This window comes from Sulfuriroseicoccus oceanibius (genome assembly GCF_010681825.2).
Taxonomy (GTDB): Bacteria; Verrucomicrobiota; Verrucomicrobiia; order Verrucomicrobiales; family SLCJ01; genus Sulfuriroseicoccus; species Sulfuriroseicoccus oceanibius.
In genome coordinates, this window is the sequence record NZ_CP066776.1 from 576714 (window position 1) to 692056 (window position 115343).

Genomic DNA, 115343 nt, shown 5'->3' on the forward strand with positions numbered 1-115343 from the left:
GGCCGCGGATCTGGCGACGCGGGCGTCGATGTTGCCACCGAACCCAGTGGAGCGCACCGAATGGGTGCTCACCGCATTGGGGACGTCGATGGGCGGCGCGGAAGGGGATCCTTTCGCCTCGGACAAGAGCGAGGAGCCCGAGGTGGCCGCCGGAGGAGGTAGCTTTGGTAGGAGGGAAGGGGTGCTCGGGTTTTCCATGATGGATGAGGATTCGTTCGCCGACAATCGGGACGCACCCGCCGCACCGTCGGCCGCGTTGGAGCCGCAACCCGAGGGGATGGACATCATGAAGGAAAAACAGCGCCAGCTCTATCGCGAGCTTGGGCTGACCAAGATCTACGCCGAGTCCAATTACTACCGTGTCCGCAGGGCGGCGCAGGGCCCCGGATTGATCCCGGTCAATCCATTCTGGGCGGCGCTGGGTGCGTGGGACGGCGACGCGGCATTCGCGAGCTCGGAGATCGTGCGCCAGCCGGTGAATGTGTCCGAAGCGCTGGCCATGCTGGCATTCTCCGGGCTGCCGCTTGAGGCGGAGGAAGCCGAAGTGGAGTCCTCCGATACGGCGAGCAAGCTGACCGCGAAGTCGCCGCTGATTGTGGTGTCGCGCCAGACTGTTCCGGCGAAAAAGCAGGACGCCCAGGCGGGTCAGATGATCTGGATGGACCATCAGGTCTTTCGTGCTGACGACCGGTTCGTGATTGTGAACGGCCAGCGCGAGCCAAAGGCGGTGGGGGATACCCTGGAGACCGGGATTGCGTATGGCATGACGGTTTCGCCGATGAACATGAGCGGCCGCGATCTGGTGGTGGACCTGCATTCGGTGATCCCGAGTGGTGCGGTTCCATTGCAGAATGGCCAGGCGATGATCGGAGGCAGTCTGTTCCTCGGGCATTTTGAATCGACCACGAGGGAGGTGCAGTTCTACTTCCCGGAGGCGGGAACGTTCACGATGCCGGCTGCGCAGGTCACCAGTGACGGGGTGTTGTTGGTGTCGAGTGCGCCGCGCACATTCGAGGTGGTGGAAAAGATCGACCAGGTCGACAAGACGAGCTGGCCGTGGATCGCGGCGTACGGCTCGAATGCGGAGGTGCTGGAGTTCCTCAAGAACGAGAACTTACACGTGGTAGGATTGCCGGCGGTGGCTTGGCGGATGAAAGACAAAGCGTTCTTCAAACAAGTGACGGATTTGTTGCGTAGCCGCCGCATGTTTGACGCGCAGCTGTGGGCGTACGGCGTGAAGCATGGTGACGTGGTGACGACCGGTGAGTTGTTGTCGATGAACCAGCGGGCGAGCCAAATGTTCTATCCGTTCCTGGATTCGGATGTGGTGGACTACGACCCTATTGAACGCGGGCAGTTCGAGCATCTGGACTTCCGGCCGTTTGTGAATGCACGGGCGCACCAACTCGGTGGCAAGGCGTGGATCGGTAACGACAAGATGCATGGCCAGTACACCAGAATGTTGGAGATCCTGGCGCGCAAAGCGGAGTTCGATGCGGGTGACCGCCTGAGGGTGAGCTACTATTTGCTGATGCAGGACCGCATCGACGAAGGGCTCACGTGGTTTGACTCGATCGACCGCGACGCGGTGGATGCGAAGATGCAGTACGATTACCTGGCATGTTATGCGGCGTTCTTCCGCAGCGAGCCGGAGCAGGCGAAGGCGATTGCATCGCACTACGCCGGGACTGCAGGCGACCACTGGCGGGATAAGTTCGCCCAGGTGGTGGCTCAGGCCGATGAAATTGCTTCCGGCGTGACGGCCGAGGGGGCTGGGGATTCGCGCGAAGCAACCCACGAACGCGAAGCGAGCGCCGAAGTGACGCTGGCTTTGCGCCAGGCCGGACCGGGGGCGCTGGAGTTGCGCCACGCGAATGCGGACACGGTGGAGCTGGCATTCTATGAGGTGGATCTGGAGTTGTTGTTCAGTCGTACGCCGTTCCTGAACGCGGACAGCGATCGTTTCCGCATCGTCCAGCCAACGCAGACGATGGATGTGAAACTGAACCAGGCATCTGGCGAGTCGACTCTTGCGATCCCGGATGCGCTGAAAGGGCGCAACCTCCTGGTAGAAGTGCGGGCCGGCGGGAAGTCGGTGCACGCCATGGTTTCCGACCACCGGATGAATGTCGCCGTCGCCGAAAACTATGGATTGGTAACGGTTCGCGGACAGCAGAACGGCAAGCCGGTGCCTGCGGCTTATGTCAAAGTCTACGCCCGGATGAAGAACGGTCAGGTGGAGTTCTACAAAGACGGTTACACCGATCTGCGCGGTAAGTTCGACTACAGCAGTCTCAATGAGGACAAGCTTCCCGGGGTTGAGCGGTTTGCCTTGCTGATCGCCGACGATGAACTAGGCACTACGATCCGCGAAGTGGCGCCACCGGCGAGGTAGGCTGGAGATTGCACATCACGCCGCCGTCCATGGGCAATGGGCGGCGGCCACAGATGGGCACAGATCCTCACAGATGAATTGGTTTGTCGGGGGATCCTGATCGGTATCGGTATCCCAATCGATGGTTAAGGATAACGAAGAGGATAAAGATAAGGAGTGGGATGCTTTAGGCGAAGCGGAGGCCTTCAGGTAGGCCGGAGTCTCTCAAGCAGAAATGAGCTCCCTGTTCATTCGATCGGTCATTGGGGATAACCCGGTTCGCAATAAGTGATCAACGCACCGCGGCACCAACCAACTCCGCCGATCCCGCTCCCTGCATGGGAGCCGCAAACCAGCCCGGGGTGAACGGAGCCTCCGGCGACGCCACCCTGGGAAACCAGGCATCACATGCATCGCACCCTGAAGGGGTGCTGGACGAATCAGATCAAATGCGCGCTGTAGCCGGCGGCGACGAGATTTTGGTAGGCGGCCCGGGAATCGGGGGGTATGGGTTGTTCGCTGGCGAATCCTTTGGCGGGGTATTCGACGATGCGTTGGAAGTCGCCGACCATGGCGGCGATGACGACATCCTGTGGTAGGTCATCGGTGCAGTAGGCGTCGAACGGCAGGGGTGGGGACGACGCGATGGCATTGAGCTCAGGCCATTGGACGTCGAGCGCGGCTATGGTACGGCGCTCCATGTAGGGCTTTTGAACGACGATGGCGTTGTCGACTGTGAGGTTCCGGTCCGCGAGTAGCTCGCGGCTGAAGCGGATGTTTTCTCCCGTGTTAGTCGCGCGGTTCTCGATCAGGATGGCGGATTCTGGAACTCCGGCGGCAAGAGCTACCGCAGCCATGGCCTCGGCTTCGGTCTGGTCCCAATGGCCGGTCATGCGGCCGCGGGCACCGGAGAAAAGCAACCAGGGGGCGAGTCCGTCCATGACGAGGCGGGCGGCATGTTCCGCCACCCGCAGGTCGTTGCTACCAAAGACGAGTACCGCGTCGGCGGGGGAGACTGTGTGGTTCAGCTGGTGGTAGGCCCAAAGGGATTCCACGCTGGCTTTAAGTTCCGGGGCAAGCATGGAGGCAGCGTAGCCGGAGTGTGGTGGGAATCGATGCGAAAATCGGGCGTGGTACTGGTCGCATTACCCGACAAACAAATGTGTCATTTTCGGTGCTTGTGAATTACTCCCTACTTTTTTAATAAAAAAGCATTGCCTGATTATCACGGGCTCTATAACAACATTGATCTGTCTACATTGTAAGCGTGCGTTAGGAGAGCTTTTTCTTCAAACGTGATTCGGAATCCGGGGGGATTCACACAGAACGAATCAACTTATGATAGCGACATTAGAGACGATGGACCGGGCATCTTTACCGATGCCCGTCCAGGGCCGTCTGCTGGGCAGGGGTTGTTGCGGCAGGCGGCTTTTTTTGCTCCGGCGGTTGTATTACCGCCGGAGCAAATTTGTTTCTGAGGCGGGCACCGCTGTCGCGAGATCTAAGGTTTCACGCAGAGACGCCAAGACGCTAAGGCCCTACCACGTCAGCGCCGGTGCCGACTACCATGGGAGATTCATAGCTTCAAATTTGTGAGCACACCGCTCCCCTAATAACGGGAATCATGCACGTTGACCTCACGAGGCGGGTGTCTAACTTACAGCTCCAATTTCCAGATGATGCCCCCATGCTAAAACGACTTCTTCTCCAAATCTCGGTTTTCGTCCTCCTCTGCACGAACATTCACGGTCAAACCCGGACTTGGACAGAGGAGAGCACGGGACGAACAATCACTGCCACATTGGTGGAGAGAAATGGAGACTCTGTCGTGCTTAGAAACCTAAACGGCAAAAGGTTCACCGTTGCGATAGAGCGTTTTACCAAAGCGGATCAGACCTACATCGATGAAGCATCCGCCAAAGAAGACAAAGTTGAGCATCAGGCGGCTTCCGACAGGGGCAATCGATTGAAGCCGTCCCCAAAACCAGTCAATGTCGGCGGATTGAAACTGAAGGCTGAGCTCCTTGATGCGGGGCCGCCAATCACCAGTGACGACGCCTTTGGAGAACTCACACAGATCCTCGCCGTGAAAGATCAAGTCGTGGTCGGAGGAAAGGACGGTACCATCACTGGATTCAAGACAAACGAAGGAGCCAGCCTCCAAGTCAATCGAGCATTTGGAGACTCGGGTGTGATCGAAACCGGCTCTGAAGTGGAGCGTTTGCTCCGTATTACCGACAACCAGGTTGCTGCCAGACTTCGCTCTGGCAAGGGCCTTTTGATCGAGAGCGGACAGATCAAATCAGATATAGCAACTCCAAACGAATCTACCTCACTCGATCGAAGCGGCACATGGGGCGTTTCAGTGGAGACCGGATCGAGTAGTGCGAAGGGATTCAGCCGCGTTAGCATGCTAAGTTTCAACAGTGGTGAATTGGAAAAGACCCACTGGATCACCTCAAAAGATCCAAGCGCAGTTCCCGCAGGGTACACGATGAAGAATGCGTCCTGTGCCGCTGTGATCGGGGGGGACATCTGGATTGCCGGACTAAACGAGGAAGGTGTGCAAGAAATCGTATGTCTGGATCGCGATCGGAAGGTCCAGTTCAGACTCGGCAACAAGAACGCCTTTGCTTCCGACGGATTTGGAAATTTCACAGCGATCGAAGAGACGCCGCGGGGCGCGGTGGTTTTGGATTCTAATATGCGCGATCTGAAAGTCGTCTCCTTGGATGGTTCGGTTACCGCAGTTGTCGACGTCAAACCCTTCCTCGGTCTCTCCTATCCGTGGATCATCGATGCCTCCTACAACCCGTCCGACGGGTATCTCTACCTTCTGGTCGCGCAAGCCCGCGAGAAGTCAGAAGTTAGAGAGAACCTGATCTATCGGATTTCGGGCTTCGCAAAGTAGCGGAGAATTGCCCAGGGGGATCCCATCCCTGCTGTAAACCGTCCCTACGGGACGTCTCATGCTTGCACTCATATCCGGAGGTTGAAACCTCCGGCTAACCGGTAACCTGTCGCTTCGCGACGACCTCAATCACGTTGCATCCTAGCAACCAAAGCCGTTGCGGGAGCCCAATCCCCATCGCTGAAAACAAAAGCGAGAAATGGCACCCGTTGAATACCATTGGAACGGTTAAATTGGCGGAATTGCGGAGAGCTTTTTCGAGTGAGGCAAAGCACGAACCGCGATACTACCGGGCTACCTGAGCGGTGAGCGACAACGCCCCATCGCAGCGCGATGACTTACTGGTTAGCCAGCGGATTCATCCGCTGGTGCGGCCACTCCAAGCTACTCGCGCCGGAGGTGCGGTTTACCTCGGTGATCCCGCCCCCCCCTGTAAACCGTCCAAACGGGACGCCTCATGCTTGCACTCATATCCGGAGGTTGAAACCTCCGGCTAACCGGTAACCTGTCGCTTCGCGACGACCTCAATCACGTTGCATCCTGGCAACCAAAGCCGTTGCGGGAGCCCAATCCCCATCGCTGAAAACAAAAGCGAGAAATGGCACCCGTTGAATACCATTTGAACGGTCAAATTGGCGGAATTGCGGAGAGATTCTTCGAGTGAGGCAAGGCACGAACCGCGATACTACCGGGTTACCTGAGCGGTGAGCGACAACGCCCCATCGCAGCGCGATGACTTACTGGTTAGCCAGCGGATTCATCCGCTGGTGCGGCCACTCCAAGCTACTCGCGCCGGAGGTGCGGTTTACCTCGGTGATCCCGCCCCCCTGTAAACCGTCCAAACGGGACGCCTCATGCTTGCATTCATATCCGGAGGTTGAAACCTCCGGCTAACCGGTCATCTGTCGCTACGCGACGGCCTCGATTACTCGGAGTTGTCCTCTGGCGACCAAAGTCGTCGTTACGGGTTCCCAATCTCCAACGGTTGCGACCAGGGGGCGTGCAGCGTGTATTGCTCGTTGAGCGGGAGAGATAAGAGCCACAAAAAAGCCGCCTGCCGGCCGATGAGGATCGGCTGGCAGGCGGCTGGATTTGATTTGTGTTGCTGATCAACCGGTGGTGCGCAGGCCGGAGGAGATCGCGTTGATGGAGATCTGCAGCTGCGAGAGCACTTGTTCGGCGCGCTTGGTGGCCTCAGGTGAGTTGTCCGCTTTGAGCGAGCGCCATTCGCGCAGCAGTTCGATCTGCTGGAGGTGGAGCACGCGCAGTGGAGCCTCACGGATTTCGAGGGTTTTCATCAAGCGTGGGCGACGGCTTTGCATGTCGCTCTGGAAGATGTCGGTCAGGTGCTGGGTGGCGAGTCGGTGCTCGTCCAGGATCATGCCGAGGAACTTGTTACGCACGGCTTCGTCGCCGACGAGTGACGCGTAGCCGGTCATGAGTTCTTCGTTGGCTGATGCCAGCGAGCCTTCGACGTTGGTCAGCACGTAGCGGGCGAAGACCGACTGGCGAGCCTGCTCGGCGAACTTGGCGTAGCCTTCCGGGTTTTCCTTCGACAAGCGCTCAAGAGCGGAGCCGATTCCGTACCAGCCCGGCAGGAAGAAGCGGGCCTGGGTCCAGGAGAACACCCATGGGATGGCGCGCAAGTCTTCCAGCGATGCCTGACCGGTACGACGTGCCGGACGGCTGCCGATACGCGAGTGCTCGAGGGCGTCGATCGGCGTGGCTTCGCGGTAGAAGGTCATGAAGCCGGGTTCGTGGAGGAACGCTTTGTAGGCCTCGCGGCTGAAGTTGGTGAGTTGCTCCATCAAGTCGGCATCCACCGTGAACTCCGACTTGGCCTCGGCCGAGGCGGCGCGGTGGTTGGCGGTGGTGTGGGTGAGCGACGAGGCGAGCACCTCGAGGTTGTGGGAGGCCGGTCCGAGGTGGGCGTACTTCTGGGCGATGGTCTCGCCTTGCTCCGTGACACGGAAGCTGCCGCTGAGCGCACCGACGGGCAGGGCGCCGAGGAACCAGTTGATTGGGCCCGCGCCGCGTCCGACGGTTCCGCCACGGCCGTGGAAGAACGTGATGTCAACGCCGTGGTTCTCACCGATATTGGTGAGTTCGCGCTGGGCTTTGTGCAGTGCCCACTGGCTTGAGAGGATGCCGCAGTCCTTGTTGGAGTCCGAGTAGCCGAGCATGATCTGCATCGCGGCGCGGCGCACGCGGTGGGCGCTGATGGCGCTGAGGCTGCGCTGGGTCATCGGGTGCGAGAGGAACTCGTCGACGATGCCTGGTGCGTTGGTGAGGTCGTCGATGGTTTCGAACAACGGCACGATTTGCTGGCCCATGGTGAGGCCGTCTTCGGTGACCTCACAGAGACCGGCTTCGCGGCAGAGTGTGTAGACGACGAGGAGGTCGGACACTTGGCGGGTCATCGAGACGATGAGCGCGCCGAGCCCGTCGCGGCCGAAGTGTTTGACGTGTTTTGCCACCACGCGGTAGCAGTCGAGCACGGCGTCGGCTTCCGGGCCGGCGGACGTTCCTGCGGTGAGGAAAGGGCGAGGCGACTGGAGTTCCTGGTTGAGGAAGTCGATGCGCTGTTGTTCCGGCCAGCTTGCGAAGTTGGCACCGTCTTCTACACCGGCGAGCGTGAGCAGTTGGCTCATGGCGGTGTCGTGGAAGGCGGAGTTCTGGCGGATGTCGATTTTTGCCAGGTGGAAGCCGAAGGTGTCGATCGCGCGCAGGGTTGGGGCGAGGACTTCTTCGGCGAGAGGACCGGCTCCGACTTCGATCAGCGAATCACGCAGCAGTTCCACGTCGGCGAGCAGTTGCTCGACGTCGGTGTAGGCAGCGGCGTCGGTTGGCGAGTTGGCTGTGATGCGGAGTTTTTCTTCGACGAGCAGGGCGAACGCACGCCATGGATCGTCCGCGTTTTTGGTGAAGATCTCTTTGATCTCGGAGACGCGTGATTCGCTGTCGAGGGTCCGCGCGAAACGGGTGAGCCCGTCGGCCAGCGAGTCCGGCACTTTTTGGAAGTACTTGCTCAGTGGCAGGTTGAATGCGACCTCGGCCATGGCGTCGGCGTGCATTTCCACTGCGTTGCGGCGGAGTTCGACGAGTACCTCGGCGGTGACATCGCTGGTGACAAATGGGTGGCCGTCGCGGTCACCACCGATCCACGTTCCAAAGTGGAACTGCGGGTATGGGCGCTCGCGGTCGAAGAGCTCCATGTCGAGACCGGCGTCGAGCCAAGCGCTGCGCAGGTTCTGGTTGCCGCGCTCAACGGCGATCGGGAATACATGACGCAGGTAGAAGAGCGCGTTGCGGAACTCCTGGGAAATCTGCGGACGGTGAACGTGGATCTCACCGGTGCGCCAGAGGATTTCGAGTTCGTTGACGATCTGGTCGCGCAGGCGTGTGTTTTCGCGATCGGTGAGACCGTGGCGTTCGCGCTTGCGCACGAGGTGGTAGATCTGGCGGTGGCGTTCGCGCACGGTCGAGCGCTTGGCCTCGGTTGGGTGGGCGGTGAGGACGGGCTCGATGCGGACGCGCTTCAGAGCGGCGATGATTTCGTCCTGGCTGCGGCCTTCCTCGAGCATTTTCTTGAGGGCTTCCGACCATGACCCGCGGGCGGCGGAGGCGCCGTGGTCGATGACCTGTTGGCGGCGCACGCGCGATCCGACGCGGTCCTCGACGATGTTGAGGAGCTGGAAGGCGATCGAGTAGGACTGGCCTACCGAGGCTGGATCCTGTTTGGTGGTCGACTCGGATTGGTTGTCGGATTTCCAGGGCAGGAAATTGGCGACATCACCTGCGTCGATGCGATCCAGTACGTCGCGGAAGCAGTCGATGAGGAAGTCGAGCTCGATGTCGATCATCGAGAAGCTGGTCAATTTGGCTGTATCTAGGCTGTCAGTCATGGGTCTGTGAAAGTGGGAATGGGAGGAATGTGCGTGTGCGCTTATACCATTTAAACGGTCACCTTGTCGGAACCGATGGGAATTGGAATGGTGGGAGATAGTGTGAAGAAAGTGATCTTGGCGGGATCTTTTTGAGTGATGCGGTGTTGCTCACAGCTCAGGTAGCTCGCTAGCATCGGGGTTCGCGCCTTGCCTCACTCGAAAAAGCTCTCCGCCATTCCGCCAATTTGACCGCTCAAATGGTATTAGTCATTACGCAGCCAACCGGCGGCCTGCTTGGCAAAGTAAGTGAGGATGAAATCGGCACCGGCGCGTTTGATGGCGGTGAGCGATTCGAGCACGGCGGCCTGTTCGTCGATCCAGCCGGCATCGGCGGCGGATTTGAGCATCAAGTACTCGCCGCTGACTTGGTAGGCGGCGAGTGGCAAAACCGTTGCCTCGCGCACGGCGGAGATGACGTCGAGGTAGGCTCCGGCGGGTTTGACCATCACCATGTCGGCGCCCTCTTCTTCGTCGAGGACGACTTCGCGCAGGGCTTCGCGGCGGTTGGCCGGATCCATCTGGTAGGTCTTTTTGTCGCCTTCTTTTGGTGCGGAATCGAGTGCGCCGCGGAATGGTCCGTAGAATGCAGACGCGTACTTCACCGAGTACGAGAGGACGGATACGTTTTCGAAGCCTTCTTCGTCGAGCACCGCACGGATTTCGCCGATACGGCCGTCCATCATATCACTTGGCGAAACGATGTCGGCCCCGGCGCGGGCGTGGCAGAGCGCCTGCTCGCACAGGATGTCGACGGTTTCGTCGTTGAGGATGTGTTGGTTGCCGTGCTCGTCGGTGGTGACGATGCCGTCGTGGCCGTCGGAGTTGTAGGGGTCGAGCGCGATGTCGGTGATCACGGTGAGCGCTGGCACTGCGGCCTTTAGAGCGCGAACCGCCCGTGGCACCAAGCCGTCGTCGTTGTAGCACTCGTCACCTTTTGGTGATTTCTGCTCGTCCGGGATTTTCGGGAAAAGCACGACTGCCGGGATGCCGAGCTCGAATGCCTGTTTGGCTTCTTCGACCAAGCCGTCGAGAGACCAGCGGGTGACGCCCGGCATTGAGTCGATTGGCGTGTTTTCGGCATCTTCGTGGAGGAAGAGCGGCAGCACGAAGTCAGCCGGGCTAAGTGAATTTTCACGCACCAGCGAGCGGATGGCTGGTGATTTACGGTTCCTGCGTGGGCGATGTCCGAGGTTCATGGAAAGATTGGGCTGATTCAGGCGTCTATTGCCCGAACATAGCAGAGGGAACCCTTGTCTCAACTGAAGACGCTTGATTGCCCTATGGGTGATTCTCTGCATTGTGCCGCCTCGCTATGGACCGTCCGCACTCTTCTTACTTATTGATGGCAGTTGTTCTGCTCGCCGCGGTGGTCTGCGGTGGGCGTGCGAGTGCGCAGTTCATGCCCAACCCGGAAGTGGAGGCGCTTTTGCGTGAGAATGCGCGTCTGCGGGAGGAGGTATTCCGTCTGCGGCTGGAGCTGAACCGCCGTCACTTGAGCAAGCGGGTGGTCGAGCATGCGCAAGAAAAGCCGGATCCTCGCGACGAAACACAGGAGGTCCCTGATCCGGACGATGTGGAAGAGCAACTCGAGGCGTTCACCGAGGAGCGGATCGTCGATCATGCCTCTGCGGATCATTCCACCGCGAACCCGCGCCCAGAGGCGAGGAAGACGGAGGAGCTGGGTGATGAGGCGGTAGTGGAGGCGGAGGAATTGATCGAGCCGAAGAAGCCCAAGGCTCGGTGGTCGACCCGTGTGGCGGTTGGCGGTAACTTGACCGGTGGCAATGTCGACAGCTATCGGGTGAATGGAGACCTCCGTAGTACGCGCCAGTCAGAGAAGCACCGGACGTCGCTGGTGCTCAATGGTGACGTCGGTCAGAGCGAGGGGCGGCAGACATCCGAGCGGATGTTCTCGTCGGCGGATCATCGCAGTGACTTTACGCCGTATTGGTTCACGACATTTGGTGGAGGCTATCAGCGCAACCCATTGGCGGGCCTGGACCACCACGTGCGTGGATCGATCGGTATCGGGTATTACTTCTTCAAGAGCGAGCGGGTGGAGTGGGCACTGGATGTGGGGCCGGCGTATGTGTTCGAGCAGCGAGCTGGGTTTGATGACTCTCATAGGCCGAGCGCTCGTTTGGGCCAGGAGTTTGAGATTCGCATTCACGACCATCTGAAGTTCTTCCAGAATGCGGAGGTTCTGACATCGATCAACAATGGCAGCTATTGGCGGCTGCACAGTGAGGCGGGGATAGAAACCGACATCACCCGAAACCTGAGTCTGCGCTTCACCGGCCGCAACCGCTATGACGCCCAGCCGTCGGCAGAGCGCCGCAACAACGACTTCACGCTCGGCGCCTCGATGGTCATCCGCTTGGAATAGCCCGAGGGCGATCCACCGGTGACTGGTGGCCTGCGCCGCCACGACTGCGAACGGGAAATCGGCTCGACAATCACGGAGCGGGCGCGATGGTAGCAGCTCCATGAGCAGCAACGACCCGACCCAGGAAAATATTTTCTCAGAAAGCCACCGCATGGTCACCCGTGGTGAGCGTGAATCCGCTCTCGGCCAGAAGGGCGGCGTGTTTTGGTTCTACGGATTGTCCGGATCCGGCAAGTCGACCCTCGCCATCGCGCTGCAGCACCAGCTTCACCAGGCTGGCAAAACCGTCCAGGTGCTCGATGGGGACACTATTCGCACCGGGCTCAACAAAGACCTTGGATTCACCGATGACGACCGCCGCGAGAATATCCGCCGCATCGCAGAAGTGGCCAAGCTCTTCGCCAATGCGGGGATCATCACCTTGGTGTCGTTCATCACGCCGAAGCGCGAGCTGCGGGAGTCGGCCCGTGAGATCATCGGCGAGCAGGATTTCCACGAGATCTACGTCAAAGCCAGCTTCGAAGAGTGCGCCAAGCGCGACGTGAAAGGGCTTTATGCCAAAGCCGCAGCGGGTGGGGTGAAGCACTTCACCGGCAAGGATTCGGGCTTCGAAGAACCGGATGCAGGCGTTGCGAGTTTGGTAGTGGATACCGAAGGGCAGAGCTTTGCTGATTCCTTGGCGGAGCTCTCAGGATACGTGCTGCCGCGTGTGGACGCGCAGTGAGCGCGGCCGATCCGGAAGTGGGTAAGCACTTCAGCTCCAGTGCATGGGACAATGTCCGGCTTTGGTGGGGCAGTGGAAAGTATAAATCCTCACAAAACTACTCAAGTTTGTAAGGTTTTTGAGATTTCCTCTTGATGATGAGGGGAAAGCGCGTCAATGGTGCGGTGTTTTCCGAGCGCCGGACCGGATAATCTCCGCTGGGCGCGCCCAAGAATTACCACTGACATCCCATGCCAGACTATAGCCTGACCCACCTTAAACAGCTCGAGTCCGAGGCCATTTATGTGCTTCGCGAAACCGCGGCTCAGTTCCAGAATCCGGGCCTCCTTTTCTCCGGCGGCAAAGACTCGATCGTGATGGCCTACCTGGCCTACAAGGCGTTCCACCCGTCGCGTCTGCCATTCCCGCTTGTCCACGTCGACACCGGCCACAACTTTGATGAAACGATGGCGTACCGCGACAAGTTCGTGGCGGACATCAACGCCCGCCTGATTGTGGGATCGGTCCAGCAGTCGATCGACGAAGGGAAAGTGGTTGAAGAGAAGGGGATCAACGCCTCACGCAACTCGCTTCAGACCGTGACCTTGCTTGACACGATTGCCGAGCATCAGTTCGACGCCTGCCTGGGTGGTGGTCGTCGTGACGAGGAAAAGGCCCGCGCCAAAGAGCGCTTCTTCTCGCACCGCGACGACTTTGGTCAGTGGGACCCGAAGAACCAGCGTCCGGAGTTGTGGAACATTTTTAACGGCCGCAAGCACAACGGTGAGCACTTCCGTGTGTTCCCTCTCTCCAACTGGACCGAGATGGACATCTGGCAGTACATCAAGCTGGAGAACATCGAGCTGCCATCGCTCTACTTCGCTCACGAGCGGGAAGTGGTGAACCGCAACGGCAGCTGGCTCGCGGCGCACGAGTTCATCAACGTGCAGCCGGAAGAAAAGGTGGAGAAGAAGCTCGTCCGCTTCCGCACCATTGGTGACATCACCTGCACCGGCGCAGTGGAAAGCTCCGCCGCCACTCTCGACGACATCATCGCTGAAGTCGCCGCAGCCCGCCAGACCGAGCGCGGCACCCGCGCCGATGACAAGCGCTCCGAAACCGCCATGGAGGACCGCAAGAAGGAAGGATATTTCTAAGAGCCAAGATGCAAGAAGGAGAGAGGCAAGACTTCGGGTTCTGAAAACTGAACCCTGAAAACTAGCAACCTTTCTCCGCCAATTCCTTCCCCTCCCAACCTCTCCAAACTTTAGATTTTATAACTATGTCCTATCTCGATATGGATCTCCTCCGCTTCACCACTGCGGGAAGCGTTGACGACGGAAAATCGACTCTGATCGGCCGTCTCCTTTACGATTCAAAAAACATTTTCGAAGACCAGCTCGAAGCGGTCGAAGCATCATCACGCAAGCGCGGCGATGAAAACGTGAACCTGGCACTGCTCACCGACGGTCTCCGCTCGGAGCGTGAACAAGGCATCACCATCGATGTCGCTTACCGCTACTTCGCCACGCCAAAGCGTAAATTCATCATCGCTGACACTCCGGGTCACATCCAGTACACCCGCAACATGGTCACCGGTGCCTCGACCGCCAACCTGGCGATCGTGCTCGTCGATGCCCGTAAAGGGGTGATCGAGCAGACCATGCGCCATGCGTTCATCGCCAACCTGCTGCGCATTCAGCACGTGGTGATCGCGGTGAACAAGATGGATCTGGTGGACTACAGCGAAGATGTCTTCAACAACATCCGTGCGGAGTTCCAGAAGTTCGCATCGCGTCTCGACAACCTGATCGACGTCAGCTTCATCCCACTCTCGGCTCTCAAAGGCGACAACGTCGTCGATAAGTCGGAGAACATGCCGTGGTACCAGGGGCCGACCCTTCTCTACCATTTGGAGACCGTCTATGTTGGTGCGCAGGAAAACCACGTCGACGCGCGCTTCCCAGTGCAGTGGGTGATCCGCCCGCAGAGCGACAAGTGGCATGATTTCCGCGGCTATGCTGGTCGTGTTGCGGGTGGTGTGTTCAAGCCGGGCGACGAAGTCACGGTGTTCCCATCCGGGTTCAAATCGAAGATCAAGTCGATTCACTCGCCGGACGGTGAGCTCAAAGAGGCGTTCGCTCCGATTTCGACCACCATCACACTCGAGGATGAGATCGACATCTCGCGTGGTGACATGATCGTCAAAGGCAACAACCCGCCGAAGTCCGGTCAGGACATCGAGGCGATGATCTGCTGGTTCTCCAGCACCAAGACGCTCAACCCACGTGGTCGTTACGTGATCCGTCACACCACCAAAGAGGCGAAAGCCGTGGTGAGCGAGATCCGCTACAAGGTGGACATCAACACGCTGCACAAGATCGAAGGAGATCCGCAATTCACGCTCAACGAGATCGGTCGTATCTCGCTGCGTACCTCGTCGCCGTTGTTCTACGATTCATACCGCCGCAACCGCAACACCGGCTCGTTCATCCTCATCGATGAAGGAACCAACGAGACCGTGGCTGCAGGCATGATTGTTTAATTGGTCGTTTTACAAATTACGGGCGTCTTCCCCAGTCAGTCATGGCTGCTGGGAGGGCGCCCGTTTTTTGTTTTGTGGGGGGGGAAATGTGGCCGCTGTGGGTTGGTAGGCATCCCTGGCTAGCTGATGGCCGTAGTTTGCGTTGTTATGGATGATCCAAAAATTGCTGATACCAAGCCGGTCGGAGTAGAGCTCGAAGAGGGAAAGGCGTACTTCTTCTGTAGTTGCGGCCATTCGTCGTCACAGCCTTTCTGTGATGGTTCCCACAAGGGGACCGGGTTCGCGCCGATGAAGTTTGTCGCCGAGAAGAGCGGCAAGCAGTTCCTTTGCCAGTGCAAGCGGACAGGGAATGCGCCGTTCTGCGACGGATCCCACAAAGCGTTGGGCTAGAGTGCTCGGCAGGAATGCGGAGAGTTGAAGGGGTGCGTTCGATCGACTGTTGATTCGATCGAAGCGGCGGCTTGGTATTGTTTCGGGGAGGCGCACCTGCCTTGCTGATGGCAGTGCTTCGTGATGCCAAACAGGGTTCAAATTAGCTTCGGTTAACTTTTCTGGTTGCGGTGAACAAAAGTTGCCCGATGAATACCCTATGGTTTCTATTTTTCGTTCTTTGATGGTGCTGGTCGCAGGAGTGGCTGCGGTGGCGTTTTTCTCCAGTTGTGGCGGTGGCTCGGGCGCGTCGGATGAGACGTCCGGCAAGCTGCAGGTGGTCGCGACGACGACGATGGTTGGCGACATGGTGCGTGTGGTGGGCGGTGATGCGGTGGATTTGACTGTGTTGATGGGGCCAGGGGTGGACCCGCACCTTTACAAGGCGCGTCCGTCGGATGCGGCGGCGATTACCAGCGCGGATTTGATTTTCTACAATGGTCTGATGCTCGAGGGGCAGTTGGCGGACTTGTTCAACAAAGCCAGCCAGCGGGGCAAGGCAGTGGTGGCGGTGGCCGAGGTCGTCGATCAAAAGGAACTGATGGCGGATCCGGAAGCGGAGAACCATCCGGACCCCCACGTGTGGGGCGATGTGGCTTTGTGGCGTCAGTCGCTTGCATTGGTGATCGACGAGTTGGTCCGTGCGTTGCCGGAGCAAGCGGATGCGATCCGCGAGCGCGGTGCCGCCTATGACAACGAGTTGGAGCAACTCGACGCCTGGGCCGCCGCCCGCATGGCCGAGGTGCCGGAAGAACACCGCCTGCTCGTGACCAGCCACGATGCATTCGCTTACTTCGGCCGCGCTTATGGCTTCGAGGTGGTGGGCATCCAAGGCATCAGCACCGCGACCCAGGCCGGGATGGCGGACGTTGCCAACACAGTCGACCTCGTGAAGTCACGCGGCATCAAGGCCATCTTCACCGAGAACAGCGTGGCTCCGGGCTTGATCGAGAGCGTGAAGCGCGACGCCGGCGTGATTGTGGGTGGTGAGCTTTTCTCCGATTCCACAGGTGCCGCAGGAGTGGTCGAAACCGCTCATGGCGAAAGCTACGACGTTTCGACCTACATCGGCATGATCAAGCACAACGTGAACACGATCGTCGACAACCTGAAGTAAGCCTCAGAGCCACTTTCCAACCTTCTGAATTTCCTCAACACACTATGACAAAACCATCCATCCTCCTTGCATTGGGACTGACATCAGCGGCTGCGATCGCTGGCGAGGCTCCTGTAATTGCCGTAGCACAAGCCGACGTGCGTGAAGTCCGCCCATTGGAAGCGGACCGCCCGGATGTCACCGAGAGTCCGATCACCGTCGACAAAGGGTTCTGGCAGCTGGAAATGACCACCGCCGAGTGGACCCAGGACAAAGCGGACGGCGTGACCACCCGCGGCTGGGGCTTCGGTCTCGCCAACCTCAAGTACGGTATCAGTCAGCGCGACGACCTTCAGCTTGGCTTCGACAGCTACTCGACGGAAAAGAGCGGCGGCACCAAGACTGATGGCTTCGGTGATATCGTCGTGCGCTGGAAGCACAATGTGCTGGGCATCGACGACGGATCCGATCTGGCATTGGCAGTGATGCCTTATGTCAAAGTGCCGACCGGTACCGACCTCTCCAACGACGAGTGGGAGGGTGGCTTTGTGGTCCCTGTGGGTGTGCCGCTTTGCGAGCGCGTCGGCCTCGGGCTGCAAGTCGAGCCGGCATATGTTTTCAACGAAGACACGGCCGGGCATGAGTTCGCGGTCGGTCACACGGTGGCGCTTGCCGCTGACCTGGGTGGCGCGTTCGGTGGATATGTCGAATACGTAGGTGTGGCTGCGGAAAGCGATTACCTGGCTGCAATTTCCGGCGGGCTTACTTATGATGTGAACCTGCACTTTCGTCTCGACTTGGGAACCCAGATCGGGCTGAACGACGCAGCGGAGGATGCTAGAGTGTTCACCGGGCTGACTTACCGATTCTAATCTTAAAGCGCGTCGCTCCGCTGGTCGGGCGGCGCGCTTTTCTTCTTCTGACCGCGCCATGACAAGCACATCCACAAACGAGGAGATCCCGCTGGAGATTCACGATCTCACCGTGGCTTACCACAGCAAGCCGGTGATCTACGGCATCGATGTCGAAGTGCCACCCGGTCAGTTGGTGGGAATCGTTGGTCCCAATGGGGCGGGAAAGTCGACTTTGCTCAAGTCGGTGATGGGCGCGCTGACGCCGACCGCCGGGTGGGTGAAGATTTTCGGCAAGGAGGCAAAGAAGAACCGATGCCGCGTGGGCTACGTGCCGCAGCGCGAGTCGGTCGACTGGGATTTCCCGGTGTCGGTGATGGATGTGGTTTTGATGGGGCGCTACGGCCATCACAAGTGGTTTGGCTGGCCGACAAAGGCAGACCGCGAACTGGCGCGCGAATGTCTCGACAAGGTGGCGATGTTGCCGTTTGCCGACCGCCAGATTTCCAACCTCAGCGGTGGGCAGCAGCAGCGTGTCTTCCTTGCCCGGGCGTTGGCTCAGCAAGCCGACCTCTACCTGATGGACGAGCCATTTGCCGGCGTGGATGCGGCCACCGAGCGGGCGATCATGAAGCTGCTGCATGAGATGCGCGACGCGGGCAAAACGATTCTAGTGGTGCACCACGACTTGCCGACCGCGCAGACGTATTTCGACATGCTGCTGTTGCTCAACATGCGTCTGGTGGCGTTTGGCAAGACCGAGGACGTCTTCAACCAGGAGCTGTTGCAGAAAACCTATGGCGGGCGGCTGACGATCCTCAGTGAGGTGGCGGACGCGGTGGCCAAGGAATCATAAGGTATTTTCGAAAGAAGCTGCCGCCGTACTCGCGGCGGCGCCCCAATCCTGACTGTCATGTCAATCCTGTCCAAATATCAGCAAAGGCTCATGCGAACCACGTGGTGCCTGTTGCCGGTGTTGTTACTGATGTGTCTGCCTTCGGTGGCGCATGCCGCGCGGCCGTCCGACATGGTCGAGGTCAATGCGTGGGATCAACTGCTGCGTTTCGTGTCACTGCGCGACGAGGGGGTGCGCTATTTGTTGGGGGGAAGCCTGCTTTTGGGGCTGGGCTGCGGGGTGCTGGGTAGTTTCATGGTCGTGCGCAAGCTGGCGCTGGCGGGCGATGCGTTGGCGCACAGCGTGCTGCCCGGGGTGGTGCTTGGCTTTTTGTTCACGCTGACCAAGGACCCGCTGAACCTATTCATCGGCGCGGTGGTGGCGGGGATGATTTCGATGGGCGCGGTGACCGCGTTGCGCAACACAACCAAGCTCAAGCAGGACGCGGTGCTGGGGATTGTGCTTTCCGGATTTTTTGCCATCGGTATTTGTTTGCTCACGATGGTGCAGGGGATCCCGCACGCGGACATGGCGGGGCTCGACCACATTCTCTTCGGGCAGGCTGCGGCGCTTGGGCCGGCGGACCTGCGGGCGATGGCTTGGTCGACGGGCATCAGCGTGGTCTTGATTGTAGTGCTGTACCCGAAGTTCCTCGTCTTGAGCTTCGACACGGCGTTTGCGCAGTCGCTGGGGTTGCCGGTGCGGTTGCTGCATCACTTGCTGATGTTGCTGCTGACGTTTTCGGTGGTGGTGGCGATGCAAGCGGTCGGGGTGGTGTTGGTTTCGGCCATGTTGATCACACCGGCGGCGGCGGCGTATCTGATCACGCAGCGGTTCCACCGGATGTTGGTTTGGGCGGCGTTGTTCGGAATGGTGTCCGGGGCGCTGGGGGCATTGCTTTCATTCCTCGATACCGACTTGCCAACGGGTCCGCTGATGGTGCTTGCGGCGAGTGCCATTTTTGCGGGTGCGTTTCTGTTCAGTCCGCGTGAAGGGGTGGTGGTGAAGTGGCGACGTGCCCGTCATCGCAGTGCGCGGGTTCATCGGGAGAACCTACTCAAAGCGGTCTATCACATTCACGAGCGCGAGAACTTCTCGCTCGAAGGGGTGACTCTGCTGGAGTTGGCAGCCGTGCGCCGCCAGACGATTGATGAAGTCCAGCAACTGGTGAAAAAGCTCGAGCAGCGCGAGCTCGCCACCCGGAGCCCCGACGGGGGGATGCTCTTTCTGACCGATGCCGGCATGGCGCGTGCCGCCCAGCTCGTGCGCAACCACCGACTGTGGGAGCTCTACCTCACCAATGCCGCGGACTACGCTCCTGACCACGTTCACGACGACGCCGAGCGGATCGAACACGTGCTCGGTGAACCCATTGTGCGCGAACTCGAAAAACGTCTCGATTTCCCACAACTCGACCCGCACGGCAAGCCGATCCCAGCCGTTGCCAGCAAACCTGCGTGAGCCCCATCTCTCATTCCCTATGTGGCAAAACTTCAAACATCTCGTCCCGCCATTCGACTGGTATCATGTCGTCACTGAGGCGTGGACCGGCAGCGCGCTCGAAGACACTCTCTGGGTCACCGGCATGGGCACACTGGTGGCGTGGGCGTGCGGGCTGGTCGGTTGTTTTCTGATTCTGCGCCGGATGGCGATGGTGGGCGATGCGATCTCGCACACGGTGCTGCCCGGGCTGGTGGTGGCGTTCCTGATTGCTGGAACACGAGGAGGCTGGGTGATGTTTGCCGGGGCGATTGTCGCCGGGTTGATCACGATTTGGCTGATCGAGATGGTTCACGGCCGCAGCTTGATCAAGCAGGACGCGGCGATTGGGATCTGCTTCTCGTCGTTGTTCGCTGTCGGGGTGCTGTTGGTCACGCGTTATGCGTCCAAGATTGATCTCGACGCGGATTGTGTGCTTTACGGGGAGATTGGATTCACTGCGTTTGCCGTGCCAGTGGCGGGGATTCCTGAGCCGGTGTTCTACATGGGAATTGTGACCGCGTTGGTGTTTGTGTTGCTGGCGGTTTTCTACCGGCGCCTGCTGGTGACCACTTTTGATCCAGGGTTGGCGCGTTCGTTGGGGATCCGCACCGGCTTGTATCACTACGGGCTGATGGCAATGCTTGCGGTGGTGGTGGTGGCGGCGTTCAAGGCAGTGGGCGCGATCCTGGTGGTGGCGATGTTGATCATTCCGGGAGCCACGGCTTATCTGCTGAGCACGCGTTTGCCTACGATGCTGGGACTGACGCTGGTGCATGGGCTGCTCAGCAGTGTCGGCGGATTTCACCTCGCTCGGTGGTTGAACTGTTCGACTGGAGCCGCAATGGTAGTCTTCGCGACCGGATTGTTCGTTTTGGCATGGATCGGGGTCGTGGCAATGCGCTCCATTCAGAGGGCCCGCAGCCGCCACCATCACGATACGTCCGACGATCCCACCGTGTTTACGCGCCCGCCCCAGCCTGCTGCCGACCCGCATCCGGTACGGGGCACCGAACGTTGATCCCATTTCCTGCCATTCCGATTCATGCCTCAGTCCTCGCCATCCAATGAACCTGCCCGCGTCGGCTCGACGGCGATGGAGGATTATCTTGAGCAGATCGCCGGACTGATTGAGGAAAAGGGCTATGCTCGCGTGGTCGATATCGCAGCGAATCTGGAAGTCTCCCAAGCCAGCGTCACCAACATGGTGAAGCGCCTGGATGCTGAAGGGCTGGTCAACCGTGAGCGCTATCGCGGCATGACTTTGACCGTGCGTGGTGAGGAAGTGGCCGCCTACATCCGCCGCCGCCACCAGGTGCTGACCGATTTCCTTGAGCTTTTCGGGCTGGACGACGACACGATCTATTCCGACGTCGAGGGAATGGAACACCATATCAGTGGCGCGACCCTCGGGGTTTTCGACGCACTGGTCAGCGAGCTCTCCGCATCACCAGAGATGGTGACGCGCATCCGCAAGCAGCTGAAGAAATCCTGAGAGGTTCTTAGACAGGATTCACATGATGTTCTTCCCCGTCGATCGAGTGGCTTTCCAGAGTGTGGTTTCCCTGAAGGGGATTTTCATAACAGCCCAGGGTCAGCGAGCCTCCGGCGAGCGCCACCCTGGGTACAGATGCCCAGATGTCGGCTGAGCGTGCGGCTCCAACAAAGCGAAAAGCAATCTCGATAGCCGTTCATAGCGCTTCGATACATCCAGCAATTCCATCATCCCAATCTTCTAATCCATATTATGCGGGTAGTTGTTCAACGAGTAAGTGAGGCGTCGGTGAAGATCGACGGTGATGTGTCCGGAGCCATTGGTGCCGGATTGTTGGTGTTGTTGGGAATTGAAGACGCCGACACTCAGGCCGATGTCGATTGGTTGGTCGGAAAGCTGGTCAAGATGCGCATCTTCAGTGACGACGAGGGGAAGATGAACCGCTCGCTACAGGATATCGGCGGTGGCTTGCTCGTGGTCAGTCAGTTCACTCTCCACGCCAGCACCAAGAAGGGGAACCGCCCGTCGTTTATCAAAGCCGCCCGCCCCGATCACGCGATCCCATTGTACGAATCGTTCATTGCCACCGCGCAGAAGGAACTGGAGACCGAGGTGCAGTCCGGTGAGTTTGGCGCCGAGATGGCCGTCTCACTGGTGAATGACGGACCGGTGACCATTACCATCGACAGCCAGGCGAAGGAGTGATTGGCCGTTTGGCCGCCGTCGCTGATCGAATCCACGCCGGAGCAACTTTCCGCATGCCGCTTGGGCCAATGCTGCTAGGGTAGGGGCATGGCCAGCATCCCGATCCAAGCCGACGGCATTTACCGCGGACTCGAAGCATCGCTCTACGATTTGTTCTGGGCGCATGCGGACGATGACGCCGAAGTCACCAGCGCGACCGCCGCGTTCATTGTCGACCAACTGGGTGGCAGTGACCTGCGTGTGCTCGAGGCGGGGTGTGGTTCGGGACGAATTCTCGCGCAACTGATCGACCAGGGCGTCGATGCGATCGGGGTGGACCTCTCCGAGCCGATGGTCGCTGCTGCCCGCCGGTTGGTGGGCGCGGAGCGCTGTTTTGCGCGCGATATCACGGACACGCAATTTGATGCGGCCTCGTTCGACGCGGTGGTCGCCCCCGGCTTCACCATGATGTTGGTGAGCGATGAGGTGTTTGAGCGCTTTTTGCTCGAAGCCAAGCGTCTGCTGAAGCCGGGCGGAAAGTTGATTTTCGATTGGTTCATCCCGTGGGATGAGATTGCCGACGTCTCGCTGACCAACGACGAAGATGATTGGTCGCCCTGGGTGGCGGCGAAGGACATTACGCTGGAGAACGGTGAGCTCGGAGCGGAAGCAACCGGTGCCCGTTACGAAGTGCGCACGCGCATCGATCGCTTGCGCCAAGTCGTGACCCGTAACCAGCGCTTCTCGTTGATGAAGAAAAAGAAGGTGGTTCAGAGCGAGGAGAACATTCAAGCCCAGCGCTGGTTCCTGCCGATCGAGCTCAAGCTGCGGCTGGAGAATGCGGGCCTGAAGCTCGACCGCATCATTGGCGACTACGAAGACGATCCGGCCGGCGATTGGAACACCTTGCTCACCGCCGTAGTGTCGGTGAAGTGATCGTCGTTCGGTAGAAGGTAGAGAGGACTTTCCCGAGCGAGCGCTGGAGAGGTCTCTCGATGCGAAACAAAAAATGACCCCGCCGCGGACTGTTCCGTGACGGGGTGGGTCGCCAGGATGCAATTCCTGGTGATCGTGATTGGGGTCGTCGCGAAGCGACGGGTTACCGGTTAGCCGGAGGTTTCAACCTCCGGACATGAGTGCCAGTGCGAGGCGTCCCGTAGGGACGGTTTACTGGCGGGTGGGATCACCGGGGTAAACCGCACCTCCGGCGCGAGCTGATTGGATTGGCCGCACCAGCGGATGAATCCGCTGGCTAACCAGTAAGTCATCGCGTTGCGATGGAGCGTTCCATCGGGGGCGAGAGCCGGCCTTCGTCGGCGTCGATGAAGTCGAAGAATGTTTGGATGTCGGAGCGGTCGGTGATGCCTGCCTCATCTTTGCGGAACGCGAGCTTCTCGGCGAAGTCGTCGCGGAACCCGCGGTTGCGCATGTAGGAGTTCCACCAGCTGATTTCTTCATCCGACGGCTTATAGCCGTGGGTGGTGCACCAGTTGAGCATGCCTTCGTCGTCGAGGCCGGTTTCGATCAACTTGACCAGGTCGTTGTACTCGACGCGCAGCAATTGGCAGGTCCAGAGGTCCATCGCACGGCCAAGGTTGGCATGGTAGTCGGGGTGCAGCTTGCCCGCCGCGTGGAGGCGGATCTTATCGCAGAGGCGGGGGAAGTAGACTAGTCCGCCGATTTCTTCACGAGGGCTGCATGGGGATTGGTAATCGCTCATAGGGTCTGGGATTTTTGCAGATTTTCTACCGCTGGCTAGCGGAGTGGCGCGAACCCTACACAGAGGTTGGCTGCGATTACAAACCCCGTTTGAGAGAAATTTCACGCGGAGGGGGGGGATAATGCTGCCGCCCGTCGTTGCGGGTGGGCATGGCTTTACTCGCCGCGGAAGTCCCCGGCGCTTTGGCTCACGAGCCGCGTGTCTGCCCTGGAGAACGTCCCAGCCGCTTAGCGGATGATGCCACGCTGGCTCGAGCGGGCGAACCCGACGAGGAACGCGACGTGCTCGTTGGAGATCAGACCGGCATCGGCTTCGATCGAGTCGAGTGCCTGGTTGACGTTGAGTTTGCGCATGTAGATGGCCTTGTAGGCGCTGCGCAGGGCCTTGGTGTCGGCTTCTTCGAATCCGCGGCGTTGGAGGCCTACGGTGTTGATGCCGCGTACCGCGACGGGATTGCCGTCGGCGATGGTGAATGGAGGCACGTCCTGGACGATTTTGGTGCAGCCACCGGTGATGGCGTGTTTGCCGATGCGGCAGAACTGATGAACCGCCGAGAATCCGCCGAGGATGGCGTGGTCGCCAACTTCCACGTGACCGGCAAGGGTGCCGTTGTTGGAGAAAATGACGTGGTCGCCGACGATGCAGTCGTGGGCGATGTGGGTGTAGGCGAGGAAGTTGCCGTGGCTGCCTACGATGGTGAAGTCACCGGGATCCGTGGCGCGGTGAACGGTCGAGAACTCTCGGAAGGTATTGTGGCTTCCGATGCGCAGGCCGGTGGGTTCTTCCTTGTACTTCAGATCCTGGCTGCGCTGACCGATGCAGGCGTACGGGTAGAATGTGTTGTCCGTCCCGACTTCCGTGCGCTCGCCGATGGTGACGTGCTGCTTGAGGGTGCAACGATCGCCGATGATGGCGTGTGCTTCGATCACGCAATACGGGCCAATCTCGACGTCGGTACCGATTTGCGCGGAGGAGTCGACGATTGCCGTGGGGTGGATCTGGGTTGCCATGGGGCCGGACGGGGATGGGGATGCGGGAAAGGGCAATGCGGCGCCCCGGATCAGGCGGAGCGCCGCATTGGATATTGGGTTAGGCGTTGACGAGGCTGAACTTGAGCTCGCCCTCGGAAACGACGGTGCCGTTGACCAGACAGCGGCAGTACGACTGGCCGATGCTGCCGCGGATCTTGAGTACTTCGGCTTCGATGATCAGTGTGTCTCCAGGAAGCACCGGCTTGCGGAACTTCACTTTGTCCGCGCTCATGAAGTAGCCGATCTTGCCTTGGTTCTCAGGCTTGCGCAGCATCAGGATGCTGCCGACCTGCGCCATGGCTTCCACTTGAAGCACGCCTGGCATGATCGGGTGGCCAGGGAAGTGGCCCGGGAAGAATGGCTCGTTGATGGTCACGTTCTTCACGCCGACGCACTTCTGGTCGCCTTCGAACTTGATGATGCGGTCGACCAACAGGAACGGATAACGGTGCGGAAGCATCTTCATCACGTCGTTGATGTCGAGCACGGCCTCGCCGGTTGGGAGGTTCACCGGTGGCAGCATCGAGCGCATGCGGGCGTATTCCTTGGCGATGGTTTTTGCCATCTGTGTGTTCGGGCCGTGGCCCGGCTTCACAGCGATGACGTGGCCGAGGATGCGCTTCCCGCTGAGCATCAGGTCACCAATGATGTCGAGAATCTTGTGGCGGACGAACTCGTCTTCGAAGCGCATTGGCTCCTTGCTCATGACGGAGTCGTCACGGATGACCACGGCGTTCTCGAGGGATCCGCCTTTGATCAGGCCCTTGTCGAGGAGCGGTTTGACGTCCTCGTAGAAGACGAACGTACGGGCCGGAGCGATCTCCTTCTCGTAGGTCTCCGGGGTGATCTCGGTGGAGAAATACTGGCACATGCGGCCGTCCGGGCCTGCCTGTGTGCAGGAAATGCGGAACTTACGGTCCGGCACGATGGTCAACATGCTACCGTCCTTGGTTTCCATGTGGATTGGCTCGCGGATCTCGTAAACCGAGCGCAACTCGCTCTGCTGTTCGATGCCCGCTTGCTTGATACAATCCACGTATGGCTGGGCCGATCCGTCACCGATTGGTGGCTCGTTGGCGTCCATCTCAATCAGTGCGTTGTCCACACCCATGCCGGTGAGAGCTGAGATCACGTGCTCGACGGTGTGCACCTTCACCGAGCCTTCGGCCAATGTGGTGGCGCGCTCGACCTTCTGCACTTTGGCGACGTCGGCAGCGATGAATGGCTGGTCGTCCAAGTCGACACGGCGGAATTTGATGCCGTGGTTCACCGGCGCAGGACGCAGGGTAAGCGTGACTTTCTCTCCAGTGTGAAGGGAGGTGCCGGTGACCGACGCCGTGCCGGCCAGGGTGTGTTGGTATTCCAAAGACATAGGTTCGAGTTAGGTAAGTGGGTCCGGCGTGAGGTCGGGAGGCACGTGCGATTGGCCCGCCAGCCCTTAAAGATCAAGGGGCGCCGGATGTGATCGCTTAACTTAGTGCGAACCCCCCGCTTCGCAAGTCCCCATCTCGGGCGGGAGTGGGGCGTCCGGGGAGGTTGTCGGGCAGGGATTGGGATGTGGAATTTGGTGGGGGTCCGGGCAGTGCCAGCATCCTTCCAGGATGCGCCGATGAGAGGTCCCGCGATCACAGGGCTGAAGCCCTGTGCTTTGGTACAGCCTCCTTGCTGGAGGCGATGGGTGATGAGGTGAGCGGTGGTATCGGTATCGGGATAAGGATAAGGATAAGGATAAGGATAAGGGGTGGTTGCAGCGGGATGGGGGGTCCTGAAAGGAACCGGGATCAAAGCCCAATGGCTTTGGCCTTGGGGCATGAGTTGCCCTGTGACGGTGCTACCCTGACAGGGTGGGCGGATCAGTCGCGGGCGTGTACTTCTGGTGAATCGTGGGGTACTAGTGCGCCGTGTGGGGATTGGCATTCCCGTTTCCCGTTTCGATTTTCCCAAATGCATCCACCCGGCAAATACGCGCACTTTGATGTGATTGAAGAGACTCCCGAGTTCATCGTGGTCTCCAAACCGGCGCATTTGTTGATCCACCCCACGCGGCCGGGAGGGCATACGACGCTTTTTCATGGACTGCAGACGCTGCTTGGGTTCGAGCTGGCGAATGGTGGTCAGATCTCGATCATCAACCGGCTCGACCGCGAGACCAGCGGGTTGGTGCTGGTGGCGAAAACCTCAAAGGAGGCTCGCCGTTTTGCCAAGGCCATGATGCGGCGTGAGATGAGCAAGGGCTATCAAGCGATCGTCTTTGGCTGGCCGGAGCAGGATCGCTTCACGGTCGATGGTCCGATTTTGCGGGAGGGGGATGTGAGGGACTGCCCTGTCTATGTGAAGCAATGCGTGCACGACGACGGCAAGCCCTGCTCGACTGAGTTTGAGGTGATTGAGCGCTTCACCTCACCGGAGCCGATGGGGGTGGGGGACTTTCGCACGGACCGGTTCGCATTGCTCGCCTGCAAGCCACACACCGGACGGATGCACCAGATCCGCGTCCATCTGGCCCACGTCGGGTATCCGATTATCGGCGACAAAATCTACGGTCCCAGCGAACAGCTGTACCTCGAGTTTATCGAGACCGGGTGGACTCCGCAGCTTCAGCGGTCCTTGGTGTTAGACAGGCATGCGCTGCACAGTGCGTCGCTGTCGTGTGATGATGGAAACCACTCCTGGACCGCGCCGTTGGCAACCGATTTGTGTGACTGGTTGCGGATGCATGGAGCCGCTTTTAGACCGGGGCATGAAGGTGCGTAAGATTCGCCTGAATCTGCCGGGTTTACTCCTTGACGGTTCGCGCCCCCGTTCCTAACGTGCGCTCCCAAACCTCGTTCAAGAACCGCAAAAAGTCACCTTGCGGCAGGCGGAATGGGCAAATTTTCCAGAAAATTCTTACCCTCTATGAACATTCACGAATACCAGGCCAAAGAACTCTTCGAGCGCTTCGGCGTCCCAAGCCCTAACGGCAAGGTCGCATCGACCGCCGACGAGGCACTCGCCGCCGCCCAGGAAATTGGTCCAGACAATCTGGTTATCAAAGCACAGGTTCACGCCGGTGGGCGTGGCAAAGGTCACTTCAAGAATGGCTTCCAAGGTGGGGTTCATCTTTGCAGTTCGCCGGAGCAGGTGCAGGAAATCGCGGGCAAAATGCTCGGTGAGGTTTTGGTCACGCACCAGACCGGTGAAGCGGGTCGTCTCGTGCGCAAGGTGATGGTCGCCGAGTCGGTGGACATCGATAAAGAGTACTACCTCGCGATTTTGATGGACCGTGAGTCCGGTGCGCCGGTCATCGTGGCATCGACCGAAGGCGGTATGGACATCGAGGAGGTCGCCGAGTCGACTCCTGAGAAGATTTTGCGTGAAGGCGTGCACCCGCTTGCAGGACTTCAGGCCTACCAGATCCGCAAGCTGGCCTCGAAGCTCGGCTTTGCCGGTGACCAGGCCAAGGCATTCGCCAAGCTCCTTAGCTCGCTTTACAAGCTTTTCATCTCGCTCGACTGCTCGATGGTCGAGATCAACCCACTCGTTGTGACTCCGGACGGTCGCGTGCTCGCACTCGACGCCAAGTTCAACTTCGACGACAACGCGCTCTACCGTCACCCTGAGGTGAAGGCGATGCGCGACACCGAAGAAGAAGATCCACGTGAAGTGGAAGCTTCTGAGTACGATCTCAACTACATCGGCCTCGACGGAAATATCGCCTGCCTGGTGAACGGCGCAGGTCTCGCCATGGCCACCATGGACATCATCAAGCACTTCGGTGGTGATCCTGCCAACTTCCTCGACGTGGGAGGTGGTGCTTCGAAAGAGCAGGTCGCCGCTGCGTTCAAGATCATCCTCAGTGATCCAAACGTGAAGGGCATCCTGATCAACATCTTCGGCGGTATCATGGACTGCAACGTGATCGCTGAAGGCGTGGTCGCAGCGGCCCGCGAAACCGGACTCGAGCTTCCTCTGGTCGTGCGTCTCGAAGGCAACAACGTCGAAGCTGGCAAAGCAACCCTCGCAGCGAGCGGACTCGACATCGTGGCCGCATCCACATTGGCCGACGGCGCGGAGAAGATCGTCGCCGCTCTCAAATAACCCATCCATTCAGGCAAACGAGCGGTATCGCAACGCGACCGCCCCTGCCGAAGAATCCCAAACTTTCTTTTCATCATGTCCATTCTCGTTGACGAAAACACCAAGATCCTGGTCCAGGGCATCACCGGCGCATTCGGCGCACGCCACGCCAAGCTCAGCCTCGAATACGGCACCCAGCTCGTTGCTGGTGTGACCCCGGGCAAAGGCGGCCAGACTTTCGAAAACAACGTCCCGATCTTTGATACCGTGAGCGAAGCGGTTGAAGCCACCGGCGCTACCGTTTCCTGCATTTTTGTTCCTCCTCCGTTTGCCGCGGACGCCATCCTCGAAGCTGTCGACGCTGGTGTCGACCTCGTGGTTTGCATCACCGAAGGCATCCCAGTGATGGACATGATGCGCGTGAAAGCCGCCATGGAAGGCAGCAAGACCCGTCTCATCGGGCCAAACTGCCCAGGTATCGTGACCCCGGGTCACGGCGAGAAGTCCCAGGGTGGGTGCCGCATTGGCATCGCACCGGGATACATCCACAAGCGCGGCAACGTGGGCGTGGTTTCGCGTTCTGGAACCCTGACCTACGAGGCCGTCTGGCAGCTTACCGAGCGCGGATACGGTCAGTCGACCTGCGTCGGCATCGGTGGTGACCCAATCAACGGCACCTCGCACCTCGACGTGCTCAAAATGTTCAACGATGACCCGGAGACCGAGGCCATCATTATGATCGGTGAGATCGGCGGCAACGCTGAAGCCGAAGCTGCCCGTTGGGCAAAAGACCACTGCAAGAAGCCAATCGCTGGCTTCATCGCCGGAGCCACAGCGCCTCCGGGACGTCGTATGGGCCACGCTGGTGCCATCGTGGGCGGAGCGGATGATACCGCAGAGGCTAAGAAGCGCATTTTGCGCGAGTGTGGCATCGCAGTGGCCGAGACTCCATCGGAGCTCGCTGACACACTATTGAAACACTGGGGCAAAGCCTGATATACAGGACCGCCTCAATTTGCAAAAACACCCTCAAACCAACTTATTTGTATGCCAGTAATTTCACGAGGATTGGAAGGAATTGTCGCCGCGGAATCCCGTCTCGGGAACGTGAACGGCGCAGAAGGAAGCCTGCATTACTGCGGGTACAGCATCGATGAACTGGTGGAGCACTGCTGCTACGAGGAGGTGGTTTACCTTCTGTGGCACAACCGTCTGCCGAAGCTTTCGGAGCTGAAGGAACTCAAGACCGGCCTGCGTGCCGAACGTGAACTGCCAGCCGGCGTGATTGATTTCATCAAGAGCGCCCCACGCAACGCACGCCCGATCGACGTGATGCGTACCGCGGTCTCGATGCTGGGTTGCTACGACACCGTGCGCGGCGACCTCCTCAGCATGACTGAGAACGAGCAGATCGCGATCAAGCTGACTTCGCAGATCGGTGTGATCGCAGCGTATTTCCACCGCGCCCGCCGCGGATTGGAGCTGCCACCTGTGCGTAAGGACTTGGGCGAGGCCGCTCACTTCCTCTACTTGCTCACCGGCGAGGAGCCAACGCCAGACGCCGAGAAGACTCTCGACGTGGCTTACATCCTCCACGCTGAACACGGATTCAACGCATCGACCTTCACTGCCCGCGTCGTGTCGTCGACTCTCAGTGACATGTACTCCGCCATCAGCGCCGCCATCGGTGCGCTCAAGGGGCCACTTCACGGTGGTGCCAACGAAGGCGTGATCCACATGTTGGAGGAGATCGGTAGCCTCGACCAGGTGGACCGCTGGGTCGAAGACGCACTTGCCAACAAGCGCAAGATCATGGGCATCGGTCACCGCGTTTACAAAGTGCTCGACCCACGTGCGCCGCACCTCAAGAAGATGGCGGTGAAGCTTTCCGACGAACTCGGTGAAGCCAAGTGGATCATGATGTCCGAGCGTATCGCCGAGATGATGAGCGAGCGCAAGGGCCTCAACGCCAACGTCGACTTCTACTCGGCAACCGTGTACCACTCACTTGGTATTCCGACCGATCTCTTCACGCCGATCTTCGCGATTTCTCGCATGAGTGGCTGGACCGCGCACGTGCTTGAGCAGAATGCGGACAACCGTTTGTTCCGCCCGCTTTCCGAGTACATCGGCCGCAGCTTGGGAACTCCGGTTCCTCCTATCAACGAACGCTAAGCCGTTCTCAGAATCGTTGTTTTCATGTCCGCCCGCTCGCCACCCCTGGCGACGGGCGGATTTTTTTGTGGCCGAGTTGGGTCTGAGGCGGAGGGGGGGAGGGTGAACGTTCAAGTCTATCCGCCGCTGACTCAAGCAACCAGTCCGCTACAGTGCGGCCGGATGCGATGTCTTGTTCGCTGGCTCTATGATTCAATGGCCGTATTGAGCAACCCTAAACCATAGGATCTCAGAGTCCTCCTTCGTAACCTGTACTAAAACCCACCAGTAAGGCAGGCCTTCCATACTGTACTGCCGAACCTCCGTTCCCTCACGAATCTTAAACCCATCAATGCTATTCACGAACTCCGGAACTTCGCTAGCTGGATATTCGTGAGTCGATGTTCCGATAGCTTCTTCCAGGTCCTCAACTGAGCCGCCCGAATTGAGAATCTGCTGGGCCGTTTGCATCTGCTTCTTGGTGTCGAAGTGCAGTGAAACGAACACCCAGCCAACAATAACAATGCCCCCAAGCAGAATCGCAATGAGGGTCTTGTGTTTCATTTTTTGAAGTGAGCAGGTTGGCTACCCGACCCAAAGCGGGTACTCCGGGGTAGCCCATGCGGCGATTGCGTCGATGGCATCGTCATCGAGTGCCATGTTTTGTTCGCAGGCTCGCGGGTCGAGTTCGTCCATGCGCATGATCTTGCCCGCTTTCCAGACCGATGCGTCCGGGCGGTACGGGCCGACTTTGCGTGGGTCCGACCAGGTGTGGATGCTGAGCAACGGGCCACCGAGAGCGGCCGCCAAGTGCATGGGACCGGAGTCGACACTGATGACCATCCCCGCCCGACGCAGCAGGTGAATCAGCTGGGGTATGGTGGTGCGGTTGAGCAAATTGATCACGCGATCGCTGCTCGAGATGGCGCAGGCCTCGGCGTCGTCACATTTGCCGATGAGAACGACGGGAGCAGGTGACAGCCGCTCGATCAATCGTTCGAGCTGCGCGGTGGTCATGCTCTTGCCTTCGCCCCGCGAGTAGGGGTGAAGCATGATTGGAGAATCCGGCAACGTGACTCCATCGGGGAGTTTGACGGGATCACCCTCGGGGAGCGGGGTCACGATGTGGTTGCGGTTGATCTGAACACCACAGCTAGCGACCAGCTCGAGGTAGCGGTCGACGGCGTGGATGCACTCGCGGGTGTCCACTTTGAAATCGTAGAACCATCCCGAGCCCTCGCGGGCGTCGCGCAGGCCGATGATATGGCGAGCGTGGCTGAAGCGCGAAATCAGGGCGCTGCGCAGCAAGCCTTGGAAGTCCAGGGCGACCTCTGGTGGGTTCGGGCGGTGCAGTAGTTGAGCCCAGCGGGCAAAGCGTACCGGAGCCATCGGTCCGCCGAGATGACGGCGCGGGAACTCGACGACGCCCGCGAGATCCGGGTTGTCCGCCAGCAGCGATGCCCATTCCGGGTTGACCACCCAGGTGATCTCCAAATGCGGGAATGCCTGCTTGAGTGCGTTGACCGCAGGGAGGGTGTGGACCACGTCGCCCATCGAGCTGGGCTTGACTACCAGGACACGCTGAATCGACGAAAAGTCCACTCCGCAGAGGGAGTCGGCAGGTTGGTCGATCGGGCGGATGGGAGCGCTCATGAATGGTGGAGGAATGCGGTGACGTGATCAGTATGCGCTGATACGGCGCATTGGACAGAGGTCTTTGCAGAGTATGCACAGATTTACCAGACCAAATCGCGTCTGTTAGGGCTCGACGATATCCTGGATGCGCTCGATTGAGTTGGCGAGTCCGGTTTCCGGGTTGATGTCGATGACGGCACCGCAGAGGCGGACGCGGCCGCTGGCGACGGGGAAGCGCACGGGCATCTGTGTTTTAAAGCGCTCGACGATCGGTTCGATCTTGCGGCCAAGGATGGATTCGTCTGGCCCGCACATGCCGGAGTCAGTGAGGTAGGCGGTGCCGTTGGGGAAGACGCGTTCGTCTGCGGTTTGGACGTGGGTGTGGGTGCCGACCATGGCGGAGATGCGGCCATCGAAGCAGCGGCCGAAGCCAATTTTTTCCGACGTGGTTTCGGCGTGGAAGTCGACGAAGATAATTTTCACTCCGAGCTCGTCGCGCAGGCGGGTGACTTCTTTGTCGACAACGGTGAATGGGTTCTCCAGCGGTGGTTGGACGAACGTGCGGCCTTGAGCGTTGATTACGGCGACTTTGCCGAACTCGGTCTCGAGCACGACGCTTCCGGCTCCCGGTGTGCCTTCCGGCCAGTTGATCGGGCGCAGCAGACGCGGCTCGCTGGCGAAGTGTGCGACGATTTCTTTTTGATCCCAGACGTGGTCGCCTGTGGTGATCACGGCGGCTCCGGCACGCAGGAGTTCGGTGCAGATTTTCGGCGTGATGCCGCGACCGCCGGCGGAGTTCTCGCCATTGATGACGATGAAGTCTGCCTGGTACTGCTCTTTGAGGATTGGCAGGCGTTTCTTGACCGCTTTGCGGCCGGGCTCGCCCACCACATCGCCGAGGAAGAGAATGCGCATCGTATTGATTGAGTAGATGTGAAAATTGTATGCAACGCGAGGAGGTCGGTGACGGTATGGTAGGCATTCCGTTTGCCAACTGCTCGAGCGTTGAGGCTCGGTCACTTCATGCCATGATTCCACGTTATCTCCAACTGCTTTTCCTCGCACTGCTGTGGCTTGCGCTCGACATCAGCCACGCCCAGCGGTCGCCGCGCGATTTGCCGGATGAGCAGTCGCGCCACCTGGCGGCGTTGGGCCATCCCCCGGATTGGAAGGAGATGGAGGCCTACCACGGGACCATTACGGCCGACCGCTTTCGCCAGCAGTTGGAGGACATCTACGTTGAAAAGGGGAAATCGTGGGAGCCGTGGATCGTGATAGGTGAAGAGAATGGTCAACCGGTTGCCAGGATCCGCACTTCAGCGGGCGATCCCGAGGCACCGGAGAAGGTCTTGCGCCTGGCTCGGACCGGCATGGTGAATCCACCGCCGCGCTACTGGACGCCCGCCGCGCTGCAACCCCGCACCCGTTATCCAAACCGTCCGCTAACCGGTGTGCATATTGCTCTGGATCCCGGGCACATCGGTGGTGCCTATGCCCGGTTGGAGGGGCGCTGGTTTGTGATTGGCAGCGCTCCGCCGGTGATGGAAGGGGAAATGGCGCTGAGGGTTGCTTATGTGTTACGCGATCGTCTCGAGGCGCTGGGAGCCGAAGTCACATTGGTGCGTGCGCGCAATGTGCCGGTCACCCGTGTGAGGCCGGTGCATCTGCGCGAGCTCGCGAAGCAAAACTTCATCAACCAAGGGGTGCGTAATCCCCCCCGCAGCAAAGTCAGTGCGTTGGCCAACCATTGGTTCTGCGTGAGTGCCGAGATTCGTGCCCGCGCTGAGTTGGTCAACCGCATCATCAAGCCGGACTTGGTGGTTTGTTTGCACTTCAATGCGGAGGCGTGGGGGAACCCAGCCCGGCCGTCGCTCCACGATGGTAACCACTTGCATATCCTCACTACCGGCTGTCTGTCACCGGAGGAATTGGCAATGGACGACCAGCGGCTGGAGATGCTCCATAAGTTGATCCAAGGAAGTGCTGACGAAGAAATTGCGCTGTCCTCGGCGGTGGCCAGACGTTTTGTCGCGGCCAACCCAATGCGTGCCTTCGAGTACAACAAAGGCAACGCGCGGCGAGTGAATAGTAACCCTTACGTGTGGGCCCGCAACCTTCTCGCCAGCCGGCTTTATCAATGCCCGGTCGTCTACATGGAGCCCTATGTGATGAACACGCGGGAAACCTTCAAACGCGTGCAAGCCGGTGCCTACTCCGGAAAACGAAAAATCCACGGCAAACTGCGCCCCAACATATTTGTCGAGTACGCGGATGCCGTGGCCAATGGGATCGCAGATCACTACCGCGTTGAGCGGGGGAGCCTGCGCCGGCGGTAATCTCTACGCCTGCTTGTCTTTGACGATCAGCCACAGCGCGTGGACCACACCAGGGAGGGCGCCGCAAATAGTTCCCAGGATATTGAGCCAGAAGTGCTTCGAAAGGCCAACCTGGAGAAACGCGGCGACGGGTGGAAGAAATAGTGCGAGAATGATTTTAACGATTTGCATAACTTGTTTGTTCTTCTGAACGCTGGGACTCTTTCAAGAGATCCAGCGCCCGGCAATTGCAAACAAGCCTGCGTTTTCCCCCGCCGCAGCGAGTGAGCGCTACTAGATTACGCTTTTGTGAGCTGCCCGTCCTTCGGTTCGATGCCGGACTTCGCCAACGCATTACGGGTGTCGACGATGATATCCGCCCAGTCGACCAACTGTTGGAGGTCGAAGGCTTTGTGGTGGGTTGAGATCAGAACCGCGTCGTAGCCGCGGATGGCTTGTTCGTTCCACTCGATCGATTGGGTGCCGGTCCATTCCGCGTGCTCGCGGGTCGGGGTGATGACAGGCAGGTGGGGGTCGTAGTAATCGACTTCCGCACCTTGCTCTTTCAGCAGGTCCATCAGCTCGAAGGCTGGCGACTCGCGCATGTCGTCGACGTCCTCTTTGTATGCCAAGCCCATGAGTAAGATCTTGCTACCGTTGACTGCTTTCTTGCGGCGGTTGAGGGCATCGGATGTGGCGCGGACAACGTACTGCGGCATGCTGCGGTTGATCTGGCCAGCGAGCTCGATGAAACGTGTGTGTACTCCGTACTCGCGCGCCTTCCACGTGAGGTAGAATGGATCGATTGGAATGCAGTGCCCGCCGAGGCCTGGTCCTGGATAGAATGCTTTGAAGCCGAACGGCTTGGTTGCAGCGGCGTTGATCACTTCCCAGATGTCGATGCCCATTTTGTCGGCAGCGATCTTGAGTTCATTGACGAGACCGATGTTTACCGCGCGGTAGATATTTTCCAGAAGTTTGGTGAACTCGGCGACCTGAGTTGAGCTGACTGGGACCACTGAGGCGATGGCCGCCTCGTAGAGGGCTTTGCCGACTTCCGCGCAGGCTGGAGTGGTTCCACCGACGACTTTTGGAATGTTCTTACTGGAGAATTCCGGGTTGCCCGGATCTTCGCGTTCCGGCGAGTAGACGAGAAAGACATCAGTTCCAACCGTGAGGCCCTGGGCTTCGATGCGCGGTTTGAGTTCTTCTTCTGTGGTACCCGGGTAGGTTGTGGACTCGAGCGATACCACCTGGCCGGAGCGGAGGTATGGGGCTACGGCGTCCATTGTGTTGGTGACGTAGCTGAGGTCAGGCTCCAAGTGTTCGTCCAATGGAGTAGGCACGCACATGATAATGGCGTCCACTTCAGCGATGCGCGAAAAGTCGGTGGTGGCGTCGATCAATCCGTTCGAAACCCCGGTGCCAAGTGGAGCTGAGTCGATATGATCGATATAGCTCTCGCCGGCTTTGATGGAATCCACCTTGGATTGGTCGATATCAAAACCAACGGAATGGTAGCCTTTGGCGGAGAATGCCAACATCAAAGGCAGTCCGACATAGCCGAGGCCGACGATGCCGATGACGGCGTCCTTGGATTGGATTTTTTCGAGTAGTTGCATGGCCAGAAATGAATAGGAGAGCATTGGGCTCCCAAGAGTGTGCTGTGCTTGCTTCGCCTGTCAGGCATTCCGTGTCAATGCCGCCGTGGCATGGATTTCAGGATGTGGCGGATTCGTGCGCTATTTGGTTGGATTTGCCGGGCCGGTTTGGCGCAGGGATTTGGGCAGGAACCAACGGCGGATCGGATGGCGGAGTGCTTTTTCCACGCTGCGTTCGATCTTGTCCAGCTGTTTGCGCGCGGGCTTGAGCTCGGCGTTGAGTCGTTTGGCTTCCGCGAGTTGTTGCTTCACTGCCGCGAGTTTGCCTTGCTTGGCTTCGAGTTCCGTTTCCAAGGCACGCATGACATCTCCGTTGCCACTGCGGGTGATCAGTTGGTCTTCCTCGTACTCATCGAGGAAACGGTTGACCCAGCTGTCGTTCAACTCGTTGCCCTGTTTTTTGGTGGCGTGTTCATTGGTGAGGGACGAGGCATCAACATCAATGCCGGCGAACTTGGCGATACGGCCGACCACATCGACGAGGTCATTTTTCACTTCGTCGAAGCTCACTTCGATGTAGGGCAGGGCGGCAGCTTCCAACGTGTAGCGCCACGAGGCATTGTCCAAAACCAGCTCACGCAAGCAGTGGTTGATCTGGTCGAAGTCGTAGGTCGGGTTGGAGTTCCTGGCTTCCATTCCCGAGATCCAGACGCCGGTCTGACGGGCCACCGCGAGGGAGACCGCCTGACGTACGAGGTCTTTACGGGTGAGGATCACGTAGTGAGCGTTGGGGAGAAGCCGCTCGATCCTGCGGATACCACCGTGATGCCGCACGTGGGAATAGTGAAGTTTGATCCCGAAGACCCCATTCGGTGCCGTGCGACGATTCTGGATCTCGTGCAGGGTGTCCTCCACACCGGAAGTATCAAACCTGCGCTCCCACTCGGTGAAGTTGGTCGGGTTGGCATACTCAAGTGGGTAGCCGAAGGCACCGGTGCGGTGCAATGCATGGCCTAGCATGTGGCTGCCGCTTCGTCCGGTCGATGCGATGACCAAGGTTTTGGTTGGCGGCGCGTTGCCTGGCGTATCGTGGTTGGACGAGAACTGATCGGTGTAGAGAGCCATGAAGGGAGGATGAAAGACCGGTAGGTCAGAGTGGAATATTAACGGGATGCCCTTTTCAACGACTTGGGGAGAAAGAGCGAGCGGAGCGGGTGACGCTGCACCTTTTCGAGATCGGCGTTCAACTGCCGGAGCTTTTTGGCGCTGGCCTTGGTGTCGTCCAATTTCGCCTTGAGCGACTGAACCTTTGCTGATTGTTCGGAGGCTTTTGTTTTGAGTGAGGTGAGCTTTTCGGTGCTCGAGGCGAGCTTCTTTTCGAGTGTCGAAACGTAGCCGGTCGGTCCGTAAGCTTCTGCCACGAAGCGCTCAAGACGCTCCAAGTCCTGACGCACGAGTTGCTCGGGGGACGGCTGGCTGAGGGATGGCCAGAGGTCGGAAGGGAAGGCGTCGATCAATGCCTGGGCATCCCATTGCGGAGTCATCAACGCGCATCGTTCCAGCACATCCTCCAGAGCGGGATAGTGCTCTGCGGATGAGAGGTCAAGGGCTTGCCAATTCTCAAGTCCCGCTCCCGAAGCGTAGTCACGGTATTTGAAGTCGCCACCGATGATGCGATCCGAGAGCACCAACTGACAGCGCGGGACTCCGTAAACATCAGCCGCAATCAATCCATGCAAACTGGTCGAGACAATGGCTTCACACGCCGCGACCTGATCGGCGAAGTCTGTGATCCCCGATGCGACATTCAACACGGTGACATCAGGGAGGCTCGCCAATTGCTGCACTACCGGATGATCCCGGTCTACGAAATGTGGAATGACTCCAAGACGGTAGTGTTTCGGGACGTTGGGTTGGTAGAACCGAGACATCAGCAAGGCAGGATCGCCGAACGCGGTGGGCGGTGTGATGCCCCGTTTTTCCAACTCTGCAGCAGTGAGCTTGCCGCGCACTGCCCTGAACGACGCCTTGGTGCTGCCCAGTTGATCAGGGCTGATCATTCCGCTGCCCCAAACCACACTGTGGTCATCCGCCGATTGTAACACACTGCCGATAGCCATCAGGTTTTGTGGCCCATTTGCAGCAGATGAGAGATCGGCGCCAAGTGCCACCTCGTGAATCGTGCCGCCCATGCGGGAAACGATCCAGCCACTCAATCGGTCACCCCAATTTGGAACTCGGATGAACGTGCGTAAGGGAATGCTCATAGTGGTCATGGTTGGCGGTTATTTTCCGAACAGTCGGGAGAGCCAGTTGGGGCGTTCGCGTGGTGTCGATTCCGTGGCAGCCTTTGGCTCGTCTTGAGTAGACGGCTTTGAGAGCTTTTTGCTCTTTTTGCGCTCAGGGATGATGGGGACCCATGCTGACGGTAGGCTGTTGTAGACTTCGGGATGAGTGGATTTCAACCATCCGATGTAGGGCACCAACAAGGATGGGGTCTCCTGCTCTAGCAACTGAATAACCCTGGTCAGGTAGTGAGAGTCTCCTTGAGTCAAAGCTATGTGAGTGGCGCGGCAAAGCCAGGTCAGGTCCACGGCGGCTCTGAAGCGCTCCGGATAGTCCATCAACGGCGTCCGCCACGTGTTGGTCAGCATTGCCAATTCATCTTCGATCGCAGACAAAGCAATTTTCGCTGCGGGGGGAGTTGGTGCGGGCAGCGATGGGTCGAGAATGCCGCATGCTCTATATTTGTGGAAGAAGTCGATTAGAAACTTTTCGATTCCGAATTCTACGAATGTGTTGTCGATCCCACCCATCGCAAGAAAGGCATCGCGTGTTACCATTAATGTCTTGGCACACGAGATTCCGCATGGGCTTTGGAGAAAGATCTCCCGGGACAAGTTTCCGAGCGGAGCCTGTTTTTGCTTCTTGTATTCCGGGGGCATCGCGTAGACGGCGCTGCATCCGTTTTTGTGAGCGGCTGATACCATCTCCTCGAATTGGAGTTCTGGCAGCGGATCCCCACAATGCACGATGCGGATCCAGTCGCCCATGGCGCCCTGAGCGGTTTGATTGATGAGTGTTGGTAGCTCTTCCGGGCTGGCTGTGGTCACCATCTTGGTTGGCAAACCCTTTGGTAGTGGCCTCGTGGCGAGCGAGGAATCTGCGCCAACGATCGTCACATCGACCGGGCGTCGTGATTGATCTGCGATCTGGTGCAGAGTGTGCGCGAGATCGTCTGTGGTGTGTGACTTCGGGTTACACAATACGATCACGCTGACCTGATTCAATGAGGTGAGATCAGCGTTCTCTGGTTCGTTGCTGTTCGGGGCTATTGCTAATCCGTGTAGCCCCCCCGGATGACCGCTCTCTCTCAGCAGCGGGTCCACTAGCATTTCCCGTTCGTTTGGTTTCGCCCACTTTGCCAGGCAGTCTCCTAGTAACTGGAAGGCGGTCTTTTGATCATCCTTGTCGGCGATCTTGTCGATCATGGACAGGATCAATCGCACTTTGGAATAGATCAGTTTGAGAACATCCGCGGGAAGTGACGACTTATCGTAGCATTCTAGAAACAACTGGATCAGCCGAATCCGATCCTTTGCGGTCTTTAGCGTGAAAGTTTGCATCACGCTGAGGTTGGCGGGGTCGTCCCTTTCGGTGCGCCAATATACGATATGGTCGATGATGCGGATGTCTCTGGCGCGATCGACGACCGCCATGGCAAACGCTGCGTCCTCACCGGTAATCGGAGGGAACAGCAACTGGTTCGCTTTTAAAAAGGCCAATGAGTAGATCTTGGCGACGGGGATGGGGTGGGTCAGTGCGAGTTCGGGCTTTCGCCGCACATTGCGTCCGCAGTTCTCCCCGGCGTACCAATGGTCCAAATAACCGAAAGGATCCTCGCTGCCGTCGTCGCGTTTCCACATTGGCCGGCCGAGCACCAGGTCGGCCTTGGTGTTGATTATCTCGCGCAGCAATGCTTCGCATGCGTCTGGCGGCATGCGATCGTCGGAATCGAGGAAGATGACATAAGGTGCAGAGGTCAATGACATGCCGAGGTTTCTGGCGACCCCTTGTCCTTCGTTTTCCTTTTCCTTGTAGATGATATTGGAGTGGCGTCTTGCGAACTCATCTGCAATCGCGCCGCTGCCGTCGGTTGATCCGTCGTTAATGACAATGAGCTGAATGCGATCGGCAATCGTTTGGGAAAGGATAGAGTCCAAACAATTTTCCAGATAGCGCTCCACGTTGTACACCGGAATAATCACGGCGATGTCGTACGTGGTGTCTGTTGGAGTGGCGCCTTCGCGGACCATCCAATCATCGCGCAATTTGGAAAAGAGATTCATTCAGGAAGGAAATGGAAAGGTTTGCGGATTTGGCAGGTGCTAGAGGTTTATCGCCGGGGAGACACCTAGTTTGGCGCATGCCAACTGGTAGAGGTGAATGTCCAGGTCGCAGTGACGGCGCAGCGCCTCGAGATCCTCGTGGGTGAGTTCCAGGTTTGATGGAGCTTTGAACGGAGGAGGTGAGCCTTCGTTGAGGCGCCATCCCTTGAGTTCCGATTGGAATATAGACTCCATGGCCTGTAGCGACGCGGCTTCTTGGTCTTCAAGCCCGACCCAGCGGACTGACTGAGAGAACCATGAGTCAATCGCCGTGCTTGAGTCCAAGTTGAGGAAGTGGGCTTGGCGGTTGTGGAGAGGGGACGATATCTGGTGGTTCAGGAACTCGCCCAGAGTCATATCGCATGCGATCTCGCGTTCGCTGGATACGGGATGATTCTTTTGAAAATTGCGGAACGAGCTGACCATTCGCCACGCTGGGTTTCCTAACCACAGCCAATAGCGTACATCGCGAGCGGTATCTGCGGTTTCCCAGCGGCGGGCTGAGGGCCCGTAGATGAAGCGGATAGCAGGCGCGTTGTCCAGAAAGTGGGACTGGTTGCGCTGGACTGCGCCCTTTTGTTTGGTGATTTGGCAGCAATACAGGTCGGCAGGCGGGTGGATACGCTCGAACCATTTCAGTGCCTTTGGCATCTTCAGGCCTGGAGGGATGAGGCCGATGTCGAGAGGCTCGCCTGCGGCAGACGGGCGGAATTGGGGGTGCTGATCGCTGAGAAAAGTCGGGCGGTTCATGGGGAGATCGAGTGGGCTCAACGACGCAACAAGCGGGCGATCAAGCTCGGCTTGGGGGCTGGGGCGGCTGACGCTTTTTCAGTGCGTGGCGTCGGCTTTTCACTGGATGGCGGTTTTGGGAATGAGGAAACGATAGAGTCGATGGTGCGTCGCGCCTGGTCCTCGCTCCAGTTGGCAAGAGGGGTGCCGGAAAAGGCTTGGTACGCCGAGGAATCTGCAGCTGGTAGATTCAGGGCTGCGCGTGTGTGGTCAAGCCATGTGCCCCGCAGATCTGGAAAGGCATAGGCGACAGGGCTTGGAGATTGTTGGCCGCTGACCTTCGCGTCGGCGAGGAGCAAGAGCGACAACAAGATGGGATCCGGGCGTGCGGCTCCTTTGTGGAGCGCTTGCTGGACGAAGCGGTTGGCCTCGATATAGGCAGCCTCTCCCGTGGACTTCGGATCGAGCAAATCCAGCAATGTGTGGGCCATGAGTAGGTCGGGAGTGCCCTTGTAATAAACACATGCCTGATCGAACTGCTTGCGGGCCTCGGGTAAATCGAAGGCGTCTGGAGTCAGCGCGTGGAAACAGCGGTTCACGCAGCGGGAGAATGGTGAGTTTGCCGAGTAGTGCGGCAGCTCCTCCGCACCTGCCTGGACGTAGGTCGGGGCGGAGAGGATCGATGGCTGGTGAAGGCGCATCTGGATACGTTCGTCGGCAGTGAGCGATTGCCATGTCCGCAGCCAATCTGCGATGTGGGCGCGTGCCTCGATGCTGTGCTGTTGTTGTACCAGCTCTTGCCCAGCGCGGGTGATGCGGTCAATGCGGTCTGGATCGGCAAACAAAGCGGTGAGCTTCTCTACTGCGTTGGATGCATCCGCCATGACGCAGTTTTCCATGTCGACGAAGCCCATTTGTTCGATCACGGGGATGCGCTCGGCGATCATGCAGCACCCGGATGCGGGGATCTCCAAGGCTTTCTTGGTGATCACGTGGAAAGACGCGCCGCAGTTCAGAGCGAACTGCGAGCGGTTTAGCAATTTGGCGTACTCGGCTCCGACGTATTTGTGGAAGCTTTGGGCTTTCGGGCGCGGGGCGGAAAATGAGGGGAAATGGCGGCGGATCACCGGTGCGATCGCGCGGCGCCATGGGTAGCGGTTGGAATGGCCGTCGTCGTCGAAACCATCTCCCAGGATGGCGATTGGGATGGATTTCTCCAAGCCGTAGTCTTTGAACACACCCTTCGATGCGAACGGAGGAACAATAGCGGTCTTCGCGCCCCACTTGCCGAGCATCTCGCGCTTGTTGGTGAGCTTGGCGAAGATGATGTCTGGCTGCAGAAGTTCCAGCGTGTGGATGAAATCGGTACGGGCTGGTTCGTGGCCATCGGCAAGCGTGACGACAGCGATCGGGATGCCGGCGGCGGTGGCGGTGGCGCGTAGCACTTCCGGGTTGCAGCGGATTCTGATCCCGTTGTTGAAATCGACTGCTAGAATAATTTCGGGTGCGTGGGTCTCCACTGTCTCGCGGACCTCCTCGTCACCTACCGGTGAGACAGTGTGCAGGTCGAAAAAGTGGTCCAGCCATCCGAGGAATGGGCGCACCGCCGACTCCATGTAGTATTCCTGGATTTCATCAAAACCGGAGAGGAATAGAAGCCCGTGGGGACGCTGGGCGGGAGGGGTACTGGATGACATAGTGGATAGCGGGGAATGCGCGAATATGCGTAGCGGAGATCGCATGAGCAATCAACCCTAGGGTCGGCCCTGTGATGAACGGATAAGGTCACGGGGCTTGTCCAGGGCCAAGATCCGGCAGATACGGCAATCGGATGCTGGACAAGCTGCGGCCGATCGCGAACCGTGGAGCACGATCATGAGCAGCCCATTGCACATCCTTTTCACCAATAACGCCCTGATGTACCCGGCAGGAACCGAGATCGCCGTGCGCGAGGTCGGCCGCAACCTGATCGCTCGCGGCCATCGGGTCACCGCCTATTCTCCAATGGTCGGAAGTTTTGCCGACGATCTCAGGGCACTTGGGGTCGAGGTGGTGAGTTCGTTGGATGCAATGACGGACCGGCCGGATGTGATCCACGGCCACCACGAGTGGGAGACGTCGTTGGCGGCAATGCATTGGCCGGATGTGCCGGTGGTCTCGTTTGTGCGTGGCGCCCGGGTTTGGCAGGAAGCTCCGTGTTTTGCTCCGAATGTCGTGCGCTATGCCGCGGTGGATCAAGGATGTGTGCAACGGGCCCTCGCCTGTGGAGTGGAGGAATCCAAGCTGCAACTCGTGCTCAATGCCGTGGACATGCAGCGCTTCGCCACCGTGCGCAAGCCGCGCCGCAAGCCGAAGCGAGCGCTGATCTTCAGCAACTACGCCCAGCCGGGGAACTACATGGACGCCGTGATGGAGGGCTGTAAAAAGGCCGGTGTGAAGTGCGACGTGATCGGTAATGGCATGGGTAACTGCCGCCCGGACCCCGAGGCCTTTCTGCCTGAGTACGATCTCGTTTTTGCCAAATCCAAAGCGGTGCTCGAAGCGCTGGCGTGTGGGTGTGGGGTGATCGTCTGCTGTGAACCCGGGCTCGGACCGGTCGTGACGCGTGAGAACTTCGAAGCACTCCGTCGCGAAAGTTTCTTTTACGACTGCATGAGCGATGAGATCACGCCGGACGCCATCGCTGGCCGCATCCGTGAATGGGATCCGGCTCAGGCTCCGGAGCTGACGGCTCACGTGCGTGAGGTTTGTTCGTTCGACCGTCATGTGGCGGAGCTTGAAGCGCTGTACCGCGAGGCGGCGGCGACTGAGATCACGCCGGACCCTGTGGCGATCGGGCGCTTTGCCGCTGCGTTGGCAGAACCAAAGACCACGGCCTTCAAAGCCGGACGCCAGATGCTCGAATACCTGCGCGATGCCGAAAACCGCGAAGTGCCACAAGACGCCGCCACCGCCGCCAAAGAACACGACAGCCTCCTTGACCGCTATCGCAAAGGCCGCAAAGCCGTGGCGGAGCTCAAGAAACTTAAGAAGCAGTTGGGGAAGTAGGAGGGGGCACTCCGACTGCCGCCGCACCCGCAACCCTCACCCCACATTGGCGAAGCGGCTGCCGAGTGGGTCGGCGTCGCGGGTGAGGTGGGTGCGGAGGTGGGCGTGGGCTGGATCGGCGAGCTCCGGGTCGCGGGTGAGGACGCGTTCCGCCAGCTCGCGGGCGTGGACGAGGAGCCGGGTGTCGCCAATGAATGCACGGGCGGCTGGTGAGAGATCAGGCAGCCCGGATTGGGCGGTGCCGAGTGCGTCGCCGGGGCCGCGTTGGCGCAGGTCTTCTTCGGCGATGCGGAAGCCGTCGCGGGTTTCTTCCAGAATGGCGAGCTTGGTGGCGGAGTCGGCGTCCTTTTTATCCAAGGCCAGCACACAGAATGATTGGTGCTCGCCGCGGCCGATGCGCCCGCGCAACTGATGGAGCTGCGCCAGGCCGAAGCGGTTGGCATTGTGAATGATCATCACCGACGCATTCGGCACGTCGACTCCGACTTCAATCACCGTCGTGCTGACGAGAACGTCGATGTGGCCGTCGCGGAAACGTTTCATCACCGCTTCCTTTTCGTCGTTCGGGGTGCGGCCGGTGAGCAGGCCGACCTCAAAGTTCGACAGCCGCTTCGCCCACTTTTCAAACTCCGCCACCGCCGACTGGGCTGTGAGCTTCTCGGATTCCTCGACCAGCGGGAACACAAGATAAGCCTGACGGCCGGCGTCGAGCTGGCCTTTGAGGAACTTGACCACGTCTGGAATCTTCGGCGCCACGCGGATGCCGGTGGTGATCGCCCCGCGGCCGGCGGGAAGCTCGTCGATCACCGACACTTCGAGGTCGCCGTAGACGGTCATCTGCAAGGTGCGCGGGATCGGGGTGGCGGTCATCACGAGCACGTCCGGCACCGAGCCTCCGCCCGCGCCTTGCTGCAGCTTGGCTCGTTGCTCGACCCCGAACTTGTGTTGTTCGTCGATGACGACGAGCCCGAGCTTTTCGCGGTTGAGGAGTTCGTCGTTGTCGAAAAGCAGCGCATGCGTGCCAATGACGATTTGTGGGTCGCCCGCGTGAGTTTGCTCTACACCAGCACCGGTGCGCAGCGCGAGGCTGAGGTCGAGCTTGGCGGCGAGCTTTTGAAAGTTGAGATAGTGTTGCTCGGCGAGGATCTGGGTGGGGGCCATGACGGCGACTTGCCAGCCTGCTTCGATCGCGAGCATCGCGGCGGCCATGGCGACGACGGTTTTACCCGAGCCCACGTCCCCTTGCAGCAGGCGGTTCATGGCGTGGCCGGATTTCATGTCGGCGCGGATCTCGCGGATCACCTTGCGCTGGGCATTGGTGAATGGAAACGGCAGCGCCGCTGCGAAGTCGGCGAGCAACTCTCCGCGGCCGGCGCGTCGGGCGCCTTGCAGTTGGTCGTGGTTGCGCTTGCGGTCGACGACGTGGAGCTGGTGGAGGAACAACTCATCCAGCGCCAGCCCGCGCCCTGCGGTTTCGATAGCCTCCAAATCCGGCGGGAAGTGGATGTTGGCGAGCAGTTGGCTGCGTGCGGGGAGACCGGATTCGTGGTCGTTGGTCACTGTGGACGGAACAATCTGCGGGAACGCTGACGGATCCGTGTGGTCCATCGACGTGACCAATCGGTGGACGAACTCGCGCAGCGGCCGCTGTTGCAAGCCATTGCTCAACCGATACACCGGCACGATGCGGCGCAGGTGGATGGACTTCGACTGCGGGGTGTCGGCCAGCGGGTCCGCTGTGGCGGTGATCTCGGTTTCCGGATGGTCGATGACGAGCCGCTTGCCGGAAACTTTGACTTTGCCGTAGACCACCATCTGCTGCCCCACCGCAATGATCTTGCTCATGAACGGGAGGTTGAACCAACGGGCGACAATTTGTTGGCCCGGCATGCCGGCGGATTCGGCGGGTGCCAGTGTGGCCTCGAACATCTGTTGTCTGGCGCCGAAGCGCCGCGTGGTCACGTCGACCACTGCGGCGTGGATGGTGACGGGCTCGTCGGTCGGGTCGGCGGGAAACCGGCTGAACGAGCGACGGTCCTCGTAACGCCGGGGCAGATGGGCCAAGACATCACCCACTGTCTCCCAGCCGCACAGTTCCATCGCGCCGCGCAGCTTGGTCGGGATGCCGTCGAGCGTCGCGAGCAAGGTGTCGGCACGGACGGCGGAGGATGGAGCGAATTCGGTCACGGGTGGAGGACGAGTGGCAGTGCGGCGGGATTAGATGGGAGTGGCTAGGATGAACACGATTTGGCTCACGGGCGAATGGAAATTGCACGTGTATGGCTCAAGAGCCTATCGCCGATCAGATGGCCACAAAAAGCACGAGAATGCACGAAAAGGAAGAGGCTCACGCAAAGACCCAAAGATCCCGAAGTTCGTTTGGCTCTGGCGTAGGGGACAGGCTCACCGATCGACGAAGGTTACGCTTGTACTCCTGCCGTAGATCGCATGACTCCGTCACTTCCTCTGGATCACCTATTCATCAACCGTTGCCGCACATTATGGAGTGACGGTGTCCCCACCGTCGAGTAAAGCGCTCCGTCCTGTTGATGGCCGGGGGCGATCCGGCGGTCCGTGTGGGCTGCTGAGTATTTCGGGCAGGTTCCTTTCCTTTGCGTCTTAGCGACAGCGTGGTCACCGCGTGAGTCATGGCTCGGGACGCTCCGGCCGGTCATGCGAAAGGCGAGGGCCTGCGCCCTCGCCTTTCTTTATCCGTGAATATGATGTCGTCTCAGGGTGAAACGATTGCCGGGGAGGCTTACTCGCCCTTGGCGGCGAGTAGGTTCCAGGCGCAAACGAGCGCTTTGAGGCCGGCCATCTCAATCGATGGGTCCACGCCCGCACCCCAGATGATGGTCTCATCGTTGTGGCGGAGTTGGACGTAGGCTGCGGAGTCGGCGTCCGATCCACCGCGTACGGCGTGCGAGCGGTAGTCGGTGAGGTTGAACTGCTTGAGCCCCGCGTTGTCGAGCGCTTGGACGAAGGCGTTGATCGGGCCGTTGCCGAGGCCTTCGATGTTCTGCTTTTCCCCGTTGAGGGTAATGGTGGCGCGGCAGCGGACCTCGCCACGCTCGCCGACGCTGTGGTCGAGCTCGTAGTCGACGACGGACATCGGCTCGCTGACGTTGGCGAAGTACTCGAAGAACGCATCACGGATCTCGTCCGGGGTGAGTTCGCGTCCAAGTTCGTCGGCCAGGTTGTAGATCTTCAAGCCGACCTGCGGGTGCATGGTCTTTGGCAGGTCAAACCCATGCTCTCGGTCGAGAATGTAGGCGATGCCGCCTTTGCCCGACTGCGAGTTGATGCGGATGATCGCTTCGTAGGAACGGCCGATGTCGCGTGGGTCGATGGTGAGGTAAGGTACACCCCACGGCACGATTTCGCCCGCTGCTTCGCGTTCGTCCTCGAGTCGGCGGTCGAAGCCTTTCTTAATAGCGTCCTGGTGCGATCCGGAGAATGCGGTGAACACGAGCTCGCCGCCGTATGGGGAGCGGTCCGGCACGGTCATGCGCGTGGTGCGCTCGTAGACTTCACGCACGGTTGGCAGGTCGCTGAAATCGAGCCCGGTTTCGAGGCCGTGGCTGTTCATGTTGAGCGACACGGTGACGATGTCGAGGTTGCCGGTGCGCTCGCCGTTGCCGAAGAGGGTGCCCTCCACGCGGTCGGCGCCCGCCATCAGGCCGAGCTCGGTGGCAGCGACTCCGGTGCCGCGGTCGTTGTGTGTGTGGAGCGAGATGATGACGCTGTCACGGTTCTTGAGCTGGCGTCCGAACCACTCGATCTGGTCGGCGTGGACGTTTGGTGTCGACCATTCCACGGTGGCCGGCAGGTTGAGGATGATCTTGCGTTCCGGAGTTGGCTGCCAGATTTCCATCACGGATTCGCAGATCTCAAGCGCGTAATCGAGCTCGGTGTCGGAGAACGACTCCGGCGAATACTGCATCGTGATCTTGCTGCCTTTGGCTTCCGCTTCGGCGGCGAGTTCGGTCACCAGCGTGGTGCCCTTTTTCGCGATGTCGATGATCGACTCCTTGCTGGCGTTGCCGAAGGTGATGCGGCGCTGCAGCGGCGAGGTCGAGTTGTAAAGGTGCACGATCGCGCTCTTCGCGCCGTCGAGTGCTTCGAAGGTGCGGCGGATCAGGTGCTCGCGAGCCTGGACGAGAACCTGCACGGTCACGTCTTCCGGGATGCGGTCTTCCTCGATCAATCGACGCAGGAAATTGAACTCCGTCTCGGATGCGGACGGGAACCCTACCTCAATCTGCTTGAAACCGACTCCCACCAATAGGTCGAACATCTCCAGCTTCTCTGCGATGCTCATTGGCACTGGCAGTGCCTGATTGCCGTCCCGTAGGTCGACCGAGCACCAGATTGGGGCGCTTTCGATCGCGCGGTCAGGCCACTGCCGGTCTGGCAGGCTCACCGCAGGGAAGGGACGGTATTTACGTATCGATTCCGGTTTCATGGTGTCTCTAGTATAGGGACGCACAGCGTAACCGATTCCGCCGCGATGCCAACCGCGGATATGGAGCATGTCGGGAGATGCAGGAGAAAGTGGGCGGAGCGCTGGGTTTAGCTGAACGTATTGCCAATTTGCCCACAGGGTGAGCCTCGATTCGTTGAAGATTTCACGAAGATTCCGTGGTTTTCGTTCTTGGATTTGCGCTATGGTGCATTTTCGCGTGCAGTCGCCAACGGATTGTGTTGGTTAGCGTGGCCATCTTTCATCTATGTCCTGTTCTCCTCCTATTTGCCGAAAAATTGCCACGGTGGTTTTGTTGTTGTTGGGGGTGGTGTTGGTGTTCGCCAGCATGGGTGTTGGGCGGATCCGATTGGACGGTGATGGCCAGACTGTGCTGCCCGGGGGCTTGCCGGAGGTGGAAGGTCTGAAGTTGTTGCGCAGCGCTTTCGGTAAGCGCGAAGAGATTTTGCTCACCTTGCACAGTGCGAGCGAGGAGACCACCCGAGAGGCCGCTCTTGATCTGACCGCCGAACTCAAAGCGCACGATGGACTCGTCGGTGCGGTAAACGATACGGAGCAATTGCTCACCGAGTTGGAGGGCGGCAATGCGCTCGACCTACCACAGGCACAGCAAGAGGCGGGTGCCGCGTTGCTCGCCTATACGTGGCTCAATAGTAGCGACGAAAGCATGGATGTGCTGGTTCAGCGGTTTCAGCCGGAGGCACTCTCGAAGCATCTTGCGGGGCTCGAAGAAGAACTGCAGTACGGCGAAGTGGAAGATGCCATGCGCATTCAGGCGGACCCACTCGGCTTTCTCGATGTGCGTGAACTCGAGCCGGCGAGTTCGACGTCGGGCACGGTCAACGTTTCCTCCGACGGGCGCTACCGCTTGCTCTCGGTGCGGGCCACCAAGCAAACGATCACCGCGGATGAAGCGGTGGAGTGGGTCGATCGCGTGAAAGTGGTGACAGATGCCTGGGTGTCGCAGCGCGCCGCGAACGATCTGCCGCAAGTAACCCTTAGTATCACCGGCGAGCCGGCGTATTTGCGTGACACGCTTTTCGGGATGCGCCGTGATTTGGGGCGCTCTGTGGTTTCCACGACCGTGTTGATCATGGTGTTGTTTGCGCTTTTTCATCGGCGCTTCATCGCGTTGCTCTGGCTTCTTGCTGCGTTGGCGGTGGTGTTTTTGGTGACGTTGGGTTTGGCGGGCTGGCTGATGCCCAACATGAGTATCCTGAGTATTGGCTTTGCCGCGATCCTGCTCGGGTTGGCGGTGGACTACGGGGTGGTCATCTTTAGCGAGAGTCTGACGGAAAAGCGCACGGCCGGGGTGAAGGATCTGTGGCGAGGGGTGGGGCCGAGTGTGATTTGGGCGGCTGCCACGACCGGCGCGGTGTTCTTCGCGTTGAACTTCAGCAGTGTGCCGGGGATCTCGCAGTTGGGTAGTTTGGTCGCCATTGGAATCGCGGTGGGAGCGATCGTGATGTTGGGCGGCTTTGCCTGGATTTGTTCGCGGTTGAAGCCGGGGCGTCTGCCGTCGGTCAGTCCGTGGAAGCACGTCCGTACCGGTGGTCATAAAAGGTTGTGGGCGTCGCCTCTGATTTTCTTCTCGTGTGCTGTGGTGTTGCTGCTTGGCGGGATGCCGAAGATCGATCGTGATTTCATGGTGCTGCGCGCCAAGTCCAGCGATGCCTTGGACGCTTACCACGAAATGGTGCGTCAGCTTCGCCCTGATAATAAGCCCACAGTCGGCTACGTGATCAGTGCCGATACTCCTGATGCATTGTGGGATGTGCGCCGCGATGCGGTCGAAGATATCGAGCAGGCCCAGGCCGAAGAAAAGGTCGCAAGCTATCGGATTGCGGGGCGCCAAGTTGATGCGGTCAGGCAATTGCTCGGTGAACGTGAGCGCATTCTCGCGAGTCTGCGTGGGACTGGTTTGTTCGACGAGGCCCCGATCCGATTGGCTTCCGCTGTGTTCGATGCGTGGGATGCCATGATCCATATTCGCCCCGAGGCCTTGGAGGCAGGGGCGGTTCTCAACCGGAGCGGCCTGGATCGTGTGTTTGCCCGGCACAATGGCGACAAGGTGGCGTTGCTGGGCTCGGTTGAGGCGATGAATGCGTCGCAGGTGCGGGTTTTCGACTACTCGTGGGCCGATGGGATCCAGAATGACAATCAGTATCTCGCCGGATGGGAGCCGATCGGGCCGGCGGTTTTGACCGTGGTGGGCAAGGACTTCACCAGGGTTTTCTTGCCACTAGGGGTCGTGCTGTTGGTGATGTTGGCGATTGTCTTCCGCGATTGGAAGGACATCGCGCTCGCGCTGGCCGTGATGTTGGGGAGTGGGCTCGCTCTGTTGGCAGTGATGCAGCTGCTCGACCTGCATTGGAATTTCATCAACCTCTGTGGGATTCCGCTTCTCTTCGGTGCGGGGCTCGACTTTACCATCCACATGGTTTTCTCGCTTCGTCGTACCAATGGTCACATGCCGACGGTGCGCCGCGGGATGCGCAAGGCTCTTCTGTTCTGTGCGCTCTCCACGGCATCGGGATTCGGATCGCTCGCGTTGGCCGGCAACATGGGAGTTGCTAGTCTCGGGCGAGTTTGCGCCATCGGGATCCTCTTGATCATGGTCTTTGCGGTCTACTTCCTCCCTGCCTGGTGGCTCGTGATGCACCGTGAACGACTCAAGGGAATGGGTGGCCAGCCGGCCGGTGAAGCAGGCTAGAGCAGACGACTCAGATTGGGATGGGTGTCGCACCCTTGTCTCTGACCGAAAGGCCGCCCTCGGGGCGGCCTTTGTTGTGCCCCGATGACGGACGCATGGGGAGTGAAGCGTGGTCCTACTGCCGTGAACGGGAATTTCTCAGTGCGCTTTGATCGTGTGTACGCTCTTGTGGTTCAGTGCGTTGTGTGGATCATTTGCTGTGAATATGCGAATGAACCTCGCATTTCACCTCAAAATGAGTTGCGGACGGTTTTCGTATGAGTATACTTCCAGCCCGGCCGGAACGAGCCGGACGCGAACGACGCGAAGTCGATCGCCTGCTGCTTCAACGAGAGTTGAGCGAAGGTGATCGTTTTTTATGTCCGAGCGTGTGAGATCTTTTGAAAAGTTGGATTCGTGCTGACCGGAGAGTGTCAGTATGAATTGGAGAAGAAAAGGCTAAAATGTGTACTGTGCGGTGACAAGTTTATCGCACGGGTCTGGCAAGTGGCTGTGGAGCTGCTTGATCGGACTGAAAACTTTTTGGCAATACGCCAATACCAATTTCTTTATGGAGAGTTTGATTCTGGCTCAGAACGAACGCTGGCGGCGTGGATAAGACATGCAAGTCGAACGGGGAATGTGATTAGCTTGCTAAATGCATTCCTAGTGGCGAACGGGTGCGTAACACGTGAGTAATATGCCTCGAAGAGCGGGATAGCCCAGCGAAAGTTGGATTAATACCGCATGTGGCGGAGATGGGATTCCATTTCTTGCTAAAGGTAGGGACCTTCGGGCCTGCCGCTTCGAGATTGGCTCGCGGCCTATCAGTTTGTTGGTGGGGTAATGGCCTACCAAGACAACGACGGGTAGCCGGTCTGAGAGGATGTCCGGCCACACTGGAACTGAGACACGGTCCAGACACCTACGGGTGGCAGCAGTCGAGAATCATGCACAATGGGCGAAAGCCTGATGCTGCAACGCCGCGTGGAGGATGAAGGCCCTAGGGTCGTAAACTCCTGTCACCAATGAGTATGGGTATTATGTTTAATAGATGTAGTATTTGATAGTAATTGGAGAGGAAGGGACGGCTAACTTCGTGCCAGCAGCCGCGGTAATACGAAGGTCCCAAGCGTTGTTCGGAATCACTGGGCGTAAAGCGTATGTAGGCGGCGTGGAAAGTCAGGTGTGAAAGCCCGGGGCTCAACCTCGGAACTGCACCCGATACTCCCACGCTAGAGTAATGGAGGGGAGTCTGGAATTCACGGTGTAGCAGTGAAATGCGTGGATATCGTGAGGAACACTAGTGGCGAAGGCGAGACTCTGGACATTTACTGACGCTGAGATACGAAGGCTAGGGGAGCGAACAGGATTAGATACCCTGGTAGTCCTAGCAGTAAACGGTGCTCGCTTGGTGTGAGAGGATTCGACCCCTTTCGTGCCGGAGCTAACGCGTTAAGCGAGCCGCCTGGGGAGTACGGTCGCAAGACTAAAACTCAAAGAAATTGACGGGGACCCGCACAAGCGGTGGAGTATGTGGCTTAATTCGATGCAACGCGAAGAACCTTACCTGGGCTTGACATGCCGTCGTAGGTCTGTGAAAGCAGACTGTCAATTCGGTTGGACGTGCACAGGTGCTGCATGGCCGTCGTCAGCTCGTGTCGTGAGATGTTGGGTTAAGTCCCGCAACGAGCGCAACCCCTGTGATTAGTTGCCAGCACGTAATGGTGGGGACTCTAGTCAGACTGCCCAGATCAACTGGGAGGAAGGTGGGGACGACGTCAGGTCAGTATGGCCCTTATGCCCAGGGCCGCACACGTACTACAATGCTCAGTACAATGAGAACCGATACCGCGAGGTGGAGGAAATCTACAAAACTGGGCTCAGTTCGGATTGTAGGCTGCAACTCGCCTACATGAAGCTGGAATCGCTAGTAACGGCGCATCAGCTACGGCGCCGTGAATACGTTCCCGGGTCTTGTACACACCGCCCGTCACATCATGGAAGCCGACCGCACCCGAAGTATCGCAACTCGGTCCTAAGGTGTAGTTGGTAACTGGGATGAAGTCGTAACAAGGTAGCCGTAGGGGAACCTGCGGCTGGATCACCTCCTTTCTAAGGAGTAATTTGACCGGTCCGTCTCACGGAATCATCCGGCAAATAGGTCGACGCCTAAGTGCTGCTTGCAGCATAAGTTTGGAAACAAGCTGGCGCAGTCAGGGAAGAAATGAACTGACAACTCACAACCTTGAGTGCGATTTGGAATCGCGCAGTGCACATTTTAGTCTTTACTTCTCCTTCCACAAAAACCGTTTTCCAACGGGGGTATAGCTCAGTTGGTAGAGCGCCAGCTTTGCAAGCTGGATGTCTGGGGTTCGAATCCCCATGCCTCCACCAACGTCTTCAAGTAGCGAGTAGGAAGTAGAGAGTAGGAAGGGAAACCTTGCTACTAGCTGCCAGCTACTAGCTACGCCAAATGAAGGGCCTGTAGCTCAGTTGGTTAGAGCGCGCGCTTGATAAGCGTGAGGTCACAGGTTCAAGTCCTGTCTGGCCCACCATTTATTGAGACGTTGTTGGTTTGAGTGGAACGATGGTGATCCAAAAGAGATGGTTCTTTGATATCTGTATGCAGGATAAAAAGTAATATAGAAATACAATTTCATTGTGTGACAATGATTTCTATCCTGACGTCTAGTAGAAATACTAACAACGGCAAATTTTGTAATGATCCTCCCTTGAGGAGGTGAGTTACTTACTGATCTAAATCAAGAGAACAAGTATATAAGGGCATGCAGTGGATGCCTTGGTACCAACAGGCGATGAAGGACGTGATAAGCTGCGATAAGCCTCGGAGAGCTGCAAATAAGCTTTGATCCGTGGATTTCCGAATGGGGTAACCTGACTGGGATAATACTCAGTCGTCTCTTGCTGAATACATAGGCAAGAGGTCGCAATACCCGGTGAAGTGAAACATCTCAGTAACCGGAGGAAAAGAAAGAGAATCGATTCCGTAAGTAGTGGCGAGCGAAAGCGGAAGAGCCCAAACCAGGAGCTTGCTCCTGGGGTTGTAGGACTCCGATGTGGGATTTCTGACGATAGATTAAGCATCTGGAAAGTTGCGTCATAGAGGGTGATAGCCCCGTGATCGAAATCTGAAGAAACCCTAGGATGTTCCTGAGTAGCACGACACACGTGAAACGTTGTGTGAATCTGCGCGGACCACCGCGTAAGGCTAAATACTAGTTGGTGACCGATAGTGAACAAGTACCGTGAGGGAAAGGTGAAAAGAACCGCTGCGAGCGGAGTGAAATAGAACCTGAAACCGCATGCCTACAAGGTGTCAGAGCCTCTTTATGGGGTGATGGCGTGCCTTTTGCTTAATGAGTCTGCGAGTCAGTGCCAGTGGCGAGCTTAAGTCCTTCCGGGACGGAGGCGTAGCGAAAGCGAGTCTGAATAGGGCGACATAGTCGCTGGCGCTGGACCCGAAGCCGAGGTGACCTACCCATGGCCAGGTTGAAGCTGCAGTAAAATGCAGTGGAGGACCGAACCGATGTGTGTTGAAAAACGCTCGGATGAGCTGTGGGTCGGAGTGAAAGGCTAATCAAACCCGGTGATAGCTGGTTCTCCCCGAAATGCATTTAGGTGCAGCGTTGTGTGCTGACCCACGGGGGTAGAGCACTGAATGAGCTAGGGGCCATACCCGGTTACCAAACTCAATCAAACTCCGAATACCGTGGGGTGAAACACAGCAGTGAGTCTATGGGGGATAAGCTTCATAGTCGAAAGGGAAACAACCCAGATCAGCAGCTAAGGTGCCCAAATACCGCTCAGTGGAAAGGATGTGAGATTTCTTTGACAGTGAGGATGTTGGCTTAGAAGCAGCCACCATTTAAACAGTGCGTAACAGCTGACTCATCGAGAGATCTTGCGCCTAAAATAATTGGCGATCAAGCGGTATACCGAAGCTCTGGATGCTTCTTTTAGAAGTGTGGTAGGGGAGCGTTCCCAACAGCATTGAAGCCCGATGGCGACTGACGGTGGAGTGTTGGGAAGTGAGTATGCAGACATGAGTAACGATAAGACGGGTGAAATCCCCGTCCGCCGTAAACCCAAGGTTTCCTGGGCAACGTTTTTCGTCCCAGGGTTAGTCGGGACCTAAGCCGAGGCCGATAGGCGTAGGCGATGGATAGCTGGTTAATATTCCAGCACCTCCGAACCTTAATCCGCGAGGACGCGGGTGGTGACTGATAATGCCGATTGAAAGTGGCAGAGGGGAAGCTTCGGCTGAACCTACCTTCATGATCCAACCGCCTAGAAAAGTCGCGGGGTACGCTAAGGAGCCCGTACCGTAAACCGACACAGGTGGGTGAGTTGAGTATACTAAGGCGTAAGAGTGAAATCTGGTTAAGGAACTCGGCAAATTGACCCCGTAACTTCGGGATAAGGGGTGCCCCTTTATTGGGGGCCGCAGTGAACCGGGCCAACCGACTGTTTAGCAAAAACACAGCATTGTGCTAAGACGAAAGTCGACGTATACGATGTGACACGTGACCAATGCCAAAAGATTACGGTAAGGTGTTAGCTTTCGAGCGAAGCTCCGAGCCCAAGTCCTGGTGAATGTCGGCCGTAACTATAACGGTCCTAAGGTAGCGAAATTCCTTGTCGGGTAAGTTCCGACCTGCACGAATCGTGCAACGAGTTGGCCGCTGTCTCAACCAGATGCTCAGTGAAATTGTAATGACGGTGAAGATGCCGTCTACCCGCAGAAAGACGGAAAGACCCTATGCACCTTAACTGTACGCTGTTATTGATTTTTCGGTTTCAATGCTCAGCATAAGTGGGAGGCTTTGAAACATATCTTTAGGGATATGTGGAGCCGCCAGTGAGATACCACCCTTTGGTATTGGAAAATCTAACCTCTGACCTTGAATCAGGTAGGGGAACAATGGCAGCCGGTCAGTTTTACTGGGGCGGTATCCTCCTAAAGAGTAACGGAGGAGCGCGAAGGTTGGCTCAGCGCAGTTGGCAATTGCGTTTCGAGTGCATTGGCATAAGCCAGCCTAACTGTGAGACCCACAAGTCGAGCAGATACGAAAGTAGGTCAAAGTGATCCGGTGGTTGAATGTGGAATTGCCATCGCTCAACGGATAAAAGGTACGCTAGGGATAACAGGCTGATTTCGCCCAAGAGTTCATATCGACGGCGAAGTTTGGCACCTCGATGTCGGCTCGTCGCATCCTGGGGCTGGAGAAGGTCCCAAGGGTCCGGCTGTTCGCCGGTTAAAGCGGCACGCGAGCTGGGTTCAGAACGTCGCGAGACAGTTCGGTCCTCTATCTTCTGTGGGCGTAGGAAAATTGAAGGGTTCAAACTCTAGTACGAGAGGACCGAGTTTGACGCACCTCTGGTGCTCCAGTTGTTCTGTCAAGGGCATTGCTGGGCAGCTAAGTGCGGAAAGGATAAGCGCTGAAAGCATCTAAGCGCCAAGCCCCTCCTAAGACTAATTTTCCCTGAAGGATCGTGGTAGACCACCACGTTGATAGGTTACGGGTGTAAGCATGGCAACATGTTCAGCTTAGTAATACTAATCATCCGTTCGACTTGTTCTTCTTGTTTAGATTGGTTTTATTTCTCTAAACATGCGTCAGGAATGACGGGAATCGAAAGACACAAGATTGTGTTTCTTATTACCTCTTCTGCATACAGATATCAGTGAATCACCCCAAGGAGGTTCACTCACACGTCAGCTCAGACTGAGTTGTTCGCGTTGATCTTTTTTCATCAAGTTCTGAAACCAGGCAACTGGTCATCAGATTACCAGCCACGAAACGATTGAATTGGAATCGTGGCTGCCATCTGGTGGCTATAGCACGTTGGTCCCACCCGGTCCCATCCCGAACCCGGAAGTGAAACGACGTTGCGCCGATGGTAGTGTGGCGATAGGCCATGCGAGAGTAGGTCGCCGCCAGAACTTGATGGTCCCCATCTCCGAATAGGAGATGGGGATTTTTTTTGCCCTGAACTCGGGAGGTGAGGGCGGAGGAATGCGCTGGGCGGGGCCGTGTGTGACGGAGGTGGAGAAACAGGTCTGATAGTGGTTATAGGAGTTATGGGGAAGTCACGGGTGGAGAAGTGCGCAAAGGGACGCGCTGTAGCCTTGATTGCTGGCTGGTGAGGGTTAGGTTGGCGGCGTTATGCATGCGAATCATGTTTCATTGGGGAAAGCCACGGTATTGGTTTTGTTGGTGCTTTCTCTTTTCTGCGGTCCGGTCGCCGCGAATCAGGCCGACGCCCGTGAGGTGATGACCGAGTGGATTGCCGCCCAGCAGGAGACCGAAGCTGTGGAGGTAAGCTTTGTGCAGGACCGACGGTTGCGTGGATTGCGTAAACCGATGCGCAGTACCGGCACATTTTGGTTGGTGAAGTCCGGCAATATGCGCTGGCAGATCGGGGATCCGCCAAAGACCATTGCGATCTATACTGACGAAACGGTGACCGTGATCCGTCCCTCCAAAGGTGAGTACAAGCAGCGTCAGCTTGTGGCGACTGAGGAAGGCAGTGAAACCGAGCGGATGTTTTTGCAAACCGGCTTGCCGACCTCTCTTGAGCAGTTCGAGAAGTTCGCTTCGGTTGAAGGGCTCACCGAGGTTGCTGTGAATCCGGCCCTGACGGGTGTGGTGCTGAAGCTCAAGGATCGCAAGGCGGCGTCTGCGGTGGATCGTTTGGTGCTCTACATTGACCAAAAGCGTCAGATGCTTGCGGGCTATGAGATTGCCTTCCGCGATAAGTCGGAAGTGATCACTCAGTTTTCCAAGATCGCGAAGAAGGCATCGATCCCGGCGGATACGTTCACAGAGGATGTGTCGGGCCTGAAGCAGGTCGAGTGGAAGAAGTAGCCTGCTTATCTTTTTTGTGAGAGCCGCTCACTGATCGAGGTGAGTGAGGGGCTCAGATTTTTTGATTCCGCCTGGCGGTAGATTTTCACCATGTCACCTGTATTTTCCAACGACGTTCTCGTCGATGCCGTATCCAAGCTTTCGTCCCTGCGCATTTTGGTGGTGGGCGATGTGATGCTGGATGTGTTTGATTTCTGCAACTCGGCGGAGAGCCGGCCGATTGATTCCGAGAAGCCGGGCAAGCGGGCCTACACTGCGCACGAATCGGTGATGACATTCGGCGGAGCGGGGAATGTGGCGACCAACCTTGCGACCTTGGGAACGAACGCTTCCTTGATTGGGTTGGCTGGCAACGACGGTCATTGGCACACATTGCGCGCGATGGCGGATGAGTTGGCGATCGACCATTGTTTGATCCGTGATTCGTCGCGACCGACGACGACCAAGACGCGTCTGTATATCGACGACGAGTACATTTTGCGTAAGGACCACGAGGCATCACATCCGATTGGGCGTGAGGTCGCGTTGACGTTGGGCAGTGAGGTGGCTGAGCGTTTGGGTGAACTCGATGCAGTGATCCTGAGTGACTATGCCAAGGGGGTGTTTACTCCCGAGCTGGCGTCGAAGATCATCGGACGCTGCCGTGAGGCGGGAGTACCGGTGGTGGTTGATTTCAAGCCGAAGAACCGCGAGCTTTTCAGTGAGGCGGATGTGCTGGCTCCGAACGAGGTCGAGGCCGAGGCATTGCTGCCTGGGTTCAAGGGGACTGATCAGTTGCCCGAAATGGCGCGCAAGCTGCGTGATCAGATCGGCGCCAAGAACCTAGTGGTGACGCTGGGGGCGAATGGAATCTGTGGTGTGGACGCTGAGGGCGAGTTCTTTGCGTTGGCCGGTCACAAGGTGGAGGCGGTGGACGCTGTGGGCTGTGGTGATACCGTGCGGGCGTCACTGGCGATCGGAATGGCGCTTGGCTTGGATTTGATGCATTGCGCCGCACTGGCGAACGCAGCGGCCGCCGTGATCGTGCAGAAGGCGGCAACGGCTACACTGACTGCAGGTGAGTTGCTCGATTTCCTTAAAGCACGCCCGACCGAGAGAGTGGGGTAGATTCTACCGCTGCTGAGATTTCAGAGTTCACAAAGGCGATTGGCCCTAGCATCGTGGCGACATGGGTTCCTCCGATGTGCTAGAGCGGCTGGTGATTGACCCGAGAGCGTATCGGCGTGACTCGGGTTATGATGGCTTCATGGTTATCTGGACGGCGGGTCTTGTTGGCCTTGTGTGGGCGGGGGTGCGCTTGTGGATGACGAACGGCGATCCGACTCTGTGGATCTTTATCGGTTTTACGGGGCTGATTCTTCTGGTCGGGCTCGTGGCGTTTGGTATCGGGCGCAAGCCGATCGTGTTGTCGGTTACGGAGACTCATGTTCAGATTGGGAAGGTTGGCAGCGGAGCTCCGTATCAGATTCCGAAGTGTGCGACGATAGCGCTGACCTTGGAGTGCTATGACGAGGAGTCTGTCTACACGTTGAACTTACTTGAGGAACATGAGGGGTATCGATGCAGCCTCGCGCATGGTGCAAGTAATGAGGAAAAGCAGAGGTTACTCTTTGATGTGGGGGCGTTCTTGGAACGACATGGCGTCAACGTGAGTAAGGTCGACCGCTGGAGGAAGGGGAAATGAGTGCGAGCCGCCGGTTGCGCTTGCATCACCGATTGCGGGGGGCTGGCGGTGGGCGTATTGTCGGGCATGGCCAAACAGCAACGACGTCGATTTGAGCGTGGATCCACTCACGCGGATTTTTCCACCCACCTTCCTCAGATGAGCGAGGCGGAGTTGGTGCGGGCGGTGGAGAAGAATGAATCGGCGTTGGTGTTGGTGCTGGATTGCGTGCAGGACCCTCACAATCTGGGCGCGTGTATGCGCTCGGCGAATGCGGCTGGGGCGATTGCGGTGGTGATCCCGAAGGACAAGTCGGCAGGGCTGACAGATGTCGCGCGTCATGTGGCGAGCGGAGCGGCAGAGCACACGCCGTTGGTCGCGGTGACCAATTTGTCCCGCACGATGGACAAACTAAAGGATGCCGGGATGTGGTTTGTTGGGACCTCGGATCGTGGTGAATCCTCGATTTACGAGATCGACATGCGCGGGCGCACTGGGATTGTGATGGGGATGGAAGGCACGGGCATGCGCCGCTTGGTTTCCGAATCCTGCGATTACCTGGCAGTGATTCCGATGGTTGGCCAGGTCGACTGTTTGAATGTGTCGGTGGCTACCGGTGTGTGTTTGTTTGAAGCGGTGCGTCAGCGGGGAGCTAACTAATCGTTTTGGCTCGCTGCGGGGCTGGATGATTCTAGAAGTTCAAGCTGGGCGTCGAGCCAATGACAAGTGTCGTCGATGACGCTCTGGCTGACGTTGTCGTAAAGCAGCAGGTGGTGGCCTTCCGGGTAGTCGACGTGGGTGGTGAGCTGGTCTGGCAAGGCGTCGACAAAGCGCTGAATGTCGTCTGGATTCATGACTACGTCCTTGTGGCCTGAGAGAACCAATGTGGGGGAGGTGATGCGTGGCGCGCGTGGGATCATGCCATTGACCATGCGGCCGACGGTGGCGATGAAACGGAGGGAAAACTCCGATACGAGCCACGGGGTTTGTTCGCTGCTGGTGTGTAACGAGGCGTCACTGGTGACCATCATCTCCTCTGGGGACTGGCCGCTTAGGTCGGTGAATGGGAGTTGGTAGCGGGGCAGCATCAGCGCGCCGATCTGCAGCGCCAGCTGCTTTGGCAGGCTGATCTTTCCTTTGAGGGTGACCACAGGGGAGGCCAGCATTAGACCGGCGATGCGTTTGTCCGGCTCGGGCAGAGAGGTGAGCGAATGGACAGCGATCAGAGCGCCAAGACTCTCGCCGAAAAGGAAGACGGGGGTGTCAGGGTGTGATTGGCGGGCAAGGGCGACGAAGGTGTGGAGATCGCGCTTCCAATCGCTGGTGCGGCGGATATCCCCGATCCTTCTTGGTTCGGGGTCGTTGCCTTGGCCGCGCATTTCATAGGCCAGTGTGGTGACCCCTTGTGTGGCGAACTTCTTGGCCAATGTGTCGAAGTCGCGTGTCGAGCCGTTCAGTCCGTGGACGGCGACTACCAGAGCCCGTGTAGCGCTGCGCTCAGCCTTCCAATATCGGAAGGGAAAGGTCGCACCGTCGAAGCTGGTCCATTCGAGTTGGTCGAAGTTCATCATCGGACGGTGCTGGTGGGACTCGGTGGTTGTCGGGGATGGGCTTACGGACGCGGCCGTGGTGCATCCGGTGGCCGCCGTCAGAAGGACGGTGGCCGTTGTGAGCAAACGGATGACACGAAGCAACATAAGGGGACGAGGGATTTCGGGGGCGCTGGTTAGAGCTCGATCGTCTCACCGATACTCGGTAGGCGGAGTCTGATGCCAGCGTTGTGGAACATGCCCACCGCATTTTCGTGGTCGAGCATGATCGGTGGGAAGGTATCGTAATGCGTACCGATCACATAGTCGACCCCTACCATCGATGCGGCGCGGACAGCATCGCCCACGCCCATGGTGAATGTGTCGCCGATGCAGAGGGCTGCCCACGTGAGTTTGGTGGATTCGGCGATCAACTTCATGTCGAGCGTGAGTGCGGTGTCGCCCGAGACGTAGAAATTGCCGTCGTTGGTTTCGATCACGAACCCGCCGGGATTGCCGCCGTAGGTGCCGTCGGGGAGTACGCTGCTGTGGATGGCGTTGACGAACTTAACCTTGCCGAACTCGGTGGTGCAACTGCCTCCGTGGTTGAGCGGTTGGGCGTTCTCGATGCCTTTGGCTCCGTACCAAGTCACGATTTCGAAGTTGGCGATGAGCTTGGCTCCGGTGCGCTTGAGGATGGCCTCGGCGTCCGCCACATGGTCCTCATGACCGTGGGTGATGAGCACATAGTCGGCTTCAATGGAGTCGACGTCGATGTCTGCTGCGAGCGGGTTTGGAGAAATGAATGGATCGAACAAAACCCGGCAACCGTCGATTTCTACCAGGAAACAGGAATGACCGAAATAAGTGAACTTCATAGTCCCGCCATGGTGACTCGATTTGGCCGCCCGCGGCAAGACTGGATCGCTGGGATTCCGATCGAGTCCGTGAGGGCTGGCGGGCGTAGAAGTCCGCTGTCGATATTATGGAAATTATAACCGTTAGGTGTCGTGTTTTTAGCTTTTCGAGGGTCTTGTTGGCCCGTAGCGTGCCAGCATGAAAAAGCTCGCATATTTTCTGACTGTTGTGGCTAGCATGATGATGCTGCCTGTTTCCGCGCAAGCGGCTGGTGAGGCGGAGTACGTGGCGATTGCCGAGAAGGCGGCGGTTGTGTTTGGCAAGGTGGTGGATCAGCTGGTGACCGTGAAGGATGATGCATCCGCGGATGCTGCGGTGGCGGCGATTGAGAAGATCACCAAAGACGATGTGGCGGCGATTGCCAAAGAGGCCAAGGGGATGAAGAAGCCATCACCTGAGATCAACGAGGCGGTGGAGAAGGCGATGGAAGGGAAGATGCAGGCCCACTTCATGCGGATGATGCCAGTGATGATGGAGTTGCAGCAGAAGCCAGAGTTGATGGAGAAGCTGGACGGAGCGATGCAGGGGTTCAGCGATGCGATGGAGAATGCCTTTGGTGGCTGGGATGACGGCGCGGAAGATGCTCCGGCTGAAGAAGCGAAGGAGGCTGCGTAAGTTCAGCTGCAACGATAGATTTTCAGAACTCCTGCAGGTGATGTGATGCCTGTGGGAGTTTTTCTTTTTCGAGAGGAGAGAAATAATGGGATCGGGGTGCACAATTTGCTTCCCGTAGCATGCGGAGGCTCCTACTTTGCGGGCATGAAAAAACTCGCATACCTCCTTACCGTGGTGGCTGGCGTGATCGCGCTGCCACTTTCCGCTCACGCTGCTGACCAAGCGGATTACGAGAAATTGGGGGACAAGATGGTCGCGTTGATTGGTAAGATGGTCGACCAGGTGGAGTCGGTGACGGACGAAGCGACTGCGGACACCGCAGTGGCTGCGATTCAGAAGTTGGCTAAGGAGGAAGTGCCTAAGATTTCCGAGGAAATGAAGAAGCTTGGCAAGCCGTCGGCTGAGATCGAAGAGGCGATGAACAAGAAGCTTCAGACTCAGATGGAAGGTCACATGACCCGCATGATGACTGCCATGATGAGCTTGGCACAAAAGGATCCAGCTGCGATGCAGAAGCTGCAGGGCGGCATGGAGAGCTTCTTCAATGCGATGCAGGAGAGTGATCCTTGGGAAGGCAAAGAAGCCGATGAGGCTCCAGCTGAAGAAGAGAAGGAAGCTGCGTAACGCGCCTCTCCAACGATTTACATCAACGTATCCCGCAGGTGTTCCGGTGCCTGCGGGATTTTTTGTGTTTCACTCCGTTCGTCTGAGGCTCGAGGAGAGGCCTCAGGCGCTATTCTCTCAGGCTTTTTGATCGATGCTGCGCATTTGGATGTCGCCGATTTCTACGTGGGCTGGGGCATCGATCATTTGGATAATGGCGTGGGCGACGTCCTCCGGGCTGAGCATTTTGATGGAGGCCCGTTGGTCGGCGAGCTGGGCTTCGCGACCGTGGAAGTAGTCGTTGAGCAGCGGGGTGTCGACAAAGCCCGGTGAGATGCTGCCGACGCGTACTGGGGATCCGGTGGCGCGGAGTTCGCCTCGCAGCGCTTCGGTGATGGCACGGACGGCGAACTTGGTTGGCGAGTAAAACCCACCACTTGGCGGCACGCGCCAGCCGCTCATGCTCGAGACGTTGATGATGGTGCCGGATGCGCGTCCCTCTTGTTTGAGGAATGCCTGACAACAGGTAGCCAGTGAGCGCACGTTGATTTTCCACATCTCGTCCCATTGGTTGGGATCCCCGGAGGAGATGGGGGAGAGCCAGGCTTTGCCCGCGCAGTTGACCAGCACATCGATTGGCGGAGCCTTGGCGAAGATCTTATCGGCAGCGTTGTCTCGGGTGAGGTCGGCGCGGATGCCGGTGACGCCCTTGGGCAGGCGTGAGGTGTCGCGCGAGACACCAAGGACGGTTTCTCCGCGGTCGACGAGCGCGAGGGCCAGGGCGCGACCGATGCCGCTGGATGCGCCGGTGATGAGGATGGTCATAGAAGTTTGCTGGTGTTCAGTTTTCAGTGACCTCGAATCGTTGGCGTGCTGGTGAGCTGTGAGGTTGGCAGCCCTATAGGATTTATTGGTCCTATAGGGCCTATTGCTCAAACTCCACTACGCCAGCGCCTCTTTTGCGGCGGCGGTGAGCTCGTCGAGCTTCTCGCGCTGAGGAGCGGCGCCGCGGGCCTGGTCTGGCTTGCCTCCGCCCTTGCCGCCTGCGGTGGCGGCCAGGTTGCGGATCAGGTCACCGGCTTTGTGGCCAGCCGCGAGGGCTTGGTCACCGCAGAATGCGCCGAGATGGAGTTTGTCTCCGTCGTCGACGATGAGGAATCCGGCACCGCCGAACTGACGCTTCTTAAGGCCGTTGAGCAGCTCTTGGAGGAGTTGCGGTGTGCCCTCGGTGGCGAGCACGATATTGCCGCCCTTTTCGACAAGTTCGCTGATGGTGGCGTCTGCTTGTTTCGCAGCGGCGCCGACCTGGGCCTTCTTAAGCGCTTTCTCTGCTTCGATAGCGGTGTGGCGGAGTTTGTCGAGGTGCTCGAGGCTTGCGTTGAATGCTGCGTTGATGTTGTCGAAGCCGCTTTCCACGAGCAGTCCGCCCATGATGTGCGGGAAGTCTTTCACAGCGAAGGTGTCTTGCTCCAGCGCGGTGAGTTGCTCGTTGATGGCTTCCACCTTGTCGCGCAGGACGCGTTCTTCCTTTGTGTTTTCGTCCAACTGGCCCTGGATCCACGACCAGGCGGCATCGCCGCAGAGTGCTTCGATACGGCGCACACCAGCGGAGATAGCGCCTTCGCTCTTGATCTTGAAGAGTCCGATGTCCTTGGTATTGGTGACGTGGGTTCCTCCGCAAAGTTCCATCGAGTAGCCGTTGAGTGCTTGGGCTTCGCCTCCGATCTGGACGACACGCACGACGTCGCCGTACTTGTCGCCGAAGAACTGCATGATGTCGTCGCGCTTCTGGACTTCGGTGTGTGGTACTTCTTTCCACGAAACCGAGTGACCGCTTTCGATGGCACCGTTGACCAGCTTTTCGATCTCGGTGATCTGCTCAGGCGTGAGGGCGCTGGAGTTGAAGTCGAAACGCAAGCGGTTGCGGGTGACCAACGACCCTTGCTGTGTGGCGTCGGACGAGACGGCTTTGTGGAGTGCCCAGTGGAGCAAGTGGGTTGCGCTGTGGTGGGCTTCGATCGGGCGGCGGCGCGCTGGATCGATGGCGAGTGTTACTTCATCTCCCACGGCCAAGTCGGCGTCGGCGGCCACCGCGTGGGCGCGGGCCTGACCGAGCTGCTGGACGAAGTCGACGGCAATCTCGGTGCCGTTCTTGGTCAGGGTTCCCTGGTCGCCGTGCTGACCACCCATCTCGACGAAGAACGGCGTCTTGTCGGTGATGACGAAGCAGTGGTCGTCCTGCTGGTGGATCTCGGTGACGGTGGCGGTGGTTGTGTCCTGGTCGAAGCCGACGAACTCAGTCACGGCGTCGGTGGCGATTTCCGCGGCGCGGACCAGTTCGCTGGAGCGGGCGGCGCGGCCGAGGTCGCGCTGGTGTTCCATCAGCTGGTTGAAGGTGTCCATGTCGACCTTGAGGCCGCGCTCGGCGGAGAGCAGCTGGGTGAGGTCGATCGGGAAGCCGAACGTATCGTAGAGTTTGAACGCGACATCGCCCGGGAAGGTGGAATCGGTCTCGGTGGCGGCTTTTTCGAACATGGCGAGCCCGCGGTCGAGAGTTTCGTTGAAGCTGGTTTCCTCGCGGTCGAGGGTTTCGATCACCGCCTTGCTGCGGGTTTCGATCTCTGGGAAAACAGACTTCATCTCTGCCACGAGAACTGGGACCAGCTCGGAGAGGAATGGCTTGTCGCCGGTGAATCCGAGTGTGCGGCCGTAGCGGACGGCGCGGCGCAGGATGCGGCGCAGCACGTAGTTGCGCCCGTTGTTGCCTGGCAGGATCCCATCGGCGATCGAGAACGAGAGCGTACGGATGTGGTCGGCCACCACGCGGAAGGCGATGGCTTTCTTGAGCGCATCGTCGTGCGAGTCTGGGTTCGATCCCGGAGCCGGGTAGATGTCTTCGTATTTGTTGCCGCTGAGTTCTTCGAGCTTGGCGAAGATCGGGGCGAAGACGTCGGTGGCGTAGTTGGAGACGCGCTGCGAGAAGTCGGTGAAGTTTTTGGTGCGCTGGATCATCGAGACCACGCGCTCAAAGCCCATGCCGGTGTCGACGTGGCGGGCTGGCAGTTCGCGGAATGATCCATCGGCTTCGGCGTTGAACTGAATGAAGACGAGGTTCCAGATCTCGATGCACTGGTCCGAGTCCTGGTTGACGAGTGCGCCTTTGGTGTCGCCATTCGGGGTGAGGTCGAAGTGGAGCTCCGAGCACGGTCCGCATGGCCCGGTTTCCCCCATCATCCAGAAGTTGTCCTTCACGTTGCCATCGACGACATGGACTTTTGGATCGAGACCTTTGCTTTCAAAGAGCTTGGCCCAGATGTCATAGGCCTCTTGGTCGAACTCGCCCGGATCGTTGGCGTCTTTGTTCGGGCGGTAGACGGTGGCGTAGAGGCGCTCGGCAGGGAAGCCCCAGCGCTCGACGATCAATTCCCATGCCCAGGCGATGGCTTCGGCTTTGAAGTAGTCGCCGAACGACCAGTTGCCGAGCATCTCGAAGAATGTGTGGTGGTAGGTGTCGTAACCGACATCGTCCAGGTCGTTGTGCTTGCCACCTGCGCGGATGCACTTCTGGGTGTCGGTGGCGCGTCCCGGTGAGAAGTCGGGTTTGTCGGTGCCGAGGAAGTACGGCACGAACTGGTTCATCCCGGCGTTGGTGAAAAGCAGGCCTGGGCTCTGTGGCATCAGGGATGCGGACGGCACAATGGTGTGCTGCTTTTCTTTGAAGAAGTCGAGGAAGCTTTGCCGGATCTGTGACGAGGTGCTCATGGGACGGATAATGATTGGTCTGTCATTATCCGCGGGGATTGGGCGAGGTCAACGGGTGTCCGAGGCGAAGTGTGACCGCGCTCCAAGTTTAAGTTGAAGCGGTTAGTCGGCGGTGGCGCGGGGCTGCGCGGTAGATTTGCGGCCCTGTAGTGCCGAGGCGCATGCCGGTTAGGCTAAGGCTGGATCCTCTTCCGGGCAGTCGGGGCAGATGCCGTAGAAGACGAGTTCGTGGGTGAGGTTGCGGTAGCCGGACTCCGACTTGAGGTGGTTTTCCAAGTGCTCGACAGGACAGGCTGCGGGGATTTTGGTGATTTTCCCGCAGGTGGTGCAAAGGAGGTAGTCGCCGTGGTGGCCGGGTCGCAGTAGTTCGAAGTACATGGCGCGCTCGTGCATGCCGAGCTTGCGAACGACTCCGGCGCGCTCGAGCTTTTCGAGCATGCGGTAGATGGTGGCCGGGTCGCAGCGGGAGTCGCTGGCGATGCGTTCGCTGATTTCGGCGATGGTGACAGGGAGGTCGGACGAGGCCAGGGCGTCGAGGACCTGGGTCAGAGCGGTGGTTTTCCGCATGCCAAGTTTGCGCAGCTTGGTGATGATGGCGCTGGTGTCGGGAGCAGGGGAAGATGTCTGGTGGTCGTGCATGGTTCCGGGGCGGGCCGCTGTGACTTTTTTGATCGATTGGTCGCGGTAAAAGTACGTGAGGGATGGCCGAAAATAAAGGCTGAAGGGCGTGCGGCGTCAATGAGGCAAATGGGCGCGCGAGGTCCGCTGATTGGCGGGTTTGAGCACTTATTTTCCGATTTGGTGAAAACTTCCAGCTGGCGGTTTATTCTCAAACCATTGGAGAATTGACTCAAAAATCTGGGCAATTAGTGTTCGATCGGATTTGATGTGTTACCCCAGCCAAAGACGGCTTGGGTAACTCAAATCGGCTAACGAAAAACTACCAATACTATGGCAGAATCGAATAACAATTCGCCCGCAACAGAGGCCGCCCGCGTGATCGAGGGCAAGAACGTTTATTTCTTTGGCGGAGGACAGGCTGACGGCGACGGCACCTTCCGTGAACTCCTTGGTGGCAAAGGCGCCAACCTTGCAGAGATGAGCCGCATTGGCCTTCCAGTGCCTGCCGGTTTCACCATCAGCACCGAGGTCTGCACCTACTACTACGATAACGGACGCACGCTCCCAGCGACTCTCGACGACGAGGTGAAGGAGAACCTCGGCAAGATCGAGGAGACCATGGGCAAAAAGTTCGGCGACGTGAACAACCCACTGCTCCTCTCGGTGCGCTCGGGTGCCCGTGACTCGATGCCAGGCATGATGGACACCATCCTCAACCTGGGTATCAACGACGAAGTCGTGGCTGGCCTCGCCGCCAAGACCGGTAACGAGCGTTTCGCTTACGACAGCTACCGTCGCTTCCTCCAGATGTACGGTGAAGTGGTGATGGGCGTCGAGCAGTACGAAGACGAGCATCACGATCCATTCGAAGCCATCATCGACGCTGCTTGCGAAAAGCGTGGCGTGGCTGTCGACACCGGCCTCACCGGCGAAGACCTCAAGGGCATCGTGGAAGCGTTCAAGGCACTGATCAAAGAGCGCACCGGCAACGATTTCCCACAGGACCCAATGACCCAGCTCTGGGGCGCAGTGAAGGCTGTGTTCACCTCTTGGAACAACGACCGTGCGAAGGTTTACCGTCGTAAGTACGGCATCCCAGCCGAGTGGGGTACCGCAGTGAACGTCCAGGCAATGGTGTTCGGTAACAGCGGTCAGACCTCCGGTACCGGTGTGGCATTCACCCGTGACCCGGCTTCCGGTGAGAACGTGTTCTACGGTGAGTACCTCGTCGACGCCCAGGGTGAAGACGTGGTGGCAGGTGTGCGTACGCCGAAGCCAGTCGCGGAAATGGTCAACGACCTTCCAAAATCGTACGAGGAGCTCCTCGAAGTGCGCCAGAAGTTGGAGAACCACTTCAAGGACGTGCAGGACCTTGAGTTCACCGTTGAAGACGGCAAGCTCTACATCCTTCAGACCCGTAACGGTAAGCGTACCGGTCTCGCAGCCGTGCACATCGCCATCGACATGGTGAACGAAGGCCTCATCCAGAAGGAAGACGCCATCCGCCGTATCCCGGCAGAAGACCTTGAGCACATGCTTGCTCCTATCTTCGACGCCAAGGCTGAGCGCGAAGCCAACAAGATCGGTAAAGGTCTGCCTGCAGGTCCTGGTGCCGCTTGTGGCCGCATTTACTTCCACGCTCCAGACGCAGTGGCAGCAGCCGCTCGTGGCGAGAAAGTGGTTCTCACCCGTGTTGAGACCTCCCCGGAAGACCTTCGCGGCATGATTGCTGCTGAGGGTATTCTTACCAGCCGTGGTGGTGTTTCCTCGCACGCCGCACTCGTTGCCCGTCAGATGGGTAAGATCTGCGTCTGTGGTGCTGCTGAAGTGGAGATCGACTACGCAAACGCGACCGTCAAAGCTGGCGGCGTGACCATCAAGGAAGGTGAGTACATCTCGATCAACGGAACCACCGGTGACATCTACGCTGGTGAGATCAAGACCGCTCCAAGCCGCGTGGTGCAGGGCCTCATCCAAGGTGATGCAGAAGCCATGAGTCACGACGACTACAAGAAGTTTGCACAGCTCATCAGCTGGGCGGACGAACTGCGTAAGCTCAACGTGCGCACCAACTCCGACTCGCCTGAGCAGGTGAAGAACGCAATCGCGTTCGGTGCTGAAGGTATCGGTCTTACCCGTACCGAGCACATGTTCTTCGAAGGCGACCGTATCGACGCTGTGCGTGAGATGATCCTTGCCGACAGCGAGAACGCACGCCGCGAGGCAGTGGCCAAGCTTCTTCCATACCAGAAGGAAGACTTCGTCGGTATCTTCACCGCACTTGAAGGCCGCCCAGGTACCATCCGTTTGCTCGATCCACCACTTCACGAGTTCCTTCCTCACACCAAGGAGCAGCAGCTCGACCTGGCCAACAAGATGGGCATCCAGGTGGAAGAGATCATGCGCCGTGTGGCTGAACTCCACGAGTTCAACCCAATGCTTGGTCACCGTGGTTGCCGTCTCGGAATCGTCTTCCCTGAGATCACCGAGATGCAGGCACGTGCGATCCTCGAGGCCGCTGCTGAAGTCGACGGCGCCAAGCCTGAGATCATGGTGCCACTCGTTGGCTTCAAGAAGGAGCTCGACCTCCAGAAGGAAGTGATCGACACCGTGGCTGGCGAAGTGCGCGAGAAGTACGGTCTCACCGAAGACCAGCTCGCATACACCGTCGGAACCATGATCGAGGTGCCACGTGCAGCTCTGACCGCTAACGAGATCGCTGAGACCGCCGAGTTCTTCTCGTTCGGAACCAACGACCTCACCCAGACCTGCCTCGGCATGAGCCGCGACGACGCTGGTGGATTCCTCAACGAATACCAGGAGCAAGAGATCGTGACCACCAACCCATTCGCTAGCCTCGACCAGACCGGTGTCGGTCAGCTCGTGGAAATGGGTGTGGAGAAGGGCCGCTCGACCCGCCCAGGCCTCAAAGTGGGTATCTGCGGTGAGCACGGTGGTGACCCGAACTCGGTCAAGTTCTGCCACAAGGCAGGTCTCGACTACGTGTCCTGCTCGCCATTCCGTATCCCAATCGCCAAGCTCGCCGCCGCTCAGGCAGCGCTTGCGGAGAAGGAAGGCAAGTAATTCAATCCAGTCGCGCGGGGCGATCTGTTCGCCCCGTGCCGACGGTTGATTTTCAGCACCTCCCGTTGCAGACGTCTGGCGTCCGCGGCGGGAGGTGTTTTTTTAAGGTTTTAGGTGGTTAGGTTTTTAGAGTTTTACGAGGGGCGTGGGGGCTGGGCTGCATCGCTCACGGGCCTCATCGAGTTCTTTGTCGCTATCGGAGATCCCTCGGTTGAGCGCCGTAGGTGCGTTCCATCGTAGCCCACGGCACCGCCGTGGGGAAAACGGGGGGGATGCGATCAGCCCCGAAGGGGCGGTCTAATGTGGCGAGCAGTTGTGCCGCCCTTGCAGGGCTCGATCTTGTGGGTTTTGTCATCCCATGGCGTTGCCATGGGCTTCGTTGGGTTATGTACGTCAAGTTCTGCAAAAAGGGTTTGATGGATGATGATCAGGCTGCGGACGTTTGATTTGAAGTAAGGCTGAGCTTTTGGGCTTCTTTGAGGTGATCCATGTTCAGGTAGCGGTGTTGATCGATCCACTGCTCATGGACTTGATGCGTGACAGCCCGGATTAAACGTTGGGCTGCAGCCTGGTTGGGGAAGGTTCGGATAATGTGCGTACGACGCTTAATCTCCTCATTGAGTCGCTCGAGCATATTCGTGCTTTTGAGATGCTTGTGATGCTCTCTGGGAAGTCGATAAAAGGTGAGCGTTTCTTCGATCTCACTTTCGACCCAGTCACAGAGCTTGTGGTATTTGCCTCCCCACTTCGCCAACCATGCCCGCAGATCCTGACGCGCTTCATTGATGTCTCGACGGTCATAGATCCAGCGCAGCTCGGTGCAGCAGTCGTCGTCATGCTTGCGAGGTAGATGATCAAGAGCGTTGCGAAGGAAGTGGACGTAGCAGCGTTGCCACAGCGCCTCGGGAAGCACTTCGCTGATAGCTCGTCGCAGGCCGGCATGGTTATCAGTCACGCAGAACTCAACACCCGTCAGTCCGCGTTGCTTGAGTTGAAGTAGGAAGTTCTTCCAGCTGCTTCCGCTTTCCCTTTGATCGAGCTCGGTCGCAAGGACCTCCCGTCGGCCATCCCAACTGATGCCAATGGCGATCAACACAGCCTGGCTGCGCACCACGCCGTTCTCTCGAACCTTTTCGTAGCGGGCATCCAGGATGAGGTAAGGATAAGCGTGGTTGAGCTTGCGTCGGGCAAAGTTCTCAAGCTCTTCGTCCAACGTTTTGTTCAGCCTGCTTACCACACTGGCGCTAACTCGGTGACCACAGAGCTCTTCGGTGATCTGCGCGACTTTACGTGTCGAGACGCCCTGCACGTACATTTCGATCAGGGTGCTTACCAAAGCCTTCTCGCTGCGTTGATAGCGATCGAAGATCTCGGTGCTGAAGAGTCCGTCGCGATCTTGAGGGACGCGCAGCTCGATCCTTCCTACCCGTGTCAGGAGACTGCGTTGATAACTGCCGCTGCGATAACCTCGGCGTCTGTCGCTGCGTTCTGACTTTACCGCCTGGAGTGTCTCGTTCATTTCTTCTTCGAGCATCTCCTGCATCAATTTCTGAACCAAGGGCCTCAGAAAATCTTCCTGCTCGGCAAGAATACTTTTCAACTGCGGCGTTGTGGTCTTATCTGGTCGTGGGGTCATGGTGTGACGATTAGGGGTTCTTGTTTTGTTAAAAACCTAATCAATCATCATGACCCTTTTTGCAGAATCTTTGGCACACTACCCTTCGTTGGGGCGCGCCTTTGGCGCTGGGAGCATGGGCGTGGATTCTGGTTTCCCTGAGCTGGGCGATGGGGGGGGATAGGACGGACAGCAGGGGCGTTGCCACAAAAAAACCACCCGCTGGCGATGGCCGGCGGGTGGTCGGTATGACTTAATTCAGTGAGCGGCGCTTACTTGAACTCGACGGTGATGGTGTCGTCGGCTTCGATTTTGAGGCCGTCGATCTTCTTCGAGAGTTCGCGCAGGGTGTCGACGTCGTCCATGGCTTCCGGCGAGTCGAGCATTTCAAGGGCTTCCTCGTTGGCGAAGACCTTGCCCACGTCCACCGACATGATGGTGATCTTGTTGCCGTCGACGTGATCTGCGTCGGTCTTGACGATTTCGCCATCGACTTCAAGAGCCATGGTGATCTTCATTCCCTGGACCATGCCGGCCATCATCTGCATCTGCTGCTTCTGAGCGGCCTTCATTTCGTCGGTCATCTCGGGAGTCTCTTCTTTTTCGCCCTTCTCGGCGGCTGGCTCTTTCGGGAGCTTGATGGTGAGTTTGTTGGTGTCGCCTTTTTCGAACTCGAAGCTCATGGAGTCTGCGTTTTCGTCATCGCTCATTACGCCCTTGAGTTTCGAGATGTCCTCGAACTTGTAGCTGGCAACGATCTTCATGCCGCCGTCCGCGGTGTCTTCGGTGGTGAGGCCGACGTATTCGACGCCTTCGCCCATGCGTGCGACCTTTTCCTTATACTTGGCTTCGTTGGTGAGGTCGTTTTCGCCTTCACCCATTTGGCCTTTCATCATGCCGGCCATTTGGGCACCGATGACGGTGGTTTCGGTGATGGTGCCGCTGCCGTCCTTGCTGAGCTTGGTGTTATTTTCCTGCTCGAAGCAGCTGGTCATGGCGAAGGCGGTGGCGATGCCTGCGGTCAGTGCGGCGAGGCGTTTGAGGATATTCAATTTCATGGGTTCACGAGGTTGATCTCCGCGGATTCGGAGGCGGTGGTATGTTGGGATAGGAGGGGGAGTCCCGGCAAGTGTTTGTTTGGCGCGATTCTGGTAGGATTGACGAGGGAATTTGCGGAGAGAAATTTGCGCGGCTCCAAGGTTGCCTGCCGTGTTCAATGCCCGATAGTGGAGCTCGCTATGTCAGATTCGGAGACCAAGAGCCAAGCCACAGAGGCGGCAATCGAGTCCGTCAATGGAGTGGTGGAGACCCGCTTTTTCCGCCACACCGGACCGGAGGGGAAGGGTGTGCAGTTTGCTGATGGCAAGGTGTTGCCAGAGGTGACCTTGGCGTACGAAATGTACGGTGAGCCGAATGCTGACAAATCGAATGTGATTTTGCTTTTCCACGCGTTGTCTGGCGCGCATCACGCGGCTGGGATCAACGAGTCACTGAGCGCGGAGCACGATCCCGTGTTGGAGCGGCGCTGGACGTCCGAGCTGCATCTCGGCTGGTGGGATCAGTTCATCGGACCTGGCCGCGCGCTGGATACGGAAAAATACTGCATCGTCTGCGCCAACTACCTCGGCCATTGCTATGGTTCGACAGGACCTGCCTCGACCAACCCGGAAACCGGGAAACCCTATGGCTCCGCGTTCCCCGAGCTGACCATCGCCGACGTCGTGCGATCGCAGGCTGCATTGCTCGACCACCTCGGTGTGGACGTGCTGCATGCCGTGGTCGGCCCTTCGGTGGGCGGGCTGATGGCACAGAACTTCGCCTGGATCTACCCGGAGCGGGTGAAGATCGTGATGCCGATCGCGACCGGCTGGAAGACCACGGTCTACAACCGACTCATATTGTTCGAGCAGATCCTGGCGATCGAGAACGACCCGCACTTCAACAGCGGCGACTACTACGACGGCACCCGCCCCGAGTACGGACTCGCTCTGGCGCGGATGATCTCCCACAAAACCTTCGTCCACCTGGATGCGATCGAGCGCCGGGCCCGCCGGACCATCGTCCAGCCGGAAGGCCAACTCGCCTGGTACGAGGTGCGCGACCCCTTCCAGTCGTACATGCTCTATCAGGGGAAAAAGTTCGTTGAGCGCTTCGACGCCAATACGTACCTCCGCATCATCGACATGTGGGCGCGCTTCGATCCGGTGCGCGATTCCGGCTTCGAGACCGTGTCCGAGTTGTTTGCCGGCGCGCGTGAGCACAATCACCGCTACCTCGTGTTTTCGATTGATTCGGATTTCTGCTTCTATCCGGAGGAGCAGCAGGAAATCGTGCGCCACCTTGAGGCCAACGACGTCCGTTGCATGCACATCACCGTGCATTCCGATAAAGGGCACGACTCATTCCTGCTCGAGCCTGAGCTTTTCACCCCGCACATTGCCGCTGTCCTGAACGGGCAGGTTTAGGTGAGGTTGAATTGGCGGACTCCGGAGCGGCTCGCACTCCGGATTTGTTCGCCCTTTCTCTGGCACATCAGGTCAATCGGCATATAGTCATCGGGCGCGCGTGCCGGGCGGACGAAGGTCGGCTACGGTGCCCCTTTTCGATCGAACCCAACTTTCCTCAGTACCGTGAACTACCTCGTTACCATCGGCCTCGAAGTCCACTGCCAGGTCAAGACACAGACCAAGATGTTCTGTTCCTGCCCAACGAGTTTCGGCGATGAACCCAACAGCAACACCTGCCCGGTGTGCATGGGCCTGCCTGGCGCACTGCCGGTGCTGAACAAGCGAGCGATCGAGAAGACCATCGTTGCTGGCATGATGCTGGGCTGCACCACGCCGACGATCAGCAAGTGGGACCGGAAGAACTACTTCTATCCGGACATGCCGAAGAACTACCAGATTTCGCAGCTGCATGCGCCGCTGTGCGATGCGGGCTCGGTCACACTCGACGTGCTGCATTACCCTAAGGACGTGCAGAAGCAGATCAAAGGCGAGCCTCGCGTGATCCGTCTCGACCACATCCACCTTGAGGAGGACGTGGCGAAAAGCACCCATGCCGAGAAGCGCAGCCTGATCGATTTCAACCGAGCTGGTACGCCGCTGATGGAGATCGTGTCGATGCCGGATATGGAGACCCCGGAGGAAGCTGTGGCTTACCTCAACGCGCTGCGTCAGATCCTTGTCTACGGCAACATTTCCGACGCCGACATGGAAAAGGGCCAGATGCGCTGCGACGTCAACGTGTCACTGCGTCCGAAAGGCCAGCAGGAACTCGGTGCCAAGATCGAGCTCAAGAACCTCAACTCGATTTCCGCGGTGCGCCGTTCGTTGTACTACGAGATCGAGCGTCAGGCCGAAGAGTTGGACATGGGCATCGAGCAGGTGCAGAGCACCCGCCGCTGGGACGACGACTTGGGCGAGACACAGTTGATGCGTACCAAGGAAGACGCGCATGACTACCGTTACTTCCCGGATCCGGATCTCCCACCGGTGGAGACCACCGCGTTGGTGGAGTCGGTGAAGCACGAGGTGCCGGAACTTCCGGCAGCGAAGCGCGAGCGCTTTGTCGAGCAGTTCGGTATGACGGACTACGATGCCGCGGTACTGACCGCCGAGCGTCCGTTGGCGGATTACTTTGAGGCTGCGGCCAAGGGCTGCAAATCGGGTAAGAAGCTCGCCAACTGGGTGATCAATGAATTGCTCGGCCGCATCAACGCGGAAGATCTGACGATTGACCAGTGCCCTGTGACTCCGGAGAAGTTCGCCGCATTGGTGGCAATGATCGATGAAGGCAAGGTCTCGAACAACCAGGGTAAGGAGGTTTTCACCGTGTTGTGGGATGCTCCGGGTCAGGAACCGGCCGCCATTGCCAAAGAAAAGGGCTTCGAGCAAGTCTCCGACACCGGAGCCATCGAAGCGCTGGTCGACGAAGCAATCAATGCCAACCCGGACAAGGTCGCAGAGATCCAGGGCGGTAACGAAAAGCTCGTCAACTGGATCACCGGCCAGGTGATGAAGGCGTCGAAGGGCAAAGCCAATCCGCAGGTCGTCACTGGTATGATCCGCGAGAAGTTGCTCGGATAATCCGGGGCGGCCGTGCCTGATGAAAGCCTCCGACCTACGCTCAGGGCGACGTAGGCCGGTCGGGCATTGGCATCGTTACATGCCGACCCATTCCAGCGCTTTGCGGAAGTTCTCAACGGAGGGGTAACTGTGCCCCATTCCTTTGATGTCCATGAATTGGTACTGCATGCGGTTGCGGTGCCAGTCCTTCGATGTGTTGAGGATGTGCTGGTAGTTATAATCCTTGTCCCCCGAGACTACCATCCACTTGATCTCCTTGCGTTTTCCGCGAGTGAAGTCCTTTTCGGTGAGGCCGGAAAAGTGAGAGCTCATCCGCAAGTGATTGCCGGGAAGGTAGCTTTGCGCCGCGTAACTCAGGGCTCCAACAAATTTGTCCGGAAACATGGCGGCTGTGAAGAAGGCCATGTGCCCACCTCCTGAACCTCCGCCAACAACGCGTCTCTCAGGATCGATTTTATAATCTCGTTCGATCATGGTGTACGCATCGATCGAGAGGCAAATGCGGCGGAGCATTGCTTGATTATTGCCTGCTCCGTTAACCGAAACCGCGATGACCTTCATTTCGTCGAAGATCGGATGCCATGCGCGGTCAATATAAGCGTTGTCACCCGAGTGGATGTTCAAGTAGAGGCCGTATGGTTCGCTGCCGTCATAAGATGGAGGTACGTAGATTGAGCAGGTGTCTTTTTCCAAGTCACGAGCCATCCATTGTTCCGGACTACTCTTTTTAATATCGTCCCAAGCGCCATTTTCGAACGCCGTCAAAACATCTCTGCGATCGGATGTTTTGTAGTATTCCTTCCATTCAGGGAAAAGCCGGGTGTCGATCGGCTTGTGGTCCATTCTTCCGACCATCCCCTTGAGCTTTTCCGTCTGGGCTTGTTTGTATTCCGCTACCCACTGCTGGTCCGCCTCGGAGAATTTGGCAAGTGGTACCGTGTAGTCCTTGCCTCGCATGTTAATGACAATCTGGTCGTCACCTTCCAAGCGGACGAATTCGGCGTTGATGGACTTTCCATCCGCGTTGGTCCAGGTGCGGGCATGGAGTGGAGCTGCGGTGATGGCCGCAACTGCTGTGAGTAGAAGCAGGCGTTTCATGGGGTGGGTTGAGTTGCCTGCTTGTTATCAAGTGTTTCTATAATGTTAACCAGAGAAATCTAGGTGTGGGCCCCTGTAGTGACCCTAATGTGCAGTTTTCTAACCTGTGAGGTTGCTAGATGGGGTTCGGACCTCCTTCATCAGAGCGTTGACCGCTTTGCGGAAGGGGGCAGCCATCGGCAGGTCGGCGAGATTTTCCCAAGCGATCCAGCGGTCGCCCTCTGCCTGGGCGATCTCCGCCGCACTCATCTCATACACCGCCAATTGCACCCGGTGGTGGGTGATAGCATAACGGGCTTCGTAGCAAGGCGATGCACTGCCGAAATCTTCAACCGGGCGTAGAGGCAGTTTCCACAGCCCCTTGCGACGACTGCCTTGCTCGTGGTGGAGCAGGATGGCCTCGTGTTGCCGGTCGATGGCGAAAACCGCGTGTTCGGCAAGCTCGACCGTGGCGCGGCGGGGCTTTTTGTGGGGCAGTGGTTCCGGATCGTGGCCGAATTGATAGGTGGCACACCATTCTCCAACCGGGCAATCTTTGCAGGCGGGGGATTTCGGGGTGCAGATGCGCTGGCCGAGCTCCATCAGAGCGGAATTAAATGCTCTCGGGCGGTCGGTGTCTACCAGTCTGCCAGCGGTGCTCCAGATGAAATTCTGGCCGGCCGCGTTGTCGCTTAGTCCCTCGAAATGGGTGAGCCTGGTAATGACACGGATGCCGTTGGCGTCGACCACCGGGGCTGGGCGGTCGTAAGCGAACGAGTAGACGGCGCCGGCTGTGTATCGGCCGATTCCGGGAAGATCGAGTATGGTGTCGAGCGCCTCGGGGAACTGCCCTCCGTGATCGTGGACGATCGCTTGAGCCGCCTTTTGCAGGTTGCGTGCGCGGTTGTAATAGCCGAGTCCCTCCCAAAGCGAGAGAACCGTCGATTCGTCTGCCGCAGCGAGCTCGTGGACTGTTGGGAAGCGTTCGAGCCAGCGCGTGTAGTAGCCACGGTCGAGAACCGTCGCTACCTGGGTCTGTTGGAGCATCATCTCCGAGACCAGGATCGCGTAGGGATCGGTCGTGCGGCGCCATGGGTAGTCCTTGGCATTGAGATGAAACCAATCGACCAGGGCGTCACGGAACGCTGAACGGTTCCGAAGAGCGAGGGTTGTGTTGCTCATGTGTTTGGGAAGAGTAGCGGCTCAAGTTGCTTCATGCGCTGGCCAACGGCGCGCTGTGTGGCCGAACGGGATGCGAGCAGGCGCTGTGCCGGGATCAGCGGCCACTCTACAATGATCTCACCGGCCTCCGCTTTGCTGGTGCCTCCCATGGCACCGAGCCAATGGAGTGCGGGTTTGTTCTCCGGGCGTATGTGGGCTACGAATTCCCGGATGTCCCGATGCCGGGCGATGGTCCAGAGTAGAGCCAGGAGCAAGGTGCCGAGGCCTTGGTTTTGATAATGATCTCCTATGGTGATTGAAAACTCAGCGCAATGAGCGGGCTGGTTGCTGCTCCAGAAAGAGGCTCCGCCGAGGCCGGGGATCCACGGGCGGTTGGGGTCGATCGCAGCCCAAACGACGTCGTGGATTTGGTCCGCAGTGATCAGGCGGGTTACAACTTTATCGCTGAGGTGTTGTGAGCGGGTCCAGAACCGGCTCATCCTTGCCTCGGGGGAGAGTCGATCGAATGCATTGTGGCAACGCTGCCGGTCATCCTTGGTTGGAGTGAGAGGGCGCAACAAGAGCTCGCCACCCGAATGGAACGGAATGACAAGGGGAGATTTCGGCTGCAGCGGCGTGGACATGAATCGATGGAGCAATACACAACCAGCGTCGACCGATCAATGCTGAGCGTTGACTCATTCGCCGAAAGTGGGGAGATCTGCCTCAGAGCCGACAAAAAAGCCGCCCTCCGGAGAGTACTCCGGGGGCGGCTATGAGATGGATTGGTGGCTTATTCAGCGGTCCCGACCTGACCGTTCACCGTGATGCGGCGATCGTAGGAGAAGGAGACACTGAGGTGTTCCACAGGCACCGGATCGAGGCCTTCCGCTTGTTGGGTGACCCGGAGGACGTAGTCGCCCGAGCCGGGGAGGTAATCCGCAAGGTTGGCGATCTGGATCTGACGGAACTGGGGCTTGTCGCCAATCACCGTGCCACTGAGGATTTCAGTGGTGGTGCTGGTGGCATCCACGATCTCCACACTCCAATCATCTTTGGCGTAGAGGTTGTTCATGTTGATCTTAATCGGCTTGAAATTGCGGTAGATCTTGCCTGGTTCGATGGTTGCGTCGGGGTCCAGAGCAATGGTCGCGACCGGCCAGATTTGGACGGAGCAGGTGTCCGCCACGATTGCCGGTCCGCCGTCTGCTGCGGGTTCCCAGATGCTGAAGGTTTCCGTTCCTCCGACGACAGTCCAGTCATCAACTACAAAGCCAGAGCTGTAGGAGACCGAATTGCTCATCATGGTGGCCAGTGTGGACGAGACGTCTGTGGCCGATGCGTAATCGGTGGTGTAAGCCGGTGGGTGCTGGAAAGACTCTGGCTCGTAGGGCTCCAGATTGTAGAGCATCACAAGGAGGTTGGCTGCCGCGTCGTGATAGGCGGGGCTGATGCCGTCGATCTGCACCGAGTACCCTACGTCGACCCGTGTCCGTGGCTTGGTCGGGGTGTCGTTGGGATCCGGTGTGACCAGAGTGATCTGCGGACTGTAAATCCCGTTGACGATGGTGGTGTCGAGTAGCTTTTGCTCGCCGGTGGTCTTGTTGAGGGACCACAGCTCGAAAAGTGAATCACCATAGAGGATAGGGAGTGGAGCCACGTCGGTGCCCTGCTTGGCCAGATTGGTCAACGAAGCACGGACCTCTTCCCCAAACTCGTTGGTCTGGATTTGAATGATGATATTCTCGTAGTTATCATCAGTGCTAAGGGGATTCGCCGTCAGGGGGATGGCGCTTAAGGCGAGAGCCCCAAGAATAAGGGGATTATTTTTCATCGGATTCTTTGGCTCGAGGTGGAAGGACGGAGACTGGGTTGTTGTTGTAGGTCGCGATGGCGACCAGTTGGGCCTTCGCGAGGTGGTCTCGCTGCGGTCCGGTCAGAGGAGTGGTGCCTTTGATGGTGTTGACTGAGACCGGGTAGTTTCTCAGCCAGGCTCGGTTGTGGCGCAGGAATTCAGGCCACGAGACGTAGGTGCCGGTGGCCTTTTCCGGGATCCGGTAGGCGTGGGTTTCTGGAAGTGCCAGAATCGACAGCGCGGGAACCAGGGTCCATCGTTGGCCGTCGGAGAGCACCTTCATGCCCTTGAACATAGAGCGGCCCTTGTTGGGGAGGTTGAACTCGGGGCCGTCGCGACCCGGGCCGGAACGATCGAGCTGCTTCGCTCTGGCGACGATGGTCTGCTTTTGCAGCTGCGCCTTGGATTTGCTTCTGGCCTGAGCTTCAGGCAGTCCGGTGAAGGACACTGCCAGCACAAAGGCGATGAGATGAACTTGCTTCATGGTTTCCGATGGGGGGAGGGAGGGTTATTGGGGCAGTTCGGAGAAGGTGACCAGGACGCAAAGGTCCTGCAGATCCCATCCGCTGGATCCGTAGTTGTTAAAGTCCCACAGGTAGATCACATCGTGAGGACCAAGTGTGATCAGGCCGGTCTCGCTGCTGATGTAGGGAGAGAGGTAGTCTTTCACAGACGCTTGGATCTCGTAGGCTGGATCGAGCTGTGGGGCTGAGTCTCCATCCCGTAAGACAACGACATTTGGGGTGACGTCCCAAGTGCGGTACCAGTCCGACCAGCTGGTACAGTCGGCCCCCCAGTTCATGCCTCCTTGGCCGGCTGCATCGATCACGGTGCCCTCGGCAACATTTTTCTGATACACCACCGCTGATGGGTCGACGTCATAATTGTTGCCGAAGAAGATCTCCTCCCAACCCGTGCCGGTGTAGAGCGAGCCTTTGACGTGATAGAACTTGGTCTTGGTGCCCCAGCCTGAGCCGATGACACGGACTTCGGCGCGGATGTTGCGCTTGGACTGCAGCGACTTGCCCTCGAAATTGATCATGTCGTCCAGGGTCAGCGGGTACTGCACCTGCCAGGAGATGTCAGGGACGTCTCCCACACTCACCGTTTGGGCAGGGGTGGAGATTTGCCCAACCCAGTTGTTGGTGTTGGTGCTCTCCGACGATCCCAAGGCGCTGGGCAATAGGCTCAGCGTGGTCGCTGTTGCGGCGATCCAAAGGGGGGAGAATGAAAGTTTGTTGCTCATGGCTTTTGGGGGGAGAGGGATTCACAGAATCCCGAGCGAAAACCGGGGTTGTTTTATGGTTTTTAGAGTGGCTCGGGGGTGGGTTGGCTTCGGTCGGTATGTCGATTGTGTAGTTTTTTCGAGGGCAGGCGCTTTGTGGTTCGTTGATTTCACTGGCCTGAGCCTCGGGTGCTAAATTTCAATAGGCTATTCCTAGGAGTTGAAGATGAGTGGGTGGTGTGCGACTAGGGGGGCGCTCACAAAAAGAGTATTTCATCAACCGTCTACGAACTAAATTATCTAGACGGATTCACCCGTTCAAGGTTCTGCCATAAAATAAACGGGGTTTATTTTTATGGTTTTTATGGCGATTGTTGTAACTATTGTTTTATCTCTTAATTATAGTTACATTTCGCATTTCTTTAGAAATTTGATGACGCGTTTTTTAAAATCCGAATCTCTCGACGTGGTGTTGATGCACGTTGGGTGACGTGTGGGCTAACGAATGTGGGGGCTAGAACCGCACGGATTTGAGAGGCTGGGGCGTCTTTCAAAAAAGCTGCTGGTCTGGCAATAAAACCGGCACGCATTGTTCACGGATTTTGATCGAGTCGGGGTATGACCATTAGCGCTCTTAAAGCTTGGTGTGACGATCGCGTCACTTTCGGGCTGATTGGAGCACGTCTCTAACCCCTTCCCCCCACACAACAATGACCCGATTCGCCTCTTCCTGCAGTGATGTAGTGTGCTCGACAATCCGGACGTTTTCCGCGTCTGTGGTTGGATTCGCCGTGTGCCTGGTGGCACCGGCAATGGCGCAATTACCAGAAACCTTCCAAGTCACCGTGGATAAAGGTGGTGGCGAAATGGTCGAGCTGAACCTGCACAAGCACACCATTCGCTCGACGGACTGCCGTATTCTGTCGTGGGATTCGACCAATGGGTATGTGGTGGAGCACTCGCCGACCAACCCCGGGCTTCCAGCGCGAACCTATCGCGGGCATTTGACTGAGAACCCGAACCACGTGGTTTTCGCGGTGATCAATGAGGACAACACGCTGCAAGCGGAGGTTCATGACGGTAGTGGACGTCTTTGGACGATTTCCGGCGATGATGTCACGGCCGAGTTGGGCAATGGCGGGTCGGTTGCTCCGGCACCGGCCGCTCTGGCAGCTGGCGGGGGGACGCCAGTGGCAGCCGGCCTTCCGGGGCAGTACTTGCCTCCGGTGGAGTTGTACCGGGCGCATGGTGTGGAGGATGTGCCGAGTCAGTTTTTCGATCGGAACGGCCAGAGTGTGGTCCAGACCATGGTGTGGCTCGAGCACCAGTGGAATATTTTCGATTACTTCAACGCTCGTGATGCCAAGCTCAGCATGGAGCTCACCGAGGTGATCATCCGCAAAGAGCAGTTTTACTTCCCGACAGCGGGGAATGCAGGTCAGTTCAACTCGATGTTGAAGACCGAATGGGATGCTCAGGGGCAGAATGCGCGTGGTTTCATTCACTCGTGGTTCCCATACAACTTCACCTATGCCGGTGGTTACGCCAGTGGCAACGAGTTCTACGGACCGAACCTGTCGGTGTCTGTAAACGCGTTGTACCATGAGGTGGGGCATAACTGGCGCTGCCAGCACTACTTTTACGGTCGTGAGACCATGACCGGTAGTCATCCGTCCCACGGGGAGATGAATACGCAGCGTGTTCTGTATACGCGTCAGATTCAGATCGACCAGAATGATGGGATTGAATTGCTGACCAACTACCGCACCAATGTGCACCCTCGGGCTTACACCGATGTGGCGACGACGATGGTGGACACGGCGGTGGTGCTTTTGCCATTGGCCAACGATTACGATGCCAATGGCGATGCGCTCTCGATCCGGTCGCACACCACGACGACAGCCCAGGGCGGTACGGTTACCGCTGACGGCGATATGCTGACCTACACGCCGGCTGCAGGTTACGTCGGCAAAGACGTGATCGTTTATGAAGTCGAGGATGCACCGGGACTTTACACCCGTGGGGTGATCCACGTGGAAGTGATCAACCAGGGATTGGCTGCTCACTGGAACATGGAGGACACCAGTGGCACTTCCGCCAGTGATGCCTCTGGCAATGGTCACTCGGGGGCGGTTGTCGGGACGGATTTTGTCTCGGGATCGGTTCAGGGGCCAGTGGGCTCCGCGCTGGCCTTGGGCAGCGGCGATTATGTGATTGGCAACAACTCCAATCTGATCGAGGGCTACACCACGGACTACCCGCTGGATGCGCCGGCGAGCAACTTCTTCGATCCGATGGACCAGAGCTTCACTGCGGCGACGTGGGTGAAGCTGGATGCGGCGTCGACCAGTGCGACGGTGCTTTCCAAGATCAATGCAGCGAACCTGGGCTACAAGATCACAGCGAATGCGGGCTCGGGCTTCACCGCGACCGTACGGGTGTGGGATGGTTTGCAGGGGCAGTATTCGGTTTCCTCTGGGACGCCATTGGCGACCGATGCCTGGTATCACGTGGCGATGGTGATCGACCGCAGTGATGACACCCTGCGTCTTTATGTGAACGGCGAGGAAGTTGGCAGTGCGGCATCGTTGCCGAGCGGGTTCTTTGTGTTCAACGGGCGTGAGGACTTCAAGATCGGTGGTGGCGGTGCCATGGCTGTGGATGAGACCAGTCTTTACAGCAAAGCACTGACTCCTGCGGAAGTGCAGGCCTTGCACGGAGTGGGTGAGGTTCCGGCGGCTCCGATCCAGCCGGCACCAAACGCACTGGGCCAGTCTTTGGCGACCACGCTGGAGTGGTTGTCAGGGCAGAGCAGCTATCAGCACGACGTCTATTTCGGTACCGATGCGGCGGCTGTGGAGGCTGCGACGACTGCGTCGCCCGAGTACATGGGTCGTCAGTCGGCGACGACATTTGATCCGGGGGCGTTGAGCCCATCGACCAACTATTTCTGGCGCATTGATGAAGTCGACGGTGGGACATTGATCCCAGGAACCGTTTGGAGTTTCAGCACGGCTGCCAATGGTCTGGTCAACGGACTGGTCCTGCATTTGACCATGGACGATGCTGATGTCCAGGTTGCCAATGGAGTGACGCATACCTTTGACGACATTGCACTGCCAGCATCGGACTTCGAGTCGGTGGATGCGGTGGCTGGAGCTCCCGGTGCCATTGGGCAAGCGGTGGATCTCAGCAGCTCGGCGGACGCGTTGCGTTCGTATGCCACGAACCCAGTGTCGCGTCCGGTCAACGGCGGGCTCACGGTTTCGTTCTGGATCAACACGACATCGACCCAGAATGGAGGCGAAAAAGTCTTCGATATGGGAGGTGCGGTCTTCGTGCGCTTCTACAACGGAGATTTGCAGCCGGTATTCGACGGCAGCTCTGGCGGGGCTCAGATCTTCGACGCGAATATCAATGACGGGCAGTGGCACCATGTAGTGGCGCATAATGATGGTGCCGGAACCACCACTATGTGGGTGGATGGCGTGGCCATTGGTACCCAGAGCGAGACGATTTACGACATCGCGAGCCTGGGGCGTGAGGTGTCGATCGGTGCGACCTATAACAGCACCGGTGAAAACCTTGAGGCTCTGTTCGATGACTTTGCGGTCTGGCAGCGCGCGCTCTCGACTGCTGAGATTGATCACATCTACAGCGAAGGTGTGGCTGGACGAGGCTTCAATGCCGAGCCGGTTCTGATCGACACCAGCTTCGAGGAAGGCGACGGCTTCACTGGCTTCACCGCCGGTGGGACATCTGCATTGGGAACGCTTGTAGACAACGCAGGAGTGACTTGGACCGAGGTGGCGGATGTGGACATTTGGAACCGCACCGACATTCCACCTGCAGGTGTGCAGGCCTTGACCTTCGGGCTTTCGGCCAACCTCTCCCAGGTGGATGTGGAGATTCCTGGCACCGACCACGGTGTGGGCACGGTTAGTTTTGACTACGCTTCGTTCTCCAGCAGCAGCAACGCAACGCTGCGCGTGTTGTACAACGACAACACCGGCGCTGGATGGGTGGAAGCCTGGGCGGGAGAGATTGTGGGGCTTAACCCATCGTTTTCCGACAAGCCGTGGCGCTCGGCCGAGGTGGCGGTGAACGTGCCAGGCAATGTCGACCTCCGCTTTGAGATGGACGGCGACAAGGGTGGCATGATCGACAACCTGCGTGTGACTGGAGTCGCCATCAATGCGGTCCCAAGCTTCACCAACGATCCGATTGCCGGCACTGGTGGTCAGAGTGGTGTTGAGTACACCGGGACGCTTGCTGGATCCGCAACGGATGCGGACCCGCTCGATGTGCTGACCTTTAGCAAAGTTACAGGTCCGGCTTGGTTGGTCGTTTCTGCTGACGGATCGCTCAGTGGCACGCCTGGTCTTGCCGATGTTGGTGACAATGCGTTCACCGTACAGGTCGAGGACGGCAATGGTGGCTCGGACACCGCGACACTCAATATCTCCGTGGAGTCTGGCCCTGTCACATTGTGGGGTGAGGACTTCGAGGGAGCTGCGGGTTCGACGCTCGGTGGCAACTGGGTTGAAGTGGTGAATGATTCGCGGATCTTCAACACCGGTAATGGAGCCACGCAGATGTTGATCTCGGTGAGTGCCGGGCAGCCAATCGGTGTGGTCAATCAGTTGGCCGACACATTTGTCGAGGGTGACCGCTATGAGCTCAAGTGGAACGCATCTCGTGCGGCATCGGCAAACGGTACGTTGCTTTACGAAGTGGCGCTGGGAACATGGGATGGCACCACGTTCACACCGCTTGCAGGTGATTCGGGCACGATCGCGGAATTGAACCTGTTTGGGAAAGTGGCCGGGCCATCGGTTTACTTCACAGCCTCAGCTGCGGAGGCAGGGCAACAGATTGCCGTGCGCCTCGACGTCTTGGCTGGAAGTTCTGACTGGGTCGGATTTGATGACATCGAAGTCGTCGGGCTGGGAGCAAACAGTGCTCCATCGTTCTCCGTGGATCCTATTGCCAAAGCGGATGCCACCCAGGATGAGGCCTACACTGCATCGATCGGCGCCGATGCCGCTGATGTGGATGCCGGCGACAGCATTGCCTTCTCGAAGGTCAGTGGTCCTGCCTGGCTCAGTGTGGCCGCCGACGGATCGGTGAGCGGCACCCCAACCAATGGCGATGTAGGGGCGAATGCCTTTACCGTTCGCGCCACCGACGAGGGAGGCCTTACGGCGGATGCGACATTGAACGTAACTGTGTTGAACGTGAACGACGCGCCGATTGCGAACGACAGCAGCGGGTCGGTTGCGGAAGATGCAGCGGTTGGCACCGTGGTTGCGAGTGTGGCTGCGGCGGATATCGACTCAAGTGACACATTGGGCTACGCCATCACGGCGGGCAATGAGTCGGGCGCCTTTGCGATCGACTCGAACGGCAATATCACGACAGCAGCAGCTCTCGATTTCGAGACCACCGCAAGCTACGCACTGACCGTTACGGTGAGCGACAATGGAACACCTGTTCTGAACGACACTGCGACAGTGACAGTCAACGTGACCAATGTGAACGAAGCCCCTGCAGCGAGCGATGGCTCGGGCAGCCTGGCAGAAGACGCGACAGTGGGAACCGCAGTGGCAACCGTTGCGGTGAGCGATCCAGATGCCGGCGACAGCGCAAGCTTTGCGATCACCAGTGGTAACATCGGCGGTGCATTCGCTATCGATGCAGCTGGTAACATCACCACGGCGACAGCTCTCGATCACGAAACCGCCAGCAGCTATGCGTTGGTCGTGACTGTCACCGACAATGGTGGCCTGACCGATATCGCAGCGGTGAACGTGAACGTCACCAACGTCAACGAAGCCCCAGTGGCCAGCGATGGATCGGGAAGCGTAGCGGAAGACGCGGCAGTGGGAACTGTAGTGGCAACCGTCGCTGTGAGTGATCCGGATGCCGGCGATAGCGCAAGCTTCGCCATCACCAGTGGCAACACCGGTGGTGCGTTCGCAATCGATGCAGCGGGTAATATCACCACCGCAACTGCGCTCGATTACGAAACCACCAGCAGCTATGCATTGGTCGTGACCGTCACTGATGGCGGTGGCCTGACCGATACCGCGGCGGTGAACGTGAACGTGACCAACGTGAACGAAGCACCGGTTGCGAGCGATGGCTCTGGCAGTCTGGCGGAAGATGCAACCGTGGGAACCGCGGTGGCAACCGTTGCGGTGAGCGATCCGGACGCCAGCGACAGCGCAAGCTTCGCGATCACCGATGGCAACACCGGCGGTGCATTTGCAATTGATGCGGCGGGTAACATTACCACCGCGACCGCGCTCGATTATGAAACCAGCAGCAGCTATGCGTTGGTCGTGACCGTCACCGACGGCGGCGGCTTGACCGATACGGCGGCTGTGAACGTGAGCGTGACCAACGTCAACGAAGCACCTGTGGCCAGTGATGGTTCGGGCAGTGTGGCTGAGGATGCGACTGTGGGAACCGCAGTGGCAACCGTCGCTGTGAGCGATCCGGATGCCGGCGACAGCGCGAGCTTCGCCATCACCAGCGGTAACACCGGCGGTGCATTCGCAATCGATTCAGCAACTGGTGCGATCACCACGGCTGCGGCATTGGACTACGAGACGACCAGCAGCTACACGCTCGGCGTGAGCGTCACCGATGGCGGTGGCCTCAGCGATGCGGCAACTGTTACGATCGCCGTGACCAATGTGAATGAGTCGCCGGTCTTCGCCAGCGATCCAATCGTAGCTGCCGACGGTTCGACCTTGGCCGCTTACACTGGAACATTGGCGGGCAGCGCGAGCGATCCGGATGCCGGCGATACGCTGAGCTTCAGCAAGGTCTCGGGACCAGCCTGGCTCTCGGTTGCTACCGACGGTGCGCTCTCGGGAACCCCTGGCGTTAGCGATGCGGGGCTCAATTCGTTCACCGTCGAGGTGAGCGACGGTAACGGCGGCACGGCTCAGGCAACTCTTGAGATCAACGTGGCAGCTACCAGCGTGGTGCTCTTCGATGACTTCGAAAGCTACGACGTGGAGAACCCATCTGACTTCTCGGTTGGCGGCACGCCGACAGGAAACTGGACGGCTAGCGACACGGCGTCGAATGCGACCCGTATCTTCGACACCACGAACTACGGCGGCACCCGTTTGTGGATCAGTAACGTGGATGGCAGCAGCATCACCAGCTCTGGTGCGACGGTCGCGGAAAACACACATTACACCTTGTCTGCGGTGATGGTGACTGAGACGGGAACCGCAGGGCGCACGCTGAATGCAACCTACGACGTGCTTGTCGGTCAGGACGCGGCATCGGCCACTAGTATCATTGGTGGGCCGCAGGCTGTGGTGACCAATGGCGACGCTTGGCAGATTGATGATTCCAAAGAGGATCATGTGTTCAGCCAGAGCTTCCAGACCGGAGCTCTTAACCCAGGCGATCAGTTGTTCGTGCGCTTCACTCGTGTGGGCGTCGAATCGACCGGTGGTTGGTTCGGTGTGGACGACGTGATGGTCGACACCGTGGGCGCCAACAGCGCACCAGTAGCAAATGACGCCATCTTCGCTGTGGCTGAAAACGAGGCTGCTGGTACGGCTGTGGGAACCGTGACCGCAGCTGATGCGGATGCGGCCGATACGCTCAGCTACGCAATCACCGCAGGTAACGAAGGTGGTGAGTTTGCCATCGACAGCGCGACCGGTGCGATCACCACGACCGCTGCGTTCGACTACGAAACCGCTGCCAGTTATGCGCTGACCGTGACGGTCACCGATGGCAGTGCCGCAACCGACACCGCGGCTGTGACCGTCAACGTGACCGACGTCAACGAGGCGCCGGTGGCTGAAGACAACAGCGGCAGCCTGGCGGAAGACGCGACAGTAGGTGCTGCGGTGGCAACCGTGGCGGCCAGCGACGTCGATGCCGGATCCGTGCTCAGCTACGCGATCACCGCGGGTAACGAGTCGGGGGCATTTGCAATCGATGCCGGAACTGGTGCGATCACCACGGCTGCGGCTCTCGACTTTGAGACCACGCCAAGCTACGCGTTGACCGTCACCGTGACGGATGACGGCACACCAGCACTCAGCGACACCGCTGCGGTGGCTGTGACCGTGACCAACGTCAACGAGGCGCCGGTTGCCAACGATGGCAGCGGCAGCGTCGATGAAAACGTCAGCGTCGGTACCGTGGTGGCAACCGCAACCGCATCGGATGTCGATGCCGGTGACACGCTCAGCTATGCAATTACCGCAGGTAATACCGGTGGTGCGTTCGCAATCGATAGCAACAGCGGTGTGATCACCACAGCCGGAGCGATCGACTACGAAGCGGTGAGCAGTTATGCGCTGACCGTGACGGTGACCGATGCCGGTGGCCTGAGCGACACCGCTTTGGTGAGCGTGAGCGTGAACGACATCATCGAAGTAACCGCGCCAGTGGTTGCGACCGGGGTTGCCAGCGCGGTGACCCAGACATCGGCCGATGTGGCCTACACCATCAGTGATGATGGTGGTGACGCACCGGCAGTGACTGTTTACTACGGTGAGGCCGACGGTGGCCAAGTGGCTGGCAATTGGAGCAACAGCATCGCCCAGGGCAACCAGGCGGCAGGAAGCTACAACGCCGCGCTTACTGGGTTGACCGCAGGAACCACCTACTACTTCACCGTGCAGGCCAGCAACAGTGCCGGCACCGTGTGGGGCAGCAGTGGATCGTTCACCACCGTGGCGGATACGTCGCCGAAGTTAGTGCGCACCACCGTCAGTGCGGTCAGCAGCAGCACTTGGACGACCGTGGATCTCGGTCAGAGCTACAACTCGGCAGTGATCGTGGCGACTCCGATCTATCCAAACACAAGCACACCACCAGTGGTGACCCGCATCCGCAATGTCAGCGGCAGCAGCTTCGATCTCAAGATCGACCGCGCCGACGGACTGACCGGTGAGGTAACCATCGACGTGTCGGTGATCGCTGTGGAGGAAGGGGTCTACACCCAGGCCACCGACGGAGTGACCATGGAAGCGGTGAAGTACACCTCGACGGTGACTGCCGAGAATAACAGCTGGGTGGCGGAAGCCTGCGCGTACCAGAACAGCTACACCAATCCGGTGGTCGTTGGTCAGGTGATGAGCGCGAACGACGCCAGCTGGTCGGTGTTCTGGAGCATGGGTGACTCGCGTCAGAACCCAGTGGATGCCTCGAACTTGAACGTAGGCAAGCACGTGGGTGAAGATCCGAATGCGACCCGCGCTGATGAGACCATTGGTTACATCGTGATCGAGTCCGGCAACGGAACGATCAACGGAGTGGCCTACGAGGCCGGGCTGGGTGCGGATAACGTGCGCGGATTCGATAATAGCTCGACACCATACACCTATGACTTGAGTGGCACACTGGGCAGCGCGAGTGCAGCGGCCCTGAGCATCTCGGGTATGGACGGTGGTGACGGAGCGTGGGCGGTGCTCTCGGGTTCCAATCCGATCACGCCGACCACCCTGGGCTTGCACGCGTTGGAAGACCAGATGGGAGACAGCGAGTTGAGGCACACCACCACGCAAGTGGGGTACCTTGTGTTCGAGTAAAACTTCTTAATCCCCCGGTAATCCCCCTGCCTAATTCACCCGCCACTGGAGCAATCCGGTGGCGGGTGATTTTTTTGGAGCGGTGCAACTGGTGGTGGCTTTTGGAACCGCAGATGCCGCTGATTTGCGCGGATAAGGGGACGTCGCAATGGCGCGTTTTTGGCTGGAGTGACGGTGTCCTCACCGTCTTGGGTGGACGTTGGAGCTTGTCGTTCTTCGGGAGCTTTGGGTCTTTGCGTGAGCCTTCTCTGGTTGAGCTACCACGGAGAGCACGAAATACACGAAGAAGGGGGAGGCGGGGCTGGGGGCAACGACATGAGTGTCGTTGGTCCATCGGGAAATTGGTAGGTGGGCGTGTTGCGATGGGGCGATCCCCGAGCTCTTCGCAAACGCCGAGATCCTCAAGCCTGCGGTTTCCTAGGAGTGGGTGATGAGGGGTGGGGCTAGCGGGAGTATTGTGTTGGTAGAAGAGTGGCAAATATTTCAAATTTGCAGGTGCAAAATAATGAAATGCTGCAACCTTCCACGCGATTGTCCCTGAGGTGTTATCTAACGTGTTTAGATGGCATCTTTTGCCCCCGCAACAAACCAACTCCAACAAATAGCAACAACCTATGAAGGGCTCCAAAGTTCTTTCATCGATCGCTCGTGTCGCGATCGGATCATTCGCACTAGCCACGATGGCGCCGCTGCAGGCGAGTAATGACAACGACTGGTGGTCGATGGGCCCCGTTGGTGGATCGTTCCAGGTTCAGTCGGGCAAGTCATACATTGCAGTGCGTGAAGTTGAGGCGGGAAGTCCTGCCGAGCAGGCTGGAATCCAGGTGGGTGATTTCATCATGGGTGCGTTTGGCGAGCGATTTGCCGCTACCGGGCCATCGACCAGTGGCTACAAGGGGGCGCCGCAGGGGTTTGCCGAGGCGATCGAGCGGGCGGAGTCGGGTGACGGGTTGATGCCGTTGCAGTTGTTGCGTCCCGGGGTTGGGATGGTGGAAGTTACAGTGAGTTTGCCGGCAGCGGGGGCGTTTGGTCCGGCTTATCCACTTGGGAGTGAGAAGTTTGATGCGCTTTACGAGCGTGCTGCGGGCAAGATTCATGAGAACATCGCAGGATCGGCGAATGGGGATGTGGGCTACATGACTGGCTTTTATGGCATGATCCTGCTGGCGGATCCGAATTGGAACGAGACCAGCGGGGACAAGCCGTACCGTGTGTCGATCAACAAGATGCGCGACCGTGCGGTAACAGTTCTGGAAGGCGCGATTTTGAACCCAGTGGAGGCGACCAACCTGGATGGCACGCCGAACGATGGATCGGAGGAAGATAGCAACCCGGATGACCAGAGCCATGTGGGGTCGGGATTGGAGAACTGGGGGCTTTCCACGTGGGCGATGTTCCTTGCGGAGTACCGCGCGAAGACGGGCGACACGTCGGTGGATGAAACGGTGCAGCGTGCGGCGGATTTGCTGGCGGCTCGGATCCAGACGTGGCAACAGCCTCCGTATGGAGGGTCCAATGGTCCTACCAAGGTTGGCCTTATGGGGCACGGCGGTGTGGGCGGTGACTACCCGCACATCGGCTATTCAGGGATTAACATTATCAACGCGCATGCAATGACCGCGTTGGCGATGCTAAAGCAGGCGGGTGCTACCATTGATGATGCCAAGATGATGGCCAGCTGGAACTGGGTGAAGAGCACGACCACGCTCAATGGCGGTGCTGAAGATGGTAACATCGGCTACGCGTGGCGCCAGGGAGGCTATGACTCCGGCGGACGTACCGCAGGGGTGGCGTATGCGATGTCGGTTTACGGTGGGCTTAATGCCGCAGACGAGGACGTGCTGACGCGGATGAAGGACTATTTGTCGCGCCAGTGGCAGCGGATGCAGCACACGCACGCCTACACTGTGGGGGGGACTCAGTTTTATCAGTTTGTGTTGCCGTATCTTCCGGACCGCGACCAGCGCTTCATCATGGAGAACCAGCGTATGTTCTACCATTTCCATCGTACGACAGGTGACGCGCTGCGTTACTTCGGTGGGCGTGAGAACAACGGAGGCGATGGCTATGTGAACACAGGGCGCGTGGCGTATGCCGGTGTGGCCATGGCCAAGGCCGTTGCGAGCGGAAATCTGGCAACGGTTGCCAGCATTGACACCTCCCGTATTCACGCGGACTTCCAAAGCCCGTATCTGACGTGGCCGACGCTCGACGCGCGTCGCGTTGAGATCGATACGACCTCACAGGCATTCACTGTCGATATCACCGATTATCAGGGGACGTCGCTTCAGCCGGCGGATTACACGGCGAACTGGACGCATGTTGCCGGCTCGGCAAGTGTGAGCTTTTCCTCGACCAACACGGCGAGCACTACGGTGAGCTTCCCGCAGGACGGGACGTACCGGATTCAGCTCGAAGTCGTCAAAGGCGCCTACACGCTGACCGAGCCGATTGATGTGGTGGTCGACACCTCCGAGGATCCTGACGGTTATATTTTGGGTAAAGCTCGCCAGCGCATCTACACCGATATCTCCGGAGCAAGTGTGAGCGACCTGACCGGCAACGCGAAGTATCCGAATGCGCCGGACACCACAGCGACCGTGACTGCGCTCGACACCGGTAGTTTGGGTAACAGCTACGGTCAGCGTATCAGCGGCTACTTGATCCCGCCAACGACGGGCGCATACACATTCTATGTGGCTGGTGATGACTCGGTGGAGTTCCGGCTGAACAGTGGAGGAACCGATCCTGCGGGAGCGACGGCGATTTGTTCGTTGAACGGATGGACCAGCCGATACAACTGGACGGCCTATGCGTCGCAGACCAGTGCGGCGGTGACATTGACCGCAGGCGAGATGTACTACTACGAGTTGCTGCACAAAGAAGGCGGCGGCGGCGACCACGCGGCGGTGGCTTGGAGTGGTCCTGGCATTTCCGAGCCGACTGTGATTTCCGGTGACGTGTTGGCTGTGGCGGATACGGCGGAAATTGTGGCGCAACCGGAGGAGCAGAGCACGACTTTGGGCGGCTCTGTGACGTTTGATATTGCAGTCGAGGGCGATGGGCCGTTCGTGTATGAGTGGATCTCCGGGGAGACTTCGTTTGGAGTGAGTTCGTCCTCGAGTCTGAGCTTTGAGAATGTGGGGGCTGGCCATGCAGGTGATTACTATTGCGTGGTGACATCGCCTGATGGTGCGCTCACGTCGGTTACCACAACACTTACGATTTCCGACGCTGGAGTGCTTACCAGTGGCGGATTGTGGCGTGATCAGTTTGATAGCATCGGTGGTGGTTCGATTGCCACTCTGACCGGTAATAGCAACTATCCTCGTTTCCCAAGCTCGGGTGGAGTGATCGCCAACGCCGAGAGCGAAAGTGGGATTGGTGATTCGTACGGTGCCCGTTGGTCAGGTTGGGTGCGTCCGGATGTGACGGGGGCGTACTATTTCTACATCACATCGGATGATGCGTCCGAGCTGTGGTTGTCCACCGACGATCAGCCAGCCAATAAGGTGCAGGTTGCGAGCGTTGGTGGCTTTACCGGAGCGCGAGCATGGGCGTCGGGAGGCAAGTCGGGGGCAATTAACCTGGTGGCGGGTGAGCGTTACTATATTGAAGTGCTGCACAAGGAAGGTGGCGGAGGTGACCACTGTGCGGTGGCATGGCGCAAGCCAGGTGATGCGGCACCCGATAATGGAGATGCTCCAATCGGAGGCGAGTATCTTGAGTATTTCACTGGTGGTGTGCAGGGGGCGTCGGTGGTGATGCCTCCGGCTTTCGATCGCGCGATTTATTCCATGAGCGTGGCGGAAAACGCGGGCAGTGGTGTGTCGGTTGGTGTGGTCAATGCCAACGACACCGGAGGGAATACGCCGGTGGCATACGCAATCACTGGAGGCAATGGCGACGGTTTGTTTGCCCTTGATGCAACCAGTGGCGAGATCACGACGCTCGGTGATTTGGACTACGAGTTGCAGGATGCCTACTCGCTGACCGTAAGCGCAACTAACAGTCTGGGGCTTATCAGTCAGAGCGTGGTCGAGATCGAAGTGCTCAACCGTTTGGATGGTATCAGCAGCTGGGAAGTCGGCGTGGACGATGGCACGACGGCTGTGATCAAGGATACCACTGGCTTGGCGGGCAATACCACGACAACGGTGGATCTGTCGTCAATCAGCGGCGATGCGACTTACGAGTTCTTGATCGATGCGGAGGACAATGGTCAATCTGCGTTGAGTGTGTTGGCTGCGAATGGCTGGAGCTTGCGATTCGAGCAGTGGAGTAACACAGGACGCCTCGGGATCACGCAGTCCGGTGTGGCGGATTGGCGATTCGCGGCCGAGAGCGGGCAGTCGGTAGCGTCACCGTACGGGAGCCTCGTGCACTTGGTTTTCGTAGTCGATACCGTGGCCGGAGAGACCCGTGTGTATGTGGATTCTGTGTTGGTGGGCCGTCTGAACCGAACGCCAAATCTAGCTCATGCCGCGGCGACTCTCGGGAATTCCGCGCTGCGCACCGACGCGGAACCTGGGATTCATGGATTTGCGGCATATAACAGTGCGCTCGATGCCGAAGAAATCGTTACTCACTATGAGTACTGGCGTGGGGATGTTCCGAACTATGCCCCGGTTGCCAACGATGCAACGTTCGAGGTCGATGAAAAGCAGCCTGCGGGTATCGTGCTGGGTGCTGTTACCGCCAGCGACAGCAATGTTGGTGACGTGTTCACCTTCGCGATTACTGCTGGTGATCCGGCTGGCGGGTTTGCGATTGACCCGGGGACGGGAGAGATCAGCACTGCTGCAGAATTGAACTACGACGTGGCAAACCAGTACGTGCTGGGTGTGACGGTCACCGATCTGGGTGGTCTGACCGGCGTTGCAAACATTACCGTTAATATTAACAACCAGCCGGGTGGTATTTCGGATTGGGCTGATGCCGTGGATACCGGATCGGACGTGTTGATCCGACGCACGGCAGCGCTGGGTGGCGACTCGACGACGACCGTGGATCTGTCGGCAATTTCGGGTGATGCCACTTATGAGTTTGTGGTGGATTCCGTGAACTTCGGGCAGACATGGGGCAACCTCTTGGCTGCTAATGGTTGGCAGTTGCGCCTCGAGCAGTGGCACAATACCAACGAGCTCGGTGCGACCTTGAGGGGACGTGCTGACTGGAGGCTGACTGCTGAGAGCGGTCAATCGGTGGCAAGTCCGTATGGGCGAGTGGCACACATCACCTATGTGGTAGACACTGCGGCAGATGAGTTGCGCGCTTACGTTGACGGTGTGTTGGTAGGACGTTTGAACCAAGTACCAAACCTCACTCATCCGGAGGCGGTACTGGGATCCTCAGGCATTCGCAATGACAGCGAGCCGGGTATTCTGCTCTTTGCTGCCTACAATAATGCGTTGAGTGAAGCAGAGATTGCTGCGCATAAGGATGCTTGGTTGGGCACTGAATCTGCGAACCTGGAGCCATCGGTGAGTGCCGCAGCCTTCACGGTTGCTGAGAATCTGGCAGCAGGTGCGGTCGTTGGATCAGTGGAAGCGTCCGATCCGAATGCCGGTGACGTGTTGAGTTACGCGATCTCCGCGGGCAATGAGTCCGGTGCATTTACAATCGACCCTGCGACTGGTGCGATCAGCACAACAGCGGGGCTGGATCACGAAGCAGCGGGGGCATACGTCCTGACTGTGACTGTCAGCGACAATGGTGGGCTCAGCGACTCGGCAAGCGTGGCGGTTTCAGTGACAGACTCCAACGATGCGCCGGTTTTTGCCAACGATCCGATCGTGGCGGCCGACGGGATGACGCTCGAAGTGTACAGCGACACCCTGGCGGGAAGTGCTTCTGATCCGGATGCGGGCGATGCATTGAGCTTCAGCAAGGTCAGCGGCCCTGAGTGGCTCGTTGTGGCTGCCGATGGCGTCCTTTCAGGAACTCCAGCCATCCGTGATGCCGGGCTGAACACATTCACCGTTGAGGTTGCCGACGGCAATGGCGGTGTGGCCCAGGCTGCCGTGCAGATCAATGTGGTTCAGGGTAGCGTCATTTTGTTCGAGGACTTCGAAGCCTACGATGTGGAGAGCGCGTCCGACTTCTCGGTGGCTGGAACTTCGACCGGTAACTGGACCTCTAGCAACACGGGATGGAACGCGACGCGGATCTATAACACGTCGAACTACGGTGGATCGCGTCTGTGGATCAGCAATGTCGATGGCACGAGCATCACCAGCGCAGGAGCGAATGTTGCTGAGAACACGCATTACACGTTCTCGGCGGTGATGGTGACGGAAACCTACGCTGGTGGCCGCACGTTGAACGCGACCTACGATGTGCTCGTCGGTCAGGATGCGGAGTCGGCAGTGAGTATCATTGGCGGACCGCAGGCAGTGGTTACCCATGGCGACGACTGGCAGACACCGGATTCGAAGGAAGATCATGTGTTCGGTCAGAGCTTCCAGACCGGATCGCTCAACCCAGGCGACAAGTTGTTTGTGCGTGTCACCCGTGTGGGGACGGCGTCGGGCGGCGGGTGGTTCGGATTGGACGACGTCCTGGTCGATACCGTTGGGCCAAACAGCGCACCGCAAGTGGACGACGTGACCTTGGCTGTGGCGGAGAACGCAGAGGCCGGCGCCGTGGTGGGAACCGTGGCAGCAACCGACGCCGACGCTGGCGACGTGGTCAGTTATGCAATTACCGCCGGCGACGAAACCGGTGCGTTTGTCATCGACAGCTCTACCGGTGAGATCACGACAACGGCTGCATTGGATTACGAAGCGACTGCAAGTTATGCGCTGACCGTGACGGCGACCGACCGCAGCGGCGAGTCCGGTGCGGCAGTGGTGACGGTGAATGTGACCAACGAGAACGAAGCTCCGGTGGTGGTCGCTGGCAGTGCCTCGGTGAACGAAGACGCGAGCATTGGTTCGGTGGTGACAACCGTGGTGGCATCGGATGTTGATGCGGATGACGTGCTTGGCTACGCCATCGTTGATGGCAATGCCGGTGGTGCGTTCGCGATCGATGCGGCAAGCGGTGAGATCACCGTGGCCGGCGCGCTCGATTTCGAGACACTCGAAAGTTACACCCTGACCGTGCGTGCAACGGATGCCGGCGGACTCAGCGACAGCGCGGCAATTGCCCTGGCGGTCGTCGATGTGAACGAAGCTCCGGTGGCCCAGGACCAGAGCGGCTCGGTTGCTGAAAATGCAGCCGTTGGCACAGCGGTTGCTGCAGTAGTAGCAAGCGATGTCGATGCCAACAGCGAGTTGAGTTATGAGATCACCGGCGGCAACACCGGCGGTGCGTTCGCGATCGATGCTGCGGGTCAGATCACCACGGCTTCGGCGCTCGATTTCGAATCGACATCAAGTTATGCGCTGACCGTGACCGTGACCGATGACGGCGGGTTGACCGATACTGCGGCGGTGGCCGTGGCGGTGACCGATGTCAATGAGGCGCCGGTTGCGGTGAATGGCTTCGGCAGTGTGGCGGAAAGCGCCGAGGTCGGGTCCGCTGTGGCGACCGTGGAGGTGAACGATCCGGATGCAGGCGATGCCTTGAGCTTTGCGCTCATCAGCGGCAACACAGGCGGCGCGTTTGTGATCGACGCCGACGGTGTGATCCGCACGGCAACTGCTCTCGATTTCGAAACCACATCGAGCTACACGCTCGGCGTGAGCGTGACCGATGCCGCGGGCCTGAGCGATACGGCCAGCGTGGCGGTAACGGTGACCGATAGCAATGACGCGCCTGTGTTTGCCAACGACGTGATCGTCGGTGCCGAGGGGATGACCCTTGAGGCCTACAGCGACACCTTGGCAGGAAGTGCGGCCGACCCGGATGCCGGCGCGGTGCTGAGCTTCAGCAAGGTTTCCGGTCCGGCGTGGCTGGATGTGGCTACCGATGGTACGCTTTCGGGAACCCCTGCCATCCGTGACGCGGGCATCAATACGTTCACCGTCGAGGTGAGCGATGGTAACGGCGGCACGGACCAAGCTACGTTGGAAATCAACGTGGTGGCCGGTAGCGTTATTTTGTTCGAAGATTTCGAATCCTACGACGTGGAGAATCCATCCGACTTCTCGGTTGCTGGTATTCCAACCGGAAACTGGACCGCGAGTAACACAGGCGCGAACGCAACGCGGATCTACGACACCTGGAATTACGGGCGCAGCCGCTTGTGGATCAGTTATGTCGATGGCACCAGCATCACCAGCGCGGGTGCGAAGATCACCGACAACACGCACTATGAGTTGTCGTTGGTGTTGTTGACCGAGACCTACGCTGCGGGACGCACGCTCAATGCGACTTACGATGTGTTGGTCGGTCAGGATGCGGCGTCGGCTGTGAGTTTGATTGGCGGACCGCAGGCGGTCGTTACCAATGGTGATGACTGGCAGACGCCGGATTCGAAAGAGGATCATGTGTTCACCCAGCGATTCCAGACCGGTGAGCTGAACCCAGGCGATCAGTTGTTCGTGCGCATCTCGCGTGTGGGCACGGCATCCGGTGGTGGTTGGTTCGGCGTCGACGACGTGGTCGTGGACACGATTGGGCCGAACACGGCACCGCAGGTGGACGACGCGGTCTTCGCTGTGGCGGAAAATAGCGAAGGCGAGACGCTCGTCGGTACCGTTAATGCAGCTGACTCGGACGAAGGGGATGCGCTTGGTTATGCGATCACCGCTGGCAATGAGACTGGTGTGTTTGTGATCGACAACGTGACCGGTGCTATCACCGCAACGTCGGCATTCGACTACGAGTCTGCGACGACCTATCCGCTCGAGGTGAGGGTGACCGATGAAAGCGGAGCGACCGCGACCGCTGTGGTGACCGTCAACGTGACCGATGTGAACGAAGCACCAGTGGCAACCGCTGCTGAAGGCTCCGTCGCGGAAGATGCGGCCGTGGGTGCCGCGGTGGCTGCCGTTGAGGCGGCGGACGTCGATGCCAATACGACGCTCAGTTACGCGATCACGGCGGGTAATGAGTCGGGTGCGTTTGTAATCGACGCGGCGGGTCGCATTACCACCGCAGCGGCACTCGACTTCGAAACCACGCCAGCTTACGCGCTGACCGTGACGGTGAGCGATAATGGTACACCTGCACTCAGCGACACGGCTGATGTGTTGGTGGCGGTGACCGACATCAATGAGGCTCCAGTGGCCGAAGATGCGAGCGGTAGCGTGGCTGAAAACGTGGCTCCGGGCACCGTGGTGGCAACGGTTGCTGCCAGCGATGTCGATGCCGATGACGCTCTGAGCTATGCGATCACCGGAGGGAATACCGGCGGCGCGTTTGCGATCGACAGTGCCAGCGGTGCGATCACCACGGCGGCAGCGATCAACTACGAAGCGGTTGCTGGTTATGTGCTGGATATCACGGCGACCGATGCTGGTGGTCTTGCGGATACTGCGGCGGTTACCGTTGCCGTGGTAGACGTGAACGAAGCGCCAGTGGCAGTCGACGCGGTGGGATCCATCGCGGAAGATGCGGCGATCGGAAGCTCGGTGGCTACTGTTGAAGCAGCGGACGTCGATGCTGGAACCAGCCTCAGCTATGCGATCACGGCGGGTAATGAGTCGGGTGCATTTGCAATCGATGCGGCGGGTCACATCACCACCGCAGTAGCACTCGACTTCGAAACCACTCCAGCGTACGCGCTGACCGTGGCGGTGACCGACAACGGCACACCAGCACTCAGCGACACGGCTGAGGTGTTGGTTGCGGTGACCAACATCAACGAAGCTCCAGTGGCCGTGAATGGCAGCGCTCGCGTGGATGAAAATGTCGAGCCGGGCACTGTGGTGGCAACCGTTGCCGCCAGCGATGTCGACGCCGATGACACCCTGAGCTTCGCAATCACAGGTGGTAACACCGGCGGCGCATTCGCAATCGACAGTGCAAGCGGCGTGATCACCTCGCTCGGCGCGATCGACTACGAGGCGCTGAATGCCTATGCATTGACGGTTCAAGTGACTGATGCCGGCGGCCTCAGCGATTCGGCAATCATTGCCGTGAACGTGAACGACATCCTCGAAGTCACCGAACCAGAGGTGGCCACCGGTGCGGCCAGCGCGATCACAATGACCACCGCCGAGGTGGCGTACAGCGTGACTGATGATGGCTTGGAGGCACCTGCGATCACGCTCTTCTACGGTGAGACCGACGGTGGCCAGGTTGCTGCTGATTGGGAAGCCAGCGTGAGCCTGGGCAACCAGGAGATCGGTGAGTACAGCTCGTCGTTGACCGGCTTGATCGAGGGCTCCGCGTATTACTTCACCATTCGCGCCAGCAACAGTGCCGGCACCGTTTGGGGTAGCGTGGGAACCTTCAACACCGTGGCGGATCTGTCGCCAAAACTGATCCGCACCAGCGTCAGTGCGGTGAGTAGTTCGGCCTGGACCACGGTGGAGCTCGGCAAGCGCTACAACTCGGCGGTGATCGTGGCGACTCCGATTTACTCGGGTGAGCATCAGGTGCCGGTGGTGACCCGCATCCGCAACGTCGAGCGCAGCAGCTTCGAGCTGAAGGTGGATCGAGTCGACGGTCTGACCGACGAGGTCAATGTGGATGTCTCGGTGATCGTGGTCGAGGAGGGTGTCTACACCCAGGAGACCGACGGTGTGACACTTGAGGCGGTGAAGTTCACTTCCACGGTGACCGCTCACGACAAGAGCTGGGTGGCCGAGGCACGCGAGTACCAGAACCGCTACACCAATCCGGTGGTGGTTGGTCAGGTGATGAGCGCCAATGATTCGGAGTGGTCGGTGTTCTGGAGCATGGGCACACACCGCATGAAGCCGGCGGATGCCGCCAACCTGAGCGTTGGCAAGCACGTGGGTGAAGACGCGAACACGGAGCGTGCCGACGAGACCATCGGTTACATTGTGATCGAAGCGGGCAATGGCACGATCAATGGCGTGGCCTACGAGGCAGCGCTCGGTGCCGACACCGTGCGTGGCTTCGGTAACGATGACATGCCATTCAGCTATGATCTGAGCGGATCACTCGGCAGCGCGAGCACCGCCGCGTTGAGCATCTCGGGAATGGACCATACCGACGGAGCGTGGGCGGTGCTTTCGGGAGCGTCGCCAATCACTCCGACCGCGCTGGGCCTGCATCTGGTCGAAGATCAGATGGAGGACGATGAGATGCGACACTCGAAGGCGCAGGTTGGTTACCTTGTGTTCGAGTAACCCGTCCGGTCGGGATTCCCCCAATCACCCGTCACTGGAGTAATCCGGTGGCGGGTCTTTTTTTTTTGGAGCTGGGGGTATGTTTGGAACCGCAGATGCCGCCGATTTGCGAGGATTAGGAGAGGTCGCTGCGCTCCGGACGCGGAGTCGACGGGGACGTCGAGCCTCCGGAAATGTGGCGTTCCTGGCTGGAGTGACGGTGTCCTCACCGTCGTGGGGGGCGGGGGGCTGCGTGAGCTTTCTTTGGTTGAGTAACCACGAAGTTCACGAAGAAGATGGAGACGGGGGGTGAGGGCAACGACAGGAGTGTCGTTTGTCCATCGGGGAATGGTGGTGGCTGGAGTGCCGGTGTCCTGGCCGTCGGGTGAAGTGCGCGGTTGGCGATGTAGAGGAGAGAGGTCGCTGCGCTCCGGACTGGGTGTCGACGTGGACGTCGAGCCTCCTGAAATGTAGCGGTTTTGGCTGGAGTGACGGTGTCCTCACCGTCGTGGGGGAGGTGCCGGAGCAGTTGGCTCTTTGGGGCTTTGCGTGAGCTTTCTTTGGTTGAGTGACCACGGAGACCACGAAGTTCACGAAGAGGAGGGTGACCGGGCTGAGGGGCAACGACAGGAGTGTCGTTGGTCCATCGGGGAATGGTAGGCGTGCTGCGGTCCCCCCCCATTCCTCAATCCAAACAATCCTGTAATCTGTGGAAAAAAAACGCGACTGGCGGTGACCGACGCCCCTTTCCCCACCGTCGGAGCTGGACGCTCTTCGGGATCTTTGGGGCTTTGCGTGAGTTTTCATTGAGTGTCCCCAGGCCGGCGATCATGGCGGGTGGTTTGTCGATAAGACCGGTTCGTGGGGGCAGCGAATGATTGGTCGAGGGGGCGCAGTCTCTATGATTCCTTGGCCGCAACTCGGGGTGGTCGGTTGGTCGACGTCGCGAGTAGCTAACGGGTGGTGAGCTTCGTAGAGTGTCCGAAAAGAGCGATCTTCGGGCGGTAGCGAGGTTCTGGCGACGTGGCCTTTCAGAGATTGCGTGTTAACGATTTCTGTACGGCGGCAATATGAGTATGTACAATGCATTTACATCGCGTTCGGCCTGCTGAGGTGGGCGCGGTTCAAAAAATTTCAATCTTATGAAGACTCAAAGACTACAGGTGAATCGTCGGCGCGGCTTGGCACTGGTGACGGTGTTGGCCCTGATGTCGTTGTTGATTGTGTTGTTGGTAGCGTTGCTTCAGCTGACGACGACGGACCAGGCGGCGTCCTCGCAGAGTCGCAATCAGTTGGAAGCGCAGGCGAATGCGAAGTTGGCATTGGCGCGCGCGTTGGGCGAATTGCAGGAACAGATGGGGCCGGACCAGCGGGTGAGCAGCTTTGCGACGGTGTTGGACGCGAACGAAGAGACTCCTGAGATCGACGGTGTTGGGCGTCAGCGATTGCTGGGGGTTTGGGATTCTTGGGGCGATTGGTTGAATGCGGATTATCGTGATGTGGACGGTGCTGATCTGGGGATCGAGGATACCTACGATCGAGGTCGCAGCCGGATGTTCCGCCGCTGGTTGGTTTCGGCGCCCCTGGAAGATGCCGAGGCGTTGGCGAGTGTCGATTACGCGAAGAACGCCGCGCCAAGTGATGACAATTACCAGACATTGCTCGGCCAAGGCAGTGTGGTCCGTCCCGAGGATGAGGTGCGGGCTTACCTCGAGGATACTGGAGCGGGCGGCCGGGTTGCGTGGTGGATCGGTGGTCGCAACCAAGCGGTGGATGTGCAGAGCTTTGGCGAAAAGCCGAAGCGCGCGGCTGCTGGTGATGTCGAGTTGGCCAGCGGTGATCGCGGCGTGCTGGCGGTGAACACAGTGCCGGGCTTCGAGAACTTGCCCGAGGATGAGTCAATCTTGGAGAAACTGATCGACCAGCGCCAGATCGAGCTGGCCTCTGTCGACCGCGAAGCGATGCGCGAGAAGTATTTCGACGTAGCGGAAGGCACTACCGGTGTGCTGGCGGACGTGCGCTGGGGCGGCTTGAAAAAGGATCTCAACTTGTTGTTTGAGGCATCGAGCATGCCGAGGGAGTTCACTCGAAGTGGTAAAACAGCAGCGCCAGGTCCGCGTCCTTTGTCATCGGATCTGCGAGGCTACGGGCCGAAGCTTGCAAATCGTGCATTCAGCAGCTTTGAGCAGATGCGTGAGTTCTACCGATCCTACAAGAAAAGCGGGCAAACACCGCTGGAGTGGGAGGGTGACGCGCCTGAGACTCCTCTTTATCTTGGGCACAACGGAACCTACGGCCATGCGGCGGATCAGGGGTATCGGCGCACGCCGGTGGTGGCGAAGCACTACTCGGTTTACTCCTTGTTTACTACCCGCAGTTCGGCAGACAACAGCCCGAACCAAGGAGACCGCGCGAATCTCTTCCAGAACGATATTGTTTTCTCCAGCGTCGTGGTGCTGTGGAACCCGTACAACGTGCCCTTGGAATTGCCGAGCGGCTACATGTTGACTTACACCTTGCCGTACAAGATCCTGCCAAGCTCTTACGTGGGTTATCGTGACGGGCGTCAGTTGAATGCGAATTGGATCCGATTGGCGCAGGGGGCGAACTACAACCAGATGGGACGTGACTTCGCGGCTCCGATCCGCTCCAACGACGGGCAACCAATCCGCTTCGAGCCCGGGCAGTTCCGCATTTTCTCGAAGAAGGGACTCAGCGGATATGGGGGTAACGTGCTCAATGAGGCGCTGACGCCGGGCTACGACCCGACAGGGGCGTTCGGTCAGCGCATGCGTGTGTACTCCAACAAGCCAGCGGGCGACAGCAACCGCTGGGGCGTGGCTGTGCGGTTGGATCCATGGTGGAACACCGACGGTACCGCCTACTATTGGGGCGGAAACCCAGGGGCTTTTGGTAACTTGCTGTGGCACCCGAACAGACGCGAGAACTACACCATGGGGACGATGTACGATTGGACCGGGCCGGACAACGATTACGTCGAGATTTCGGGAACTGCCAACAACGCGGCGGAAGTCGCCAACTACGACTTCAACGTGCGCGATAGGGTGCAGCCATTCTGTGTGATCGGTATCACGCTGAAATCGGCTTACGAGAGCGATTACGGTGCGGTGGGGCAGAGAGTGAAGGATTACCGCTCGAAGAACTGGTTGCAGTCGTTGAACGCTACATCGATGCAGAAGATGAACGTGAACTATCGTTCGGCGGATGTGCGCGAGATGCAGCGCCTCGACAGTGGCTATCGTCTGCACTTCACTGAAGTGAATTCGGTGAACGACGTGTCCAAGTTGTTCAACGTGGATGGAGCGACGCAGGAACTGAGCAGCCTCGATGTGGACCAGTTGGTCTACTCCGTGCCGACTTTGGAAGTGCCGACGGTGCCAATTACCTCGATTGCCGGATTTGCCGGGATGCGCCTGACTCCAGGTTGGTATCGGATTCCAAACGGAGGAGGGCCGATGAATGCGATGTCGCGCTTCAATGATAACACGGAGGCGTACAACTCCGGCGTGCCGGGCATCGGAGTGGGCAACAGCTTCGCCCAGCCAACGATCCGCGGAAGCCGCGTCTATCAGTACCATGATGTATCGAAGCTCTATCCATCCTCCGACTCAGGTGGGCGCGGCGGTCAGGCATCGACCGACAGCAATGCCTTCTCCGATTACTGGGATCACGCCTTGCTGGTGAATGACGGGTTGTGGGATTCCTGGTTTGCTTCGTCGTTTGTTGACGCAACCCGCCCGACTGGAGGCAATGACCGTGAGCTCCGGGCATGGGCAACCAGGTTCTTCGAGGATGGCGAGCCTCTGCCATACACCGGCTACGAGCCATCGCCAGCCGCTGAGGCGACTCCCCAGCAGGCGATCACCGACGTGCTCGGCAACGAGGGTTACGAAGTGGTTGCTCGGTACCTGTTGAACCAGGGGGCGTTCAATGTGAACTCGACCTCGGAGGATGCGTGGTTTGCGTTGTTCTCCGGATTGAACAAGCGCGATGTGGCGTTCCGCGATGGCTCAGGAAGTCTCGCGATCAGAGAAACCGACAATGATGGATCGGTGGTTGTGTCGCGATTCGCCACACCGGTGGGAGGTGTGGAGGTCGATGACCCTCGTCAGGGCGTGCAAGTTGAGGGCGTCGGTCGAATGTGGACCGGCGTGCGTGAGATCTCCGAAGACCAGTTGCGTCGACTCGCCCAGGAGTGCGTGAAGCAGGTGAAGCTGCGCGGGCCATTCCTCAATATGTCCGATTTCATCAACCGTCGTCTGACAGATGACAGGGCGGACGATCTCAATCGATACGGTGCCCTTCAGGCCGCGATTGATTACGATGATGATGCTCCTGAGCCAGGGTCGATCAATGGCATGTACAAGCAGGGAGAAGACATGATTCCGTTCAATGCGAACGAGACTTCGGTTTATCCGTTCCAGCGTGCAGCTGGTGGATCCCGTTTCACCGCGGCTCCGGGCTATGTCGTGCAGTCTGATCTGCTGCGCCCACTGGGCAACTCGCTGACCGTTCGCGATGACTCGTTCGTGATCCGCGCTTACGGTGAAAAAGTCACGGATGCCGGCGAGGTGATTTCCCGGGCCTGGTGTGAAGCGGTCGTGCGACGTCTGCCTGAGTATGTCGATGGTAATGACGATCCGGAAGAGCCGGTGTTCATCCTCGACCAAGTGGGCAATCCGTCTGAAAACGGCGATCTTAGTGAGATCAACAAGCGTTTCGGACGTAAACTGCAGGTAATATCGTTCCGCTGGTTGGATGCGGACGAGGTCTAGAGCTCCCTGTTGATTTGTGATTTAGTGATTACTCCTATGAAGAAGATTATTGGATTGTTGTGTGTGATGTTTCTGGTGCTGCCGGTATGCGCCCAGAGCGGAGGTCAGGCGGTGCGCACCTATGCGCGATTCCTCTACTTGAAAAAGCATCAGAGCACGCCGAGCGAGCTGTTGGTGATGGGGCGCAAGGGGCCGGAAGAGATCCGGATCTCGGGCCGCGCACCTGGTGAATACGTCGTGCTGCCCTCTAACGGGCAGATCATCGTGGGGACCCCGGGGGCGGACGAGGAAAATCCGATCATTCCATTGGTGAGCAAGAAGGTGCCTGCCGGTGCCACCAAGGTGCTGGTCCTGTTGGCTCCAATCGCAGATGGCAAGTACAGCGCCATGCTTCTCGATGAGCGCGAGTTCAAGGGCGGCAGTATTTTCTTCATCAACAACTCCGGCGAAGGGATCGGCGTGGCGGTGGATGAGAAGAAATGGATGGTGCGCAACCGCTCGACCAAGTTGGTCCAACTCAAGGTCGACGATGACGCCCGCAACACGCACGTCTCGTTCCATGTGCAGAGCGACGATCCGAAGAAGGGCAATCGCTTGAAGCTCCTCGGTGAGCACATTTGGAACATCGATCCCAAGCGTGGGGAGATCTGTGTGTTCTATCGCGACGAGATCCGCAACCGCTCGGCCTACAAGGTGTTCGCCAGCTACTTTTACCCGATTGAGCGCGACCGCGGCTCTTCGCAGGGCTCCTAGGGAATGGGTGCGCCGTACAAATATGGTGCGGCGTGCATTCTGCTGAAAGATAGGCTGGATCTCCACGTCTCATTGGTGCATTAATTTTTGCATTAATCATGAGCGTAAAACGAGCTTTAGCAGTCGCAGTGGCGGCGCAGATGGTAGTCGGGGGGATCGCGCAGGCGGACCCGGAAGTGAGCCCCTATGCCGGCGCGGCTGGATGGAAGGAGACCAAGCAGGAGCGGCTCCAGTGGTTCAAGGATGCCAAGTTCGGCATGTTCATCCACTGGGGGTTGTATGCTCCGGCGGGTGGGTATTGGCCGCCGACCCAAGAAACGGGGAAGAAGTATCCGCAGCACTATTCCGAGTGGATCCGCTTTTGGGCGAACGTATCGGAGCCGGAGTATGGGAGTTTGACCAAGCCGTTGTTCCAGCCTGATCCCGGATGTACGGACGAATGGGCGCAACTGGCGAAGGATGCCGGGATGAAGTACACGGTGCTGACCACCAAGCACCACGACGGTTACACGCTCTTTAACTCCAACGCGCCGTACTCGCTGAAGAACGACATTACCGGGAGTACGAACATTTCCCCCGACGGGCGCGACTTGGTTGCGGAGTATGCACAATCGGTGCGCGATGCAGGGCTCAAGGTGGGCTTTTATTATTCGTTGATCGACTGGCAACATCCTCATGCGTTGCCGCATAGCAGGAAGTGGCCAATCGCCGACGGTGCGGATCACGGCAAGTACGTCGATTACATGCATCAGCACATGGTGCAGTTGTTCTCCGACTACGGCCGCAGTGACTTGATGTGGGTGGACTACTCGAGTGCCCAGCATCAGGGGTCGGTGTGGAAGACGAACAAACTTCTGACCAAGCTGCACGAGCTGCAGCCGCAGGCGCTGGTCAACAACCGCTTCTGGAACGGTCTGGAGAATAGTCACGGTGATTTCTTCACGCCGGAAAAATACATCCCGGCGTCTGGCTATCCGGGCCGTGTGTTTGAAGTCTGCCACACGATGAATGAATCGTTTGGCTATTCGCATCACGACACCAAGTGGAAGAGCACCAAGGACGTGGTCGAGATGCTGGTGGACATCGTTTCCAAAGGGGGCAATCTGTTGCTCAACGTGGGGCCGGATCCAAAGGGCCACATCCCTGACGAGTCTGCGCGCGTGCTGCGTGAGACCGGGCAGTGGCTCGAAGTTTATGGCGATGCGATCTACGGCACCGATGCCACGCCATTCGCCAAGTTGTCGTTCGATGGGCGCTGCACGCGCAAGGTGCGTGAGGATGGATCTACGGATCTGTTTTTCCATCTGTTCAGCTGGCCGGAGGAGGGCAAGATCGTGCTGCCGGTGCTCGATAACGAGTTGGTCGGTGCGCGGATGCTGGCGAGTGGCAAGGCGTTGAACGTGACGACCTCGGATGCAGGAGTCGTGATTGATCTGCCCGAGTCCGCTGAAAATGCGGTGTGCGACGTGGTCGTGCTGCGTGTGATGGGTGAGCCGAAAGTGAATGAACTGCTGAGCTTGCCACAACAACAAGCCGATCGAAGCGTGGTCGTTCAGGCGGCGGCAATGAAGCTGCACGGCACGAAGGGACTGCGGGTGACTCCAGCCTCTGGTGAGGTGCCAGCGCACGTCAGCTACTGGCTGCGCACCGACCAGTCGGTGGAGATTGCGTTCAACGTGACCCAGCCGGGGCAGGTCCACGCGGGTGGGCAAGTGACACGCCAGCCAGGGCGCTATGCGGTGTGGCTGCGTTACGCGGCGGATCCCCGGGGAGGTGGTGAATTCGCGCTCGAGACCGTGGGGGATCAGAAGCTTGAGGGCGAACTCAAGCCGACCGGCGGTTGGCAGAAATTCACCGATCTCAAGGTGGGTGAAATCACACTGACCGATGCGGGTGAAACCTCGATCAAGCTGAAGGCCACGGCGATTGCCAAAGCTGGGTTTATCAATCTGGCATCGCTGAAGCTGGTGCCGCTCGACTGATCCGAACCGAAACCCATCAAAGACTGATGAAGCGATTGATCCTCTGGTGCGCCCTCGCTCTTGCGTGGGGCGCGCCTTCCTGGCAGGCGTTGGCGGCTGAAAGCCCGTCGGCGCAACTTCAGCCGATTACCGAGGCCAACCATTTCCGCGATCCGGATTGGTATCAATGGGGAGGTTCGATCCTGCGCGGTGAGGACGGTGGTTATTGGTTGTTCTACTCCCGCTGGCCCAAGTCGCACGGGTTCTACGCCTGGCTGACCGATTCTGAAGTCGCCGTGGCGCGCTCCGATTCTCCGGCGGGACCGTGGAAGTACCAGTACACGGCTTTGAAGGGACGCGGCGGCGCCCATTGGGATGCCGTGACCGCCCACAACCCGAAGATCAAGCACTTCGATGGGAGGTATTACCTCTACTATATTTCTACCGTCGGCGACTACTCGGACGATGAACGAAAGAAGATCGCGAAGACTGGCTACTCGCATCCGGCGTGGTCGAAGTTGCGCAATGCCCAGCGCACGGGCGTGGCGGTGGCGGATTCTCCAGCGGGGCCGTGGAAACGCGCGGATTCCCCCATCTTCGAACCGACGCCCCCTCTGCACACCATCGTGGTGAACCCGGCCATCGTGCAACGTAAGCAGGGCGATTACCTGTTGATGGTCAAAGGTGACCGCGAACCTCGGCGGGGATCACCACGGATCCAGGCTGTGGCAATCTCGGATTCACCGGTGGGGCCTTTTGCGGTTCAGCCGGAGCCTGCGATCCGCGACTTTGATACCGAAGATGCGTCACTGTGGTATGACTCCAAGCTCGACGAGTACCGCGCGATCTATCACGCGCATTCCCACTACGGGGTGATCACCTCGAAGGACGGCGTCACGTGGAAGGGAAGCAAGCACGCGGTTTACCATCCGAAGCGTTTCCGGTGGGAGGATGGCTCTGTATTCACCGCGCATCGGATTGAGCGTCCGTTCATTCATCTGGGTGAAGACGGCGAGCCCGCGGTGTTTCTGACGAGCTACTTCAAAGCCGGGCACTCGGCCATTCTCACCATTCCGTTCGCGGTGGAGGAAAACTAGAGAGATCTAAGTTCCGGGTCAGGCCCTTGGTTCGGTTGAGGTTGTGCCGCCCTTTTCAGGGCTCCTGATTGTGGTGCGGTGGTCTCCCCATGGCGTTGCCATGGGCTGTGTTAGGATGCGCCTCCGGCGCGGCGTGTTAGTGCGTGGCGGTGTCGGACATAGCACCGGAGGTGCGGGGCATCGTAGCCCACGGCGGAGCCGTGGGGGGCATGAGCGAGACCAGTAGAGCCCCGTAGGGGCGGCGCAACGATGTGCTCACAAGTGTGGATCCCGGTGTTGAGCCTCACCTCATGGGATGGCGCAGGATTGAGCGTTGTGGCTCCGCGCCGAGTGGAATGACGCAGCGCGATGGAGATCGGCAAATAGCAAAAAACACTCCGCGCTCCGTCGTCGACGGAACGCAGAGTGCCTGATGGTTGATCTACTTGCGCCGACGCATGATCAGGGCCAGACCACCGATACCGAGGAGCGCTGCGGAGGACGGCTCCGGTATGGCTTGTGCGGTTTCAAAGACGGTCAGGGCGTTGAGTTGGCCGCCTTTTGAATTCGAGCCGGCAAATGCCTCGATGGTGAAGTCCTGGGTTGTTGAGTCGGCGGTGAAGACACCGGTGACAAGCAGGCCGTTGCCCCATGTGACGCCACTGATCCCGTAAGAATATTGACCCTGATTGATACCATCAAATTCGACGGTGCGGCCGGGAATGTCACCTGCGCCGCGGCCATCGTAGACGAGAGCTTGGATGCGGTAGGTTTTGCCGATGATCAGGCCGTCGAGGCTGACAGTATCGGCGGCACCTCCGCCGCCATAGATACCGTGTTCTGAGAGTAGTTGGCCATTCTGGTGGAAGCCATCGAAGGTTCCTCCGGTCGTGAACGTGGTGTTGCCAGCGGCGAATGTGATGCCGTCAAAGGTGGTTTCCGAACCGCCGAGGTTTTCCGCCGAGACAAGCGTTCCGGAGGTGTCGAAGAGACCTTCGTTGAGGAGTTCGCCGAAGTTGCCGCTGGTGGGTGCGATCTCTGATCCCCACTGGATGGTGGCTGCGTTGGCCGCACTGGCAGCGAGAAGTGAGGCTGCGATGAGGTATGTGGTTGCTTTCATTGTTGGTATGTTTGTGGCTTTCTATTTGCCTGGGTGGGCTGGGTCGGCAGCTTGCGGTCCCAGGTGCGACGGATTCTGATGTGCAAATTATTTTGCGTCAATATCGTTTGCAAAGATTTGTGCGAAAGTTGCCTTCGTGCTTCCTCGGACAATGTTTGTCGCGGTGGTTGATTGAGAGGTGCGTGGGCTTTTTTTCTCGACGATGCAGTGAATGCACATTATGGTGCGGCGCATAGCCCATCCTCCGCGAAATCCCATAATCTATGGCAAAGACGAGCAAAAAACCGGACTTTGAGAACCTCAGCCGCCGCGAGCGTGAGGTGATGTATGTCGTGCACCAGCATGGGCGGGTGTCCGCCGAGATGGTGCAGAGTGACCTGCCCAATGAGATCTCGTACTCTGGAGCCCGACGCTACCTCTCTATTCTTGAGGAGAAAGGCTTCCTGACGATGGAGAAAGAGGGCGCGCGCTACTTCTATTCGCCGGTGGCCGATACCACCGAGGTAGGGCTGGGATTGTTGAAGAAGGCCTTTGGTGCGTTTTTCAATGGTTCTCCTGTGATGGGGATTGCAAATTTTGTGCAGCGCGAGGGAAGTAAAATGGATGCCCGCGAGCTGGCTTACCTGGAGAAACTGATCCAGGATGCGAAAGAGCAAGGGCAGTAACCCTGAGTTGATTTCGCTTTTTGTTCCACTGGCTGGTCATCGTTGCGCTCAAGGCGTGTTTGGTCTTGAGCATGTTGCTGGGAGGCGTGTTGCTGACCCGCCGCACGGCATCGTCGGTGGTAAGTTTGGTGATAGCGGCGGTATTGTTGTCGCTGCCGTTTTTGGATGTGGCGGGCGGCTGGATTGGAGCATGGCATTGGCAGGTGCCGGAGTTGGCTTCGACTGGTGCGTTTTCCCGCGAGCTTCCGGCGTTTGAGTCACTGCAGATGGCGGGGCAGGTGCCGGCGGGAGTTGTGGATCGCAGTGACTATGCGGGGGAGTCGGAGCGCGGAATCGTTTTCTGGGGGCTGACGTTGTGGGGGATGGGAGCGGTCACGGTGTTGGCTTTGCGGTTGTGGCGGATGCTCAACGTACGTTTGCGCTATGCCCGGTCCGAACCCTTGGCACCGGAGCACCCCTTGGTTGCACGATTGGCGGCGGTCGCGGATCGCGTCGGGGTGGAGCAAGTGCCGTGGCTTTTGATGAATCCGGCGATTAGAGGGCCTCAGACGTCGGGGATCCTGCGGTCTTACATTCTGGTGCCGGCGGGGTTTGACCGGCTCGGGAACGAGGCGCAGGAGATGATTTTGTGTCATGAACTGGCGCACGTGCGGCGGGGCGATGTGTTGGTGAGGCTGATGCTTGAGGTGGTTTTGGTGTTGTTCTGGTTTCACCCTCTGGTGTGGTTGGCGCTTAGGCGTTATGACCTGGAGACCGAGAAGGCGTGTGATGATGCGGTGTTGGATGCCGGCTATTCGGCGGCAGCCTATAGCGAGGCCTTGTTGATGATGGTGAAGGCGGATCACTCGGGAGGGGCTGCCGGTGGAGTGCGCAAGCGGATTGAGTCGGTCCTGAACCGTGGCAAGCATCGGCTACCTGTGTCACGAAGGTCCGCTGTTGGGTTCGTGACGCTGGTTTTGCTATTGCTGGCACCGGTTGCGTTGTTGGCGATTTCTCCCTATCCTCGGGTGCCGAAGTTTGAGCCGCTTGAGCCGGAGGGGGAGTTGCGGGCGCTGTGGCGGATGTCGCTCGGGCGTGGATCCGTGCTACCAGACTGGAGCGGCAACGATTGTCACGGGCGGGTGATCGGAGCGCAGTGGGTGAACGATCCGGAGCGCGGTGCGTGCCTGAGCTTCGACGGTGTGGATGACCATCTGGTGCTGCGTGCGCCGGATGCGGACTGGACGCGGCGGCCGTTCACTCTGTGTATTTGGTTGAAGCCTCCCGTAAGTGCCGATGGAGGAGGTTTGCTGTTAAAGGGGGATAACAATCAGGTGTGGAGTAGTGCGGTCGGTGATCCGAAAGACCGGTTTGAGAGGGGGGAGCGGTTCGCCGAGCGGGAGATTTCGCTGGCCGGGGACAGTTTGCCTGCGGGATGGCAGGAAATGCGGACCTTCCAGCCTGGGTTGAACCCAACGCTCAACTATTACAACGCGGCATTCCAGCGGTCGATGAGCCCGCTGCGTGCCGGTCAGTGGAACCATTTGGCAATTGTGTGGAACCCGAATACGGCCGGAGGCGCGGATGTGGCCATGTTCATCAACGGACAGGAAGTGGGAGTCGATAGTTTGTTTATCGCAAAGCTGGGCGGGCATCACGACTGGCCGACGTCGGTGTGGTACTTCGCACGGGGGGAGTCGCCGTTGACGAGTGGTAACCACTATGAGGGGCTGGCTTCGGATCTGGCGGTGTTTCAGCGGGCGTTGGATTCGGAGCAGGTCGGCAGGGTGATGCGAGGTGAATTCGGGGCCGAGTGATGTGTGGGTGCTCCTGTTAGTCTGAGGGGGGCAAGTGCTTCGCTTTGAGCGGA

At 58.7% G+C, this 115343-nt stretch carries 70 protein-coding genes, 2 tRNA genes, 3 rRNA genes and 1 pseudogene (1 of these 76 only partly in view); 44 read left to right on the top strand and 32 right to left on the bottom strand.

Annotated features, from left to right (window positions below; genetic code table 11):
• Positions 1–2395, top strand: partial view of a hypothetical protein gene (locus tag G3M56_RS02265; protein ID WP_164365538.1) — the end only. The gene continues 3938 nt to the left of window position 1, outside the view; only the last 2395 of its 6333 coding nucleotides appear in the window; its start codon lies beyond the left edge, outside the window; its stop codon occupies positions 2393–2395.
• Between the two features lie 419 nt (positions 2396–2814).
• Here G3M56_RS02265 and G3M56_RS02270 read toward each other — a convergent pair whose 3' ends face one another.
• Entirely contained in the window at positions 2815–3456 is a 642-nt protein-coding gene (locus G3M56_RS02270) for a YdcF family protein (protein ID WP_164365537.1), read from the bottom strand.
• Between the two features lie 542 nt (positions 3457–3998).
• Here G3M56_RS02270 and G3M56_RS02275 point away from each other — a divergent pair.
• Complete coding sequence (locus tag G3M56_RS02275; protein WP_164365536.1) at positions 3999–5285, top strand: SHD1 domain-containing protein; 1287 nt, start codon at positions 3999–4001, stop codon at positions 5283–5285.
• Between the two features lie 1109 nt (positions 5286–6394).
• Here G3M56_RS02275 and G3M56_RS02280 read toward each other — a convergent pair.
• Both G3M56_RS02280 and hemB read right to left on the bottom strand, forming a co-directional pair.
• Positions 6395–9190 carry a phosphoenolpyruvate carboxylase gene (locus G3M56_RS02280; RefSeq protein ID WP_164365535.1) on the bottom strand — a complete coding sequence of 932 codons (2796 nt, stop codon included), beginning with the start codon at positions 9188–9190 and terminating at the stop codon, positions 6395–6397.
• Between the two features lie 245 nt (positions 9191–9435).
• Positions 9436–10428 (bottom strand): porphobilinogen synthase, encoded by a 993-nt coding sequence (gene hemB / locus G3M56_RS02285; RefSeq protein WP_164365534.1) that lies wholly within the window; start codon positions 10426–10428, stop codon positions 9436–9438.
• 146 nt (positions 10429–10574) lie between these two features.
• On the opposite strand from hemB, the gene G3M56_RS02290 reads away from it, so the two are divergent.
• The 13 genes and pseudogenes from G3M56_RS02290 to G3M56_RS02350 all read left to right on the top strand — a co-directional run bounded on the left by G3M56_RS02290 (position 10575) and on the right by G3M56_RS02350 (position 22731).
• Positions 10575–11618, top strand: a complete 1044-nt coding sequence (locus G3M56_RS02290) for a DUF481 domain-containing protein (protein ID WP_164365533.1) — start codon at positions 10575–10577, stop codon at positions 11616–11618.
• A 100-nt stretch (positions 11619–11718) separates the two neighbouring features.
• Positions 11719–12342 carry an adenylyl-sulfate kinase gene (cysC, locus tag G3M56_RS02295; RefSeq protein ID WP_164365532.1) on the top strand — a complete coding sequence of 208 codons (624 nt, stop codon included), beginning with the start codon at positions 11719–11721 and terminating at the stop codon, positions 12340–12342.
• 230 nt (positions 12343–12572) lie between these two features.
• On the top strand, positions 12573–13478 hold the full coding sequence (gene cysD / locus G3M56_RS02300; RefSeq protein ID WP_164365531.1) for a sulfate adenylyltransferase subunit CysD: 906 nt from the start codon (positions 12573–12575) through the stop codon (positions 13476–13478).
• Positions 13479–13603: 125 nt separating this feature from the next.
• Complete coding sequence (cysN, locus tag G3M56_RS02305) at positions 13604–14866, top strand: sulfate adenylyltransferase subunit CysN (RefSeq protein ID WP_164365530.1); 1263 nt, start codon at positions 13604–13606, stop codon at positions 14864–14866.
• Positions 14867–15013: 147 nt separating this feature from the next.
• Positions 15014–15244, top strand: a pseudogene (locus G3M56_RS02310) (CDGSH iron-sulfur domain-containing protein); the annotation flags it as partial.
• Between the two features lie 211 nt (positions 15245–15455).
• A complete protein-coding gene (locus G3M56_RS02315) occupies positions 15456–16412 on the top strand; it encodes a metal ABC transporter solute-binding protein, Zn/Mn family (RefSeq protein WP_164365528.1) in 957 nt (318 codons plus the stop codon).
• Between the two features lie 44 nt (positions 16413–16456).
• Positions 16457–17263 (top strand): transporter, encoded by an 807-nt coding sequence (locus tag G3M56_RS02320; protein ID WP_164365527.1) that lies wholly within the window; start codon positions 16457–16459, stop codon positions 17261–17263.
• Positions 17264–17321: 58 nt separating this feature from the next.
• Entirely contained in the window at positions 17322–18098 is a 777-nt protein-coding gene (locus G3M56_RS02325) for a metal ABC transporter ATP-binding protein (protein ID WP_164365526.1), read from the top strand.
• A 90-nt stretch (positions 18099–18188) separates the two neighbouring features.
• Entirely contained in the window at positions 18189–19598 is a 1410-nt protein-coding gene (locus G3M56_RS02330) for a metal ABC transporter permease (protein ID WP_164365525.1), read from the top strand.
• A gap of 19 nt (positions 19599–19617) precedes the next feature.
• A complete protein-coding gene (locus tag G3M56_RS02335) occupies positions 19618–20637 on the top strand; it encodes a metal ABC transporter permease (protein WP_164365524.1) in 1020 nt (339 codons plus the stop codon).
• A 24-nt stretch (positions 20638–20661) separates the two neighbouring features.
• On the top strand, positions 20662–21111 hold the full coding sequence (gene mntR, locus G3M56_RS02340) for a transcriptional regulator MntR (RefSeq protein WP_235203543.1): 450 nt from the start codon (positions 20662–20664) through the stop codon (positions 21109–21111).
• 252 nt (positions 21112–21363) lie between these two features.
• On the top strand, positions 21364–21816 hold the full coding sequence (gene dtd / locus G3M56_RS02345; RefSeq protein ID WP_164365523.1) for a D-aminoacyl-tRNA deacylase: 453 nt from the start codon (positions 21364–21366) through the stop codon (positions 21814–21816).
• A gap of 87 nt (positions 21817–21903) precedes the next feature.
• Positions 21904–22731 (top strand): class I SAM-dependent methyltransferase, encoded by an 828-nt coding sequence (locus G3M56_RS02350; protein WP_164365522.1) that lies wholly within the window; start codon positions 21904–21906, stop codon positions 22729–22731.
• 328 nt (positions 22732–23059) lie between these two features.
• On the opposite strand, the gene G3M56_RS02355 is transcribed toward G3M56_RS02350, so the two are convergent.
• From G3M56_RS02355 to G3M56_RS02365, 3 genes are all read right to left on the bottom strand, one after another.
• Positions 23060–23515 (bottom strand): DUF5069 domain-containing protein, encoded by a 456-nt coding sequence (locus G3M56_RS02355; RefSeq protein WP_164365521.1) that lies wholly within the window; start codon positions 23513–23515, stop codon positions 23060–23062.
• Positions 23516–23742: 227 nt separating this feature from the next.
• Positions 23743–24525 (bottom strand): acyl-ACP--UDP-N-acetylglucosamine O-acyltransferase, encoded by a 783-nt coding sequence (gene lpxA, locus G3M56_RS02360; RefSeq protein WP_164365520.1) that lies wholly within the window; start codon positions 24523–24525, stop codon positions 23743–23745.
• A gap of 79 nt (positions 24526–24604) precedes the next feature.
• Positions 24605–25918 carry a bifunctional UDP-3-O-[3-hydroxymyristoyl] N-acetylglucosamine deacetylase/3-hydroxyacyl-ACP dehydratase gene (locus G3M56_RS02365; RefSeq protein ID WP_164365519.1) on the bottom strand — a complete coding sequence of 438 codons (1314 nt, stop codon included), beginning with the start codon at positions 25916–25918 and terminating at the stop codon, positions 24605–24607.
• Between the two features lie 572 nt (positions 25919–26490).
• Here G3M56_RS02365 and G3M56_RS02370 point away from each other — a divergent pair.
• From G3M56_RS02370 to G3M56_RS02385, 4 genes are all read left to right on the top strand, one after another.
• Positions 26491–27300 (top strand): RluA family pseudouridine synthase, encoded by an 810-nt coding sequence (locus G3M56_RS02370; protein ID WP_164365518.1) that lies wholly within the window; start codon positions 26491–26493, stop codon positions 27298–27300.
• A gap of 144 nt (positions 27301–27444) precedes the next feature.
• Complete coding sequence (sucC, locus tag G3M56_RS02375) at positions 27445–28626, top strand: ADP-forming succinate--CoA ligase subunit beta (RefSeq protein ID WP_164365517.1); 1182 nt, start codon at positions 27445–27447, stop codon at positions 28624–28626.
• Positions 28627–28701: 75 nt separating this feature from the next.
• The gene (gene sucD, locus G3M56_RS02380) at positions 28702–29601 is read left to right on the top strand and encodes a succinate--CoA ligase subunit alpha (protein WP_164365516.1); all 900 of its coding nucleotides are present in this window, start codon (positions 28702–28704) and stop codon (positions 29599–29601) included.
• A gap of 51 nt (positions 29602–29652) precedes the next feature.
• Positions 29653–30780: a citrate synthase gene (locus G3M56_RS02385; protein WP_164365515.1), complete on the top strand. Its 1128-nt coding sequence runs from the start codon at positions 29653–29655 to the stop codon at positions 30778–30780.
• A gap of 192 nt (positions 30781–30972) precedes the next feature.
• Here G3M56_RS02385 and G3M56_RS02390 read toward each other — a convergent pair whose 3' ends face one another.
• From G3M56_RS02390 to G3M56_RS02400, 3 genes are all read right to left on the bottom strand, one after another.
• Entirely contained in the window at positions 30973–31323 is a 351-nt protein-coding gene (locus G3M56_RS02390) for a hypothetical protein (protein WP_164365514.1), read from the bottom strand.
• Between the two features lie 21 nt (positions 31324–31344).
• Positions 31345–32412: a glycosyltransferase family 9 protein gene (locus G3M56_RS02395; RefSeq protein ID WP_164365513.1), complete on the bottom strand. Its 1068-nt coding sequence runs from the start codon at positions 32410–32412 to the stop codon at positions 31345–31347.
• A 105-nt stretch (positions 32413–32517) separates the two neighbouring features.
• Positions 32518–33309 carry a TIGR00282 family metallophosphoesterase gene (locus G3M56_RS02400; protein ID WP_164365512.1) on the bottom strand — a complete coding sequence of 264 codons (792 nt, stop codon included), beginning with the start codon at positions 33307–33309 and terminating at the stop codon, positions 32518–32520.
• Between the two features lie 113 nt (positions 33310–33422).
• Between G3M56_RS02400 and G3M56_RS02405 the strand changes: the two genes are divergently transcribed.
• Positions 33423–34730, top strand: a complete 1308-nt coding sequence (locus G3M56_RS02405; RefSeq protein WP_164365511.1) for an N-acetylmuramoyl-L-alanine amidase — start codon at positions 33423–33425, stop codon at positions 34728–34730.
• 3 nt (positions 34731–34733) lie between these two features.
• On the opposite strand, the gene G3M56_RS02410 is transcribed toward G3M56_RS02405, so the two are convergent.
• The 7 genes from G3M56_RS02410 to G3M56_RS02440 form a co-directional block, all read right to left on the bottom strand.
• Complete coding sequence (locus G3M56_RS02410) at positions 34734–34901, bottom strand: YqaE/Pmp3 family membrane protein (protein WP_164365510.1); 168 nt, start codon at positions 34899–34901, stop codon at positions 34734–34736.
• Between the two features lie 107 nt (positions 34902–35008).
• Entirely contained in the window at positions 35009–36337 is a 1329-nt protein-coding gene (locus G3M56_RS02415; protein WP_425508196.1) for a nucleotide sugar dehydrogenase, read from the bottom strand.
• A 114-nt stretch (positions 36338–36451) separates the two neighbouring features.
• A complete protein-coding gene (locus tag G3M56_RS02420) occupies positions 36452–37435 on the bottom strand; it encodes a Stf0 family sulfotransferase (RefSeq protein ID WP_164365509.1) in 984 nt (327 codons plus the stop codon).
• 38 nt (positions 37436–37473) lie between these two features.
• Positions 37474–38577, bottom strand: a complete 1104-nt coding sequence (locus tag G3M56_RS02425; protein WP_164365508.1) for a polysaccharide pyruvyl transferase family protein — start codon at positions 38575–38577, stop codon at positions 37474–37476.
• A gap of 18 nt (positions 38578–38595) precedes the next feature.
• Positions 38596–40626, bottom strand: a complete 2031-nt coding sequence (locus G3M56_RS02430; RefSeq protein WP_235203545.1) for a glycosyltransferase family 2 protein — start codon at positions 40624–40626, stop codon at positions 38596–38598.
• A 72-nt stretch (positions 40627–40698) separates the two neighbouring features.
• Complete coding sequence (locus tag G3M56_RS02435; protein WP_164365506.1) at positions 40699–41448, bottom strand: hypothetical protein; 750 nt, start codon at positions 41446–41448, stop codon at positions 40699–40701.
• Between the two features lie 17 nt (positions 41449–41465).
• A complete protein-coding gene (locus tag G3M56_RS02440) occupies positions 41466–43124 on the bottom strand; it encodes a glycosyltransferase family protein (RefSeq protein WP_164365505.1) in 1659 nt (552 codons plus the stop codon).
• Positions 43125–43302: 178 nt separating this feature from the next.
• On the opposite strand from G3M56_RS02440, the gene G3M56_RS02445 reads away from it, so the two are divergent.
• Positions 43303–44475, top strand: a complete 1173-nt coding sequence (locus tag G3M56_RS02445) for a glycosyltransferase family protein (RefSeq protein ID WP_164365504.1) — start codon at positions 43303–43305, stop codon at positions 44473–44475.
• Positions 44476–44511: 36 nt separating this feature from the next.
• Here the strand turns inward: G3M56_RS02445 and recG are convergent, their stop codons facing one another.
• Both recG and leuA read right to left on the bottom strand, forming a co-directional pair.
• Positions 44512–46662: an ATP-dependent DNA helicase RecG gene (recG, locus tag G3M56_RS02450; protein ID WP_164365503.1), complete on the bottom strand. Its 2151-nt coding sequence runs from the start codon at positions 46660–46662 to the stop codon at positions 44512–44514.
• A gap of 571 nt (positions 46663–47233) precedes the next feature.
• Positions 47234–48940, bottom strand: coding sequence for a 2-isopropylmalate synthase (gene leuA, locus G3M56_RS02455; RefSeq protein WP_164365502.1), 1707 nt, complete (start codon positions 48938–48940; stop codon positions 47234–47236).
• 265 nt (positions 48941–49205) lie between these two features.
• Between leuA and G3M56_RS02460 the strand changes: the two genes are divergently transcribed.
• The 10 genes from G3M56_RS02460 (at position 49206) to rlmB (ending at position 60866) form a co-directional block, all read left to right on the top strand.
• A complete protein-coding gene (locus G3M56_RS02460; protein ID WP_164365501.1) occupies positions 49206–51671 on the top strand; it encodes an MMPL family transporter in 2466 nt (821 codons plus the stop codon).
• 547 nt (positions 51672–52218) lie between these two features.
• A 16S ribosomal RNA gene (locus G3M56_RS02465) occupies positions 52219–53765 on the top strand.
• A 206-nt stretch (positions 53766–53971) separates the two neighbouring features.
• Positions 53972–54047: transfer RNA gene (locus G3M56_RS02470), tRNA-Ala, on the top strand.
• Between the two features lie 84 nt (positions 54048–54131).
• A tRNA-Ile gene (locus G3M56_RS02475) sits at positions 54132–54208 on the top strand.
• Between the two features lie 213 nt (positions 54209–54421).
• Positions 54422–57256 (top strand): 23S ribosomal RNA (locus G3M56_RS02480).
• A 246-nt stretch (positions 57257–57502) separates the two neighbouring features.
• Positions 57503–57618, top strand: a 5S ribosomal RNA gene (gene rrf / locus G3M56_RS02485).
• Together the 16S, 23S and 5S rRNA genes with 2 tRNA genes alongside form the textbook arrangement of a ribosomal RNA operon.
• Before the next feature lie 223 nt (positions 57619–57841).
• Positions 57842–58543 (top strand): LolA family protein, encoded by a 702-nt coding sequence (locus G3M56_RS02490; protein ID WP_164365676.1) that lies wholly within the window; start codon positions 57842–57844, stop codon positions 58541–58543.
• Positions 58544–58633: 90 nt separating this feature from the next.
• Positions 58634–59650, top strand: a complete 1017-nt coding sequence (locus tag G3M56_RS02495; protein ID WP_164365677.1) for a bifunctional heptose 7-phosphate kinase/heptose 1-phosphate adenyltransferase — start codon at positions 58634–58636, stop codon at positions 59648–59650.
• Positions 59651–59711: 61 nt separating this feature from the next.
• On the top strand, positions 59712–60227 hold the full coding sequence (locus tag G3M56_RS02500) for a hypothetical protein (RefSeq protein ID WP_164365678.1): 516 nt from the start codon (positions 59712–59714) through the stop codon (positions 60225–60227).
• A gap of 66 nt (positions 60228–60293) precedes the next feature.
• On the top strand, positions 60294–60866 hold the full coding sequence (rlmB, locus tag G3M56_RS02505; RefSeq protein WP_164365679.1) for a 23S rRNA (guanosine(2251)-2'-O)-methyltransferase RlmB: 573 nt from the start codon (positions 60294–60296) through the stop codon (positions 60864–60866).
• Here rlmB and G3M56_RS02510 read toward each other — a convergent pair.
• Both G3M56_RS02510 and G3M56_RS02515 read right to left on the bottom strand, forming a co-directional pair.
• Entirely contained in the window at positions 60863–61903 is a 1041-nt protein-coding gene (locus tag G3M56_RS02510; RefSeq protein WP_235203546.1) for an alpha/beta fold hydrolase, read from the bottom strand. The genes rlmB and G3M56_RS02510 overlap by 4 nt on opposite strands.
• A gap of 29 nt (positions 61904–61932) precedes the next feature.
• Positions 61933–62613, bottom strand: a complete 681-nt coding sequence (locus tag G3M56_RS02515; protein ID WP_164365681.1) for a metal-dependent hydrolase — start codon at positions 62611–62613, stop codon at positions 61933–61935.
• 178 nt (positions 62614–62791) lie between these two features.
• Here G3M56_RS02515 and G3M56_RS02520 point away from each other — a divergent pair, with 178 nt between their 5' ends.
• Positions 62792–63268 (top strand): hypothetical protein, encoded by a 477-nt coding sequence (locus G3M56_RS02520; protein WP_164365682.1) that lies wholly within the window; start codon positions 62792–62794, stop codon positions 63266–63268.
• Positions 63269–63412: 144 nt separating this feature from the next.
• Positions 63413–63892, top strand: coding sequence for a hypothetical protein (locus G3M56_RS02525; protein WP_164365683.1), 480 nt, complete (start codon positions 63413–63415; stop codon positions 63890–63892).
• 117 nt (positions 63893–64009) lie between these two features.
• Here G3M56_RS02525 and G3M56_RS02530 read toward each other — a convergent pair whose 3' ends face one another.
• The 3 genes from G3M56_RS02530 to G3M56_RS02540 form a co-directional block, all read right to left on the bottom strand.
• Positions 64010–64696: an SDR family oxidoreductase gene (locus G3M56_RS02530; RefSeq protein ID WP_164365684.1), complete on the bottom strand. Its 687-nt coding sequence runs from the start codon at positions 64694–64696 to the stop codon at positions 64010–64012.
• A 117-nt stretch (positions 64697–64813) separates the two neighbouring features.
• Positions 64814–67633, bottom strand: a complete 2820-nt coding sequence (gene alaS, locus G3M56_RS02535; protein ID WP_164365685.1) for an alanine--tRNA ligase — start codon at positions 67631–67633, stop codon at positions 64814–64816.
• 168 nt (positions 67634–67801) lie between these two features.
• On the bottom strand, positions 67802–68272 hold the full coding sequence (locus G3M56_RS02540) for a Fur family transcriptional regulator (RefSeq protein ID WP_164365686.1): 471 nt from the start codon (positions 68270–68272) through the stop codon (positions 67802–67804).
• Between the two features lie 312 nt (positions 68273–68584).
• Between G3M56_RS02540 and ppdK the strand changes: the two genes are divergently transcribed.
• Entirely contained in the window at positions 68585–71338 is a 2754-nt protein-coding gene (gene ppdK, locus G3M56_RS02545; RefSeq protein WP_164365687.1) for a pyruvate, phosphate dikinase, read from the top strand.
• Between the two features lie 427 nt (positions 71339–71765).
• On the opposite strand, the gene G3M56_RS02550 is transcribed toward ppdK, so the two are convergent.
• Both G3M56_RS02550 and G3M56_RS02555 read right to left on the bottom strand, forming a co-directional pair.
• Positions 71766–72974: an IS256 family transposase gene (locus G3M56_RS02550; RefSeq protein ID WP_235203327.1), complete on the bottom strand. Its 1209-nt coding sequence runs from the start codon at positions 72972–72974 to the stop codon at positions 71766–71768.
• A gap of 251 nt (positions 72975–73225) precedes the next feature.
• A complete protein-coding gene (locus G3M56_RS02555) occupies positions 73226–74011 on the bottom strand; it encodes a hypothetical protein (RefSeq protein ID WP_164363027.1) in 786 nt (261 codons plus the stop codon).
• Between the two features lie 180 nt (positions 74012–74191).
• On the opposite strand from G3M56_RS02555, the gene metX reads away from it, so the two are divergent.
• A complete protein-coding gene (gene metX / locus G3M56_RS02560) occupies positions 74192–75418 on the top strand; it encodes a homoserine O-acetyltransferase MetX (RefSeq protein ID WP_164363029.1) in 1227 nt (408 codons plus the stop codon).
• A 165-nt stretch (positions 75419–75583) separates the two neighbouring features.
• Entirely contained in the window at positions 75584–77041 is a 1458-nt protein-coding gene (gene gatB / locus G3M56_RS02565; protein ID WP_164363031.1) for an Asp-tRNA(Asn)/Glu-tRNA(Gln) amidotransferase subunit GatB, read from the top strand.
• A gap of 75 nt (positions 77042–77116) precedes the next feature.
• Here gatB and G3M56_RS02570 read toward each other — a convergent pair whose 3' ends face one another.
• The 6 genes from G3M56_RS02570 to G3M56_RS02595 all read right to left on the bottom strand — a co-directional run bounded on the left by G3M56_RS02570 (position 77117) and on the right by G3M56_RS02595 (position 82380).
• The gene (locus G3M56_RS02570; RefSeq protein ID WP_164363034.1) at positions 77117–78139 is read right to left on the bottom strand and encodes an alpha/beta hydrolase-fold protein; all 1023 of its coding nucleotides are present in this window, start codon (positions 78137–78139) and stop codon (positions 77117–77119) included.
• Positions 78140–78238: 99 nt separating this feature from the next.
• Positions 78239–79300 carry an A/G-specific adenine glycosylase gene (locus tag G3M56_RS02575; RefSeq protein WP_164363036.1) on the bottom strand — a complete coding sequence of 354 codons (1062 nt, stop codon included), beginning with the start codon at positions 79298–79300 and terminating at the stop codon, positions 78239–78241.
• Complete coding sequence (locus G3M56_RS02580; RefSeq protein WP_164363038.1) at positions 79297–79923, bottom strand: GNAT family N-acetyltransferase; 627 nt, start codon at positions 79921–79923, stop codon at positions 79297–79299. Before G3M56_RS02580 ends, G3M56_RS02575 begins: the two co-directional genes overlap by 4 nt.
• Positions 79924–80072: 149 nt before the next feature.
• On the bottom strand, positions 80073–81113 hold the full coding sequence (locus G3M56_RS02585; protein WP_164363040.1) for a hypothetical protein: 1041 nt from the start codon (positions 81111–81113) through the stop codon (positions 80073–80075).
• Positions 81103–81618, bottom strand: a complete 516-nt coding sequence (locus tag G3M56_RS02590; RefSeq protein ID WP_164363042.1) for a hypothetical protein — start codon at positions 81616–81618, stop codon at positions 81103–81105. The genes G3M56_RS02585 and G3M56_RS02590 overlap by 11 nt, the downstream gene beginning before the upstream one ends.
• Before the next feature lie 24 nt (positions 81619–81642).
• Positions 81643–82380, bottom strand: a complete 738-nt coding sequence (locus G3M56_RS02595) for a hypothetical protein (protein WP_164363044.1) — start codon at positions 82378–82380, stop codon at positions 81643–81645.
• A 689-nt stretch (positions 82381–83069) separates the two neighbouring features.
• Here G3M56_RS02595 and G3M56_RS02600 point away from each other — a divergent pair.
• From G3M56_RS02600 to G3M56_RS02625, 6 genes are all read left to right on the top strand, one after another.
• Positions 83070–91934, top strand: coding sequence for a cadherin domain-containing protein (locus G3M56_RS02600; RefSeq protein ID WP_164363046.1), 8865 nt, complete (start codon positions 83070–83072; stop codon positions 91932–91934).
• A 614-nt stretch (positions 91935–92548) separates the two neighbouring features.
• Complete coding sequence (locus tag G3M56_RS02605) at positions 92549–103144, top strand: cadherin domain-containing protein (RefSeq protein ID WP_164363048.1); 10596 nt, start codon at positions 92549–92551, stop codon at positions 103142–103144.
• A 1121-nt stretch (positions 103145–104265) separates the two neighbouring features.
• Positions 104266–107919: a coiled-coil domain-containing protein gene (locus G3M56_RS02610; RefSeq protein ID WP_164363050.1), complete on the top strand. Its 3654-nt coding sequence runs from the start codon at positions 104266–104268 to the stop codon at positions 107917–107919.
• A 36-nt stretch (positions 107920–107955) separates the two neighbouring features.
• Positions 107956–108672 carry a hypothetical protein gene (locus tag G3M56_RS02615; protein ID WP_164363051.1) on the top strand — a complete coding sequence of 239 codons (717 nt, stop codon included), beginning with the start codon at positions 107956–107958 and terminating at the stop codon, positions 108670–108672.
• A 98-nt stretch (positions 108673–108770) separates the two neighbouring features.
• A complete protein-coding gene (locus tag G3M56_RS02620) occupies positions 108771–110654 on the top strand; it encodes an alpha-L-fucosidase (protein ID WP_164363053.1) in 1884 nt (627 codons plus the stop codon).
• Positions 110655–110680: 26 nt separating this feature from the next.
• Entirely contained in the window at positions 110681–111730 is a 1050-nt protein-coding gene (locus tag G3M56_RS02625; protein WP_164363055.1) for a glycoside hydrolase family protein, read from the top strand.
• A gap of 421 nt (positions 111731–112151) precedes the next feature.
• Here G3M56_RS02625 and G3M56_RS02630 read toward each other — a convergent pair whose 3' ends face one another.
• Entirely contained in the window at positions 112152–112829 is a 678-nt protein-coding gene (locus G3M56_RS02630; RefSeq protein ID WP_164363058.1) for a PEP-CTERM sorting domain-containing protein, read from the bottom strand.
• A gap of 263 nt (positions 112830–113092) precedes the next feature.
• On the opposite strand from G3M56_RS02630, the gene G3M56_RS02635 reads away from it, so the two are divergent.
• Positions 113093–113494 carry a BlaI/MecI/CopY family transcriptional regulator gene (locus G3M56_RS02635; protein ID WP_164363060.1) on the top strand — a complete coding sequence of 134 codons (402 nt, stop codon included), beginning with the start codon at positions 113093–113095 and terminating at the stop codon, positions 113492–113494.
• Between the two features lie 20 nt (positions 113495–113514).
• Positions 113515–115290 carry a M56 family metallopeptidase gene (locus tag G3M56_RS02640; protein WP_164363063.1) on the top strand — a complete coding sequence of 592 codons (1776 nt, stop codon included), beginning with the start codon at positions 113515–113517 and terminating at the stop codon, positions 115288–115290.
• Positions 115291–115343 lie beyond the last annotated feature (53 nt).

Excerpts from the sequence above, each read along its gene's own strand:
- leuA (WP_164365502.1), bottom strand. The coding sequence starts at position 48,940 with ATGAAACCGGAATCGATACGTAAATACCGTCCCTTCCCTGCGGTGAGC.
- cysN (WP_164365530.1), top strand. The coding sequence starts at position 13,604 with ATGTCCTATCTCGATATGGATCTCCTCCGCTTCACCACTGCGGGAAGC.
- G3M56_RS02570 (WP_164363034.1), bottom strand. The coding sequence starts at position 78,139 with ATGAAACGCCTGCTTCTACTCACAGCAGTTGCGGCCATCACCGCAGCT.
- G3M56_RS02620 (WP_164363053.1), top strand. The coding sequence starts at position 108,771 with ATGAGCGTAAAACGAGCTTTAGCAGTCGCAGTGGCGGCGCAGATGGTA.
- G3M56_RS02325 (WP_164365526.1), top strand. The coding sequence starts at position 17,322 with ATGACAAGCACATCCACAAACGAGGAGATCCCGCTGGAGATTCACGAT.
- G3M56_RS02440 (WP_164365505.1), bottom strand. The coding sequence starts at position 43,124 with ATGTCATCCAGTACCCCTCCCGCCCAGCGTCCCCACGGGCTTCTATTC.
- G3M56_RS02445 (WP_164365504.1), top strand. The coding sequence starts at position 43,303 with ATGAGCAGCCCATTGCACATCCTTTTCACCAATAACGCCCTGATGTAC.
- lpxA (WP_164365520.1), bottom strand. The coding sequence starts at position 24,525 with ATGGCAACCCAGATCCACCCCACGGCAATCGTCGACTCCTCCGCGCAA.
- G3M56_RS02625 (WP_164363055.1), top strand. The coding sequence starts at position 110,681 with ATGAAGCGATTGATCCTCTGGTGCGCCCTCGCTCTTGCGTGGGGCGCG.
- G3M56_RS02460 (WP_164365501.1), top strand. The coding sequence starts at position 49,206 with ATGTCCTGTTCTCCTCCTATTTGCCGAAAAATTGCCACGGTGGTTTTG.
- G3M56_RS02350 (WP_164365522.1), top strand. The coding sequence starts at position 21,904 with ATGGCCAGCATCCCGATCCAAGCCGACGGCATTTACCGCGGACTCGAA.
- cysD (WP_164365531.1), top strand. The coding sequence starts at position 12,573 with ATGCCAGACTATAGCCTGACCCACCTTAAACAGCTCGAGTCCGAGGCC.
- G3M56_RS02405 (WP_164365511.1), top strand. The coding sequence starts at position 33,423 with ATGATTCCACGTTATCTCCAACTGCTTTTCCTCGCACTGCTGTGGCTT.
- hemB (WP_164365534.1), bottom strand. The coding sequence starts at position 10,428 with ATGAACCTCGGACATCGCCCACGCAGGAACCGTAAATCACCAGCCATC.
- G3M56_RS02515 (WP_164365681.1), bottom strand. The coding sequence starts at position 62,613 with ATGAAGTTCACTTATTTCGGTCATTCCTGTTTCCTGGTAGAAATCGAC.
- G3M56_RS02550 (WP_235203327.1), bottom strand. The coding sequence starts at position 72,974 with ATGACCCCACGACCAGATAAGACCACAACGCCGCAGTTGAAAAGTATT.
- G3M56_RS02290 (WP_164365533.1), top strand. The coding sequence starts at position 10,575 with ATGGCAGTTGTTCTGCTCGCCGCGGTGGTCTGCGGTGGGCGTGCGAGT.
- G3M56_RS02275 (WP_164365536.1), top strand. The coding sequence starts at position 3,999 with ATGCACGTTGACCTCACGAGGCGGGTGTCTAACTTACAGCTCCAATTT.
- G3M56_RS02510 (WP_235203546.1), bottom strand. The coding sequence starts at position 61,903 with ATGTTGCTTCGTGTCATCCGTTTGCTCACAACGGCCACCGTCCTTCTG.
- G3M56_RS02590 (WP_164363042.1), bottom strand. The coding sequence starts at position 81,618 with ATGAAGCAAGTTCATCTCATCGCCTTTGTGCTGGCAGTGTCCTTCACC.
- G3M56_RS02525 (WP_164365683.1), top strand. The coding sequence starts at position 63,413 with ATGAAAAAACTCGCATACCTCCTTACCGTGGTGGCTGGCGTGATCGCG.
- G3M56_RS02385 (WP_164365515.1), top strand. The coding sequence starts at position 29,653 with ATGCCAGTAATTTCACGAGGATTGGAAGGAATTGTCGCCGCGGAATCC.
- G3M56_RS02425 (WP_164365508.1), bottom strand. The coding sequence starts at position 38,577 with ATGAGCATTCCCTTACGCACGTTCATCCGAGTTCCAAATTGGGGTGAC.
- sucC (WP_164365517.1), top strand. The coding sequence starts at position 27,445 with ATGAACATTCACGAATACCAGGCCAAAGAACTCTTCGAGCGCTTCGGC.
- metX (WP_164363029.1), top strand. The coding sequence starts at position 74,192 with ATGTCAGATTCGGAGACCAAGAGCCAAGCCACAGAGGCGGCAATCGAG.
- G3M56_RS02500 (WP_164365678.1), top strand. The coding sequence starts at position 59,712 with ATGGGTTCCTCCGATGTGCTAGAGCGGCTGGTGATTGACCCGAGAGCG.
- G3M56_RS02395 (WP_164365513.1), bottom strand. The coding sequence starts at position 32,412 with ATGAGCGCTCCCATCCGCCCGATCGACCAACCTGCCGACTCCCTCTGC.
- G3M56_RS02330 (WP_164365525.1), top strand. The coding sequence starts at position 18,189 with ATGCGAACCACGTGGTGCCTGTTGCCGGTGTTGTTACTGATGTGTCTG.
- G3M56_RS02270 (WP_164365537.1), bottom strand. The coding sequence starts at position 3,456 with ATGCTTGCCCCGGAACTTAAAGCCAGCGTGGAATCCCTTTGGGCCTAC.
- G3M56_RS02520 (WP_164365682.1), top strand. The coding sequence starts at position 62,792 with ATGAAAAAGCTCGCATATTTTCTGACTGTTGTGGCTAGCATGATGATG.
- mntR (WP_235203543.1), top strand. The coding sequence starts at position 20,662 with ATGCCTCAGTCCTCGCCATCCAATGAACCTGCCCGCGTCGGCTCGACG.
- G3M56_RS02390 (WP_164365514.1), bottom strand. The coding sequence starts at position 31,323 with ATGAAACACAAGACCCTCATTGCGATTCTGCTTGGGGGCATTGTTATT.
- G3M56_RS02370 (WP_164365518.1), top strand. The coding sequence starts at position 26,491 with ATGCATCCACCCGGCAAATACGCGCACTTTGATGTGATTGAAGAGACT.
- cysC (WP_164365532.1), top strand. The coding sequence starts at position 11,719 with ATGAGCAGCAACGACCCGACCCAGGAAAATATTTTCTCAGAAAGCCAC.
- G3M56_RS02365 (WP_164365519.1), bottom strand. The coding sequence starts at position 25,918 with ATGTCTTTGGAATACCAACACACCCTGGCCGGCACGGCGTCGGTCACC.
- G3M56_RS02490 (WP_164365676.1), top strand. The coding sequence starts at position 57,842 with ATGCATGCGAATCATGTTTCATTGGGGAAAGCCACGGTATTGGTTTTG.
- G3M56_RS02410 (WP_164365510.1), bottom strand. The coding sequence starts at position 34,901 with ATGCAAATCGTTAAAATCATTCTCGCACTATTTCTTCCACCCGTCGCC.
- G3M56_RS02435 (WP_164365506.1), bottom strand. The coding sequence starts at position 41,448 with ATGAACCGCCCGACTTTTCTCAGCGATCAGCACCCCCAATTCCGCCCG.
- G3M56_RS02335 (WP_164365524.1), top strand. The coding sequence starts at position 19,618 with ATGTGGCAAAACTTCAAACATCTCGTCCCGCCATTCGACTGGTATCAT.
- G3M56_RS02600 (WP_164363046.1), top strand. The coding sequence starts at position 83,070 with ATGACCCGATTCGCCTCTTCCTGCAGTGATGTAGTGTGCTCGACAATC.
- G3M56_RS02580 (WP_164363038.1), bottom strand. The coding sequence starts at position 79,923 with ATGTCCACGCCGCTGCAGCCGAAATCTCCCCTTGTCATTCCGTTCCAT.
- G3M56_RS02540 (WP_164365686.1), bottom strand. The coding sequence starts at position 68,272 with ATGCACGACCACCAGACATCTTCCCCTGCTCCCGACACCAGCGCCATC.
- rlmB (WP_164365679.1), top strand. The coding sequence starts at position 60,294 with ATGGCCAAACAGCAACGACGTCGATTTGAGCGTGGATCCACTCACGCG.
- G3M56_RS02610 (WP_164363050.1), top strand. The coding sequence starts at position 104,266 with ATGAAGACTCAAAGACTACAGGTGAATCGTCGGCGCGGCTTGGCACTG.
- G3M56_RS02555 (WP_164363027.1), bottom strand. The coding sequence starts at position 74,011 with ATGAAATTGAATATCCTCAAACGCCTCGCCGCACTGACCGCAGGCATC.
- G3M56_RS02530 (WP_164365684.1), bottom strand. The coding sequence starts at position 64,696 with ATGACCATCCTCATCACCGGCGCATCCAGCGGCATCGGTCGCGCCCTG.
- G3M56_RS02280 (WP_164365535.1), bottom strand. The coding sequence starts at position 9,190 with ATGACTGACAGCCTAGATACAGCCAAATTGACCAGCTTCTCGATGATC.
- ppdK (WP_164365687.1), top strand. The coding sequence starts at position 68,585 with ATGGCAGAATCGAATAACAATTCGCCCGCAACAGAGGCCGCCCGCGTG.
- G3M56_RS02605 (WP_164363048.1), top strand. The coding sequence starts at position 92,549 with ATGAAGGGCTCCAAAGTTCTTTCATCGATCGCTCGTGTCGCGATCGGA.
- G3M56_RS02430 (WP_235203545.1), bottom strand. The coding sequence starts at position 40,626 with ATGGTCCGCGAAGGCGCCACTCCAACAGACACCACGTACGACATCGCC.
- G3M56_RS02495 (WP_164365677.1), top strand. The coding sequence starts at position 58,634 with ATGTCACCTGTATTTTCCAACGACGTTCTCGTCGATGCCGTATCCAAG.
- G3M56_RS02320 (WP_164365527.1), top strand. The coding sequence starts at position 16,457 with ATGACAAAACCATCCATCCTCCTTGCATTGGGACTGACATCAGCGGCT.
- G3M56_RS02615 (WP_164363051.1), top strand. The coding sequence starts at position 107,956 with ATGAAGAAGATTATTGGATTGTTGTGTGTGATGTTTCTGGTGCTGCCG.
- G3M56_RS02595 (WP_164363044.1), bottom strand. The coding sequence starts at position 82,380 with ATGAGCAACAAACTTTCATTCTCCCCCCTTTGGATCGCCGCAACAGCG.
- G3M56_RS02400 (WP_164365512.1), bottom strand. The coding sequence starts at position 33,309 with ATGCGCATTCTCTTCCTCGGCGATGTGGTGGGCGAGCCCGGCCGCAAA.
- G3M56_RS02575 (WP_164363036.1), bottom strand. The coding sequence starts at position 79,300 with ATGAGCAACACAACCCTCGCTCTTCGGAACCGTTCAGCGTTCCGTGAC.
- G3M56_RS02355 (WP_164365521.1), bottom strand. The coding sequence starts at position 23,515 with ATGAGCGATTACCAATCCCCATGCAGCCCTCGTGAAGAAATCGGCGGA.
- dtd (WP_164365523.1), top strand. The coding sequence starts at position 21,364 with ATGCGGGTAGTTGTTCAACGAGTAAGTGAGGCGTCGGTGAAGATCGAC.
- alaS (WP_164365685.1), bottom strand. The coding sequence starts at position 67,633 with ATGAGCACCTCGTCACAGATCCGGCAAAGCTTCCTCGACTTCTTCAAA.
- G3M56_RS02630 (WP_164363058.1), bottom strand. The coding sequence starts at position 112,829 with ATGAAAGCAACCACATACCTCATCGCAGCCTCACTTCTCGCTGCCAGT.
- G3M56_RS02420 (WP_164365509.1), bottom strand. The coding sequence starts at position 37,435 with ATGGCTCTCTACACCGATCAGTTCTCGTCCAACCACGATACGCCAGGC.
- G3M56_RS02585 (WP_164363040.1), bottom strand. The coding sequence starts at position 81,113 with ATGAAAAATAATCCCCTTATTCTTGGGGCTCTCGCCTTAAGCGCCATC.
- G3M56_RS02315 (WP_164365528.1), top strand. The coding sequence starts at position 15,456 with ATGGTTTCTATTTTTCGTTCTTTGATGGTGCTGGTCGCAGGAGTGGCT.
- G3M56_RS02635 (WP_164363060.1), top strand. The coding sequence starts at position 113,093 with ATGGCAAAGACGAGCAAAAAACCGGACTTTGAGAACCTCAGCCGCCGC.
- sucD (WP_164365516.1), top strand. The coding sequence starts at position 28,702 with ATGTCCATTCTCGTTGACGAAAACACCAAGATCCTGGTCCAGGGCATC.